Genomic DNA, 115,343 nt, shown 5'->3' with positions numbered 1-115,343 from the left:
TCGAGACGCAGCGCGGCTCGGTTCACGAGCCCCCCGCCCCCCTTGGGCTTGTATACGCTCGATGATCGCACTCGCCATTGAATTCAGCAGCATGGAGAGCGTGAGAGCCGTAGTCGACAACGCCCTATCCGCAGCTGGGCTTCCGACTGCCACAACCGCCAGACAGGCCAGCTTTCATCAGCAGATACGGGAGTCGTGAGCTTCCTTCCATGCGAGGCAAATCCATCACGACGATTGCCCCTCCGCGTAGGAAGCGGCGGCGGATTGGAATGCTTCGTGGATGTCACGAGATCGCCTCGGAAAAAAGGTCCTCATTTCTCCGTCGTCCAGCGGATATTTCTTCAAATTGAAGGTCCCGTGGAGTTCGCGCATTTCATAGAAACGAACGGGGCGTCGCCTGCCATCCAGCGCCGTGACGATAGCGTACTTCACGGCTTCCTTGCAGCGCATTCCGAAAATCACCTCTTCGAGCTCCAGTAGGGAACGCTGCACCCCGCGCGGTCCAATCAAACGCCATTCCTGCTCGTATCGCCAGCTCGCCGCCTTTCGCAACAGAACGGCCTCGTCGACCTGACGACGAGCGTCCTTGTCGCCGTCGAGCATCGCTAGGACCTTGCTGGCATCGACGAGCCGCGTGCCGCCGTACTTTACCTTATGGAGATCATCGAACGCATCAGACGGCACCGAGTAGCCGATGCAGACACCGTGATGCTGATCGCCATAGTGGCTCCACATCAACGGGCAGGTGGCGCGCTGCCCCATAGACACAATGCCCTTGTCATATTGCAGCAGCAGTTCCTTCTCCAGATAGCTACCAAGCAAAAACTGAAGAGGGTCATCTATTTCATAGCTTGGGTCGGTAGCGTTGTAGCTGATTTCCGAAATGACCCGATCGGCCTGTAGGCGGCTAAGTCGATCGATATGATCCAGGGTTTTCGGACCTTTGTACCTGATTGTCTTAGCCGCGGCTTTCATCTCCGCGCTGACGCGCCGCTCGACGAGTTGGCGTAACGCGCGATCGAGGTCTGTGGCGGGAAGGTCGGTGTTGAGCGACGGCCGCGTATCGAGCGGATCATTGAATGTGCTCGGATCGGCATAAAAGAGATTGTCCGCAATGATCATATCGAGTGTGAGATTATTGAACGCGCGGTACTTGAACAGCCGCCTCGGAACGTTTCGTTTTTCTGCCATGGCTCCTCCTGAGCAGCGATTCGGGTTCGGGGGTTTTGGGTTACGAATGGGGCGGGTGGCAACACGGTGGGTGTTACAGTAGATTTCGACCTAGCGCTGCGCCTAATATGGCCGGATTTGGTTAGCTCGGATCTACGGATTGTGGTTCACACGGGAGAGGTCCATGGTTCGATCCCTTGTGCACCCACCATCCTGCCTCAGGCTTGTAACCCATCTTTACCAGCAATGGTGAGGCGGTGCTTAAGGTGCACCCTAAAGCTCTTCCCAAAGCTTTCTTGAATCTCTGCTGGTCATTCTGGTGTGACAGTAGCGATGCTCACGCCGAGTCTACTTATCACTCGGCAACCACGTCAAAGGCGCGAAGAATTTTCTCGTTGAATATGGCAAGGTTGGAGATGAGCCCCGGAACTTGCTCTAGCGGAATCGCCCGCTGCTCGATTGCCTTGTTAAAAACTCGCAAGAGGCGTGTAAGGCCATAATGCAGAAAGGCTCGCCTGGTTTTCCCAGAATCAGGGACGGCGATGGCATGCCCCTCGATGATAATTTGATTCCCTGCGCGCGGGTCCATTTCGAGAACGAATGTCTTGCACGCGAACGCGAACTCGATTTCCTGAACAGTCAGTATAACGCGCCTCGAGCTTGGCTTCCCCATCGTTTCCCAACACCATGGCACCCCCGCTGCGGAGGTCCGACGGAACGATGAATACCATCACCGCCGCAAGCAGTTCCTGCCGAAATCGGATCACTACTTTCTAGCGCCGCCTTCTCTGCCGCGGATTACGCCAGCCACGGCAGATCATGCTGCGGTTCCATAAAGAGCGGCGATTTGCCATTGGCGAGTCCAAGCAAGATTCGATATGCTCGGTGACAATCTCGCGGCAGCAACGATCGATGCGCCGAGGTTGCTGAGCAGCCGCACTTATTGGAGCAAGGTCGTGTACCGCCCATCTGAAATGCAGGCAAAAGCATCACGGGATGAAGCCGGCTTTCGCATGATGCAACTGCCGGACTTACGAATCAACTACGAGCCGCTCGATCCCGACTTTCTCGATCGTCCGGTTGTCTCCATCGCCATCGAGACACGACAAAATGACGATGAACTTCCGATGCACACGCATCTGAAGGGGCAGCTGGTGGTCGCCTCGCGCGGCTCAGTCATGTGCCGGGCGCCCGACGGGCTGTGGATCGTTCCGCCGCAAGGGGCCGTCTGGATCCCCGGTGGCGTGCAGCACAGCAATTGCGTCTCGTCATTCGGCAAGATCTATTGCGTCTTCATCGATCCCCGAGCGATGAAGCTGCCGTCCGAATGCTGCACATTCACGATCTCACCCCTTGTGCGTGAGCTGATCGACAGGCTTGCCTCTTTCCCCCCACTATATTCCGTAGGCGGGCCGACCAGTCGGCTCGCGCAGGTCCTCCTCGACGAACTGGTGCAGATGGATTCCGAGCAGATGTATCTGCCAATCTCGCGCGACATTCGTCTGCAACAGCTGGCGACCGCTCTACTGCGAGATCCTGGCGACCGCAGCACGCTCGACGAATGGGCGGAGCGCTATGCGATGAGCGAACGGACGCTGGCGCGCCTCATCCAGAAGCAGACGGGTCTGACGTTCGGCCGCTGGCGCCAGCGTCTGCATATCCTGGTTGCGCTCCAGCGGCTGTCGGTGGGAATATCGGTTCAGACGGTGTCGCAGGATCTCGGCTACGAGACGCCGAGCGCCTTCATCACCATGTTCAAGAAGGCGTTGGGCAAGAGTCCCCGCCGATACCTGGCCGATCGAAAGATGAGCGGCACCTCGACCACGCCTTGACGAGCGAGGGCGCAGGTTCGCCGTCAAAGCCCGAGATAGGCGCGCCGGACATCCTGGTTGGTGAGCAGAGCGGCGGCGGTGCCTTCAAGAACAACACTTCCGTTCTCGAGCACATAGCCACGATCTCCAATCGAAAGCGAGTCCGCGACGTTCTGCTCGACCAGCAGGATGGTAGTCTTCTTGGCATGCAGCATCTTTACGATATCGAACATTGCGCTGGTCAGTGCCGGTGAAAGCCCGATCGAGGGTTCATCGAGCATGATGAGCTCGGGTTCGGCCATGATGGCACGGCCGATCGCGAGCATCTGCTGCTCACCGCCGGACAGCGTGCCCGCGGCCTGCAGCCGCCTTTCCAGCAATCGCGGGAAGAGCCCATAGACCTGCTGCATGTTGCCCGACCTGCGAGCCCTAGCGCGCTTGAGCGAGCCCCCAATGAGCAAATTCTCCTCGACCGACAGGTTTCGAAACAGCTCGCGCCCTTCGGGCACTTGCGCGATGCCGAGCTCGCAGATCTCCCACGGTGGAAGGCCCGCAATATTGATGCCGCGCCAACGTATCTCGCCATCCAGGGGCCGGACGACGCCGGCGATCGACCGAATAAGAGATGTCTTGCCGGCACCATTTGCGCCGACGACGCTCAGCAGCTCTTCCGGATAGATGCTGAGCGACACACCATTGAGCGCGATGGATCCGCCATAACCGACCGTCAGAGATTGCACCGTGAGAAGCGGCTCGCTAGGCACGGAACCCCTCCCCGAGATAGCCGGCAATAACCTCCGGATGACTGACGATGTATTGCGGCGTGCCTTCCGCGATCTTCGCGCCATGATGGAGGACGATGACGTGTTCGGCGGCTTCCATCACAATACGCATGACGTGCTCGACGAGCAGGATCGACAAGCCCTTCTCGGCAAGGCGCCTAAGCACCGCGACCACCGCCGCAGCTTCGGGGGGCCGCAACCCTGCCATGACCTCGTCGAGCAGCAGCAGGCGTGGCCGGGTCGACAGAGCCTTGGCAGTTTCGAGCATCTTGCGATCGGGGAGTGTTAGCTTGCTAATGGCGGCGTCGGCCTTCGGACCGAGTCCCACCAAGTCGAGAGCCTCGCGGGCAGCGTCCCTCGCCTCGCTTACTTTTCGTGTCCAGCTGAACGCGCCGACCATGGCATTCTCGATCACTGTCATGTCGCGCATAGGCCGGACCACCTGGAATGTACGGCCAATACCGAGCCGGCAGATGTTCTCGGCCGGAAAGCCGGAGATCAGCTTGCCGCGGAATCTGATCGATCCCTGGGTGGGCGGAAAGGCCCCGGCAATCAGATTGAAGCATGTCGTCTTGCCTGCGCCGTTCGGCCCCACGAGCGCGGTGATCCCTTCGCCCTTGAGCCGAAAGCTGACATTGTCGACTGCGAGCAACCCGCCGAACCGGCGCGAGACACCGTCGAGTTCGAGAAGATCGCTCACTTCTTGACCTGCTCCATCTGGAGGTAACCGAACCAGGAAAATCGGGTGACTGATTTGGCCAGATTGACCATGACCGGTACGATGCCATCCGGCAGCAGCCAGACGGCGGCGATCAAGGCGAAGCCGTAGGCGACATTGTTAAGCCCGGGAATCCCGAACTTGTTGCCGATGGCACTCGCGAGATGATCCAGGGGCAGCGTGATAAGTGTGCCGACCAGCGGCCCGAAGGCCGTTCCTAATCCGCCGACCACCGGGCCGACCAGAATGTCGACCGAGATTCCCATGCCCATGATCGAATCCGGGAATACCGAGCCTTGAACAAGCGCGAGCAATCCTCCGCCAACCGCCGCCCAAGCCCCGGAGAACGAAACGATGACGATCTTATGCAGGAATGTACGTACACCCAGCGCGCGCGAGGCTTCTTCGTCGTCCCGCATTGCGCGCCAAACATAGCCCAGGAAGGATTGGCGAATGAGAGCCGTGACGCTGATGCCGAGAAAGACCGCGGCAAGCGCCACGAAATAATAAAAGCGCGCATCGCCGCGTAACATCCAGAGCGAGTTCGGCCCGGATTGTGCCGGGAAGAAGAGCCCCTGCATGGCGCCGACGAATTCCCAGCCGCTTAAGACGACCCGAGCAAACTCGGCTGCGGCGATCGTCAGTAGCGCGAAATAGATGCCCCGGACCTCGAAACGAAAGCTCAACCAGGCCAGTGCTGCGCCGACCGTGGCTGCCAGCGCCATCCCGACGACCAAACCGAACCAAGGGCTCAGGCCGTAGCGGATGTTGAGAACCGCGACGGAGTAGGCACCGATGCCGACGAACAGCGCGTGACCGATCGAGAGCTGTCCCCCGAGGCCCAGCATGATGCTCCATGACTGCCCGATAAAAGTGAACAGGAAGACGATCGTCAGCAGCGAGATCAGGTAGGGGTTCAGCACGCCGCCAAGTCCGGAAAGGACGCTGAAGGCCGCAAGGCTGGCGAGAACCGCGCCACGGTCCGGCAAGGCGTCACGTTTCTTTTGCACCGAAGAACCCTCTTGGACGCGCGATCAGGACGATCATCAGCAAGCCGTAGGACAGCGCGGACTTCAGGGACGGCGCAAACAGGAGTGCTGCGACCGCTTCCGTGAGCCCGATGGTCAACCCTCCGACGAGGGCGCCCACGAAACTTCCGAGACCGCCGACGATGACCGTGACGAACGCCAGCAGGGTGAAGTCGACGGCGAGGAAAGGTTGGGCATCGAACAACGGCGATATCAGCGCACCGGCGACGCCGGCGCAGGCCGCTCCGATGCCGAACGTGATGGCGTAGATCTTCGGGATCGGCAGCCCGACCATCAGGCCGCCCAGCCGGTTGTCGGCGGCGGCGCGGATGAAGCGACCGAATGTCGAGTATTTGAGGAATCCGGCGAGCGCCAGGATCATCACGGCCGCGACGATGGCCGCCTGCAGCCTGGCAAGGTCAAGCCGGATCGGTCCAAGAGCGATGGTCTCGAAGGACAGATGCGAGATCGAAGGGCGCGGGTCGGGTCCAAACGCGATCAGTTGCGCTCCGCTGAGGACCAGCGAGATGCCAATGAAGAGAATGAACTGGATGTGGTGCGGCCGCGTGACGAACCGCTTTACCACCGACGTCTCCAGCGAGTGGCCGAAAACGAACAGCAGTGCGCCGGCGCTGACGGCCGCAACGATGGTCGGAATGCCCCACCAAGCTCCGGCGAAATAGCCGACATAGAGGCCTAAAACGACCATCGCACCGTGCGCAAAATTGACGATGCGGATAACGCCGAAGATGATCGTCAGCCCCAGCGCAATCATGCCGTAAACGAGACCCATGAGGATCCCGCTTACGAGAACGTTGCCCCATAATATCAGCATCTAGCGCTTCCCGAACGGTGCAAGGGGATATTGCGGCTTGTACTCGGCGATGCCGTCGGGGCCGACGACGTGGGGCTTCGATTCCTTCGCTTGAAGAACCGCCACGGCCGCGCCGGTGTTCTGCCCGGTCGCATCAAATCTGATCGGGCCGCTGTACATGAGGATGGGCTTCAGGTCCGTCGCCTTGAGCGCCGCGTGGATCTCGGACGAGACCGCCGACTTGGCACGCGCGACCGCATCGGCCACGATATGGACCGCCTCGAACGCGCACCCAGAATTCGCGTCCATCCATTCGTTGGGATAGGTAGACTGAAATCTGTCCACGATCGTGCGGGTATCTTCGCCTTTCGGATTGTACCAGAGGTTCGACGACATCGCGCCATCGGCATACTTTCCAAGCGCGTCGTAAAACGCCTTGTCGGGCACGCCGTTGCCATTCGGCGAGAACATCAACTTCGGGTTCCATCCCTGCTTGATGCATTCCCGAACGATCATGATGGCGTCGTTGACGCGCGTAACCGACACCAGGGCATCGGCACCGGATGCCTTCGCCTTCGCCACCTCGACCGAAAGATCGCGCGCCTTCTCGTCGTAGGGGATGTATTCGAGCAGCTTGACCGGCACGTCGAGCTCTTTCCAAGCGGCATCGAGGCTGGTTGCCGTGGACGTTCCCATCGTATTGCTCAGATGCAGCACGACTGCGCCCTTGGGAGGATCCTTCACGCTTGTGACCAGAGCCTTCATTTCGGCAAGCGACTGCCGCACGATCGTGGCTGCGGGCGGATAGAACCGGAACACCTGCGTAAAGCCTTGCGAGGTGACCTGATTAGCGCTCGCGACATGCACTACCATGGGCACCTTTGCCGCTTCGGCGGCCTGAAGCGCCGAGATGGTTGCACCGGAGTCCCACGCCCCGATCAGAACGTTGCAGCCCTGCTGAATCAGAGAGTCGGCCGCAATCCTGCCGTTCTCCGGCTTGCTCTGCGTGTCCGCGTGGACGACGCTCATGTCGACGCCATAACGCTCCCTAGCAAATTTGGCGCCGAGATCAATGCCGCGAACACAGGCCTGACCTGGAAACGCAAGTATGCCGCTACTCGGCATGATCGCACCAACCTTGACAGGCAGTAGCGTTGCGGCGCGAATCCAGGGAACCATCGTCGCAGCTGCGAACCCTGCAGCGCCCTTCATCGCCGTGCGTCGGTTAATCGTTGGTCCCTTCAGGTTGATCATCGAAGTCTCCGTCCATGAAGAATTGATGCGTGCGTAAATCAGGCCGACTTTTCAGGTCCGGCGCGATCGAGGTTTGCAGGTACGGCAAATCGTCCCTGCCCGTAGACGAGGGGCTCGAGGTCCTCGCGATGCATCTCGGCGAGTACCGCACCGACAAACACGGTATGCGTGCCGGTCGGATGTACGCCGATGACCCGACAGTCGAAGCTGCTAAGGGCATCAATCAGAATCGGTGCTCCCGTTCTGAGCGAACGCCACTCCTTCTCAGCGAAACGAACGTCGCCCTTGCTGCCGTCCTGGCCGGAGAACTTCTGAGCCAGCGGCACATGGGATGACGACAACACATTCCAGCCGAACGAACGGGTCTTGACGATCGTGTCGTGCGCACCTGCCGATTTGTTGACGCAGACGAGAACCGTCGACGGCTCGATGCACAGCGAACAGGCGGCGGTGACGGTCAAGCCGTGTCGCGCGGGGTAGGATCCAGACGTCACGATCGACACCGCACCGGTCACACCTCTGAGTGCCCTCTTGAACGAGATGCTGTCGACGAGATCGTTTGGATCGAATTGAGCTTCGGCAGTCATGGCTTCTCTTCCTGCGTTGGCAGATCGTTCTAGGCGAGCAACAAACGGCTCCCTGCTCATGCTTTGGCTCGCTCGAAAACTTGGATCAGGTTGTTCTGGGGATCGCGGATCTGGGCGGTGCGGCCGTGGCTGCCCATGTCGCGGATGCCCGAGATTTTGGTCCCGCCGGCATCGACGGCTTTCGCCAGCGCGGCTTCGAGCCCCTCGACTTCGAGAACCACGACGGCATTCGAAGAGGGCTGCACCGCCGATTCCTCGAGGCCGGCGATGCAGAATGCGGCACCGTCCGTTGCGAATTGGATCCACCGCTCGCCATCCGCAAAGCGAACCGGCATGCCGATCTCGCGATAGAACTGCGCAAGGGCTTCGGGGTCCGACGCCGTCAGGTATGCGTGCTTGATCTTCATGGGCTGACCCCGTGCGATCTCGATGCCGGCGACAATTGCTCCTTGATGAGCTGCTCTTCGGAATCGTCATAGAGCGTGTCGATCAGCGACTTGTAGCGTTCCATCAGCGGCTTGCGTCGCTTCTTGCGCGTCGGCGTCATGACGCCGGTGTCGGGTGAAAGCTCCTCGGGTAGGATGCGGAACGACTTGATCTGCTCCACGCGCGCAAGACGCATGTTGGCCTTCGCTACCTCGCCTTCGATCAGGCGGATCACGATCTCGGACTTGGCGAGATCCTTGTATTCCCTCACCTGGTCGTCACGTGACCTCGCCCAGTCCATGCCGGTGGTAGCGTCGACCTCAATCAACGCCGTTAGGTACTTCCTCCCCTCGCCGATCACGGCGGCTTCGGAGATGTAGGGGCTCTGGCGCAGCTCGTTCTCGATCTGGGTCGGGCTGACCGATTTGCCGCCCGAGGTGTTGATGATCTCCTTCTTGCGATCGACGAGCTTGAACGATCCATCCGGCTGAACCTGGACGACATCGCCGGTATAGAGCCATCCGTCCTTGAGAGCGGACTGCGTCTCGGCAGGCTTGTTCCAATAGCCGGTGAATAGCCCCGGGCCCCGAACGATCATCTCGCCGTCTTCGAGAACCCGGGTTTCCCACGCCGGGTCCTGGACCGGGATGCCGACCGTACCGGCCTTCGACCAATCCGCCATCTGGCCGAGATTGCCGCCGACCATCTCGGTCTGGCCGTAGCACTCCTTGAGGTTTAGTCCCCAGAGCTGCCACAGGGTCATCACCTCCGATGGCATGGGGGCCGAGGCAGTATAGGGATAGGTGAGTTGATCAAAGCCGACTTCGGCAAGAAGGGGACGAAACACCTGCTCGCGGCAGACTTCAAACAAACCATCGAGGAAGGGATTTGCCTCGCGGCCGGCCTGGCGATGCGCCAGCACTGTCTTAGCGATCCGCATCGCGTGCTTGTAGTTCTGGCGGAACCGCGCGGAGCCGGACTGGACCTTGCTCAGGATTAGCGCGGCATTGCGCTGATAGAACCGCGGCGGCGCCATGTAGAAGGTCGGCTTAACTTCGCGGATCGTCGCAGCGAACTCGGCCGTGGTTTCACCGAAATGCGGTACGACCCGCGTGATCAGCGGCTTCGTCGTGGCTTGCGCGCGCGCGACGGTGTGCGACATCGGCAGGTGCACAGCGACGCGCTGCGGCTCCGTGGCGAGCGGCGGGCAGAACGTGATGTTTGTATGGGCCCCGGCAAGCAGCGCCGTGTGGCTGAGAATGGCGCCCTTGGGATAACCCGTCGTTCCCGAAGTATAGCCGATCGTCGCGATGTCGGAGGCTTTCGCAATGACGGCTTCTTCAGCGAGGGCCGCGGCAGCATCGACCGTCATCGCACCGATGAAGTCTACCAACGTCGTGACGTTGCTTGCCGGCAACGCCCCGCTCCAGCCGGGATCCATAATGACGATCTTGTTGAGCGCGCCCGCCCGGCTGCCGGCGAGAAACGCGCGAAGCTGCGGCTCCCCGCCGACGAAGCCGATCCGCGCCCCCGAGTCCCGCAGGTAATAGTCGACCTCCTCGGGCGAGGACGTAAAGTAGATGCCAACCGTCACGGCGCCGGAGCAGATCGTGGCCATGTCCGCCAGCAGCCACTCCTGCGACACGTCGCCCATGATCGCGACCCGATCGCCGCGATTGAGCCCGACAGCCTTCATGGCAGCTGAGATGCGGCAGACCAGCGAGGCGTACTCCTGCCAGGTGGTGCAAAGCCATTGGCCGTTCCGCTTCTGACGGAAGGCGACCTCCCCGGCCCGTTCGACGCTTCTGGCCTGCAGCAGGCTCGGGATTGTCACGTTGGCATATTGGGCGCCGGACGCTGGCGACGGCACGGTCATCGTCATTTCTCCGCGAAGCGCTTGCGCTTTTCGGCAAAGGCCGCGACGGCTTCGCGGCGCTCGGGACTTGCAAAGGTCAGCGTTTCCAGCGCAGTCGACGTATCGAGCAGCAGGTGGGTGTATTCCTTGATGATCTTGTTGACGGAATACTTGGTCCAGACGATCGCGTCGCGCGGGCCACTCGCCAGCATTTCGGCATATTCGATCGCGTGATCGCGGACGTCAGGTCCGGTCACCACTTCATTGATCAGCCCGATCGCAGCGGCCTTCTCTGCGGAGATGAAATCGCCCGTCATCAGATAGTGCTTGGCGCGCGCCGGCCCGATCAGGAGCGGCCACATGACGGCACCGCCGTCACCGGCGACGACGCCGGCCGTCACGTGCGTATCGGCGAATCGGGCGCTGGAATCCGCGAACACGATGTCGCACATCAGGGCGAGCGTCGCGCCGAGACCAACGGCGGCGCCGTTGACCGCGGCAATGATCGGCGCTTCGACCTCGAGAATGTTGCGGATGAGATGACGCCCGCCGCGGGTCGCCGACGGAACCGTGCTCTTGTCGAGCGTCTTCTGGTCGCCGCCCGAGCAGAAGCCCCGGCCGGCGCCGGTCAGAACGATGGCGCGGACGTCTTTGTCGGAATCGAGGTCGATGAAGACGCGCTCTAGCTCGTCGTGCATCTCCCAGTTCACAGCGTTAAGAATCTCGGGGCGGTTCATCGTCACGACGGCGACGCCGCTGGGACGCTTTTCAACCAGCAGATAGGTGTAGCTATGGGGTGTCATGACTCTCTCCTCAGGCCGACTTGGCCGCCGGCGCTTCATTTTGCGGACGCATTGCCCTGATCCTGTCGAGGATCTCGTCGGTCGGGCGAACGACGTTGTTGCGGTCGTTGAAGTGGGGGATGACATAGCGGCCGACCATCTCGATCCCCTCCATGATCTTCTCGTGAGTGACGGAGTCGAGATGCAGCAGCACCTCCTGGATGCCCATCGCCTGGAATTTCTCGATCTGGCGGATGACGGTGTCGGGGCTGCCGCAAACCGTCGTACCTGAGTGATTGAGCAGATAGTCCCAATCGCGGCCTGCACGCTCCATCGCGGGCACGCTCTCGCTCATGTAGGAATAGTCGTCGGCGAGCTTGGCGAGACGCGGATAGGCGTCAGTCGAGATGCGCGCGTAGTGCATCAGCGCTTCGGCGTAGTCCTCCTTGGCGGCCTGATCGGTCTTGCCGATGCCGAAGAACAGCGGCACGCCGACGCGCGGGCGATCGAGAGGACCGGTCTCGTCACGCTTCCACGCCTTGTGATAGGCATCGATCAGCTTCTGCTGATTCTCGAAGCCCTGGTAGATCGTCGCGCTCATGAGAGCGAGGCCTTCGGCACCGGCCCAGGCGTGGCTGCGCTCGCTCGTCGCAGCGATGCCGATGACCGGATAGGGCTTCTGCACCGGCTTCGGCACCAGCATGCGCGGGGGAACCTGGTAGTATTCGCCCTCGAAGGTAAAGATGTCCTCGCGCATCGCCTTACGCAACAGGGCCATGCCTTCTTCCATCTGCGGCAGGGTTTCCTTGGGGTCGACGTTGAAAGCGCGCATGGCGATCGTCGTATTGGCGCGCCCGCAATACATCTCCATGCGCCCGTGGGACAGAATGTCGCTGACGGCGAGCCGTTCGGCGGAACGCAGCGCGTGGTTGATACGCTGGGGCATCAGAGTCACTGCGGTGCGAAGGCGAATCCGCTCGGTGACGGCGGCGAGGTAGCCGAACACGACTTCGGGTGCGGAGCTCGAGATGCCGCCGAGTGCGACATGCTGCTCCGACAGCGCGACGAAGTCGAATCCCATCTTCTCGGCCAGCCTGGCCTCGTCGACAAGTTCGTGCAGTCTGCGAGCATAGCTGTGTCCGACTTGCGTTTCCTGCTCCGACCACAATCCAAACTTGAGTGACATTCAGCGCTCCCTTGGTGTCGCTTTTGATGCAGGGAGAGTGTCACAGCTCGCGCAACATTTTCTCCCGAAGGTGACCCTGCGAGATGCGACCTTCCCTATTTTATGCTGCGCGACAAACGTGCGCTGTCGTATGCGGCTCTCGCAATCCTGGCAAAGAAAAAAGCCCCGCAATGGAAGTTGCGGGGCTGAATCCTTGCCGACGGGAGGACGTCGTCGCGTCAATCGACCGCGCGAAAGAACTTCGTCAGGAGGCCAGCGACGTCATGCAGGCATCGTTCACCGATTGCGACCGTCGAGCCATGCGGATCGCCGACGATACCGTTTTTGGACACGGATACGATGCCGTTCTTCCACATTAGATCCAGTTGATCGGGAGTCAGCGCACCGAGATGGCCGCGCGCGAAGCGATCGACGCGGACGCTCTCCGGCCGAAGCTTGAGCATCAGCGACGTCTCGGCGATATCGGCGTGCCCACCGACATGGTCCGGATCACCGCCTGCCTCCTGCACGCAGTGCTTCCAGCATCCGATCCAGGCCTGGGAGTCCGTATAGGCGGCTATGCGAACCTTGCCGTTCGTTGCCTGCCGCAACCGCGGCAGCATGTCCGCCAAAACCGGAAAATTCCCGATATGGCCGGAGAACAGCAGGATGTGCTTGAAGCCGTGAAGGACGAGGCTTGTGCAATAATCCTGGCACACCGCTTCGAATGTCTCCTTGCGCAACGAGATCGTCCCCGACAGCGCCAGATGATGCGCGGAGCAACCGACCTTGATGGTCGGCGCGATCAGCGTCCTGCCGAGCTCTTGCGCGATCAGCACCGCCAGATGTTCGGCGTGATCGGCATCCATGCACAGCGGCAGATGGGGACCATGCTGCTCGATCGCACCGCAGGGGATGAGCACAGTATCGAAGCCGTCACTCAACGCGTTCGACACGTCTTCGAACGTCATGAGTTCGAGCTTCAAAGCGCCTGTGGGTGTGTTCTTGACCATTTTTCTTTCATTTCCGGGCGAGGAACCGTGCGCGGGCATCTGCAGACTGGTCGTTGTCGAGATATTGGCTGAGGTCGCTGACCGTCATCTGTTCAAGCTCGTCGTCGCTTATCTGGCCCGTCAAATTCAACGATCGCTTGATGGCCGCAAAGAGTTTTGGGTCCTTGCTTCGGAAGTCCCGGCAGACATCGATCGCGCGATCCAGTACGGCGTCGGTGTTAACCACTTCGTCGAAGGCACCGATCTGAATCGCTTTCGCCGCATCGACGAGGACTCCTGAGTAGAGCAAGATCTGCGCCGCCCGCTTTCCCAGCCGCAGCGCGGCCTGGCGCATGCCTTTGGCCACCGGCAGAAGACCGTGATTGATCTCGGGAAAGCCGATCTGGGCCTTGTGGTCGGCAATCACGTGATCGGAATGCAGGAGGAATTCGAGGGCGCCGCCGACCGCGTAACCGCGCACAGCACAGACCACGGGACCCGGATAGCGTTCGAAAGCGCACAACACTGCATGGAAAAATCGAATGCGCTGCGCGGCGACTTGCAGCCCGGTGACTTCGCGAATATCGCCGCCAGCACTGAAGAAGCGATCTCCCTCGCCGGTCAGAACGATGCCGGGTGGTTCCCGCTCGGATTCCAGGCGCCTGATCTCTTCGAGCAATCGCGCAATCAATGCATAATTAAGGGCGTTTGCGGGAGGCCGGTTCATCGTGAGGACGACGAGGTCCGGCTCACGCCTGATCTTGAGAATGTCTGCATCCATCATGCCCGATAAAATAACGGGCTCCGCGTTGAATGAGCTACCGTATTGCGAGAGGCTTGACCCGATCGACGGCAGAAACGATTGCTCGGAGCGCTCCGTGCCGACTTTTCTGCTGCACCGCGTTTCTGGGTCCTTCGACCCAACCCGGCGAGAACGTAGCACGCCGATTGAGCAATTTGATCCAATCCTGATCAGGCGATTGGATCGATATTGGTCAGTTCGAAGGGCGGCTTATGACATGAATTTCAAAGTTGTCTGTTTTTCGATATAAGATGACAATTTAGCGAAATACAGACCTCCAGAGCCGCCTTAGCTTCCTGGAATACCCGAAGCTGCGGCTCTTACCCAGAAAAACTCGCCCTGCGGGTATTTGGGGAAAGCTAAGGAGGTCTCGATGAGCTTTGACACGCTCGACAAAATCGATCTGCGGATCCTGCAAGAACTTCAGAATGACGCCAGTCTCACCAATGTCGAGCTGGCCTCGCGGGTCAGCCTCTCCCCGTCCCCTTGTCTTGCCCGAGTCAAGAATCTGGAGCGGCTCGGCGTGATCAATCGGCGCGTCGCCGTGGTCGATCCGCAGATTGTCGGCTTGCGCGTCATGGCGTTCATCCAGGTGACGTTGGAAAAACACGTGCAGAGTGTCCGCGACGGCTTTGCGACTGAAGTCGGCCGCATCGCCGAAATCATGGACTGCTATCTCATGGTCGGAGATCAGGATTATCTGTTGCGTGCCATTGTATCCGACGTATCCGACCTCGAAAATCTGATTGCACGCATATCCCGGATCGCCGGCGTCGCGAGCATCCGCTCTGGTCTCGCGGTGCGCAACGTCTCCAGCCGGCGAGCACTGCCGCTCGATGTATCCAGGCCGATCCAGGTAAAGTCGGCGCCGGCCGACTCGGAACGACATCGCCCATCGCTACATCGCCACCTACAAGCTCTCGCCTGACAAGCAACCAAAATCTTCGTACAATACGACCCTGACGCCCTTGTTAAACGGCGGCACGTTTGCCGGTCTACCAATTGTCGACTGAAGCTGGGCCGAAAGCCCCACCGCCGAGGGACACGGCCTGGGTGCCAACAAGCTAGGGGGCGATACGCGAGCAGACGAAGCTCCGCGCCGTCCGTACCTGCGAGCGTTGTGGGTTTGTGGCGCTCGCATTTGCTGTTATTTCAATAACTTATCGCAGTCGTCGAGACGAAAGGTCCAGATCAACTGCTAAAGGAGCCTTTCAGCTCTGCCGTACGGACCAACACTTCGGTGGACATGGCACCCTCGTCTTCAGCTTGGAAGTCTTCGAATTTTCGCTGTTCTTTCAAAGCGCATTCCGACAATTTGCAGCCTTTTTGCCCGTTGAGATCACTGTAGAATTTACTCTTGTCGGAATGATGTTCGAGTTGGCTGTCTACTAGCGGCAAGGTAGTCGCGCTGCCCTCTGCTCGACAGAACCAGACCTCAGCGGTTGCGCATGCAACCGGAACTGGGCCCGCGCCAATGAGTGGGGTGGGCGCGTCCCAGCGCGGGGACCCGTCGTGCACAAGGCCGGACGGGACATCCAGACGCGGAAGAATGGGGATACGCCCCGCACTGCCAGCATTGCCCTTGATGCGTCGGGGACGCCGTCCCGTTCTTGCTCAGCACCTAAAATGCAGCCGTGCTAGGTAAGATGATCGCAGCCGGGCGGTTGCGGCACGCCGTTAGCGCGGTTCTGCAGACTCTCGCAGCGTTTCATGAGCTCGTCAAAGGACTCAGGCTCACCAAAAAGCGAGCCAGCCTCGACCATCGCAATGTAGTCCTCTTCGAGCTTCTTGCGGGTCTCGGCGTCGGGCACCAATTGAAGCTTGCCAGTACCGGCGGCGTGGTAATCAATCCAGTTTCCTTGGCGATCGCGTTCGCGAAAGAACTTGCTCTTCCAATCAGCAACGTCTTGCGCGAGGAATCGTGTCCCCCAATGGGATGGTCCGGCCGTGCTCCGACCCCGACAGCGTGCAAAGCTGGGCCCGGGGCAGCGAAGACAAGGAGCCCGCCATGTCTCAGCAATCCAACTGCGCAATCGCCGTGATCGGCATCGATATTGGCAAGAACTCATGGTAACACGGACGCAATCCGGTCGCGCGACCGCTTACCGGGATAAGGCTAAATCCTTCGCCACTTATCGCGGCCGGGCCCGATATCGCGCACGCGCTCGACATGAATCGCAGCTTCAGGATCCATCGACCTGGCCCTTTCAATCGCTTGGGCCTGCGTATCGGTGGTGGCGCTCGCGCGATCCGCATTGGGACGCAACACATTGTAACGCCCATCCGGGCGCTGTTCGACGAAGAATTCGTTCTTTGCCATTGTTACTCTCTGCTTGCTCGGGGTGGGTGGCCTTACGTGATGTAATATTTGGCGGGCTTTAGGGTGTATTCGGTTTCGACCGTGATGCTGCCGACATAGTTTGGAAATCTGCTCTGCTTCTCGTCCGCCAGTTTCTTGTGTGAGTAGTTCGCATTGGACACATAGATATGCACCTTGTCGTCCAAGAGATCGAAGGTGATATCGCCAGCTCTGTTCTGGGTTATGATTGTGTATCCGGTGTAGTAGTGAAGATGCCGGGAAGGCGCCTCGCCGATCACGATAATCTGTGGATCGAGCTTCTCAAGCCAACGATCGGGGATCTTGCCTGACTTGCGCCCATGATGCGCGGCGAACACCACCGTCGTTTTCGTCAGGTTGATGTCGTCCGTGATCGCTTCCATGAAGTCCGTTTCAAGATCGCCGAGCCACAGAAAGCTTGCGCCGTCCACCATGTTGTAGCGAATGACCGCTGACATGTTGTTGTAACTGAGGCCTGCCTCGCCATCAGCAAGCGCGTCCTTGAAGTGTTCATTCGAGGTGTCCGGCCATAAAATCCGTATCCCCGAGGAGCCGCGCTCGTCGTTATCCTGGTTCATCCAGCGGCGGACGCAGCCCTTCTCGATGTAAAACGCCTTGCCTGGATCATCGCGCAGTTTGCAATAGTGCTTGAACGAGGCGGTTTCGTCGTCCTTGATGACGCCGTTCCTCACGACGTAGAAATTCCGGATCGGCATCGCCGCATCAAGCCGTTCGATACCGCCGAAATGATCGTCGTCGGGATGTGTCGAGATAAATCGCGACACGCCCTTGTGTGCCGATTGCGCCAGGAGCTCTTCAATAATCCGGTCGGCATTCTCATCATTGAGATCACAATCGATGATCGTGAAATTGTCCGAGTTATGCTTGATGTAAAAAGTATCGCCGTTACCGACGGCAAAGCTCTTAATGATCGTCATTCCTGCTTCTCCGCTTCTATCGGCTTGCCGTCCGTCAAGGCTCGCTTACGCCTCGTACGCGGCGCGACTGCCGGCTCCTTCTTTTCATTCTTTTGCAGATGCGGAGATTCAAAGCTGAGGAGCAGCTGCCGCGCATAGGTGCGGGCGGCCTCGGTTACGGCCGCCCGCGTCGAGTAGGCAAGGAGGTAGCAGGCGTGCAGAATGGCGATGACGAACACCGGCAGTAGACCCAGCTCTGTCGATGCCGGCCAGTGGTAGACATATTGCACCACGCACCCCACCACGATCATGACGTTGAGCGCCAGCGCGGGCCACTTCAAGGCATAGAGGTTACGGCGATAACCGTAGCTGATGTTTTCATGGAAGAGGATGTCGAACTTCTTCTTGTTGCGCGTGTTCTCGCGAAGCCAGTCCCCTGCTTGCTTGTAGAAGGCATCCGCGGTGTTTGGATCCTGTTCTTCCTGTTCTAGCGTCGGAGCAGCCGAAGAAACCTTTGCGGCCAGGAATGCCAGCATTCGCGTCTTGGTCGCCGCATCGAAGGTCGGATCCCGGTGCCGGAGCATTGTGATGCTGGGCAACCCTCCCATCCCCTCGATCAGGCTGGGCTCGATGGCTTTACCGCGCCGCCGGGTGGCGTCAGCAAAAGCCCAAAGCAAGACAGCGAGCGCGGTGCCGGCAATACCGTGCACCAGCTTGAGCTCGGCGCCCGATGTCATCACCGCCCAGGTCAATGCGATGGCAGGAGCAACAGCAATGATGGCCGGGACCAACCGCGCAAACAACGTGTATTTGTCGAACTTGAGCATGGTCCTAGTCATCCTCAACATCGGGGTTGAAGGGGACGACTTGGGCATTGCCCATGTTCGCGCGGCGATCATACCCGTTGTAGAAGTTGATCCAGCCGTCGCGCGTGGCGTAGACGCTGTAACCGCGCCGCGTGAAGGCATTGGTCACCTTCTTGCGCGGATAGATGTCGGCATTTTTGCCGATCGAGGCGATCGCGTCTCCCCGATAGGACGCCGGATAATCGCCAAGCCATCGGTTGAGGACCGCAGGAGTAACGTTGCGTCGGCTGCCGTGGTGCGGGATCTGCATAATATCGGGCTGGATCGTGAGACTAGTGTCCTCGGCATACTGAGCTGCTTCGGCAAGCCCTTCAGGGCCCACATCGGCGGTCAGGAGGATGCGTTTATTGTCGATCAAGGCCCACTGCACGACCGAGGTCTCGTTGGAAGCTGATGTTGCCGAGGGCTTGTCGTCGAGCGTCTCGAAATCAAGCCGCTCAAGGATCTTTTCGGCGACATAGACGATGGCCTTGACCAATCCGCTTCCAAAGCCGCCCTTGAGGGCGCTGCCATAGGCGGTCGGCGTCTTATCCAGATCGGGAATGAGGCTGACGTAACGGGTGCGACTTGGTGCAAGCACGGTGAAGCATCCAATCACAGTACCCTGAAGCGGCGCCTGGATGGCGATGCCGCGCCGTTTCGCGATCTCCTCCATCTCGACGAGGTATGGATGCATCTCGCGCATCCGCTTGATCAAGCCCTCGCGCGTATAGGCGCCATGGAAACTGTCGATCACCTCATCGACATAGTCCCAGGGACGGTTCATCCAGAGCGTGCCTATGGTGAACCGAGGATGCTCGAGTACCTTTATGAGACCGGTCGCGTGATCGTTGTCCGCGTGGGAAAGCACGACATTGGCAATGTTGGCGGGCTTCGCGTAATAGCGCTCGACGTGTTCAATGATTTGATCGCCGGTATCAGCAAAGCCACCATCGACGATGTTGATCGAAAACGGACCCTCCTTCGTGGCTCCCCAGCGAAGAATGATGGCGTCGCCGTTGCTGTCACCTGCGCGCAAAAAATCGATCTCGTAAGGCAAGGCATGCTCCTGCGTTCGGCCCCCCTTACGGGGCGGTCGTTATCGACTTGACGATTGGGAGGGCCTCGCGCGAGTGATCCCCATTTCGTGCGAACGATTTGGGAACGTCATGGAACTGTTCAAGAGGAACGCAGGAGATTTTTCTAAAAATTTGCAGACTTATGCACAAAAACGGTAGCGCAACCTTGGGATTTAGGACAATACTGCTGACAAATCAAAATTCAGCGGAAACTGCAATCTTGTAAATTCGTAAGCCACTCTCGGGCGACCGCCAGAAGAGATGCGACCTCCGGTAAGCGCGAAAGCGGGGGGTAAACGAAGAGCCGAGTATGGGTTGGCCAAGGACGTTTGGCGCCGGTTAGGAAGGCACCTGTACAGACCAAATCGCGTCGCGGCTCTTGGTCAATTCCTGCCCAATCGGGATATGCAGGAAGGGCACTTGCTCCTTGGCGACCTCTTTCATGAGATCGTCGATCTCGACCGACAGCCGCTTCATACCCTCGTACTTTTCCTGCGTGTCGAAGATGATCCGAGAACCGTCCGGTACGCGAAGTGTTTTGGCGTACGTCTCGTTATGGAAAAGCACGTCGAGAAAGCGCTGCACCTCACCCAGGATTCTCAACTCATAGAAAGAACCCACCTTTAGAGCGTCTTGGTCTGCGTGATACATCGTAGCCGCGATATCGAAGCTTGGAAAATTGATCGCGGTTCCTTCTTCGATCGCATCGGCTTTCACGTTTTTGCAGAGCCGGATCGCCTTGCGCAGTCCGCCAAACACGCTATCGCAGCGTTCGCCGACCCTCTTGATGTGAAGGAAGGGGAGATTGTCGATGGTTTCCGGCACTTTCTTATTTAAGATCGTGACCGCTCGATCGTGCTCCTGCTGAGAGAGTTGGTACTCATGTCCGTCATGCCAATGGCTCGGCACGACATCGACCGGCCGCGCGAGAGATCCGCCTGAGACACTGATCGCCTTACCGCCCGAGGTATCGACGGTCGCCGCAGGATATCTGTTCTTCAGGATTTTTTCGGCTTCGACCCTGAGCTTGAACAGTTCGCCGATCGACGTTTTTGGGGTTGGGACGGAGGAATAGTATCCGCCACGCATGCTCAGCGCCCCCATTGTTGAATAAGTGAGTAAGCCTAAATCCAATGTCAGCAGATCGACGTCGCTGACGCCGCGGATATGAACGTTGAGCGGCACAGACCCCTGCAAACGGAACTCTGCCGAGATGCCAGCAGTTTCCAGACCTGACTTGAGCTGGGCACCGACCCGCTGGGCGGTCTCGATGCTGATCCGAGTATAGTCCGGCCCGACTTCCTGCATAGCCCCCAAAGCATAACGTGTGTAAGACTGGCTCCGCGCACGGCCTTGCCACGATTCAGCCTGGAGACTTTTCGTGATGATGTCCGGTCGCGAGTCCTGCGCGACCCGCGTCAAGCGGTCTGTACCTTTCCGCCGTTGCTCCAGTTTGGTTAGTCGATTTCCAATGTTGCGAGCCATCAGATCCTCGTCAGCTTCATCGTACCGAACGTATTGCGGCCGTGACCGTTGAAATACTCACCCTCGGCCGAACCTAAATCGCGCCCAAAGACCAGTTCGCCGAAACCAAGGTGACTCTGGAGATCGACCTCATCGATTCGGGGTACATTGCGGTAGTGGTAGAGAAGGCGATAGGCATCCGCGTCGTCACAAATAAGCGCGGCCGAAATGCTGTTCGATCCCGATTGATTTGTTTTGAGCAGAACCCTGATCCGATCCCAGCTCTGAAGGATCGTAATCGTCGCTCGCCAGCTATGGCCCTGAGAACCATCGGGATTGATGGTCTGACCTTGGCAGTCCCACTGACCGGCGATGTCCGGTACTTTGATGACGAGCTTGAGAAAGCGCCACTTCCAGGCAAATCGGTCGAACAACCAATAGAGCGCCGTAAAGACTGTCGCGGCGCCGACGAGCGAGAGGATCGAAGGCGTCAGCGTTACGTTCCAGCCAAAGCGATGAGCGATGTCGACGGCCGACAACAAAATATAGACGATCAGCGCGGATGCAGCGGCCGACACCAAGCCGAGATATCGTCCAACATGAGCTCGGTTCATTGCACCGAGCAACGCGTATTCGTGTTCGCGCATTTTGTCCCCCTACCCAACACAAAAAACTAGGAAGAGCGTCCGCAACTTCAAGCCGTGGGACCTTCTTTTGGTTGTGGATAACGGAACTTCAGAAAAAATAGCGCTGCGGCCTCCGCCCGTTCTCGCGCTCTGACCGGCTGGACAGCACGCGCCGTACGAAGGTCCCATCGCGGCTTTCATTGCTGCCGCCCCGCGGCGACATCCATTCGCATTGCGGTAAGGATAGGAGGCGGACGACCTTGTCGAGAGCCTTGATGAATTCGGGATGGTCCGTGCCGTCGCAGTGGCGAGCGCTCGTCCTGGCCGACGCTCGATCGATTACGCGGTCGCGCCACAGAACCTTAGACCTGAAGACCTCCCCAGACTGCCGAAGACCACACAGCCCTCGATGGAGCAATTTGTCGCCTCGCTGGTTGGGACCTACCCGCCTTGCAATCGTGGCCGATGAGTTCAAGCCACAAAGAACGAAGCCATGACGGCGCCCCCTGGATTAAGGAAGCGAGCGCCTAAGAGCCCAGCCTTCGAACTGGGAACCCATTAGACTCTGTGATCGATCTTCGCGATCGCTTGACCGGGGCCGCCTAATACAATTTGATGTAGAGGGAATCGATATATTCCCTCATTTGTTGAAATTGTACGATAACACCTGGCCTTAGACCGCGTGGCCACCACCGTTCGAGTTCTGGAAGGCACCTTCAACCGACTGGCGGACGAAGGATGGGCCGGGATCGAACCGGGTTTGGGCGTCGGCGTCGTAGAGCCTGATCTGAATCTTGGGAAAGCGGCGCTTGAGTTCGATGGCGCCAGCTTCGGAGCGCGACCTGCATCGGACAAAATTTTTCCCTCAACACTCAAGTCGGCCGAAGCCACGAACGCCGAAGGTTCGGTGAACTGGAATCGGTCCTGTCAGCGCTCGTTGTCCATGGAGAGATAATCAGCAGCCCCGCGCGAGACTAAGCGATGGGACCGGCTTGCTTTGGACCGAAGCGGAGCGAGACCTGCTCGATCAGATGCGGCTTGAGATCGGTTTTGGGAACGAAGACCGGAATCTCAGAATCGGGCGCGTCTTTATTGTGTTTGGAGTTGGCGATCCAGTCGCCCCGCTGGGGCACCTTCTCAAGTCCGATGGCAAACATGTCGAAGCCATCGTTTGTCAGCCGGATACGAAGGAAGTTATTGTACGCCCCGATCCGAAGCGAGCTGAACGCGTCATTTCGGTTCATCCTGAGCAATAGACAAGTCAACATCATGTTCAGGCCGAACAGCGTGCTCCCGATCAGGAAACCCACCGCAACCATCTCCGCGGCAAGCAGGCCGAACCACTTCCACACTTCCCACCACTCGCCATTCCACGCGAAATGTTGGTTATTGAAGGCGATCGCGTACCGCGCAGCACAGATGAGCACGGCTGCGTGGGCCGCCGCATGCACGGCGCTTGAGGACCAGATCTTGAACCTGGTCGAGACCTCCTGCTTGATTGTGTACCCGATCAGGGAAGCGCCAAAGACCGCGGCGATTAGCGCATAGACGTCCGGCCGGTCCCGCAGCGAGATCAGCACCGCGAAGAGGAAGTAGATGCCCCCCATCAGCAGCGAGAAGTCCCAGTTCGTGAATGCGAAGAAGGCGTTCCGTAGGGTCAGCGCCCGGCTCGTCGCGAACGACGGGTAAGCCGCCGCCGTGGTCTTCTTTGGATCGTTTGGATCCGGCATGGTGCCGAGCTTCAGTGCCTCGCGATGGTCGACGAGGCGCACCGAGACGTCCTGCTCGAGTTGGTGCGTCGGATGGAGAAAGGCCCCACCTCCGCCGGACGTTACGTACTGCCGATCGTCCCTGCCGACGTAGCGGCTGTAGTGATGCGTGTCGCCGGACAACAATATCGGAATGGTATGTCCGCGCCCAGCGTTCATCGCGATCCCGGCAGCGTACTCCATGATCTCCCACGAGTTTCTATTGCTGTCCGTGTACAACCAGCCAGGTTCGGCACTGCAGAGGATGATCCTGGAGTTCTCGGGCATATGCGCCGCGATATGCTTAAAATAGTCAAACTGAGGCTGGTCCATGTTGTCGGCGAGTTGGATGTCGGTCGCCCACAGCCACCACGTTTCGGAGAGACGTACGGCGAAGTAACTGCGACGTTGGTAGGAACGCCAGGCACCGACATGCCACGGCTTTTCGCGGGAAAATAGCGCGAGGAAGAGCACCAGCCCGTCGTACCAATCATGGTTTCCGGGAATCGCGAGCAACGGCCTTCCCGCGTCGTTCTTCTTATTGGAGTCGGGAGCAGCCCACGCGTAGGGCTGCCAAAGCTGGTGCGTGTAGGCCTGCCGAGTGGCCTTTGGGTATACTTCGTCGCCGCCCATGACGAGCGCCTCTCCGCGTGGTAGGTCGACGTCGCCAACCTTCAACTGTTTCTTGGCCAGAAGGCTCGCCACCGCGTAGGTGCTGTCGAAGCCGTCGCCGAGATCGGCGACCCAATCGATCCAGACTCCGCCCTCATCGTCCGGCTTCAGGCGCGTCCGAAACTCCTCAGCCCTCCTCGCGTGCTCTTCGGGCGGCACTGTGTCCAGCGCTGCGATCATTAGGCGCCTATCGGCATATTGTCCGAATATCGACGAAACGACCACATTGTTGAGCAACTGAAGCAGCAACACCGGGTCGAACCAGTGCGCCATGTGCGGATAGGTCTTCGTATCGTCTAATGGCTTTTCGACCATTTCCCTCAACCCTCTTAAGCGACGACTGGTTCAAGCGAGGCATCGACGACGACAATGCCGGTCGCATCCGCGAATATCGCCGCGACATCTCTGGCCTTCTGCCGGTACGCGTCGTAAGCGTCCTGTCCAATCAGCGGAATGGCTTCCGCCAAGCTCGCCACTTGCCCCTGCTTTTTCGCTACAGCCGCTGCCTTCAACTTCTGTTCGGCCGCGCGAAGGTCCGCTATCGCGGCATTCAGGTCGGAAATGTTGGTCGGGGTAACGAGCTTGCCACCGATGTAGACGACTTGGCTGAGCCCAACGATGCCAAGGATCGTGTTCGGGACCGCGAACGTCGAAAGCTGATTGACGCCGGCTGCGACTAGCCCGCCGATGACGACCAGGCCAAAGATGAAGCTTTGGTATCGATACACATCGAACACGCCGTCGGTGGTGAAGAAGTCGCGCCACGTGGCGCCTGACGGGTCGACGACGGTCTTGGCCATTGGAATCCAGCCGTGGCGAAGAAGCCACGCCCTATTATCGGCCGACAGCGCATTGCGCTGAGTGTCTGTGCCCTTCGCGATCGTGGCTCCAATCCCGCTGATGCCCAGCAGCGCCAGAATCGACCCCGAGAGGTCCACCAAGGTCCCTGTCTGCAGCAGTAGAAGCGTGATTAGCGCGGCGACTGCGAGCGAAAAGGCCAGCGTTTGGAACGTCGACAGGCTACCCTTCCCGTCCGGGCCGGCCGACACCTGTGCGGGGTTCAGCGCACCGAGAAATGATCCGAACGTGTGATCCTGCTTGCGGAGGGCAAACGCGATCCAAACGTACAGTACGAGCACCTCTGCGATGACGGCGAAAACGCTAAGCCAGTAGGGGCTCAGGCGGACAGTCACGGACGAGACCCGCCAGGGGGATTGGCCCACGGGACTGTTGCAGGTGTAGAGGTAAAGATCGACTCTGCTCCAGAACCATGCCAGGTCATCGCCCATGTTCAGCGTGACTATCGTCTGGTCGGCCTCGAGCAGGCGCTTCTGTACCAGGGGGTCGGAATCGGTGGCGCGGTGCGTTACGACGTCTTGCCGCTTGAACAGATAGGTGTCGTCGCCGTAGTCGATACCGGCGAAGTAGCGGACGCCATCGACAAAAGGCGCCCGAACGCCGATGTCGACTCGTTGATTGGTCGGGATGAAGTTAGTGCCAATGACAATGGGCGGCCCGACCGGGTTTCGGCCCGATCGAAGCTCGATGGCAAATTCGCCCGGTTTTACGCACTGCTTTTGCGGATCACTGGGAGTAGTAATCGTTGCACCTGCACCGGTCGACGCTTCATCGATCTTCTGTGGCGACTGCAAGGGCGCAGTAGTCTGCGCTTCCGGAGCTCCCACCCTTGGAGCAGTGTTCTGCTGGGCGCTGGAGGGCACGATGAAAAACGCGAGCGTCAGTGCAACGGCACAAGCGCCAAAGAAAAACGATCGCGGCATTCGTTCCCCCAGTCCATCGGTCGATGCTATTTACCGGTGGTTGCAACTGGCTTTCAAGCCAACCAAAGTCGTTGTCCCCGACTCAAAGGCTCCATTGGCGTCGCAGCGTTCGCTTCCGAACCATTCCCATTGGTTATGATGGGATAATTGGGGGGCAACGCCACCAGCCCGGCTCCGATGGGTGCCGCACTCAAAACACACGTCCTACTGGTCCGGCGAAGAAGATCCCCCTTCGAGGTCACGCAGGATTTTCTTCAGACCTTCGTCAGACGTCTGCAAAACTCCATCGGTTATCTGGAGTCCAGCGGTCTCTTCATCCAACCTCTTTTGGGCCTCTCTTTCCCAATATGTTTTGAGCCCCGCCAAGCGTCGCGTGTGATGGTCAGGAACTTGATTGAACGTAGGATCGATGTTGTCGACGATATACGGGGTGAAACAGTAGCCATCGCTCGCCTTCACGAACTCATGACAAAAGCTCAAGACGGTATCGGTGCCGAGGGGCTTCTTGTTGTTGAGCTCGTCTTCGCTGGCTTCGAGCTCAGGGGATGGACGCATGTCGATCCAAAATATGGGATATGGTAGGCCTCCGAAGACGCCCTTCAGGCTGTGTCGTCCCTCAAAGAAGAACCTGAGCCTCTCGTATGCATATTCGTGGGGCTGTGTTCGGACGGCATGAACTAGCAACAAGGCCAACTCAACCGAAATGACGAGGCGTCGCGGCGTTGAAAGTTGCGAAAGGCGAAATCCCGTATCGATCGCCGGACCGATAAAATCCTTCGTCAGTTCTGGATTGCGTGGGCTATTGTAATATTCATTGAGCAGCGCAAGATTGCTGAATACTTCATCGTCTTCATCTTCGGCATCCCGCAGTCCCTGAACAGATGATCGGAATACAACTTCTGCGTTGTGCACGGGAAATCCCGCGACCCACGCCGTGGTCTTGAGATCGAGCGACTTGAACTGCTCTCTCAGCCGTTTTCGGTATGACTGAATGGCTTTCATCCACGCATTGATCGTGGTGAGCGCTTCACGGTGATCGGTGAGGCGTTTGGTGTAGATCAGTTCATCACCAACGCTCTTCCAAAGTTCCGGCGCCGGGCCCGTTGGCCAGCCGAGCTTCTGGGACGATTCGACACAAAGGGCCCATTCGCGTGCGAACGTTCGCTCAATGCCGCGGTAAAATTGCGCTATTGGAGAGAACCATGGCTCAGCAGGAGGCGGTTCATCACCAATCGAATGCTCGGGGATGTGATCCTTTGCAGCCTGCTTGAACGCTGTCGACCCGACGATATCGACGCTCAAAAAGATCCGGAGAGTAGACGTGAAGGGCCCAGCTTCCATGAACGCACTGTCTTACTCAACGTGTGAGACCGAGTGACTGGATTCGGATCCTGATAGATTCGAGAGAAACGCCGAATTCGGCTGCGAGCGCCGCATGGGAGCCTTGCAACAGGCCGTAGCGCTCTCGAAACTGTGCCACCGGCATTAAAAATCCGGCGGCAAACCAATTCGCTTCCCACTCAACGCGCCCTGAACCATAACGCTGAGCTTCTAGTCTCTCGACCTTGCGGCCGTTGCGGTTCGGATAAAGGTAATGCAACACGTAATGGCCGAGTTCATGAGCGATCGTAAATCGATCCCGCATGGGTCCGGTGTGTGCAGCCAAAAAGATCTCGAACCTGCCGGGGGCATCAATCCGGATTGAACCGGATGGCACGCGATTGAAGTCCAGAACGTTTTGGGTGGTTATTCTGCCGCCCAGCTTCCCGACGATTGGCGAAAGGTCCGCTCCAGGAACATAGCTCAATTGGTTGGCAACATCCGCAGCGAACGTATCCACGACGGCTTTCGATAGGTTGCTTTCGACCGGAGCGCTATATTCCATCATTTTGGGGCTGTTTGCCGAATCAGGTAATGAATTCGTTTGTATGGCAGGAGATAATGGGAAATTCCCGAAAATTGTCAAATTTGCCCCGGCGTTCGATCATTTTGCTCACATTTTCGGGCATTTCGCATCAAAGTTCGCCCTTGACCGTCGTTGCTGGCGGGACTCGCCCCTTTGATGAATTAAAGCCTACCTCTTTGCTGCCGTGGTCTCGACTCCTGAAGAAGGGCAGCGGCCACGCGGGGGGCACCCGCCCGAGCGTCCTTCCCCCGCAGCTGCGGCATCGGGGCACAGGCAAGTCGATCGTGGATAACCGACGTAGCTACTGGGCGACGAAACGCTGGCCCACACGCTTGGTGCGCACCCTAACTTCGTCCTGTCCGCACAAGCTGCCATCTACCTGCGCTTCTTCCCGCTAGGCCACGGAAGCACTCCGTCGAGCTCGCGCAGCTTGTAAGAGTCCTCGTCCCACTGCTTTCGTTCCGAGGCCGGTGCCGATAGATGCTCGTCGTCCAACCATAGCAGCGTCAGTGTCTGGTCCCAATGCCCCAAATGCAGCGCATCTTCGAAGAGCGCCCCATCCCGCGCCAAATCCTCGAACCATGAATCTGGATCGGCGTCCTCGGCCCCCGACGGCCTTTCACCGGCGCGAACACGGGCGCTGTAGGAGTCTGTCGGCAGAGGCGAGCCTGGCCTGATCCACCCCTTCGCTTCGCGAAGCCGGGTAGAGCGGGCGCTGTACCGGACCTTGCCTCCCTCGGAGACGACGAAGGCGCACAGTTCGCGAGAAAAGGTCGCGAAACGCGAGCCGGTGGAGATCAGGGACGCGTCAAACTCGTCCGCCAGGCTGCCGATCGCCGAGATCGACATGTCGGCGCCGTCGACGCGCGGCTTGAACAACTGATACGGCAGCAGCAGCTCGGCCGCGAAAACGTCGCAAGCGATCTCACCCGGAGGGCGGCGCGAATAGCTCCAGCTCGGCGTCACATGATCGGAGGTGATCTCGAGAACGACGTGGGCCACCTCGTGGCAGACGCTGAATCGCTGGCGTCTCGCATTATGGGTGCAATTCACGCAGATCCGGTACTTGCCTCCCTTGTCGCGGAAGGACCAGGCGTCCTCGTTCTCCTCCAACGCCTCTTTGAGCACTTCCCCGCCAATCTGCGAGGCGTAGCCATCGACCGAAACTGGCAGGGCCAACGGTCCACAGCGCTTGATGAACTCACGCGCCTTGATAGCGATGCCGAGTTCATCAATCATGTTGCCGACCTACGTCATGAATTTACGGATGCGGGCGAGCGAGGTCACATAGTCGGGGCGCGCACCGCGGTTTACGACCGTCGTCAGCATGTGGAACTGATCGAAGGTGATGCTTGGATCGCCTCGGACGAACTCGACGAGCTTGATGTCGATGTTGGTGTGGTCGACGAGGAAGCGCAGTATCTCCGCGTCGCGCGCCGGTGGCGTCAGCGCCGATATCAGCTTGTTGACCACCTCCTCCGAGGGAGCCTCCTTCGTGCCGGTCTCGAGGCGGTAGATGTAGGCGTGGTCGACGCGGCTGCGCTCAGCGACCTCCCGCAAGCTCATGCCGCGGCGGTCCCGCAGATCCTTCAACCAGGTCCCAAGCGCCGTTTCCGGCATCCGTCCTCCCGACAAAATCTTGCCACAATCATACTGTTGTCTGGCTGGACAACACGCCCTCACCCGTTGCGCGGACTGGGCGTTTTTAACCGCCCGGATGTTGTCTGGCTGGACACCAGCTATACAACCCCGTGCGTGAAATGCAAGCGCCGCGAGGCAGGAAGGTACTGAAATGTCTGTCGATGTCGTCGCGCATTTGGTGCGCATCCACGTCAACCGCGAGCCCTACGACTCGCCCAACCCCGCAACTGGCGAAGCCCTCTACGGGCTCGCCCAGATCCCGCCCCATGAGCGGCTGTACCGGGAGGTCAATGGGGACAAGGAAGACAAGCCGATCCCTCGCGACGGCGAGACCATCCACCTGAAGGAAGACGAGCACTTCTACAGCCAGAAGGTGTTCGAGATCTTCGTCAACACCGACGAGCACGAGATCGACCAGAAGCACATCTCGTACGCCCAGGTCGTCGAGCTCTATCTCGGCAGAGGCGGCAGCCCGTCGAACGAGTACCTCGTGAAGTATTCCCACGGCCCCGCGGAGAACCCGAGCGGCACTTTGGCTCCTGGACAGAAGGTTACGGTGAAAGATGGCATGCGCTTTAGGGTTGCCGGAACTGGCGAGTCATAATCCATTCGTCAAGGATCTCGAGGAGCTCGGCTACGAGCTCGGCTTTGTGGGCGGCTACTTCATCATCTACGGCCTGCCCTATCTGGATGATCAGGGCGCGCTTCAGCATGGCGATTGGGCCAGTCCCCTGGACCTGAATGGCGCCGTGATCGACCCGCCGTCCGATCATCAGGCATGGTGGCGAGGTACCCGCCCCTTCGACCAGCAAGGGCGCCAGATCAGGCTAGGCGGCGGACCGAATCCTGTGACGATCACTCCGGATCTCGTCGCCAATCAGTCGTTCTCGTTCAAGCTGCAGGAGAACGGCGAGAACCGCGCCTATCGCTCGTTCGAAGAGAAGGTGCAGACCTATCTCGACGCGATCACCGGCCCCTCGCTCGCCGCCTACCCGGATGCGACGCCGTTGCGCGGCATCGCCGTGAAGGCGGCGGCGCAAGGCAGCCCCCTGCGCTTCCCGGACACGATGTCCTCCAGGTACCATATGAACGACATCTCCTCCCTGCTGCGTGGAAAGCGCGTGGCGATCATCGGCCTCGGCGGCACGGGATCCTACATCCTGGACTTCATCGCGAGGACGCATCTCGAGCGCATCGCGCTGTTCGACGACGACAAGGTGCACGTCCACACGATCTTCCGGATACCGGGCTTCGTTCCCCGCGCCATCGGCGAGCTCAAGGTAAACGTTCTGGCCCGTCAGTATGGGAACTGGCACGCGGGCTTGGATCCGGTTCCGGAGCGCATCACCGCCGCCAACATCGAACGCCTGAACTCCTTCGACTTCGTCTTTGTGTCCGTCGACGATGGCCCGGCCCGCCTCCTGATCGTCGATTGGTTCAGCACGCGCGGCATTCCATACGTCGACTGCGGCATGGGACTCGATCGATCGGTCGGCGGCCTTACCGGATTCGTCCGCGTGACCGGTACCGACCGGAAGGCGTTTGACGACAACGTCGGAACTGCCCGGCTGCCAACGGAGAACGCCAAGGCCAATGAGTACCGCAAGCAGGCGCAAATCACCGAGCTGAACGCTCTCAACGCCGTCATGGCCGTGATCAGGTTCAAGCAGCACTTCAAGCTGCTCGAACGCCTGGACGAGGCAACCTGCGCCATCTTCGACACCGCGACGCTGGAGATCGACAAGTAACATGACCGCGATGCGCTTCACTTACCAGGCCGTCGAGCGTTTGCCGAAGCACCTTGCGCAGGGAGTGCTCTATCACTCCGAGGAGTTCGAGGTGGCGGCCCTCTCCTGCGCGTGCGGCTGCGGACATCGGGTAATGCTGCTGGTCCCTGACAGCCACCAAGTCTCTGCTCAGAATGGCACACCCACCGTCCGGCCCTCGATTTCGGTCTGCGACGCGCCTTGCAAGTCGCACTACATCATCGCGGGCGGCCACATCGAGTGGCTGCCTGCGTTCTCGACAGCCCAGGCGTCGGCCGTCATGCGCAATCAGATCGCGCGTCATGTCGTTCACGACGAGCGGCAGCGGCCTTGGATCAGCCGAATCTGGATCACGATCGCGCGTGCTTTCGCCAAGCTCAGGTCGGCGCTGCGCATATAGCACCGCGCAGTTGCCGTCAGGTTTGAGGTAGTAGGCGCAGATCAGGTAGCGGATCGGTGTCGGTCTTGTCGACGAACTCGTCGACCTCGATGGTCCGGGCGACGTTCTCGAGCTCCTCCCTGGTCACCTCGAGGAACGTGCCGGTCAATCACCGGCGCACAGTCCTGTTTTTCGTCTCGGCCGGTCTTCTTCACTGCTGCTTCGCCAATCTACTGATTTTTCTGAGAGATTGGTGGGCGCACGAAGGTTCGAATCTGGGATCTTCTGTTTAAGAGTCACCGGCTCCGCCGGTTCGCCGCCGTCGACGACGAACTAGTTCCTCGGGGTCGACGTCCAAAGCCCTAGCTATTCGCTCGAGCACTAAAAGAGAGGGATTCCTCTTTCCCGTTTCGACGCCACTCAGATAGGTCTGATGGACCTTGCACCTATCGGCGAGCTCCTCCTGGCTGAGTCTCTTTGCTCGGCGCAATTCCTGAATATTTAAGCCGACTCGGTCCTGCAAGCGCATGCAGGAAAATCGAGAGAAACAACCCAATCAGCCCATAGACTATGAGTCATAAAGCGACTACGCTGGCGACTTCTGATGCAAGTTCAGAGAGCGATGTCAGTAGAACAGGTGGACCTGACATTTGGCGCCTTCGCCAAGTGCTGCCAAAACACTATAACCGTTGGTTACCGTGATGCGTCGACCGGAACCGTGATAGCCTCGATCGAAATTCCTACCCAAGTGATCGAACGCGCGGTTCTCGAGAATGCTTCCGTAGAAATCACTTTGTTGGACGACGGACAGGTTGCCTCCGCCGTCACTGGACCGGCATCTGATTGCTTTTCGGCACGAACGAGCGTCTCCATTGACCACCTGGTGGACGCGTTCGTGGCCAGCCATAATCTCCATAAGGAAGAGGCGACGGAAGCAGAGCTGAGAACATTGCTCGGCCGCCTTCACAAATCCGTCGTGGCGGTTGAGCGCACGATCCGTCTTCTCGGAGGTAAGGCGAAATAGGAACGCAGAATTGCCACTCAGGATGCAGTGCCCATTGGTTCGCCGTGTCTCTTCTTGCCGCCTCTCTTAAAATCTGCGTCACTGTCAAGAAACGCTTCAAGCATAAACGGTATCAACTCAGTTACTTCTTCCTTGTTGCCGTAGGTCTCTGCATAGAAAACGGAATACTCGCGCAGCCGCTGCGCAAGGCTTGGCGTAAGCACGACGCTCATCTTCACCGGTGTCCGGTCAGGCAGTTTCGCCAGCTTCACCCTTCACCTGCCCTTCGCAATTGTCTGAACGTCCTTGTAGGGCTTCAGCACGAGATCCTTCGAAACAATCACCCGTAGCGGCCAACCTGGCCGCACCGTGATCGTCGGCTGCACGTCGAGCTCGCGTTCCACCAGGCGCTGGCCGGCACGATTAGTCGTTTGCTGCGTGCTTTCTCGCAGTGCTTTCACGAGATCACTTTCGTCGTTGCCGATAGATAGCTGGGTCCCCACCCCGATCAGGGTTGCCAGAGCGACGCCTTTGAGTAACTGCCACGTATGGAAGTCAACCTCGTCCTCAAGGCCGGCATAGCCTGCGACGTCTGTGGCCGGAAGGTTCTCGATCACGATCGAATTGCCGTTCGGCAAGATGAGTCTCGTCCAGACGACCAGCGCCCGCTTCTGGCCAAAGGCGACGACGCTGTCGTATTTGCCCATGATCCGAGTCCCTTGCGGCGCTGTGCACGTAGTTCCGTTGCGGTGCCGAGGGCGTCCGAAATCCGTTTGGCGGTGCGCTCGTCATTGGCGGCGAAAGCAATGCGGACGTGACAATTGTCCAGGATCGCATTGTTCTCGCCATAAGCCTTTGCGATCTGATTGAGCGACTGGGCGATCAGGTAGGCGCGGATGCCGTAACCGGCCATGAAGGCGAGCGCGCTCTCGAAGAAGTCGAGCCGGCCAAGCGCAGGAAACTCGTCCAGCATCATCAGGAGCTGACGGTGCCTGCGGTCGCCTGCCTTGGTATTCAGCGTCTCGGTCAGCCGGCGGCCGATCTGATTGAGGATCAGCCTGATCAGCGGCTTGGTCCGGCTGATGTCCGACGGCGGAACGACGAGGTAGAGCGTGACCGGCTTATCGGCACTCACGAGGTCGGCGATGCGCCAATCGCAAGATTCGGTGTTTCGGCTGACGACGGGATCGCGGTAGAGCCCAAGAAAGCTCACGGCGGTTGACAGAACGCCGGAGCGTTCGTTTTCGGACTTGTTGAGCAGTTCTCGTGCCGTCGCGGCGACGACAGGATGTACCTTCGGCTCGGCCTCGGTGCCGAGGTGATTGGTTGCCAGCATGATCCGGAGCGTCTTCTCAAAGGACTGCGCCGGATCGGCCAGGATCTCGGTGACGCGGGTTAGTGTCTTCTTCTCTTCGGCGTAAAGGACGTGAAGGATGACACCGACCAGAAGCGAATGACTGGTCTTTTCCCAATGGGTGCGGCGTTCGAGCGCCCCTTCGGGATCGACCAGGATGTCGGCGATGTTCTGGACGTCGCGGACCTCGGCGGCTCCCTTGCGCACCTCCAGCAGCGGATTGTAGCGGGCGCTCCGTTCATCCGTGGGATTGAACAGAAGGCAATGCGAGAAGGTCGAACGCCAGCCGGAGGTCAATTCCCAGTTCTCGCCCTTGATGTCGTGCACCACGGCTGACGACGTCCACGAGAGCAATGTAGGCAAGACCAGTCCGACGCCCTTTCCCGATCGGGTCGGCGCAAAGCACATGACGTGTTCCGGTCCATCGTGCCGCAGATAGTTGTTCTCGAGACGCCCCAGGAAAACGCCCTTGGACGCGAACAGGCCGGCCGCCTTGATTTCCTTCGACGTCGCCCACCGAGCCGAACCGTAAGTCGTCACCAATTGGCTTTGGCGCGCGCGCCACACAGAGTTGACGATCGCAAAGAGCGCGCCCGCGATGCCGCCAGCCGCCGCAATCGCTCCGCCCTCCTCAAAGATCTCGGGCGCATAGGCCTCGTAGGCGAACCACCATTCGAACAACCGCCAAGGGAGATAGACGCGATAGCCGATGATCAGGAACCAGGGCTCACCCAAGCGCTGCTGATATCCGAGAGCTGCGGCAGTCCATTGCGTCGCGCCCCAGGTCGACACAACGACGATGCCGAGCACGACGGTGATCTGACCGAGATAGATTTTTGCTGGAAACATCCCGCTCGCCCCATACTCACGCAACGTGAGCGGCGCGATGAAAACGGTGAATGCGGCAGGCCTTCAATCGAAATAAAAAGTCGCGCTGTCAGCGAGCGCGAGATTGATCAAGTCTGATCAGGCGCCGGACTTGAAGATCAAGGTCAGCGCAGCGTCATCGAGCGCCTCAACAGCGCGTGAACACTTGGCCCAAATTGCATCTCGTTGCCATGTCACCCACTGAGCCTTTGCGATTGGCGCTCAGCACCATAGCGACCATGCGCGAGTCGGCACGACCATGAAGCACCACGATGCGATTCTGTAAGACTGAGCTGCGTCTAATTGTACTCAGGCGCGATGGGTCGGACGGGTCAGCGATCAACATGCCATTTGGCGAATAAGAGCCAGCAAGGCGTGGACAGCCCGATCACTGCCACGGTCATGTTAGGCCAGGCGCGGTCTCCAGCATGATCGGTGACGCGGACGTAATCGGCATGCCGATATCGGCATCTTCATCGGCAGCACCCGCGTGGCAGAGGCGATCATGTTGATGCAGGCTTGTGCTGCCGCTGCTGCTGGTCGAGGCGATATTGGAGCAGGGAAGCTCGAGACCGGTACTAGGCCTGCCCCAAGGTCATTTTGGCGTTGGAGCCGGCTCGCCGGTGGACTTGTCTGCCAGATCGTAATTGGCTGGATCGGAGCCGAACTCGGATACACCCTTCGCAAATTCGGTTCGGAGCAACGTCTGGAAGTCATCGTCATAGGTTGCAATGCTGGTGCGGATCGCAGCTCTCCACTGGTCACCACGATCCCATGCCTCCATGAAGGCGGAGGCAAGATCAGCGTGCTGCCGGTTCTCGATCATTGCTTCAATGATCGATCTGGCTTGAAGCCGATCCTTCGCGCTCTTGGCCGTCCCGTCGCGGTCTTGCTTCCGGCGGGATCCGACGATGAGCTTGTGGATGGCATATCGCTCTGGAGATGGAATGAGAACCGGCACGCCTGCACCGTGCAGCAGCACGGCACGGATGGGCTCGTAGATCAGGTAATCGAGAAAGCGCAGCGGAAATGCCGCCGCACCACCGAGCGCCGGCATCGGAACTGGCTTGCCTGCCTGATCATCGGACCACTGGTTCGGTGTCAGGAATTCCACCTTGAAGTTGCCTCTCGACACGAATTGGGTGGAAACCCTGCCATCGGCTTGGCTTGGGACCTCACGAAAGGTCTGGTCGACTTGTCGAAGTACCTCCAGGATGGGAGGTATGGAGTCCTTGATGGCTACCGAGATTTCGTGGAATTGCGCAAAGTCGGCATCACCAGTCTGCATGGCGACCGCATCGAGGCGTCGGCCAAGCACGGCGGAGTAACATTGGTAGGCCACAGTACCGACGAGCACTCCCCTCATGCGGAAGAAGCCAGCCTTGGCCAGTTGCTCCACGACTTGGCCAACCATGGGTAAGGGGCGCGGCAGATAGGCTTCGCGGGTCAGCGTGGACACAAGGCGGCGACGTCCCTTCAGGTCGGCCTTCAAATCTTTGAATGCCTCAACCCGTTTGGTGATTTCGGGATCGTCCACTGGACCGACGTAGCGGCGATCCTGGCCACCACCCTCGGGCTTGGGTGTGTCGAAGTACCAGTATTTCTTGTCCTTGACCTCGACGGCCACGAATCTTCCATTCGAGGAGAATTCGGAGGTGAAGCTTTCATCGAGGCTACGCTGGGCCAATTCCGAATATAGCGTTTGATAGGTGATATCGAGGCGGGCGGACGTCATGCCGGGAACCCCAGTTATACTATTTTCGCGAAAATAGTATAACCCATTCCCCGCAGGGGCAAGCCCGTTATACTATTTCCGCAAAAATAGTATAACTTCTATATTTATCAGTGACTTACGTAGATCTATAGGCCCAACCCGCGCTTGATGCCGATCGACCAGGATATGCCCTCGCCCCCGACCTGACCGGTGACCAATTGCCCGCGCGCACGCTCCAGCACCGGCCGCCAGGCCACCAGCGCAAACTCGTGAGACCGCTCGATCAAGGCGAACCGTCCGCTGTTCAGCGTCAGCATGCGCCGATAGACGCCGTCGATCTTGTCGCCGGCCTTGACGTCGATAGGTTCGAGGCCGGTGCGCGCGGATATGTCAGCCGCGGTCCGCGACAGCTCTCGGGCCTGGAGCGTCTCAAGCATGTTTCGCGCAAAACGCAGCTGGCCACCCTCCTCTCGCGCCAGCCCCTGCTCGATCAGCCATTGCCGCCTTGCTCGCAATGCGGTCTCGACCTCCCCGCCGAAGCCGGCCGACGCGAACTCAGCTGTCTCCCTCCCAACAAGCTTGCGATCAAGCCAAGTTGCGCCCAGCGCCTGCGGCAGATCCTCAAGCCTTTGCCACGACAGCACCGCGACCCGGACCGGACTGCGCGATTGCTGAAGCTCCTCGTATCGAAGCGCCCGGTCCAGATAATCCTGCCCGGCGCTCCAACTGCCATCGGCAAGACGGCTGACTATCCCTTCGCGCCGCATCGCCTCCAGGCGCCGCACGTGGGATCCGACAAATTCGCCCGACGCTTGCGGGTCGAATTCCCGATGCAAACGGTCGCTGTAGATGCCGCCATGGCGGGCGGCGATTTCTGCGATCGTCCGGTCGATTGCGCGCGGTTCAGCGACGCGCGCCCTGAGCTCCAGAATCGTATTCCGGACAGGCGGCTCTTCGTCGGCGCGAAGGGTACCAATCTCGACATAGTGCGTCCGCCCGTCCACCCCATCGATCACGACATAACGGCGCTCCGTCAGTTCGTCGGCAAACCCCTCGCCAACAACCCGCCCGACCAGGCGATGAGCGCTTCGTTCCGGATCGAAGATCGTGTAGTCGCTGGCCGCCCGCGTAACTCCTGCGGCTGCCATCTCGCGATGCATGGTCTTGATGATATCGCCGCGTTCCCCCATGCGCCTGAGCTTCGGCTCGAGCTCAGGGTCGATCCGCCAGCGCCCCGGTTCAGTCTCCTCCGCCAACCCCATCCGCTCCAGGGTTCGCAGCCGTCCGATCCGCGCCGTTTGCCAGGCGGGCGCCCGTCCAGACAGCGCACCCAGCTCAAGAGCTCCGCTAAAGGCATCTCGCAGGATGCTCCGGTCAAGCCGCGTGAGCCGCTCGGCCGTGACCTCCTGCTGGAGCTTGCGCGCGACTCCGATCACTGTTTCAGGGCCGAGCTCTCGCGTGATCAGTTCCGCTGCCCGCGATCGGAAACCATGAGCGATATAGTCGCGTGCGATCACGAGGTCGTCTCCTCGGTCATCCTTGCCGCGCAAGACGATGTGGGTATGGGGATGGCCGGTGTTGAAATGATCAGCGGCGACCCATTCGAGCCTGGTGCCGAGGTCCTGCTCCATCTGCCGCATGAGGTCGCGGACGAAGGGTTTCAGGTCCGCCAGCTCCGCGCTGTCCTCCGGCGCCACAATAAACCGGAACTGGTGGCGATCGCCGGCGCTGCGCTCCGTAAAGCTATTGCCATCGGCGCGGTCACTGCTGGCGTCGTATAGCTCCCCCGGCTCGCCCTCGCGCGTGACGCCGTCGCGTTGGACGTAGCGGAGGTGCGCTCGCACAGCACCGGTGTCACCTGACTTGATCCGCACGATTCGGGCCTTGATCACGACACGGCGTTGCCCCTGGCTTCGTCCGCGCCCGGCCAACACCGCACCCTGCGCGTGGCCACGGCCAATGCGGCCGCCAGTGAACGACGAACCTGGCCGCGCACTGGCGCCGGCCTTGGCCGCCTCCTGGCGGACCCGTCGAAGATAGCTGGCCGCACGCTTGGTCCTGCGATTGCCGATCCGCCCGAGCTTCACTTCGAATTCGTCTTCGATCTCTCGCATGGCATGCATCCGACGTTTGGAGAAGACGCCGATATGTGAAGCCGACGAGGGCTCGCCAAGACGCAGACGCAATTGCCCAAGTTCGCCATTGCGTTGGGTCTCACCTGGCGACAGCGAAGATCCAGAGAGCGCCAAATCTTGGATGTGCAGACAACGGCTTAGGCGCTCCGTGGCGCCAGTGCTTTTATCTTGCCCTCCCGCTTTTTTGCTTTCCTACGACGAGATCAAAAGTCGTCGTCTCCCGGTCGCTGATTCCCAAGCCCCAAATTCCAAGCCAACAAACACTCGGTACTCGGCGATTTACGACGAAACGCAGTTCGGGTCATTGCGGTAGATGCTTCCAATAGCGCCTGCCCGAACACGTCGACAGGTGACCGATTCATTGCGAAAGAGCCGCTGCGACTTGGCCCGCGATAGCGATCGTTACCCGAAGGGCCGAGACACCCGGAGGGTGGCTCGGTGAGGAGCGAAGCGACGAGTAGAGCGCGGGCCGAAGGCATCGCCCAGCACGTTATTGTCGTACTCCTCCGCGAATTCTTGCGCGCGTACGCGAGGGTCCTGGTACTCATAAAGGAGCTGGCCGACCGATTTCCGATTAGGCCCGAACAGTGGTGGAGAAGCAGCAATCTTCCGATGTCGCTGAAGGGCTAGCAGCGGAAGTCACCGTAGGCTGAAAGTAAAAGTGGCCGGCAACTGAGGTGGCCTTACTCTGAATCGATCCTATAAACGTCACCCGGGCCGAGGTTTAGTTCCTCGAACATCTTTTGCTGCTTTTCCGTGAGGATTGCTGGAACAACTTCCGCCGTCCAGCCTTCGGGAACGGCGGCGAGGACCAATGTCAACGCCTGGCTAGGCTTGGCTAAGGCAAGCCACAACTGCTTTGTGGATGGCACCTCGTCCGAGGTCGCCTCAACGATAGTGAACGAATTGCCGAACGACTCCGCCATCGCTCGCTAATGCCTCTGCGTGTCGCTAGTTGCTACTGTGAGGCAGACGAACTGGGCCAGCTATCAAGCGATATGTGGGCACCCAAGCGGTGTTCCACGATTCCATGGTTGCGCCGCAAACCGAGCACTCGAAGCTGGCTATTTCCCGCGAAGGGGCCATCGCCTCGGTGCGGCTGTAAACAGCGCCGCATGGACAGGATCGATGATGAGACTCTGGCATGCATCTTTATGCGCCAGAAAAACAAAACAGGCCACCGAGCAATTCAAACTAGGCCAACTGGGGTCGGCAACAGGCAGCGCCGTCCGTTGAATGGGAATAAACGGCGACCCCAGCACGGAATGAGAACGGTCAAAAGTCCTCTCAGGGTAAAATCGCTAAGAACTCAGGTTGAGCAAGTCTGGTCCGCTCTGGGCTTGATGAGACGACCTCCGTCGGACACGGCGCAAGTTCGCAGATGGGCTAAAGGTGATCAGCGTCTGAATGAAAAATGGCTGCGCTGTACAACGGGCCTTTGGGCTGTCCGACGAGCGCTGAAGTTCATCAGGCGCACAGAGGCCGACCGAGTGAACCAGGCTTGGCAGCCTGGCTCGCTCAGACAATTTGCGAGACGAAATTCGCCGCAAAGACCGTCAGCGCTTGGGCGCGTAGGGTCCAAGATCGTTGAACAAGTCCGCCTGGAGGGGGCGTTCGTCAAACCGAATTCCGCCCCTGGCTTTGGCCTCGACCTCGCGAATTATCGCGTCCTGCCGCTCGACTGGAACGCCGTTTTTGCTCCAGAGAGCGCGCAGCTCGGCCTCAGGCTCGGCCGAAGATCGAGCCTTGTTGCGGGGGATTTCCTCGAAGTTGGCGCAGACGATTTCGACATTGGGCGCGACGCCCTTCCATGTGTCACGATAGAAAGAGCAGTCCACGCCGCAGCCCGCTTCGAGGTGAATTCCGGTCTGCTCGGTGAACTTGAGATAATCCGCGCTCTTGCGTTCGCGGTAGCACTGCACGCCGCTATATTGGAACGGTGCAGACGTCTGCGGGATGATGAACGCGCCATAATCCGCAATACCGGAAGCGATATCGATCACGTGAAACTCGAAAGAGCGTCCGGTATACCGGGGTCCGCTTCCGATCCTCGGAGTGGCTCCGAATGGGGGATTTGCGATCGCGCAGCCGAAACGACCGAGGCTTGTCAGGTCCAAACTGAACACGTCGGCGCAAATCCAATTGGCTTCCGGCAGCACCTTGCGACCGACCTCGACATAGGCAGAATTGCGTTCGATGCAGACGATCTCTTTCTGTGGCTCGTCGCGACCGCGCGCATAGTGTGCCCTCCAATAGACGTGGAATGCGAGCGCGCCAATCCCGGCGCAAAGGTCGACCGTTCGGCCGCCGTAAGCATCAATTGCGAAGTCTCCGGCAAGCCCGCTAGGGGTAAAGAACGCCCCCGCCGCTCCGTTGATGTGGCTTGCGCCCTCGTGCCAATTGTCCAGCACAAACACACGCTCATCATAGGTGAGGACGTCTTTCTTGAGCAATTCGACAGCCTCGGCATGTGCCTTGGCCTCCGCCTTCGTAAGTTTTGCCATCGTGTGTCTCGCTTGTGGGCCCTTGATGGGCGTTTGATCGGCGCGGCGCGCATGGCCTTCGCCATGCCGCCTGCCCGTCGGCGAGACCGGGGTTTCGGGGGCAAGAGCTTGTTTCGGCGCCGGTGCGCCGGCGCGAATCCGATGGTGCGCAACGCGGTTGCACCGAGCCGCGTGAGCTGCGACGTGCGACCGACTTGCTGCACCGGAGGGCGAAAGAAGGTCTTGCAGGGGTGAGGGGCAGCGCCCCTCAAGTCCCCCTGCTTAAAAGAAAAGTGCTTTTCGCATGCTAACCCGTGCGCGAGCTGGTGCGATCAATCCTCTTGATCACCACCGTCATGATCCGACGGGGCGTCGTGGAGGTTTGTCAGCCCAGTGCTGAACGACCTTGCCTGCAGGCCTGACGCGTTGCAGGCGATCAGGCCTCGAGCCGAGGGGGAAACATGACGGGCGCGCGTTCTTACTTCAGACGCGCGCCGGTCGTCGCCAACCGCTCACATATCGGGATTCCATGTCCACAGTGGACGCGCGACCCCCAGGATGTCGCACCGAAGCACCGGCCCGAAGTAGCGCGAGTCAAAAGAATTCGGGTGGGGCTGCAGCAGGAAGTATTCGCCCTCAACGAGCCGCATGCAGCCCTCCCAGGCCGGCAGAGGCCGCCCTTGCCGGTCTTTGTCGAGCACCTCGGCAACGACCTTTCCGTTGATGGAGATGTTGCCGATCGGCTCCCTGGTGCGGCAGATTTCGTCTCCGCCGATGGCCTCGACCCGCTTTAGAAGAGGCACCGGCATGGGGAGGATCTCGTGCGCGATGATCAGGAGCTCGATTCCAGGAGGTGGCTTGAAGACGGCGAGCTCGCCGCGCACCGGCAGGCGCGGCTCCAGATAGTAGAAACCGAGCGGCGCGCTGCCCGTGGCATTGTAGATCAGCAGCGGCACCGCCGGAGCGGACGACATCAGAAGCGTGATGATGCCGGCGCACATGGCTGAGAGCGTTGAGGCCTGGCGCCATAGTCTCATGCGGTCAATCGGCATCGGAGGTCGACCTCCTCTTGCTCGCATGCGACCATTCGACGAGGTCTTCGATGTGGTAGCGGACGTAGCGTCCATGTTTGCGGTAGGTCGGTCCCCTGCCCTGGACCCGCATCTTCTCCAGCGTGTTCTTCGTGAGCCTGAGCCAGATGGCCGCCTCCGCAGTGTTGAGGAACGGCTTGTCCGGCTCCTTGTCGTCAGCTTTCGTGATCATCCAGCTTTCCTTCCCACACCTCGTACAACCAAGAGGTGCAAGAAGAAGCGTCGTCAGATTGGAGAGGCTTTGTGGAGTGGCGAAGTTCAGAGTTTCTCTTTCGCCATCCTGCGCGAGCAAACTTCGTCAAAAGAGAATGACAAATTTCGATCAGCTCAAAAGGTCGCGGTAACCGCCCTTCATCAATTCGGTGCCCTTGGCGACGAGGCGTCGGGTGCGATCGCGCAAAAATTGACTATGCCCGTGCCATTCTTCAGTGACTTTCTTCTCTCCGAAGATCGCAATTGCGATCTGCCGATATGTCTTACCGTGCAGGCTCTCGTCCAGCGCAATGAGAGCCTGATGGAGCCGCTCGTCGGCTGCCGCGGAGGGTTTTTGAAACGCTCTAAAGTCCGCCTCGGTGAAGCGCTGCAGACGCTTTAGAAGCTCAGCTTGAGACGCGAGGTCATCGAGATCGTGCAGCTCAAAGACCGGCGTGAAAGCCGCGGTCAGGACCGAAAGCCCGTGGATTTCGAGAGGCACGCGAACACCATTGCGCTTCATCATGACTAGTGGAACGCCGTCGATACCTATCACTGCCTGTCGATCAGCATTGAAGTCAGCAAGCCGTCGGACTTTCGCCTCTTCGCCCTCGATGGGCTTCCTCGCATTCAGCCGAACGACCCGCTTCAAAGTATTGGTATGCCAGAACGCGGTTGCCTCGTGAGCGCAAAGTCTTGGATCGGCGAAGGCGTAAAGTCCCCACCTCTCGGCCCGCGGGAACCTCCGCCTGAGGCGCAATAGCTTGGTGCCGTCGTTGAGCGTGATGCACGGCAAGTGCTGAGGTACGGATCTTCGCCAATCGGCGACGTAATCGGCATTGCGTCGTAGGAACTCCCATGCCCAATCGCCACCGTCATAGTCGGCGGGAATACAGGAAGCCGCATGATCATGGGCAAGACCACGGCTCGCATTAGCTGAATGGATCAAACAGGCGTCCCAACAAATTCCAATACAACTTTGGATCGTCCTGTCCAAATGGGGCAAGAGAACGGCCCCGCGAGCAGTTCTCGCGGGGCCGATTGGCGTCAGTCCGCCGGATTCCAGATCAGGGCAAACACGCTGTCGTCATCCTGGCCGGCGGCGCGGCCGAGATTGGCGTAGAGCTTGCGCGGGCCGAATTCGGGCGCCGCCAAGGACAGGCTCACATAGTCCTTGCGGCTGTTCTCGCCGCGGCGGACCCACCCTGCCCCAATCTCGACCCCCTGGGTAAAGACCCGGAAGTCGGGATGGGTCTCCGCGCTCTTGTCGCGGTTCGGGATGATATCGATATCGGCGCGAATTGAGACGGTCTTGAGCTGACCCTTGTAGCTACCATTGTCGTTCTTGGTGACGTATCCGATCGCGGTCATGGTCTTGTCCTCTTCTGTTGCTCGCGAGGAGCCGATCCCCTCGCGATGGCGAGACCGTTATGGGAAGCGAAACGCCTTCGAACCCGCATGCGGGGCGCAGCGCACGCGGAGCACCTGAGCCGGAAGCTTTTTTGAAGCGAAGCGGCCGCGAGGAGCCGGACGCATTTGTCCGGCGGGGAAAAAAGTTGGCGGCGAGGGTTTTGGCAGGCGGAGCGCTTCCCATAGGTCTCTTCGCCACGCGCAGGGTGTCGGACCCGCTGAAACGGAAACTGCGAGGAGAGACCCGGACGATCGGGGCGGCGCCAAGAACGATAATGATAGCTACAAGCGCCGGCCGTATGCGTCTTTCATTTTCCTAACCCATATAGAACTCCGCCGAAACGGGACAAGAGAGCTGAGGCCATCTTGACTAGGGGGTATTCACCCGCGGCGTCGAGCCACGCGCGGTTGAATCCGCTACGATGAAACAACGGCAAGGACGTGTGAGCCTGTCGCTGACGGCGGCTGCGATACCCTTAATCGCCCACTCTAAGCCAAGCTTGGTCGCGCCGCCAGCTGGGCGGCGACAGCGTGTTCGCCTTGATTTGGAATTCGGCGATTGACGCCAACCGGTCACCGAAAGCCGCTCGCGGGGCCGTTCTCTTGCCCCAACCTCCGAACCTTGCGGCGACATTTTCGAAGGCGCAATGTACGCTTGCCAAGGTGTCGCGATGTCAATCGACGAGCTTCACTTGTCCAACCAATTGCTCTTCTTGGCGGACACAATCAAGCACTTGCATGCCCAATCGATCGAGCATTCCCGACTGTTCGGCACCGGAATAATATCCAACGGCACCTCACGGGTTCAATCTCTCCGCCTTGTTTCGGGCGAGAATTGCAGTGCCGCACTCATCAAAATAGATTTCAGGCGACCATTCCGAAGTTCCGTCAATTCATCGACTGAAAGGCCACCCATTTGCTTTTGGGTGCTGTCAATTATTTCGCGTTTGAGTTCGGACGTCATAGTTGGACGCTTAGCATCGTCCCAAAGGTCTTCAAATACGGGCCCGAGATGGTCCATGAAGTGAGCTAGGCCGCCTGAGCCACCACCTAAGTGGAACGTTGCAAAGGGCCCCAGGAGAGCCCATCGCGGACCCAATGCGTAAATCATAGCGGCGTCCACATCCTGCACGGTCGCCTGTCCTGTCGCGACAGCGTCGACCGCCTCACGCCATACCGCTGCCTGCAAGCGATTTGCGAGATGGCCTTTTCGCTCGACGTTCAACCTAATCGGACGCTTACCGATTGCCGTGTAAAATCGCACGGCCTCCTCGAGCACCGAAGGAGCGGTATCGCGGCCGCCGACCACTTCAACCAGCGGGACTAGATGAGGCGGATTGAAGGGATGCCCCACGAGAACCCGCTCGGCGAAGCTTAATCCCGCCTGGAGGTCGGACGGCAGCAAAGCTGACGAAGAAGAGGCAACGATCGCATGTGATGCAAGCTTGTTGGAAAGCCTTGCGTACAACTCGCGTTTAACAGCGAGATCCTCGGGCGCGCTTTCCTGAACAAAATCGGCGCCCTCTACAGCGTCTTCAGGCGTCTCGCACCATTGGATTGAACTTGAAGTATCAGCTTGAATGAGAGAATGTTGTGGATCCCACGCTTTGACCGTCTGGCATTGCGTCGAGAACGCGGCAATCCAGCTCGAACCGATCAACCCGCAGCCCAGCACGGCGACAGTTGGCATTTACCCTACCCTAATTGGCTCTTCTATGGTGTGGATGCAGTGGAGCGGCTACCTCACTGAGATCAGCGCTCCCGCCGGTCGCCAGGTTGAGCCGTCCCACTTGCCGAGCTGAATCTGCTCAATTGGGAAATGATCGTCAGGAGCGGTATTTAGAACGATACCGGGCGCGAGCAGGGGTAGGGCCAAGTCCCTTATATCTGAGGCCTGCTTCATGATGTTTCCCCTGCTGAGGTCATCTCCGCAACGGGTCAGTACATCGACTACGGTTTGAGCGACCGAATAGCCGTAAACAGGAGCGAAATCGTTGTCTTGCACTCCCGGCATATACTTTCGCATGAAATCGAAGTACTCCGCGAGCGAAGGGTCTTCCCTCCATTTAGGATCGTTCCAATCCTTGAAAAAGGTCGCCGTATACAGGGAGAGATCGCTTCTGCCCTTCACTGTTTCCGTTGTTACGGGCACCAATGAGGCGCCACCGGTTACATAAACAGTGGGGGACCAATTCATCTCAACGAGCTTGCGTACGAACTGCGCGGCAAACTTTGGAATGGCTGCGAGTATGACCGCATCGGGGCTGGCCGCTCGCACATTCACAAATTGGGATTCAATCGTGGGGGCGCTCGTCTCATAGCTGAATTCTGAGATTAGCTTTGCCGAATTCTGCTTGTCGAGCACGTCTTTGACCCCGAGCAGATAGTCCTTACCGAAGTCATCGTTTTGATAGAGCACCGCAATGCGCGCAGCCGGATTCTTGTCGATTGCGTCCCGCGCAAAGGCTCTTGCTTCAGACCGAAAACTTGGTTGCCACCCCATACTCCAGGGATAGTCCTTCACGTCACCCCAATAGTGCGCTCCTGTCGCAACGAACAATTGCGGTATCTTCTGCCTGTTGAGATATTTGGCCTGTGCAGCGTTCGTTGGTCCTCCAAAACTGTTGAACATGAACGCAATTTCATCGTCTTCGACCAACTTTCGCAGCTGCTCGACCGACTTGGGCGGCGAATAGGCGTCGTCTCGGGACAGGAGTTCGATTTTCCTCCCATTGATTCCGCCTTTCTCGTTCAGCATTCTAAAGTAGGCGTCTTGCACTTTGCCTATGAGGCCGTATTGAGAAGCTGGGCCGCTATAAGACGTCGTTTGCCCGACTTTGATTTGGTTTTCCGACACTCCCGGCTCTGCCGCGAAAGCAGCAACCGAGGCCAACTGCGCAGACAGAACTGCGATTGCGATACGACATCGAGACATAATTCCATGTTCTCCTAAAGGTTCTTTCCGCCGCGCAGTGCCTGATAAACAAGCTGACGAAGGAGCCGCCGACAGTGATGGCGTTGATCGGGAGCCTGCATCATGAAGACGCAGACCATCTCTTCGGCTGGGTCTACCCAGGCATATGTTCCTGATATCCCGGCCCAAGAGAAGTCACCGACAGATCCTGGAAGCGAGTTTAGACCGCGATGAGTTCTAATCAGAAAGCCCAAACCGAATCCTTGCCCCAGTTCTGGAAGAGGAGCCAACGCGCCGAGACTTGGCATGTACGCTCCAAAGTTCACCTGCGCCGGAAGATGGTTTGCAACCATCCAGCTAGCCGTGGCACGACTCAGGAGAACGCCTTGGTCATGAACAAGGTCATCCAAAAGCGTTTGAAGGAATGCGTAGTAATTGTGAGCACTTGAGAGCAGGCCGCCCCCGCCGGAATACCAAGATGGCGATACGTTGCTCTCCCAGAATGCGGGCATCCACGGCATTCGACCCGATGCCTGGTCTCGAAAAGGCTGGGCAAGACGCGATTGCGACCTACTGGAGAGCAGGAACCCGGTATCGTCCAATCCCATAGGAGCGAGCACAAGATCATGTAAGGCCCCCTGAAGATCGCGGGCCAAAAGGCGTTCAATGATCAGCCCGAGCACGTCCGTGGACATGCCATACTCGAAAGTGCTTCCAGGAACATAGAGGAGATCTATCCGCGCAAGCTTCTCAACCAGATCGCTCGAGGTCTGCTGCGGGTCCAACACGTTGAGGCGGCGATAGCTCTCGTGGATAGGCCCAGACCCGAAATCGCCGTATGTGAAGCCTGAGGTGTGCCGAAGCAGGTCGTGAACTTTGATCGGCGGCGTGGCGGCGCTCGAACGACAACAGAGACCGTCGAATTCCGGCAGGTAACGCGCGACAGGTTCGTCGAGCGAGAGCATGCCGCGTTCGACGAGGATCATTGCCGCGACCGACGTGATCGGCTTTGTGAGCGAAGCCAGCCGAAACAGGGAATCCCGCCGCATCGGGACTTCCCTGGCCGGATCGCAATATCCGAATGATTCGAAGATTACCGGTTTACCAAAACGCGCCAATAGCACGACTGCGCCGGGAATTATCCCGCTCTCAACTTGCTGCTTGATCACTTCACCCAATCGGGCAAGCCGTGTTGGGCAAAAGCCCACCTCTTCCGGCGTGACGCACTTCATACGGGGTCAACTCTCGCCTTTGCCCTGTTGGATCGCCCGGGGCCTAAGAGGCCTGAGGTCTGTGCGTCTCCTTGACAGGTTTTCGCGAGCTGGGTTTGCGATATGGCTCACTGTGCTTTGTTCCTGGCGCTCCCAAACACTCCCAGTTGCGTGCTTTCCCCGCCATTGGCATACTGGACGCTAATTCAAGGCATGGCCCATCAATGTGGAAACAACCCGGCTCGACCGAAATACTTGTCGCTCGCACTTCCGATGTGCAACTCGCTGAGCAGGTCGAGTATTGGTCTTCTGCTTTCGGATCAATCTGGGGAAGAGTGCAGCTCTTTCCGGAGGAGCACCAATCGTTCTCCGGCGATTTGCATTCGGTCCGGGTCGCCTCGTTGAGAGCTAATCGAATATCTTTTGAAGGCCTGCGGTTCAGACGGACCGAAGCCAACCCGGAGCAGGCGTTCTACTCGCTCGCATTTCCGCAACGAGGTCAGGCAAGTATTCGGATGGGCAACGACGGACTCGCGCTCGGGCCGGGTTCAATGTTCTTGCTTGATAATTCGCGCCCCGCAGAATTTTTTGCATGCAACTCATACGAAACGCTAAATATTCAAATTCCGATTTGCAGAATGAAGCAGCGGATAGGCAAACAGTTTAACAGCAGCTTTCTCCGCGTAGACGCTAGCCAAATACTACCAGAACTTTTGCAGGACATTCTGATAAAAGTAAGCGCCTTGACGAGTCCACTCGAAACGCGTTCGGCAACGCTTTTGGAGCAGCAGATTTGCGACATCGCTGCGTTTTGTTTTGCGGCGGCAGACGCTTCCGAATCGGAGGAAGGTGTACTTCTCCTCGCGCAGCGCGAGCGCAGCGAGAAGCACATCGCCCGGCTCCACGCACGGGCAGACCTGTCTCCATCTATGATAGCCAGAGCATGTGGCATTTCCGAAAGCTACCTACATAAGGTCTATCGCGGGAGTGGCCAGACGGTCATGGAGCGTGTCAAAGAGCTTAGACTGGAAACGGCTCACACCCTTCTCTGCCAAAAGGGGCGCACCTGCACAGTGTCTGAGGTCGCATACGAAGTTGGTTTCAAATCGTTGGCGGAGTTTTCTCGAGCATACAAGAAGCGCTTTGGAACCTCGCCGGGGCGTACGCGGCTCTGAGATCGATGTTGCCCTCCGAGTTTGAGGCTGAATTACATTGTTGGCCAAGCTTCCCAAGGGGGGCCGACGCCAGAACGTCGATTGTCGATCAACGAATTTGGATGAGAGCTCTTTGGGCAGATCCATCCTGCGCTTTAGTGACAAACCAACGTATCTCATGCCTCAAGTAGAGCTCTTAGATTCGTGCTAAGAAACGTTGAGGTCGCTCCGTTAAACCCACGACTTGCTTGCACGTGCTTTCGGTCGAAATACCGACAGGCGGCAGTGAATTTACGAAACTGTTCTATTTTAACTATCCTCCCAGAAGAACCTTGGCGAGAACACAACGCTCTCGCCATTTTTTTCGCCAATACACATGCGTGTGTCCTAACTATCAAAGAGAAGCCGCCGTTCTCGTTTTTGATGCTTCGACCAATTCACCAACCATGGTCGTTTCAATAAACCCGCGCCCCGTCTTGCACCATGCGGCGCAAGGCGACGCGAGCAATCGTTTGGGGCGTGTTGGCATTCTCTTCCTGGCAGATCAATGCATGCTGATTTCTCCGGTGGATGACAAGTAGAGTCTCTGCCGAACGACTTGAGAGTAGGCAACAAACCGCCTCCCTCCCCTCATGCTAACAACTGAACTCTAGGAAAACGAAACGGTTGTCGCTGACGCAGAGCAACCGACGTTGGGGGAGGCCTGCATGTCGGAAGGGGCGATCGCTACTGATTCCATGGACATCGTCGGTCGTGGTGCCGTTAGGTTGTCCCGCTCCTGCCTGGCTTCTTTGACTGATATCATCCGGCGGGACGTTGATGACACCATCGTTCCGCGCGCTGACACTCCCATCGGCCAGTGTGACCAGATCGCCCAGTTGCGAGCGCTAGGTTTTCAGAATCACGAGCAACAGCTGACCATAGAGTTAGACTCGATTGTCCGCATCGCCTCCATGGCGAGGCTGCTCGTTTCGGTGGCTATTCCGAATCTGGTTGAGCAGAGACTGCTGTTTGGCGATCCAGCTGCGCGCGGTGCAGGACTGTTGCCTCCAGTGGAGGGCAATCTGTGTTTCGCATAGATGGTCGTGGCTGGCGCGCATGCAGGAACGTTTGGGCGTTCTCGTGCAAAACTGTGGCGTTGAGGACCAGCGGACATTTCCCGCCGGAGAATGCATACGGATCCACCACGATTGATTTGAGCGGGCGCCAACGCGGGGGATGGAACAGTACGAGCGTTGCGGGCGCACTTGGCGTTTGGCTATTCAGATTGTTTTGCCTGACAGCCCACGCAGGTCGTCTCGATCAGTCTCCAGGTCGGCATCGCGGTCCGCGGTCTTGCCACGGCTTTTGCAGTGTTCGGAGCGAGCGTCATCCAATTCCTGCCTAACGTTGTCGAGGAAGTGTCGAAGGCTGCACCAGGAGCGATTTGCGGCCTGATCCTTATCCCCCTCGTCGCCTTGATGCACCGGCGTGAACCGCCGGGCCGCTCAGCTGGAGAATGGAGCACCAGTAGGTGGGGCACGGCATGCCGGCTGTGTGAGCTGGCCAAGATTACGTCAACAAAACGGCCGCGGGTTTATCGGGGGTCGAGACGATGCAGCAAAGCATCCGGAACAGAGAGCAACAATACCAGGGAGAACAAAATGGAACGACGGAAGAATGATGCACGACGCCTGGCGCGGGGTACGGTATCGGCTGCCGCGATTAGTCTAGCGATGATGACCGCCGCCGTGACCGCGGCCGAGGCGCAGCAGGGCGCGGCGAACAATGGTTTGCCTCCTCTGAACCCTCTCCCAGTATCACCGTTCGCCGATTCTTGGGCTTTCACGACGCGAGCCGACTGGAGCGCGCGGACGAGCGCGTGGGCGACGCCGAGCTTTGTTGCGAACTCACAATTGGGCGCGATGAACACGCAAAGCGCCTACGCCCGCGGCTTCTCCGGCAACGGTATCGCGCTCGGGCAAATCGATACGGGCTCGAATTTCACCGATCCGGACCTGCTGAAAGGCGTGATTTTCACGGACGCGGGGCTGCAGAAAAGAGCCATATCGTTATCAGGCGTCTCTCCCTGGGGAGATCCAGTGCAGGGCGACGTGCCATATGGAGGCCCGCCAGGCTTTAACGGCATTTCTGGTCACGGCTCCCTCATTGCTCGGGAGATCGCGGGCAGTCGTGGTCAGGGGGCCAGCGGTGGCATCGACGGTGTTGCCTTTGATTCCATGCTCGTTGTCGCTAACCACGGTCTCGGCACTGTTGTCGGATTCCCAGATACTGCAAGTCTAACCAACTACATCACCCAGATGGCTGGACTTCAGGTGCGCGCGATCAACAACAGCTGGACCTCGCCTGATCTGGTGGATCCAATCAAATTTGTGAATGGGACCCTTGTTATTGACTTCGCCCAGCAGGATGCAATCAAGCAGCAGCTCAAGGCTACCGATGCGTTTAATCCAAGCAATTACAACACGCTCGACCCCACCTTGAAGCCTTATGTGGACACTGTGAACGCGCTGGGAACGGCGGCGGCGAAAGATATGGTTGTCGTTTTCGCGGCCGGTAACGTTTTGGCCGGCTACCGCCCCGGACTATATCCTCACGTGCTAGCCGCGGCGCCATATTACAGACCGGACTTGGAATCTCACTGGATCGCGGCTGTCGCCCTCGATGACAGCGCGGCCGACGCGAGATTGTCCGCCATTACTACGAGTTGTGGCCTGGCCAAGTACTGGTGCGTGTCAGCTCCTGGTAATTTCACGTCGAATGCGGCGGCGGACACGACAGGCGCGTTTGCATTGCTGGCCCAGCGCTTTCCGTATCTGAACGGCGCCGATCTTCGCACGGTGCTACTGACAAGCGCCACTCGTCTCGACCCCAAGACAATGGATCCCAACTATGTCCCTCTTACAGGGGCGGACACCTATGGTGTCAATGAAATATTCGGCTGGGGCCGGATCAATCTCGACAAGGCGATGGACGGGCCGGCGGTGATCGGATTCAGGGACACTGTGACGAACCAGCTCATTGGCAGTGTTTTCACGGCAGATCTTCCGGCGAGCACGCTCGACGTCTGGCGCAACAGCATCACGGGGGTGGGCATGCTGGACAAGGCAGGCGCTGGCACTCTGGTTCTAGGCGCAACAAACGGGGATGGCTCTCCCAGTACGTATGCGCAAGTCGGCGGTGCGCGCATCGACGGCGGCACGTTGGAAGTCAACGGCGCGCTGACAGGTCCGGTCGTGGTGGGCACGGAAGGCCGGCTGACTGGTACAGGCTCGGTCGGCACCACCACTGTGGCCGGCATCGTGGCGCCGGGACAAGAGCGGTATGCCGGCATGTCGGCGCTCTACACCTCGGCGCCGGAAATCTTTACGACGGAGCGCCGCGCAGGCACTCTGACGATAAATGGGGACATGGCCTTTCAGCCGGGCGGCGCCTATCAGGTCTTTATGGGAGCAAACAGCCTGCACAGCCAGTTGAATGTGACTGGCAACGCAACGCTTGAGAACGGAGCGCTTCAGGTCGTATTGGAGCAAGGGGGACACTGGACCAATTTTACGCAGCCGGTGACCGTGTTGTCCGCCGGCGGAGGTATCAGCGGAAGATTCACGGATCCGACGATCAACTCGCTATTTCTGAAAGTTGTTCTGGACTATTCCAACTCCATAAATCCCGCTTCAGGAGCGGCAGCCAATTCTTTGACATTATCAATCCAGCGCAACGACGTCAGTTTCGCTTCGGTTGCGGCGTCGCGCAACGGTGCCGCGGTGGCCACCGTGCTCGATGCAGCGCCAGATGGCACGAGACCGCGCGACTTTGTGATGCTGGCTAGCCGCGAGGTCGCGGCGAAGGCTTTCGACCAGTTCTCCGGCCAGGCGCCAACGGGCATGCAGCAAGCGACGTTCAACGCCGCGGGGCAATTCATGAGCGTACTGCTCGATCCGTTTCTAGGCAACCGCGCGCGCAATGTCGGATCGGGCGAGGCAGCGGGATTTGCACCGGAGGACAACGTCGGTCCGGCCAATGCCTTTGCGTCAGCGGACATGCCGCGCTCGAAGTTGGGGCGTAATGCTTTTGCGGTAGCACCTACTAAGACTCCGCCGCAGATCGACCCGATCGCCAGCCCCTGGAGCTCGTGGGTGGCAGGCTTTGGCGGGACCCAAACCACTAATGGGAACGCCACGGTCGGGTCGAACACAACGACCAGCAACATCTACGGCCTGGCCGCCGGCGCAGACTATCGTCTCTCGGCCGACACGCTGCTTGGCTTTGCGCTTGGTGGCGGCGCAACATCCTTCAGCATCGCCAACGGATTTGGCAGCGGGCGCTCCGACTTATTCCAAGCCGGCGCGTTCGTCAGACACAATTTCCAGGCGGCGTATTTCGCTGGCGCGTTGGCTTATGGCTGGCAGGACATCGCGACCGACCGCACCGTGACAATTTCTGGCGGAGATCACCTTCGCGCCCAGTTCAATGCCAACGTACTGTCCGGCCGCATTGAAGGGGGCTATCGCTTCGCGACTCCGTGGGTTGGACTGACGCCTTATGCGGCTGCGCAGACGACCACGGCCTATCTGCCGGCCTATGCGGAGCAGGTGATCGTCGGGACCGGCATGGCGGCTTTGAACTATGCCGCGAAGGACGCGGCCTCATCACGAACCGAGCTTGGTTTTCGCACCGACGGATCGTTTGCCATCCGCGACGCGATTCTGACGTTGCGTGGCCGCGCGGCGTGGGCGCATGATTTCGATACCGATCGCGCGATCGCCGCAACGTTTCAGACGCTTCCCGGCGCTTCGTTCGTGGTCAATGGCGCGGCGCCATCCCACGATGCGGCGCTGACCACAGCGTCTGCCGAGTTGACATTGCGGAATGGCATCTCGCTCGCCGGCACCTTCGAAGGCGAGTTCTCCTCCGTCACGCGGAGCTACGCCGGCAAAGGCATCCTGCGTTATCAATGGTGATGTTACGAAAACCGGAGATGGCGTGGCCATCGCATGACCGCACCATCTCCGGCCATATCCTGATCGCGATCGTCGGTTCTGATTTGAGGTTGTTCCATTAAATCGTGATGGCATTAAGTTCGATAGCCCGAGTATCCCTGCCAAGTCGATGGCCGACAAGAAGCGTCGGCGGGTATTGGAGAAGAAGATGGACGTGATCTTCTCCTGTTTAGCCTCAATCAATTGCGTACCTAGGCTCAGGACCTATCAATCGATGCGTCCAGCACTGGCGAGCACCTCCTCCGCCAGCTTACGGCGGTCGATGGGGGAGGATTTGCGCCGAGGCCAGGTCTGATGCCGACGCAAACTAATTGCGACCCCAGTCCGCTCACTGCATCGCGACCAGCGCCTTGCCGGGCAGCTTGCGGCCGCGTTCGAGGGCCGTCAGCAAAGGGATCGCATCGGCCAGGGGGACCGTTTCGACGACTGGCAGCCGGAGCTTTTTGCTCACAGCCACCTTCGCCAATCCGTCCAGTATGTCGGCGCGTGCCGTGCAGATGATCGGCTTCAATCGCCTATTGAACAATGCGCGCAGGAGCTTCATTGGCGTCGGATCGATGTCGAGAAAAACTCCGCCTTTCAGCAGGCTCAAACCCAAGGCGACGGGCATCGTTCCGGCGGTGTCGTAAACCACGTCGAAACGGTCGCCAATGGTGGAAAGATCAGTGGCGCGATAATCGTATACGGTCTTCAGGCCCATCTCCTGGGCCCGCGCAAGTGACTGTGCGCCGCAGCTGCCAGACACTGTAGCGCCCAGCATCTTGGCTATCTGGACGGTCGCCTCTCCAACGGCACCAGTGCAGCCGTTCACGAACACGTGCTGCCCGGCCTTCAGACGGGCTTTGTCGATCAGGCCGTTCCAGGCGGTAACGCCAGGGGTACCGAGGCATGCGGCATCCTCGAACGAAACGGTCTCTGGCTTCTTCGCCAGGCAAGTCTCTTTCGCGATGACGGCATCGGCCGTAGCGCCGCAGTTTTTGACGTGTGTCAGGCCGAAGACCGCGTCTCCAGGTTTGACGCGCGTCACGCCGGCACCGATTGCGAGCACCGTGCCTGAAAAATCGCAGCCCATGGCGCGCGGAAAGGTCTTGCCGGTCACAAGTTTCAGGTCGCCGTTGCGAACCTTCCAGTCGACCGGGTTGAGAGCCGCGAAGTGGACCTTGATCGCCACCTCGCCCGTCTTGGGATCAGGCAGTTTGAAGTCCGCAAGGTACATACCCTCCGGTCCGCCATACTTTTGATACTCGATGCGTCTCATTTGATTAAGCATGCTTTATGTTGGAAGCGAACGCGTCTGTAGCGAAGCGCAGTTGGTGACAGATCATGTCAACAGTGATCGAAGCCGAGGTGTTCTGCGAGTTGGTTCAGGAGGCGGTTTCTGCTGACGCGTGTTCATCGTGGCTGACACATGAACATTTGCAACGCGCCATCAGTCGATCACGATGGCGGCTGTTCCGGCCACCGTCTGCAGGTAGTCCGCTGAGCAAACGCTGGCCGACCGCGCCGGTTGCCGCAGTTGCCAAGATTGCCTTTGCCATAGAGGGCCTCCGTCGTTGTAGCCCTATAACTGGAGTAGAGCGCCAAGATGGACAATGATGGAAACGCGCGATAAATTTGCAGATCGTCTCGATCGGGGGAACATACCGTGGACGTGTTAGGCGACTGGCTGCGCATGTTTGCTCGTCCGAAATATCGGTTGGCCCGCAGCGTGACCAGCGGACAGTGGGGCTTCCGGCTGGAAGCCGGGTCTGCGCTAGCTTTTCACTTCATACGAAAGGGCAGTGCTTGGCTGCGGATAGCAGGACGTGCCGACACCAAACTGAGTGAAGGTGATCTGGTCGTCTTGAGCGACGGCCCGGCCCACGAAGTCGTCGATAGTCCACAAACGCAGGCGGACCCGGTCGAGATCTTTGCCCAACGTACTTTTGATCTGGTCAATGCAGGCCCAGCGACGGAGATATTCTGCGGACAATTCCGGCCAGATGCGATCCGGGGGCAAATTGGTGCAGCCGCCTTGCCGCCTTTCGTTCACCTTAAGGCTGCAGACATTGCTCGGGATCCGGGTATTGCAGGTCTGTCGGCGCTGCTGACGGCGGAATTAGACGGAGATCGCCAGGGTAATGAGATGCTGGTCGAGCGATTGGCGGATGGCCTGTTGATTTATGTTTTGCGCAACGCAGCCGCTCAAGCCGGACATGGCACAGGGTGGTTGTCAGCCATGCACGATCCGCGACTGGCGCGAGTGTTTCGTGCAATTCACGCAACACCGCATTCCGATTGGACGGTGGATGATATGGCGGGCGAGGCTGGACTGTCACGAGCAGCGTTTGCGCGACGCTTTACTGAGCGGGTCGGCAAGACGCCCCTTGGTTACCTCACTGCATGGCGGATGACGCTAGCTGCCAGACGTTTCGAGGGCGGCAAGCTGCCATTGAGTGTCGTGGCAAACGAAGTTGGCTATCAGTCCGAGGCAGCTTTCAGCCGGGCCTTCCGAAAATATCATGGCGTGTCGCCGGGAAAATACAGATGACGCCCGCCGCCTGAAGATTTCTTGAAACAACGCCATCTCAATCCGGCAATCGGCACTAATTTAGGGCGCGAGGGCCTTATCATACGATTCTGAGAACGCCGATGGTCGCCGCCGCGGAGCCAGCTTTAGTCGGGCTTTGATCGTGTGGAAACAAGGGGGTTGCAGCAAATGTGCAGGCCGAGACCTCCTGCCCCGTGCGGCTTCGGCGACACCGTCTGGCGCCGCTGATGGAAGGGCAATTCGGCTGGCCCAAGATCGACCTCAGCGAGACCGACAAGGCCCTGATGATCTCGGTCGAACTACCCGGATGACTGAGAAAGACGTCTAGATCGAAATCGCCGGTGGCGCCCGACGTCCGCAGCGAGAAGAAGGCCGAGCGCAGCGACAAAGGCAAGCACTTCAACGAGCGCGCCTAGGTGCAGCTATAGCGGTGCAGCCGTGCCACGCGCCACGCTGGACGCGCTGCAAGATCTTGCGGTCAGCACGATAGGGTTGCGAATTACTTTCGTTTTTGGCTATGGCAGGACCGAAACTGCTCCAGGAATTGCGACCACGCCTTGGCCGACGGAAGAGTCCGGCGAGATCGGCCTGCCGGAGCACGTTCTGCGGCTTGCCGGCTTATCTAGGGCGGGCAAGCAGCTTGTGCAAGGCACAACCGGGACACCAAAGCGTCTCGGTTTGACCCGTCACCGATTATGCCTATCTCAATTTGCTAGCGGCCTGCCTCGCACCCTGCGGCACGAGGTAGATGACGAGGAATAGTAGCACACCGAACACGACGCCCGACATGCCCTTGGAAATGCTCTCCGCGATGTTCGGCACGAAGATGATGAAGGCCGCGCCGACGATCGAGCCAGGCAGCCAGCCGACGCCGCCGACCACCATGCCGAGGAACAGCGAGATCGCGAGCGTGATGGTGTAGCTGTCGGGCGCGACGAACTGCACCGCGATGGCGCCGAGCGAGCCTGCGATGCCGGTGATGGCCGCGGAGACACCGAAAGCGAGCGTCTTGTACAGCGCGACGTCGACGCCCATGGCAGAGGCCGCGATCTCATTGTCCCGGATCGCCATGAAGGCGCGGCCGGAGCGGGAGCGCAGCAGGTTGACCGAGAAGATGTAGATCGCGAGCGTCACCGCGAGGGTGAAGTAGTACAGCCACATGTCCTGCGACATCGGCAAGCCGAACGGCGCGTCCGGCTTGGTGACGACGAGGCCCTGCACGCCGCCGGTCCAGTGCTCGAGGAAGTTCAGCTTCAGGAGCTGCGGCATCGCGGTGGCGAGCGCGAAGGTCGCGAGCGCGAGATAGACGCCCGACAGCCGCAGGGCCGGTTTGCCGAACAGGAAGCCGAATCCGAAGCAGACCACCGCCGAGACCGGAATGGTCAGCGCGTAGTTGACGTTGAAGTGCTCCATCAGCACTGCCGACACATAGGCGCCAACGGCGTAGAATGCGCTCTGGCCGAGCGAGAATTGCCCGCTGCCGCCGGTCAGGATGTTTAGCGCCAGCACGGCAACGCCGTAGATCAGGAGCATCGTCATCTGGAAGATGATGAAGTTCTTGACGAACACCGGCACGAGCAACAGCACCGCCAGCACCAGCAGCGAGGTACCCGTGCCGAGCGTCATGGCTCGCTTCGGAACCGCCTCGACCGCCTGGTGGCCTTCTGCAACGACGTCTTCTGCTGCGCTCATGATCACACTCGCTTGACGATAGGCCGGCCGAACAAGCCCGCCGGTTTCACGACCAGGACGGAGATGATCAGCGCGAGCGCGATTGGAAGCTTCAGCTCATTGCCGACGCCGGGGATGTAGGTTCCGACCAGGTTCTCGAAGATGCCGACCAGGAAGCCACCGGTGACGGCGCCGAGCGGCGAGCTCAGGCCGCCGAGCACCGCGGCGGCGAAGCCGTAGATCAGCACGCCGCCCATCATGTTGGGCTCGAGGAAGACGACCGGTGCGACCAGCATGCCGGCGATCGAGCCGATCGCGGTCGCCATGCCCCAGCCGAGCGCGACCATCCAGCTCGTGTTGATGCCGACGAGGCGAGCCGATTCCGGCACCGAAGCGGCAGCACGCATAGCCAGGCCGATACGGGTGTACTGAAAGAAAAAATAGAGGCCGAGCAGCAGCAGCACGGTGACGCCGATCATGCCAGCCTGGTGGGTCGAGATCAGCTGGCTGCCGAGGAACGGCGCGGAGCCGAACGGGGTCGGATACTGCTTGATGGTGAAGTCCCAGATCAGGCCGGCCGAGGAGTTGATGATCGCGAACAGCGCGATGAAGCCGGCGACGTTGGTCAGCACCGGCGCTTTCGCGAGCGGCTTGAACAGGATGCGCTCGATCGCGATGCCGGCGACGAAGGAGAATGCCAGCGTGATCACGAAGGCGGCCCAGTAGGACACGCCCCATTGCATCAGCTGCCAGGATATGAAGGTCGAGAACATCGCCATCTCGCCTTGCGCGAAGTTGAGATGGTCGATGGCCTGGTAGATCATGACGACGGCGAGCGCCATGCAGGCATAGATCGCGCCCGTGGCAATGCCGGCCAGGACCTGGTTGGTGAACAGCTCCATTGTCCCGGCTCCTCAGTAACCCAGATAGGATTTGCGGATTTCTTCGTTGTTCGCGATGTCCTTGGCGTTGCCAGACATCACGATGCGGCCGGTCTCGATCACATAGGCCTGGTCGGCGAGCTCGAGCGCGAGCTGGGCGTTCTGCTCGACCACCAGGATCGACACCTTGTCCTCGCGGTTGATCTTGCCAAGGATGCCGAACAGGTCGCGCACGACCAGCGGCGCGAGTCCGAAGGACGGCTCGTCGAGCAGCATCAGCCGCGGCCGCAGCATCAGGGCGCGCGCGACCGCGAGCATCTGCTGCTCGCCGCCGGAGAGCGTGCCGGCCTGCTGGGTGTGGCGCTGCTTCAGCACGGGGAAGTGTGCATACATGCGCTCGATGTCGGAGACGATGCCAGCGCTGTCCTTGCGGGTGATGGCCCCGAGCTGGAGGTTCTCCTCCACCGTCATGGTGGTGAAGGTGCCGCGGCCCTGCGGCACATGGGCAATACCGAACCGCACGATGCTCTCGGTGGAGCGGTTGTTCAGCGGCTTGCCGTCGAACTCGATCCCGCCCGTCGAGCGCACCATGTTGCAGATCGCGCGCAGCGTGGTGGTCTTGCCGGCGCCATTGGCGCCCAGCAGCGTCGTCAGCGATCCCTCGTTCAGCGAGAAAGACAGGCCGTGGAGCGCCTGGACCTGGCCGTAATAGGCGCGCAGGTCCTTGAAGTTGAGCAGTGTCGTCATTGGTCCTTGCTCCCGAGATAGGCCTTGATGACGTCGGGGTCCGCCTGCACCTGGGCCGGCGTGCCTTCCGCGAGCTTCTTGCCGAAATTCAGCGCGACGACGTGATCGGCGATCGACATCACGAGGCCCATGTGGTGCTCGACCAGCAGCACCGTCATATGGCGCTCGTCGCGAATGCGGCGGATGAGGTCGCCAAGCACGTAGACTTCCTCGTGATTGAGGCCGCCGGCGGGCTCGTCGAGCAGCAGGATCTTCGGGTCGGCCGCGAGCGCGCGGGCCAGCTCGACGCGCTTCTGCGTGCCGAAGGGTAGCCCGGATACGACGGTGTGGGCGACCTCCTCGAGGTCGAGGTAGGCGAGGATCTCGTGCACCTTCTTGTTGACGTCGGTCTCGCTGCGGCGGATCCAGGCCAGGCGCAGCGAGTCGCTGATGATGTCGCTGGACGTCCGGGCGTGCGTGCCGACGCGGACATTGTCCATCACCGAGAGGTTCGGAAACAGCGCCACGTTCTGGAATGTGCGGCCAATGCCGATCTCGGCGATCCGGTGCGGCGGCCGCGTCAGGATGCTTGCGCCTTCCATCAGGATGTCGCCGGACGAGGGCTGATAGAGCCGGGACAGACAGTTGAACAGCGTGGTCTTGCCGGCGCCGTTGGGCCCGATCAAGCCGAGGATCTGTCCCTTGTGCATGTCAAAGGACACGCCGTTGAGCGCGACGATGCCGCCGAACACGACGCTGACGTCGCGAATGAACAGGAGTGGAGAGTTGCTTCCCGACAGCATCGGCCTCAATCGCGCTCGGTCGACGGATTGGAGGGGCTGCAAATGTCGCTGCAGTTTAGCTCATACAGAGGGATCGTCGATTCTATATCGATCTCAATTCTCATAGAGCAGTCATTCCGATTTGTGTTTCAAGGAACGCGTCTCGTAGAAAACAGACAGGGCAACGCGCATGGCTCTACCTACTTTGCCGATTTCTTACTGGAAACGTTTCTGACACATTTGCGCAGGAGTTCACTGTGCTTTGATCGTACCGCTTACAGCTTACTTCCGTTCTCCTCCGTGGGCCGCGACCTCCTCTAAAGGCCAGGTTTCGGCTTACGCGCACAAAGGTGAGTTGAACGCTTGGACATGATGATCTCCGCTCGCTTATCTTCTCCGCCCTGCCCTCAAACGGCGGAGCGAGCGGCGAAGAGCGACCGGCGAGCCCCGAACGTGAGAGGCAGGCCGGAACGGGCGGAGCGCGACGGACTGCGCCCTGCAAACATTCATCATCGAGAGATGTGACGAAGCGCGGTTCCGACCTGCCGGTTCGAAGCTCCCTACGGCTGAAGGCTTGATCGGCCAGCGACCGCCCATCCCAGGAGAGCTTGCCGGATGGTGTTCGCCTTGATCTCAAATCCACGGTGACCGGCCTCCCGAGAACTGCTCGCGAGGCCGTGCTCTTGCGCCATGCGCGGGTTCTTGCGGCTCGACTCCAAGCCGCAACACGTTAGGCGGCGCGCCCCGATGTCAATCTCGCGCATTCGACGTTATGGTTGCTTTCGTGCATGCTGATTCCCGGTCTGCACTTTTAGCTTTTATGGATTGACGGAGGGCTCATGGCCAAGAAAGCGAAGAAGGCGGCAAAGAAGACCACTGCGAAAAAAGCCAAGAAGAAAAAGAAGTAGTTCTTCTCTACCCCGCTTCCGTTCTCGCGAGGCTAACCCAAACGTGCCGTAGCACATAGCTCCGGCTCATTTTGCACCGCTTTGAGATCGGATTGTGCCAACGGCAAAGCCGGATCGGAAGGGCGAGCATCGCGCCGCACGGTCCGGCTTTCGGCATATCAGGGATCCTCTCTCATTGAGCCCTCCGTCAGATATCCGAGATCAGTTGAGCCCTTTAAGCATGGTCGGCACCACCATCGACAGCAGCACGGCCTTGGAAATCCGCGGTCGTCTGCGTTTCGGTGACTATGCCGGACGTTTACGGTTGAAATCCTCAGATCGCTCAGGGCGATTGTCCTGAGCAGGCCTGTTGAGAGGCCGATTTCGGTTCGGAAAATTTGGCTGCGCCATCAGCCATTCGAGCGGGCCCAAGCGACACTGACGCTCCCGCGGGCATCGAGCTTGTTGTGATCTCGAGGGCTGCGCCGTGGTTTGCCTGGTCGGACCCGTCACGAACCGCGTTCGGCTCCCGTCAAGGTAGCGAAGCTCGCGCCGTCGGCTCCGAACGCAAGCAGGAAGTCGGCAGCCTTCGAGGCCTTGCTGGCGGCGCGGAAGATCGCGCGGCTATCTTCCCGAAGTACGTTCAGCCAAGAACCCAGGTAGTCGGCATGGCGAACGGTGGGCTTGATCGACAGCGCGGCGCAGACAAAGGCTCCTGTCAACTCTGCGAGCAATTCTTCATTGGCGTAGCGTTTTGAACCGAATGTTCCGAGCTGATCCCGGTTCAAGCGCGAGGGGTGGCCGGTCCAGTGCCCAAGCTCATGAAACAGCGTCCGGTAATAGTTGATCTGCTCGAAAAACGCGGGCTGCGGCGGAATGCGGACGGTATCCTCTGATGCCGAGTAGAAAGCCTTCGCGCCACCAATGCGGATATCGGCGCGAGTTGCTGCAGCAAGCGCTTCCGCCTGCGGCACGATCTCACGCTCAGGCAAGGCTGGTGCCTCGACGAGGCAATGATCCGGCAAGTTGTCGCATTGGTCGACGTTGAAGACGGTGTAGCGCCGCAGGAACGGGACCGCCGCGCCGTCGGCTTCTGGCTGGCCCTGCTTGGCGCTGCTTGCATCACCCTGCTCGCTCTTGGGGACGAAGCGGTCAGCATAGCAGACAGTGACGCCATGTTCGCCCTTGCGCACCGTCCCGCCGAGATTTGAGGCCTGCCGAAAGGTGAGCCACCGCGATGAGGCAAAGCTGCACTCAAACAGCCGGCCCCACAGGATTAAGACGTTGATCCCTGAATAGGCTTTGCCGGTGGCTGCATTCCTAGGCAGCGCAAAGACCTGATTTCCGCCACCTGTTCCCCAAGGCCGGGCCCATGGGAAGATGCCAGCCTCCAGATCCGCGACGATGTGGGTTGTGATTTCCTCATAGAGGCTTGGTTTCGGCTCGGTCGCATGATGGTGGGTTGAACGCTTGGACATGCCGATCTCCGTTCGCTTCTCTTCCGCGTCCTGCCCCCGAAAGGCGGGGTGGGCGGCGAAGAGCGACCGGAAAGCCACGAACGTGCGAGGCAGGCCGCACCGGAACAGCCGGAGCGCAAGCGGAGGACCGCGCCACGCAAACATTCCTCATCGAGAGATATGACGGGGCGCGGTTGCGGCCTGCCGGTTCGGGGCTATGCGGGAGCGCCGCCCACCGCGCCTGCCGGGGGCAATCAAAATGCGCCGGCCGCTTGCGGCCGCCTCCGCAAAGTATTGCTTTGAGGGGCATTGTCGGAGTTCGGCAAGGCGATCGAAGTTCGTAGTCGATCCATAGAGCGGAGGCCGTCAGTCACGACGTGTGGTGCGCCAGGGATCGAAGCCGAAGGCCGAGACCGGGAAGCGGGCTCGGTTTACGAGAGCCCGTCCTGCAAGCTGAGCGCTTGCGGGAGGCGCCTTACTGCGAAAGCAGTTCCTGGATCTTACGGCTGACGGCTTGATCGGCCTGCGACACTGCCCATTCCAGCAGAGCTTGCCGGATCGTGGTCGCGAAGATTCCGTAATGGGCGAGCCGAGCTAAAGCGAGGGGACGATCGGCTTCATGTCGTGCGACTGATAAATCCGAGAGCAGCCGGATGTCATAGCCGTGCCTTGCGCCTTCTAGTGCCGCGATTAGCACCTCTTCCTCAAGAAACGCGCCGCCCAGGAAGATGACGCCAACGTCCGATTGTACGAGCCGCGGCTTAAGTCGCGGATCCCGCCATAAAGACAAGGGATCAACATCGAGATGCTCGATGGATGCTGCAATCCGATCAGGAAGAACGCTCGGCTCATACTCGCCAACTGCGATTTGAGGAACGCCGAATATCTCGGAGCAAGCTGGCAGCAATGGCTGACGTGCTCCGGAGCGAAGGGGGAACGCCTGAGCGTCCCACCCCTCGCCTCGCGTCACGTTCAAGAGAACGACGCAGCTGTGGCGCGGATTGGCCAGCATGATACGGAGGCTCTCCGGCGTCGACTGGACGATAAATCAGGCGGCCTTACGCTCCAAGTCAGTTGAGACAAGAACCGGTCCGCCGACGCCGGCTTGCCGGTACATGGCCTCGAGCGCCTGATCTGAATCGTGAAGAAAGCCCGCAAGCGCCATGGTCTGCCCAAGCGGCTGCGGCTCAGAAAGTCGCTCCAAAGGCCAACCCGCTCGCCTTAGAATACGCTCCATTCGGGAATCGGTTACGGTCACAATCGATCGCGCCTCTCTGGCGCGCATCGCCTCGATCATCGCGGCGAACAGCACAAAGGTTGCTCGATTAAGCCCGGTGCGGCTGGGCTCGACGGAGTGAGTGGTGTCGACGCAAAATCGCGAGCTTTCGAGAATGCCTTCGTCTCTTGGCGCCGTTCTATTGCCAAGCAGATTGGCAAAGGTGTCAGCCAGCATTGTAGGTCCGGTGGTAGGCAGCAACCTCACGCAACCCACGACCGCGCTCTGCTCCGAAACCACGAGGAGATAGGTCGGGCTGAGGGCATCATAGAGATCGATTTCCATATCTCCTGAAACCGAGACGCTCCAGTCGAGCCGGTCCTTGAAGACGCGGCGGCGAAGCCGATACATCGACGTTAAATAATCCAGATGACGAGCAAATTGGGACGTTTGAAGCGCGATGGCATGCATGCCGACCTCCTTTTGTTATCGGAGGCCTTTGACACTAGAAACGCCCCAGGAATCGCCTGTCAGATTTTGCAGGCGCGGATCGATCTGCTGGATCACGCTAGACCATTTTGGCTGGGATACAAAGCACCACTCGTCGCGGCGGACCAGCGCCAGCACATTCCTCAGATAGCAAGTGATGGAGTCGGACGCGATCAGACCAACAAGCCCCGCCGCAGGGCAATCGCAACACACTGGGCGATCGATGCCGCGCCGAGTTTGCGGCGCGCGTTCTCAAGATGAAAGACCACCGTCCGCGGCGCAATGGTGACGAGAACTGCAATGTCGGCGACCGTCTTTCCTTGCGCCGTCCACGCAAGGCACTGACGCTCGCGCTGCGTCAGTTCATCATGAGCAGGCCGATGCGCACCGAACGCGGCGTCAAGCCTGGCAGCCACGTGGACATGGAAATAAAGACCTACTTGCTGAATGACATCTTTCCATTCGTCAACGCGCCGATGCAGATCAATCTCGGGATCGCTCGTCGCCAACGTAAAGGCGGCAGTTCGTCCGAAGCCACCTCTGATCGGCACAGTGATCCCGGATCGAATACCGAAGGTCGTCGCCTCGTCAAAGAACTGACGCTGCGCTCGATTTCCGGCGGGCGCGCGGCTCGCCCCGCCCCAGCTGAACAGGTCGCGTTCGCGCTGGGCGCGAAGGACCACGGGATCGAGGTGCTGATATCCAAGATGAAAATATCGGCTGGTCCACGGGGGCGGATATGATGAAATCAGCACGGTATTGTCGCCGGTGAGGCGCAGATATGCAAATTGCTGGAAGCCTAACTTTTGCGCTAACCGTACGGCGACCCTCTCGAATGCATCCGCATCGCCCGCCGTCTGGATGGCGTCAACGAACTCCTGGAATGAATCCTCGACCAAATTCATTAGTCTAAAAGCTCGTCCAAATCCTAGCGATGTGATGACGTCCGGCGTCAGAAAGTCGAATTGAGTTCGCTAGTCGCGATGTTCGCACCCGAGACCGGGACGCGCCGCTGCGCTTTCTCAATTGCAACTTCCGATAGGAACAGAGCGACGCATGGCTAGCTTTCACGACAACATCCCGCACCCGCAATTCCTGTACGGAAGATCCTGATCGTGAACCGTCAGCACTCTGCCGTTGGCTGCAGGATGCTCGGACCCCAAAGCTCGCTCAACCGAGAGCGCAAGGATTCACCTACGCCGGCAGCCCGCGCGTCATGGTGCGAAGACGATGCCGTACGCCAGGGACGTGGGCTGAAGGGGCGAAATAGCCTGTGTTGACGTGCGACATGGAACAGGTCTCTCTGTTGCAGTAAACCCCCGCCTTGAGTATCTAGAATATACCAAGCGTCAACTAGGCACCCTAAATCGCCTTGGTATATCGGATGAAACCGCCTTGCTCGCGCCACGGCCGCAATACTTCTCATCCGACTGTCCGAGCCGCGCACTGTTCGACGAGATCGCCGGCAAGTGGTCGGCGATGGTTCTGAAGGTGCAGAACGATGGACCGCAGCGCTTCAACGTGATCAGGCGCCGGCTCGAAGGGATCGCCCAGAAAGCGCTTACCCAATGTTTTCGCCGCCTTGAGCGCAACAGGCTCTGGTTCGAAAACGGTGCCGCCGACGGCTTCAACGTCATGCCGCCCTTCCCGCCCGGCGGCTTCGACTTGTTCTCCGAGCAGGTGGTACCAATCTTGCGCAACCGCGGCCTGTTCCGCCAAGACTACGCCGGCAGGACGCTTCGTGATCATTACAGCTTGGACCATCCGGCGAGCGTGTTCTCAAGATCTATTGAGGCGATCGTTAGAAGCAGAGCAGTCAGTTTCGGCGCAATGCTTGCACGCGCTGGACTCTTCAGGTTTCGCTGAGGGTATGAATGCGGGGACGCGGGCGTGGTACGGCCCGGCGACCGCGCATGGGTTCGCGTTTCGGGCCGTACCGGCTCTTTGATGTGCCCGGTGCGCAACTCGGCTGCCTAGTGGCCGAATCGAAGCGCGATCGGTAGATCGCGGCGGCATGGCCGCAAACAAGCAACGGCGGTGCGCTTGAGGCTGAGGAGGCGAGCTACAGTCCGGGACTATAGCGCCGCCGCGCAGAGCTGGCGACAATTCTTTGGTCCCGATGACACCTTAAGAGGCGCTTGCTCTTGCCCGTTCGCGGGCCTCCCGGCGTTCACGGCGCCGCTTCGCACGGTCGGCAGGCAGCGGGAGCGGAGGAACGAGCGCTTTTTCGGGTAACGCTCCGTGATCGATCGAGACTGCTTCGACGGGTTGGGGCGTTACCGGCCGGGCTTCCATAAATTCGAGCACCTCCCGCCCCTTGGAAGTCAATCGCCACCCGCCGCTTACGCGTTCGACCAGCCCTTGTGACCAGATGTCGAGATCCGGGACCTGTGCCGCGAGGCGTCTGGTTCGGTCCGCCCAATCGCGTCCGCTAGTCGCCAGGACGGCCATGTCGCGTTTGAGGTCCTCCATCAAGGCGAATCCATCCGGATAGGCCACCAGGATCTTAAGAACCGTCACCTGGAAGTTCACGGCCGCTCCGGATCAGCGCCACATGGTGGCCGCGTGAGACAGAGCCTCACGGCCAACCTGCCTGAGACCCTCGGGAGAAACTTCGCCCATTGTGGCTGCCTCGAGGATCTTCGAGGTTACATGGACACGTGCTCCGGTCTCGCTGCGCGAGACGCTCTCGCATACTACATCGAGAACCGCGCGCAAAAAGGCGGTGGTGGCGGTGTCGAACATGAAATGCCCCAAGAGAGAAAACCTCATCCTAGACCGAATCTTCTGGCTGGTAATTCAGGCATGTTAAGCTTTTTGGTAAGGGCGCTCGGAATTCAGGGAAGCAGCGGGGCCGTGGCGTGCCAAGGTGCGAGGGGCACTGGCCTCGACGAAGCGGGCATGCTCTGCCCGCTTATGCGCGAATCCTCGCGCCGCCCGAAGGAAAACCTCAAGTCTGCGAACGTGGAGCTGACTGCAGCCGACCTCGATAAGATCGAGAAATCCGCCGCGGCGATACGAGTCGCAGGCGAGCGCTATCCGCCGCACCTGACGGCGACCACCGGACATTGATCAAGGCGTGTTCCGTTATTGTCACCCCCAAGAATCGCGGGAGTCCCCGCTCGCATGGTGGGCCACGTTGTGCGTTACTGGCGACCTCGTCGAGGTGCGAGGCTTCGTCCGCGCTGTTGTCGAGAAGGTCTCTCGGTCGCTCGCCGCCTCCGGGCCGGTCGCCTTTCCCGGTTAGTTACTATTACGTGCGGTATAGAAATGACCGCGCACCGCTTCATCATCAAATATAACCTATTTGAATTAACAGTCAACTTATTTGATCTACCAGTACACCGCTTAGGCAAATTTTAGCTTATCTCCATCATCTCATTGAAACACAACAATGTGGTGGGAACAGCGATGAAGATCGGTCAGCTCTTTGCAGTGTCGATGGCCTCTGTGACGGTGCTGGCGGTGTTGCCCGCAGCGCAGATCGTCGTCGGACAATATCGTTCAATGGTCGACAAATCGGATGCGATCAAGGCGGTCGAGGCTTTCGGTGCTGTCCTGCTCTTTTCACAAAATGTCATTGGTCATCGCTCGCCCTACCTCGCACTGTTCCAGGATGGACCGGCCACCAACGCCCAGCTTGATGCGACGACCAAGACCAAACAGTCCTCTGATGCGGCCTTGGCAAAGGCCCGCCAAGCTTTAGCCGAGCTCGATGATGATGGCGGCATTGCCGACGCTCTCAATCAGGCCGCATCCAAATTGGCTGACATTCGCAGCCGGGCCGATGCTGCCCTGCTGGTGCCGCTCGCGTCCCGTGACCAACAAGCGACAATGGGGTTCATGCCCGTTGTGGCCCAAGCCGCCGCCACGCTCGAACCGGTGCTCAACCGGTTGCAAAACAAGGTCGCTAGTTCCGACGCTTCCCTGACGACGTTGTTGAATATCGCCCGCACCGCGCAGGACCTGCGTGCGAGCGTCGGAGGCCGCGCGGCCGCCCTGTCACCAGCGGTAAGCGCTCGTCGGCCAGTTGCTGCGGCAGAAAAGGCGATTATGGACCGCGCCCAGGGCCGGATCGAAGCCGACCGCGAAGTTGTGGAAGCCGGAATCGATCAGCTTGGCAATCCGGCCCCGCTCGCGGCAGCACTCAAAGATGCCAAGGATGCCTATTTCGGTCGTGCGGCTTCGATCATTGACAATGAAATCGCCGCCAGGATGGGCGACGCGAAGGACGCGCTCGATGCCGATCAATTTACGGCCTCGGTGCTCCCCGCCGTACAGAAATTCTTCGACATTCGCGATGCCGCGATCACCCAAGCCCGCGAACGTGCCACAAACGAACGCAATCGAGCTCGCATCCTCTTGGGTGTCGCCACCGCCGTCGTCGTCGCCCTGCTCGGCCTGCTTGTCGGTGTGACCATGCTCTTGCGCCGCCGTGTGATTGCTCCGATCGTAAATCTGACCGAGGTGATTGGCGAGATGGCCGAGGGCCGCAACGATGTCGCGATCCCTGCCGGCGATCGTGCCGACGAGATCGGAGCGATGGCAGGGTCGCTCGAGACCTTCAAGGAAGCGCTCCTGGCAAAGAAAGCGGCCGAAGTTGCTGCTGCGGCGGACGCGCAGGCCAAAATCGAGCGGGGCCAGCGCGTTGAGCACTTCACTTCCGAATTCGAGACCGCGATCGGCGAGGTCATCAGTGTAGTCTCGGAGGCCGCAAGTGAGTTGGAGCGATCCGCCGGCACGCTAACGACAACGGCCGGGCGCTCGCTGGAGTTGGCAACAGTGGTCGCGGGCGCCTCCGAAGAGGCATCCAGGAATGTGCAATCGGTCGCCTCTGCCACCGAGCAGATGGCCTCCTCAGTCGATGAAATCAGCCGCCAGGTGCATGATTCTGCGAAGATTGCTCGTGAAGCGATGGAACAGGCCCGTACGACCAATGAACGGGTCAGCGAACTCGCCACGGCCGCGGCGCGGATCGGCGACGTGGTCGAATTGATCAACGCGATCGCGGGCCAAACCAACCTTCTGGCGCTCAACGCCACCATCGAGGCGGCGCGTGCCGGCGAAGCCGGGCGCGGCTTTGCCGTGGTCGCCTCGGAGGTGAAGGCCCTGGCGGAGCAGACCGCCAAGGCCACGGGCGAGATCGGCCAGCAGATTGGCGGCATCCAGAGCGCCACACAGGAATCGGTCGGCTCGATCAAGGAGATCAGCGACACCATCGCGCGCATGTCGGAGATTGCCTCAGCCATCGCATCTGCGGTCGAGGAGCAGAGCTCGGCCACGCGCGAGATATCTCGCAATGTGCAGCAGGCCGCGCACGGCACGCAGGAAGTCTCGGCCAGCGTCGCTGATGTGAGGCAAGGCGCCAACGAGACCGGAGCCGCTTCCTCTCAGATGCTCGCTTCGGCGAAGGCGCTCGCCGGCCAAAGCAGCCGGCTCGAGAACGAAGTCGCGGAGTTCCTAGATTCAGTACGGGCGGCGTGAGCGTTTCGGTCAGAGCACAGTTGCCCTCGACCTGTTTGCTTTCTCATTCGAGCGAGCCGGTCCGCATGAAGCGCGGCCGTAGGAGATCTCAAAAAGCGGCCCGCAAGCTCAAATCGCGATCGCTTGCTCCCATTTCCCGAACTCGGATGATTGCTTGGGCACGTTCTAGGCTGCGGTGTGCGCCTCCCGAAAATCGGCGCAGCGATCGTCCAGCCGCTCGTGCGCTTGCGCGGCGCGAATTCGCTCAAATTTCCCTCAAATAAGTCCAGCTCGTGTTGGCGTGCGACATGGAACAGGTCTCTCTGTTGCAAATAACGCCTGTGCTAAGTATCTAGAATATACCAAGCGTCAACTAGGCCCCCTAAATCGCCTTGGTATATCGGAGGAAACCGCCTTGCTCGAGCTACAGCCGCAATGCTTCTCATCGGACTGTCCGAGCCGCGCATTGTTCGACGAGATCGCCGACAAGTGGTCGGCGATGGTTCTGGCCGTTCTGAACGATGGACCGCAGCGCTTCAACGTGATCAGGCGCCGGCTCGAAGGGATCACCCAGAAAGCGCTTACCCAATGCCTTCGCCGCCTTGAGCGCAATGGGCTAGTTTCGCGTCAGGTGATGTCGTCGTCGCCGGTGGCCGTCCAGTATCAGATCACAGACCTTGGCCGTACTCTGCAGCAGCCACTTAGAGAGCTTCACGCTTGGACACTTGCCATGCTGCCACAGGTCCAAGAGGCGCGACAGGCGTTCGATCACATGTCATCAGGGCTGAGTGCCCGATCATCGTCGAGCCGATCGACTGAATCAGGTGCCGGCGAACAGAGGGACCGAACTTAGGGCTGTACTGGGTTGCCCGGAACGGCACCGTTGGTTGGACCATGCTCGAACACGCTTGCCGGTCAAAGCGCAACGGGTGGAGTTCGCGCTCGAGATCGATTGAGGTCAACATATTCGGCCATCCGGGCAAAGCCTACCATCGCGGGGCTATTGCCGCATAAGGATCCTCAGGTTTTCTTGCACTGCCCTTTGAACGTGTTCGACAGCGAGTCCGGAAAGACCTTGCCTCCTCCTCTCGCGCCCCTTTGAGGATCTCTCGAATTGGCTCTTGAGGTGAGCCAGGCGCTGACGCAGCGGGCTGCTGCGAAAATGACCGGGTAGCATGATGGCCAAAGTGGCGGCATCGCTCAAGAGCCGGCGGGCACAAACGTTGGGCAGGCCGCATGAAGCGTGCATCCCCACGGCACAGCACTGTCACGTCACAAAGGTCGTGCTGATGAGCAACTTGCAAGAGCGCTCAACGCATCGTTCTCCCGCCATCGTAGCTCGGAAATACGAAATCCTCTGCGACTTGCTTTTCTCGCTTCGCCGGGCTCGGTCTGAACAGCTTTTGCACGACGGTGCTCGCGAAGGTCCTCTGAGTGAGACGCGTAAGTGAAATCCCGAACCAGGTTTTCGCATGCAGTATCCGAATGAGGCGGGGACTCAACTGGTTCTGTGACACTTCGATATAGGGGCGGACCAACTTTTCATAGGCGCCAAAGGCTTCAGTGTGGGTCTCGCATCGTCCGATCTCGCCAGCGAGCACATAGGCGCCAACCAAACCGAGAGCCGTACCTGTCCCCGTGAACGGCGTCGGAGAGTGCGCCGCGTCGCCGACCAAGACGAACCGGCCTTTCGACCAGGTGGAGGCCTTTACCTGGCTCATCGGCCCAAAATAAAAGTCGTAGACCGTATCGAGCTGCGCGGTGATCCGATCGGCGATCGTGCCTCGGCCTTTGAGCGCCTGGAGCAGCAACCGCCGTCTCGCCGCGACATTGTCGCCCTCGATGTCGAGTTTCTTCCGGAGAAAGGTCGTCAGGACGGTCGTCTCCGTCTCGTTCCCGGGTCGTAGCGTGATGAATGTGCCGCCCACGCCGTTGACCGAATAAGCCCAGTTGCCGTCCTCTGGGCGTCGAGGAATCTTGAAGAACGACATGGAGGCGCCGAGGTAGCGAAAGCGGATTTCTTGGGCCAGGATCCTGGCTCTGGTTGCGGAGTTGGTGCCCTCGGCGCAGATCACCAATTCGAAGTCTTCTACTGAGCCGTCGTCGAAGGTGACCGACATGCAAGCGCCGGTGTCTTCGAGGTCGGTGACGAACCTCCCGAAGCGATATTCGCAGTCGGCGTTCGTGGCTTCGAAGAGGACACGGGCGAAATCGCCTCGCAGAATCTCAAAATCGCTCGTCAGCGTGCCGATGGCTCCCTTCGGAAAGGTGGCGATCAGATTGCCCGCGGCATCGAGATACTTCTGGCCCTGTTCCAGGGTGTCCTTGGATTCGATCTCATCAACGAGGCCCATCATCTTGATGACCTGCTGCCCTGCACCCTTAATGTCGACGTTCTGACCGCCATCCCTGAGGGTCTGCGCCCTTTCCACGACGACGACGGCGTAGCCGTATTTGTGCAGCCAATAGGCGCATGCGGGGCCGGCAATGCCGGCCCCGCAGATCAGGATCTTCTTTCCGACTTTCATTTATCCTCACAAATGGCGGTCCGGCCGCTTCCGTGCGGAGACCCATCGCGCCGGAGAGCGACCGAAGTTAGGGCCGTGTGGCGTTGTCCAGGAGGGCACCGATGGTTGGGGTATGCTCGAACAACAAACGGCACGCTTGCCGGTGAAAGCGCAATGGGTGGAATTCGCGTTTGAGGTCAACATATTCGACCATCTGCGCAAAGCTCACTCTCGCGGGGCATCTCTATTGCCGCATAAAGATGCCCAATGGTTTTCGTTGTACAGGCGTGTCCGGCAGTGAGCCTGGAAAGACGGCGCCTCCTCCGTGCGTTGCTTTTCAGGTGAGCCAGGTCGTCGCCGACCATCAACGTTTATCGCTGGGCTTGGTCCGGTGAGGGGAAACCGAAACGCGTTGTTCCGCTTCTCCAGACCGGATCCAGTTCGTCAAACCTTTATGCGGATTGAATTCGTGTTAGCTGGTTCGAAAGCCGAGCGGGCCCGGCTATCAAATCAGCGCGCACGTCAGGCCGCTTTGCGGAAGCCAACGATCGCCTTGGTTTCCAGGAACTCGCCGAACGCGACCTCTCCCCATTCGCGTCCGTTGCCGGATTGCTTGTATCCACCAAACGGCGCCGCAAAATCCATGTCGGCATAATTTAGCGTCACCTGTCCGGCCCGCAGCTTCCGCGCCACCGCCTCTGCCGCAGAGTGTTCGCCCTGAACATAAGCGGCGAGGCCGAACACCGTATCGTTGGCGATCGCCACTGCATCCGCTTCGTCCGCGTAGCCAATGATCGAGAGCACCGGCCCGAAGATCTCCTCCCGCGCTATGGTCATATCGTTCGTCACGTCGGCAAAAACTGTCGGGCGGATATAGAAGCCTGTATCTAGTCCCTCGGGTCGGCCAAGGCCGCCGGTGACGAGCGTCGCGCCTTCATCTATGCCAGCCTTGATCAGGCGCTGGATCTTGTTCCACTGCGCCTCGGACGCGACCGGACCCATCTTGGCGTTGCTGGCCGGATGTCCGACGACCCACTCCTCTGCTGCAGCGCGGGCAAGCTGAGCGACTTCGGCCATCCGCTTAGCCGGTACAAGCATCCGAGATGGCGCATTGCACGACTGGCCGCTGTTGAGCATGACCTGGGCCACGCCAGCTTTCACCGCCGATGCCAGCTCGGCGCTGGGCAGGAGGATGTTCGGCGATTTGCCGCCCAGTTCCTGATGCACGCGCTTCACTGTCAACGCAGCGTTGCGCGCCACCTGGATGCCGGCGGGCGTCGAGCCGGTGAACGAGACGAGATCAACGTTGGGATGACTCGTCAGGGCGTTGCCTACGCCCTGTCCGTCTCCATGTACCAGGTTGAACACGCCGGCAGGCACCTGGGCATCCTGCAGGATCTCCGTTAAGATCGTCGCGGAAAAGGGCGATACCTCGGACGGTTTCAGCACCATCGTGCACCCCGTCGCCAATGCGGCGGCCACCTTGCAGGTCACCTGATTCACCGGCCAGTTCCACGGAGTGATGAGGGCGCAGACGCCAATCGGCTCGCGCACGACCTCGGTGGTGCCGATGCCCTGCTCAAAGCTGTAGTTCGCCAGCGCGGCGCGAGCGATCTGGAAATGGACGAGGCCCACCGGTGCCTGCAACTGCTCTGCAAGCCACAGGGGCGCGCCCATTTCTTCCGACACCGCCAAGGCCAGGTCGCCGATCCGCCGTTGATAGGCGGCGATGATCCGGTCAAACAGCGCAAGCCGTTCCTCGACCGACGTCAGCGAGAACGTCTCAAACGCCTTGCGCGCCGCGGCGACCGCCTTGTCGACGTCGTTGGCGTCGCCGAGCGCGACCTGGCCGGCCACCGATTCATCCGCCGGATTGATGACGTCGATCACGGCCTGGCTGCTGGGCTGCACCCACGATCCGTCGATATAGAACTGAAGATTGCTACGCATAGGGTCCTCATGATTCTCGAGTTGTCATTGGAAGGTTTCGCCGCCGCGGTCGTCGCGCACAGTATCGGCATCGAAGGCGCCTCGATGGAGGCATACGTATACTGAGCAAGCCCCACGTCAATCAGGCACTTGAAGTCGCGTTAGTAGGACAAAGCATACCGCAAGCAAGCTATCGATCGCTGGTTTCTCGAGAGCTGGAGCGCAACCCCCTCCGCGCTAAGTCGTCGCGCTTCGACCAGCGCCACCATTGTGCAGAGAGCCGGCCGATCGCGCAGCTTAGCCAGCCGACGGAAGCTCTGGATCCATCCGGCGTTGTTACCGCGCCGACCACCGCCCGAATATCTGACGGGCCGCACCGACCTCGCGCAACTTCACGGCTGTCCATTCAGGCAACGCCCGGAATGCATGTTGCAACGTTCAGCACCGCGGGGAGATCTGACGATCCCCACCCAACGGCAAAGGCGAGATCACTTGTCGCGAAAACATGCGACTTCACGGCGGAAGCAGTAGGTAGAACCTCCAGCATCACGCCTTGCAGCCGTCGACGAATAGCTCGAAGCGCCGAGGCCATCATCGAACACGGTCAGATCCATCATCGACGATGTGATCGAACAAGGCACGGCTTGAGCATCCCGATTCAACACCTTCGAACGCCGAAGGTTGCCTGAGCAACATGTCGTGAGCCTGCGTGCGCCAACCGTCAGGTCTTGGAATGCCACGCCCGATCGCGCTTGAAACTCATCATTCCTGCCGCCGATAAGACCCTCATTGATTCTGAGCGTTTTCATATTCTTGTAAAGTTTGTTCGACGATTTCCGCGACTGTCTCGACGGCCCGCACGCCTGATACGGAATGGCCCGCACTTTGGAGACCGGTCCACCTCCTAGGACCGGTCGAGCGGGAGCCATACCGCTGCTTCGCTTCGGCCGCGGAAATTGACTCATCGAGCCTGTCCGGATCCAGCCCGGCCGCTACTATCGATGGACGAAGGTAGCTGCCCCAAAGGCCATTGAAGGCCTTCGTTAACACGATATCATCCATCGATGATCGGACCAACATCTCCCGGTAAGCATCCGCCGCCATGCTTTCGCGTGCGGCAATGAACTTAGTTCCCATGTAGGCGAGATCGCACCCCAAGACCTCTGCCGCCCGCAGCGCCACCCCGTCGCTTATGCCTCCAGCGAGCACAATAGGTCCGTCGAAGATTTCTCGGACGGCACGAGCGTAAGCAAATGGATTGAGCCATCCCGTCTGACCGCCAGCGCCAGCAGTGAGCAGAACCAATCCGTCTACTCCGACGTCGATCGCCTTCCGAGCATGTTCGACTGTGGCCACGTCGGCGAAGACGAAAACACCGGCCTGCTTGAGACGCGACATGATTGGCTTCGGAGAGCCGACGCTTGTAATCACCATCTCGACGTCATATCGCAGGATTGCATCCACGTGGTCGTCGAGATCATCGGCTCTCATGATCAAATTGGGGCAGATCGGCGCGAACGCCCCGGGCTCCTCCCCAAGGCCGCGCTTGATGTCCGACAACCAGGCATCGAGCCCGCCACTGACCTGAAGTACCCTGGGATTGAGGGTCGGGAAGGCTCCAATGATGCCGGCTCGACACGCAGCAACGACCAGGTCGGGTCCAGAAACGTGGAGCATTGGAGCGGCGATGAGAGGAAGGCGAAGACGATCACGAAACCGCTTAGGGAGCCTCGAGCCGGGGACATGCGCAGACGATTTCATTTTGAGACCCTTCAAGCCAAAACACTGGAGCTAGTCGATCGACCGGAACGAAAGTCCGCTTGATCCTGTTCCTGCTCGCTCGAGCGCTCAATGCTCAATCTCGGCTCACAGCCAGCGAGTCAGGCTATTGGTCCGAAAGTGAGGCAATGAAATGCAAGGCAGTTCGGTGAAAGCTGCTACGCTCATCGCATAGCTCATTGAGAACGTCGAAATGGTTGCCCGGAACAACGTGGCGCGAGATATTCCTGTTCAACGATCGGAAGATCGCTACGTAACGGTCGGACTGCCATTTGAACTCCTGCGTTTCATCTTTTCCGCAAGCAACAAGCTGCGGAACGTTGGATATCCTTGTCTGATTTACAGGGCTTTGGCTGTATGCTTCATCCGGGTCGAGATGAAGCTGGTCATTGTTGGACGTCGCCAGTAGTGGCCCCAAGTCATAGATGCCCGACACCAAGATGGCGCCTTTAACCAGATCTTGCGGTAGCCCCTCCGAAAAAGAGGGCCAGTTGGTCGTCATCATCATTCCTGAAATATGCGCTCCGGCTGAGTGGCCAACAATGGACAACTTTTCCCGGTCTCCGCCCAGACCATCGACGTTGTGCCACAGCCAGGCCATGGCCTTACGAGCCTGATCGACAATCTGGGTCATGCGGACCCCGGGGCAAAAGTCGTAGTTGATCGCTGCAAAGGAAACGCCGTTTTTGACAAATGTTTCGGCAAGAAAGCTGTATGAGGATTTATCTCCTCTCTGCCAGTAGCCACCGTGAATAAACACCACCGTGGGCGAGGACTTCGGCTCGGCACTCGGGAAGTAATCCAGCCGATCACGTGGGCCTGCTCCGTATGATAGGTCCAACTGGCACTTGCTGGCTTGGCGAAATGCCGTGCTTCGCCCATTCCAATCCGGAAGAAAATGCAGATCGGGTCGCAGATGCCCCAGCGCGTACTGCTTCTCTAGTCTGTCGTCTATCATCGCTGCCTGCCTGACGCTGATCATGAGTGAGACTTGGCCGAGAGCCCTATCGAGCCGGATGTTCGCGCGGCATCTATCTCGGCATCGAGGATGTTGCCGCCGCTGACGCATATGAGGACTGCGCTACGGCTCCGGCTTAGGTCGAGCCAAAGGGCTTCCTCCCACCAAACTGTCGGCTAAGCCCGTCCCAGCAGTTCGGATAAGTGCCGTCGAGCAAGTGCAGCTGTGAAGCGTAAGCCGTGGCGCTCAGCGGATAACGGGTCTCGAACATGAAGGCCATCGTCCCCGACAAACGTTCGGGGGCCAAGGCCTTATGGCTCGCCTTCTCGAAAGCTTCCGCATCCGGACCATGCGCGATCAGGCCATTGTGCAAGCTCATTCCGCCCGGAACGAAGCCATCCGGCTTCGCATCGTAGACGCCGTAGATGAGCCCCATGAATTCGCTCATCACGTTCATGTGGTACCATGGCGGCCGGAAGGATTCCTCCATTACGATCCAACGCTCGGGAAATATCACGAAGTCCACGTTGGCTGTCCCGGCGATCTCAGAGCTCGCGGTCAGCACGGTATAGATCGATGGATCAGGATGGTCGAACAGAACCGATCCGACTGGCGAGAACCGGCGCAGATCGTATTTCACTGGTGCGAAGTTGCCATGCCAGCCGACGACATCAAGGGGAGACTGCGGAAGATCCGTCACGTACAGGCGGCCGAGCGACTTCACGAAAAGCTGGCATGGCTTCTCTTTGTCCTCGAAGCGCGCGACGGGCGCCAGGAAGTCGCGGGGATTGGCAAGGCAGTTAGCGCCGATCGGGCCTCGTTCAGGCAGCGTGAAATAGCTGCCGTAGTTCTCGCAAACGTAGCCGCGCGCCGGTCCGCTCGGCAGATCGACCTTGAACTTCATCCCTTTTGGAACGATGACGATCTCACCCGGTATGGCATCGAGGACCCCGCATTCGGTGAATATACGGATCGAGTTCTCCTGCGGCACGAGCAGCAGTTCGCCGTCGGCATTGTAGAGGTAGCGGTCCTCCATAGAACGGTTTGCGACGTAGACATGGGCCGCCATCCCTAACTGCAGGTGCACATCGCCGCACGTGGCGATGGTACGAAGACCGGAGAGAAAGTCGCACGGCTCGTCCGGAATGGCGATCGGCGCCCATCGCATCTGCGCGATCGGCAGACTTGACTCGTCGCGGCAAGGAGCGGTCCGGATCAGTCCGGCATCGACCTGGCGAAAGCCGCGGCCATGCTGGACAGAGGGTCGGATGCGATAGAACCAGGTGCGCTTATTACTGTGACGTGGGGCCGTGAACGCGGTGCCAGAAAGCTGTTCGGCATACAGGCCGAGCGGCGCTTTTTGCGGCGAATTCCGCGCCAGAGGCAGTGCATTGGGAACCGCCTCGGTCGCGAAAGAGTTCTCAAATCCGGTCATGTAGGCCGGTGAACCGTCGCGCGGCGAGAGGACGGCCTCACTGAACTCGAAGGGAGGGATTGTCATGATACGAAACGCCTGTCTGGACGTGGAGTCGGGACGTTGATCATGCCGAGCCGCGCCGGCCTGGTCAGTCCCATGAGCGGGTGACACGAAACGGCTTAGTTCAGCTCACGAGCGACGCCGTTAAACGGCCGGCAAAGACTGACCGGCGCGGGTGCACTGTTCGCCAGTTGCGCGGGCGACAGGGGTTTCTGCCTCGCGAACGTGCTGTTCAAATATGCGGTGGATCAGCGCGCGACGGTGAACCACACTGCTGCTGACCTGCGGGAAGTTGTCGGAGATATTTTGAGCGACTTGAACCGCAGTCACGGGGAGCTATATGCCAAGGGGGCAGTTCTTCCTCCGCCCCGGGCAATTGGTGAGAGCCACGGTGGTGTTGATCAGGACAACCGTTGTTTGTATTACCCGGTTGGGCCGCGATGCCTCTAACAGTCAGTGGCGGCATCGCTAACCCATACGCCTTAGGTATTCACCCTCTCCTGCCTTCCCTGCTAAGGCTCCGCGCAAACGGTCTATCAACCTGAACGAATCGCTCGGCAAATCGTCTCCACGCCAAGCGACATGCTGATCGGGTCGCGCTAACACCAGCTTTGTCGAATAAAGCGCAGCTGCTTCTTTCGACACCACATCAAGCACCGTGAGTGGAAATCCACGCTCCTGCGCGGCGGCAACGATTCGGCCGACATCGACCGACGGATCGAATCGCAACAAGGTATATTCCGGCCCAAGAGCGTCGTAGAGCGAGCGGCCGTCGTCGAACCAAAAATGGGGAACACGACACCCGGGCACCGTCGACGAGGTAAAGCTCCCAAGTGTGTAGGTCGGATGCGCGCCACCATCGTAAGCGATCAATGGCGAACCGTCGTAGAAGTAACCAAAATTCAGGCCGGCAGCCGCGAATTGCTTGGTATTCGTCTCACAAGCAACACGACCAGCTTCGGCGCGGGCCTGCTCACCTTCAGGTCCTTCTTCAAGGATGTTGGCAGGAACAGAGCTGCGGCGCCGCGTCTCTTCTTCAGCTTGCGACATCGCCAGATGCGATACCTGCTCAGTGATTGGCCATCGCTCCGCCTCATAGGCATCGAGAATCGCCGCAGGCGCCCAGCCGTTGAGATTCGCGGCGAGTAGCCACGACAAATTCATCGCATCCGCAATGCCGGCATTCATGCCGTAGCCAGCATACGGTGCCCAGAGGTGGGCCGCATCGCCGGCGAGAAAGATGCGCCGGTCGCGAAATCTATCAGCAATCAGGCGCCGTCCGATCCAGTCTTGCTTCGAAATCACCTCATAGCTGAAATCACGGCTGACGCCAAGAATTGCGCGAATGCTGCCGTCACGATCCACCGCATCGAAATCGAATTGGTCGGGCCGGAGAAAGTTGAAGATCATCCATAGCTCACGCCCATCAATCGCGATCACATTGCCACTCAGCTTCGGATTGAGCGAGTAGGTCATCCAGGCTCGTTCGTGCTGCTGTTGAGCAATGAGCTGGGGGGCGCGAATAAAGGTCGCCTGCACGCGCATGAATTCTCCGTCGCCTTCGAGCTTGATGCCGAGCCCCCGCCTCACCGTCGATCGTGCCCCGTCGCATCCAATGAGATATCGGGCGGAATAGGTGTGGACCTCTCCGGTATCGAGATCGCGGCCAACGGCAGTGACTTGACCCTCATCCTGGGAGAAACTCTCGAGTTCTACGCGATTGTAAATTTTGACGCGTGGCGTTGCTGCGACGTAGTCGAATAGGATCGGCTCGAGCATGAGCTGGTTGACGCGATGCGGGAGCTCAGGCGTTGGCCAGTTCGAATCTACACCGGTCCGATCGGTGAAGCGGTCGCGCCGGCACGGGATGTGGATCCGACCGCACTCACGCCCGGTAAAAGCGGTGCGGTAAGCGACTGCGTGCGGATAATCTTCGGGTAGGCCGGCGTTACGCAGCTTTGATGCAACGCCGAGCCGTCGAAAGACCTCCATTGACCGAGAGCTGACATGGTTGCACTTCGGGTCGGGTGCATCGCCCTTACCACGCCGCTCAATGATCGCGACCTCGATGCCGCGCCGAGCAAGATCGAGTGCAAGCGTAAGGCCGACAGGCCCTGCACCGCCAATCAGGACAGACGCTGCGCGCTCGCTGGACATGACAGACTTTCCTCGTGTGACGACACGCCGAGCTCTCGGCACGGACCAGCCCCGGTCACTTGACGAGGCCGGCTGAGCCCGCAAAATGCATCTAATCATGCAGACCCATGCTGCTCTGGTCAGTCCCATGAGCGGGTGACACGGGACAGCTCACGTCAGCCCGCGGCGGCGCCGTGGTGCGGCCGGCGCATCGACCGAAAGCCGGCCGGAAGCCATGCTGACACACCACCCGGTGAGGACGATGTCTGGCCCCCTCCAACAGCATATTCTGTCGCCGCCTGTGCGTGACATGGACTCCTGTCCGAGTGACTTCGGGAAGACGGCCTTGGCGTCCGCGGCATGCATCGCCTAGGACTGTCCCGGTTACAAAGAGATCGCCTGCGATGTTGCGGCGGTTGCTCGCCTGATGAGCGAGCATCTGCACTATAGTCGACACAGTTCGTCCATCGACGCCTTGCCGAACACTGCGGAGGCAAGCAGCGATACGTTCTACCGGCCGGTCGTTAAGCTTGGCCGTCCTGCGGCTTTCATCCCGGGGTTATCGGATCGGCTGCGTATGGACGTTCAACAAAGCGGGGATTCCCGAGCGCACCTTCTTGAAGGCGCGCGCTAGCGCATCGGGAAGCAAAGCTGGATCGTCGACCGCCTCGCCCCAGCCTTGACAGCATTCCGCCACTCTCTCGAAGGCCGGAGATGGATCGAGGCCCTGGACAGGCATGGCGTTCACCCTCGATGCTGCACCGTCTGGATAGACGGCGAGCGTAGATTGCTTCACCGCAAGCCATTGGTGATTGTTCGCAACAATCGTCAGAATTGGTAGATTCTGTGCTCGCTGCACGTAGTGAAACGGAACGGGATTTCCGAACATGTACGAGCCGTCCCCTACGATCGCAATGACATCGCTATTTGGTGCGGCGAGCTTTGCACCAAGTGCCGTGCCGAGACCGCCCCCTAGTCCGCCAGCCGGCGAACTTCCAATGTAGCGATCCTGCCCCGAAAACTCCAAGCGGCTCACCGCAGTACCGAGTTCATTGATAATAATAGATCCTTCGGACTTCGCCTCATTTATGCAGTGCGCAAGCCACGCTGGGTGGATGGGCGATTCGTCTCGCGAACGTCGCACGAGATCGGTCCTAGCTTGCAACGTTTTCGCCCGCTCCGCAGCAATCCGATCCTGTCTCTTCCGTCGAACGTCATCTTCGAGCGTTCCTGCCAACTCATTTAACATCTCAAGTGTCGTTGCGACGTTCCCGGCTACCAACAGATCGGCTTCAAACTCTCGAAAGGGGTGGCGGCTCACTAGGGGATCAGCGCCGATATGCACCACCTTAGTGGCTGGCCTGGGTCTGGAAAAGCGGGGCAACCACGGTACGGCGCTGTCGATAACAAGAACGAGGTCAGCGTCCTGAAGATGAAGCCCAGGATCTTGCGCGAATCCAAGATTCATCAGGTGATTGCTGGGTAAGTTGGCGTCCGTTGCATTGATCTGAAGAACCGGAATTGCCTGAGAACTGCAGAGCCTCGACAGCGCGACCGCTCCCTCTCGCGATCGGCCCGCCGATGATGTCAGAATCAGGGGGGACCGCGATTCGGCCAGCATCCGTAACACTTGATCCACGACATGTCTCGACGGTGCGCTTGACGAGACGCCAAGTGGTCGGACGCTATCGCGTCGCATTGGTACTGTTGCGTCGGCAAGTACCTCTCGCGGTAATGCCAGGTAAACCGGCCCGCGTGGCTCACTCATTGCTATGTCGAGAGCGCGATCGACTAGAGCTTCGATGGGTTGACCGGCTCGGAGTTCGTAGTCCCATTTAACGTATTCGCGAAGCATACTTCCCTGATCGAACGATTCCTGCCCCCAATGGATATAGACATCTCGCGAGGCGGCATGTCCCGTCTCCGTTGCTGGCGTACGACCTGCACAAAGGAATACCGGAACGTTATCACGCGCCATATTCATGATCTGGCAGATAGCGTTTGCCGTCCCGACGGTAACATGCAGCATTACGGCAGCCGGCTTCCCCGTGACGCGGTAATAACCATTGGCCATGGCCATCGCCAGGTTCTCATGTGGCACAGTCACGAATGTCGGGTACTTCCGGTCACCGTCGGCGGCCGACAACACTTCGATGATGGGCGCAAAATCGGTACCCGCGTTGGCAAATACATACTCGACGCCACGAGCTACCAACCGTTGCAGAAACGAGGACGCCGCAACCTCCCTGGGACGCATTGATGAATTCTCACTCTGAGTCATGGTGCCTCGCTGATTTTCATCTTCTCGGCCGATTTGATTTCGCTTCCGTCCGAATTAACCAACCGAGCTCTCATTCCGGGCGCCGTGTTCATAGCAGGCCGAGGCTAGGACAGGCCACACCGACCGGTCTGGACCCTTAGGTCTGCCGCACTTTGATATCGAACCTCTTGGCCACCGTGGTCAACAGAGAGACGGGACGACCTACTTCAACCCGCGGGCGACGCTGTGATACGGCCGGCGCATCGACCAAAACCGATGGGTGCGAAGCCATTCCGCGCGCAGCGGCCGGTGATGACGATCTCGTCGCCATCCTCCAAAAAAGTGCGCTGCTCGCCGCCTGGTAGTTGCAGCGGCTCCTTTCCGGCGCGAGTGATCTCGAGAAGACTACCCAGGGCGTCTTCCGCATCGCCCGAGACCGTGCCGCTTCCAAAGAGATCGCCCGCTTCGATATTGCAGCCGTTGCTCGTCAGATGAGCGACCATCTGCCCGACGGACCAGTATAGTTCGCGCGTGGAAGTCCTGCCGAGCACTGCGGAGCCGGCGTTCTCCTTTAGCATTCTCGTCGTCGCGAGCCGCGTCTCGAGCATCACATCTACCGCACCGCAAGCGCTATCTCCGTCATCAGCGAGATGCGGAAGCGGCGCAGGATCGCCCGTCGGGCGTTCGCGCAAGCGTACGCGGAAGGGACGGAGAGCGTCCGCCGTCACTACCCATGGTGAGATCGTGGTGGCGAAGCTCTTGCCCAGGAAGGGTCCAAGCGGCTGGTATTCCCAAGCCTGGATATCGCGCGCCGACCAATCGTTGAGTAGACAGAAGCCGAATACGTGTCGCCAAGCCTCCCGCAGCGTCACTGGCCTGCCGCGCTCCGAATAGCCGCCGATAAAGACGCCGAGTTCCGTCTCGAAATCGAGCCGCTGGCTGGGCCCGAACGACGGCGCTTCCTCCCCGTCTACGCGCGTCTGCCCCGCCGGGCGGCTGACCGGGCTTCCGCTGACCACGATGGTCGACGCACGGCCGTTATAGGCCACAGGCACGTATTTGTAGTTCGGCAGTAGAGGTGCGGTTGGCCGGAAAATGCTCCCTGCGTTGGTGGCGTGCTGAATGGAGGCGAAGAAATCTACGAAACTCCCCGGCCGTACCGGCAAGAACATTTCCACCCCGTCGCTTGCATGAAGATGCCGCTCAACACGCCTGTGATCTGCATTCCCCGCAGACAGCAAGTCCGACAATGCTAGGCGCAGGGCCGTCCATGCACGAGGAGCGAGCGACATCAGCGGCCGTAGATCGGGAGCGATCAGTGTGTCCGCGATAGGTTTGACCTCCCCCAGAAGCGACGACACGGCTGCGACGTCAAGGACGTGGCCACCGATCGCGACGCAGCCACGTGGAGCGTTGCCCGAGCCAGTTTCGCGGAAAACCCCGAAAGGCAGGTTCTGGACCGGGAAATCGGAGTTCGGCAGATTTGCGCTCGTCACCCAACTGAGGCGCAACGGGTCGTGGCTACGATCAAGATCTGTACTAGTCAACGAGTGCCTCCTTCATAGAACGGACACTCTATCGCTTTGGCCGACCATTCTATGTCCCACAATCAAGTGACATCCGAGTTCACGGGCCGCTTGACCGCGGGAACCAAGCGGCTCAGACCCGTGATCCGGCAACACTCAGCGATGGTCTCTGATTCAGAATTTCAGGATCGAAGCCTGCTGCGATCTTGAAGCTTCGGGCGATGCTTTCAAGCTCATGGCGCGGAATGATCTCTTCAATGGACGTGAAGCCGTTGGGGGCTCTTTCCTCAGCCATCTGCATGACAATTTCAGGCCCGTACGCGCGATTGCGGAGCATGACTTCAGTGACGACCGGCAAGCGCTCCCTTTCGTAGGAGACCAACGCGCCGGCGGAATCGAGGGGCGACTCGGCGAGGGCCTTCGCAAGCACCCTGGCATCAATGATCGCCTGGGTACCCGCCTGCGAACCGATCGGGCGCATTGGATGCGCGGCATCACCTAAAAGAGTCACGCGTCCGAAACTCCATTTTGGTAATGCATCGCGGTCGACTTTTGGATGCTCGTAAATCTCTGTGGTCTGCTCGATCAGAGCTGTGACATCGATCCAATCGAACTTCCAGTCTGCGAAAGGTGCGAAAAACCGCTCCTTGGGAACTCGTCGGTCCCAGACCTCTTGCTTGTCGAGGGTCCACTGCCCACCCAGGACCGTCAACCAATTGATCAACGACTTACCGCTGGCGGCGATCTTTTTGCTCATCGGGTATATCACGGCGCGCTGCTCGCGGTGGCCAATCATCACCTGGGTGCGACCATCCAGAAAGGGATCAGCGATAACCGAACCGCGCCACTGGACCCGACCACTATCCACTGGTGGCCCTTCATTGGGGTATAAAATCCGGCGAAGCCGGGAATTGATACCGTCAGCTCCAATCAGGATATTTCCCTTGAACGTTCCGGCCGACCTCTGGTTTTGCCGGTCGATGAAATGCGCGCGGACTTCGTTCTCGTCCTGATCGAAGGACTCGAAATGAAAACCGACATGAAGACTGCCCTCGCCGGCCCGTTCGCGTAGCGCCGTAAGCAGGACAGCCTGCAGGTCGCCGCGGTGAATTGAATATTGCGGCCATTTGTAGCCGGCACGCAGACCGCGTGGTTCGCTCCAGATCAGTTGGCCGAGTTTGTTGTAGTAGGATAGTGTGGAAGTTTCGATTGCTGTCGCCGCGAGACCTTCGCCCAGCCCAAGTTCGGTGAACTCACGCACAGCATTCGGTTGCAGGTTGATACCCTGGCCGAGCGGCTTGATGTCGCGGACCGTTTCGAAGACTTCAACGTCAATGCCGGCTGCGTGCAGACTCAACGCGGCAGTGAGGCCCCCGATCCCGGCTCCAATGATAATTGCCTTCATCAAGATCTCCACCCTGGTTGGATTAGTGAGCAGCGACCAGCGCCGGTCGATCGCCGAATGACACCCCGGTCGGGCGCGTCACCTTTGCAGATTGACGTGTTTTCGACTTTCGAAAAGATCAGCTTGGACGGAATCGGTACTCACTAATCTTTTCGCATCGCAGGCCTCTCGCATGACCTCTATCCCGCGTATTTCACTTCTGATGTGACTGTCGCCGCCGAGTTTCGCTTCAACTGCCAAAAGACGGTGATCAAACACAGCCCACCGAGCGCGGCAAGCAGGCCACCCGCGGTTGCCAGGGCGTATACCAGCGCGTCAGATCCACCGCCGAACCACTTATCCGCAAGCACCGCCACGAAAGTGGGAGCGAGCGCATAACCAGTGATACCAACCCAAGAGAAATGGATTCCAGAAATTTTGCCGATTGTTGTGCTGGGCGACACATGCACTATGGTCGTTGTACCAACGGTGAATAGTGCCGACGCAAGCAGGTTGAAGAGCGCCAGCATCGTCCAGGTCACAATAATTGAATTGCTAAAGGGCGCTACGACGGCGGGAATTGCAATGAGGACGCATCCGATCGCGCCGACCAGTGGCACCCCAGGCTTACCCAGCCGTTTCAACGCGAAATCTATGGCAAAGCCTGAGAGAAATTGGCCGGCCGTACTCAAGAACAGAATGATTAAGCCGAGCGCAAATCCAATCTGACTGGGCGGAATATGCCATGTGCGTCCGAGAAACGCCGGGACCCATGACGAGTATCCGACCAGCAACATGATCGTTGCGCCGTTGGCGATAAAAAGCGGCACGAAGATCATCCAGCGTGAGCGCAGGTCGTCGAATGCTTGCCGCACTGTGGCTTCCTGGCCGGTGGCCGACGGACGACGCTTGGGTTCGGGAAAGGTGTAGACCAGCGCCGCGATCGGCAGAGATAAGAGCCCGCAAGTGATCAACACCACCTGCCAGCCGTGGAACGATCCCACGGAATCGCCAACGAGCAGAAGGATCATGCCTCCTCCAACCAGAGCCAAGCCGCCGCCCACGCTCGCGCCCATCGACCAAACACCAATCGCCCTCCCTCTGAATTCCGCATCGAAGACGTCCCTGATTAGAGACAAGGCGGCCGGGCCAGAGACTGTCTCGCCAGTGGCAACCCCCAAGCGTCCAGCGAAAAGCGTCGTATAATTGACAAACGAACCGCAAAAAATCGTCGCGGCGCCCCAAACGCTTATCCCGGTCGCCAGAATCTTACGGCGAGAGATCTTGTCGACCAGCGAACCGACTAATGGTGTTATGAAGAAGTAAGGCAGAACAAACGCGGCGCCGATGAGAAAGCTCATCTCTGTATCGGTGATACTGAGATCGCGCTTGATGGGCTGCACCAGCAGCGGCAGGACGTTTCGGTCAATGAAAGCGACCGCATTGACGAGGCACAGAATCAGCACCATCCTCCATTGGACCCTTGTCGGTACAGCTGACGTGACGCTCGACTTCATTTTGTTACTCCCCCTCATCTTTTGTTTTTAAGTTGGCATGGTTTGCACTTGCACTTTGTCGACGACGCTGATGGCTCTCGATCAGCCAGTTCGGGCCTATTTTGTCACCGCGTCCTTGAAGCTGGCGGCGTTGCTGCGACGGTTGCCATTTACAGCGCACTAGACGCTCGCCGGGGGCAGTCCGTCTCTATTCGGGGTTTCGGTTCGCGGTCACCTTACGGATCAGCGGCTTGTGGCGTCCCATGAACGTGCCCATTTTCACCGACGTAGCCGAGGCGTCGGGACAGGCTTCGGCCTGCGACACGTAGCGCCTCTGCAAGCGGACTATCGAGTCTTGGCTCGAACTGCCCTGTGTCGCCGACTGCCGTGATTGTAAGGACCGCATGCCCATTCGCGTCACGCACGGGCACGCTCAGGGCGGAGTCTCCGCCGCCAAGGCGGTTGATTGTCATGGCTAGACCATGCGCGCGTGCAGTCTGTAGATCCGCGCTCCAACGTTCGATCGCGGAAGGCGAAAGCTCTGCTTCGACGAACGGTTCGGTCACGCTCTTTGGCAAATGCGCGGCAAACGCGATTCCCGGTGCTGTCAGTGTGACCGGAAGCACGAGTCCGACAGGCAGGGTCTTTCGCGGCGAAGTCAGTGACGGCGCCCAATTAATCACAGTCGGTCCGTGGCTACCCCAGACGGCGAGGGCAAACGACTGGTCGAACTCTGCAGCCAACCGCGCTATGACGCGGCCGCCGAGGCGCATTGCGTGAAACGGACCATCGCCAGGCGTTTTTCCGCTTTGTGGCGGAGCCAGGTCATGAGTATCCGCGACCAGGTATTTCCCGCCACCGAACACCAACGGCCTCCTAGCCGTTCGCCGGATCTGTTCTACCTCCCCGAGGAAGATCGTGTGATCGCCTCCGGGAATTGCCGAAACAAACCTGCAGACCAGCCAGGCGCTGGTGTCCTTGAGGATGGGAAGGCCGTGGTTGCCAATGTCGATTTCCAGGTTCGAGAACTTGTCTGGGCCCGAGCGGGCGAACCTGTTCGAAAGGTCGATCTGATCTTCAGCCAAGATATTGATCACGAAGCGGCCGCTCTTCGAGAAGATGGGATAGCTCGGCGACGAATTCGATTGGCTCCAGAGTACCAACGGAGGATCAAGAGAAACCGAGCTGAACGAATTCACCGTCAGTCCGTGATGGCGCCTCTCCTCATCCACCGTCGTAACCACGGTCACCCCAGTGACGAATGAACCCAATACATCGCGGAGTTCTCGATGATCAAATTGATAGCTCATCAGCTTACCTGGCTCTAGCAGAAGACTTGAGGACTTAAGCTGCCACGACCTCGACAGCCTCGAGTGCTGGCATCACCTCTTTGGAAAACAATTTGATCGAGGCACAGGCATCGGCAAAGGGCATGCTACCGAAAACGAAGCTCCCCATGAAGTAATTGAACCCGCCTCGGATAATCTGATCGGCCAGTGCGGACGCCACTGTCGTTGGGGAGCCCGCGACAGCCTGGCCGCTCTCGACGAGACTGTCGAAATCAGGAGGAAGCTTCATTCTGATCGGTTGGGCGTTGTTCTTCACCCACAGCTTCATGAAGCTGCTGTAAAATTTCGGCCATGCTTTGCGCCCGATCTCGCGAGCTCTGTCGTCAGTATCGGCCACGATCACGTAACGGTTGATTCCAATCAGGGGCTCAGGACGGCCGTCAACGTCCGATTTCCTCCATTCGGCACGGTAGGCGTCAGAAATTTCCCGCAGACGCGGCGCGGGTCCGCCGCATACAACATTGAAATTATTCTGCGCTGGCCACGCCACCGAGTCGGGTGATCCGACTGCGTACCAAATCTGGGGATGCGGTTGCTGGAAAGGCGTCATCTCGACGGCGAAGTCGTTGACCTTCCAGAACTCGCCCTCATGCGTCAGCGATTCCGACTTGAAATATGCTCTTATGATCGTCAGGGCCTCAGCATACATCTTCGCCGCTTGCTCGGGCTCAACGCCAAGCGCGGCAAGTTCAAAGGGTGAGGCCCCGCGACCAACCCCGAACTGGAATCGACCCTTGCTCAGATGGTCCAGCATGCAGATCTCTTCCGCAAGGCGGACGGGATGGTAGAGAGGCAGCAGATATACCAACGGGCATAAATGCAGATTTCGGGTGCGCTGCGTCAGCGCGGACATGAGAACGCTCGGAGAGGGCGCCGTGCTCAGCGAGGTCCCGTGGTGCTCGCTCATGTGATAGCAGTAGAAACCGCTCACATCGTAGAGCTCCGCCAGCTTCAGACGCTCTTCGTACTGCTGAGCCAGCGGCAAGCCGCCCCAATCGTTCTGGTCGAATATGCCGAACTTCATCACAGAATGCCTTCTACGTTAGAACGCCGCTAGCGCTTGCTCTTCACATCCGCCGACCATTGTGCGGTCCCGCGCTCTCTAATGCTCGGCATCTGAATTTTGGTACTCGACGCGAGCGGCATCGTTTAAGCACAATTGACGCAAGCTAGATGTCACATTCCGATGTGACATCTGAAACCGATCGGTGCCATTCGCTCTTTGTCGTGTTGACACTGCCTTTGCGGAGCGACTCCGCATTTGAATTTTCGCATCGCATCGCGATATGACGACCGGACGACTCGAATATGCCAGAACTCTAAAGACGCGCTCGCCGAACCGGGCCTGGTTCGCTGCTTCGCCCGATGAGGCCCGCTACCCTCCGCTCGAGATGAGAACTTGAAACTCGTTCCCATCCGGATCGGCAAAGGTCACGACGGTGCCGTGCGCACCCATGTCCCGCAGAGCAAGGAGGGTGCCACCTGCATCTTCGACCTGCTCCCGAACGGTAGCTAATTGTCCGGCCTTGAAGACAACCATCACGCTCTGGGTACTTCCCGCTTCCTCAGGTGAGCTTAGGGAAAATGTCACGCTCCCCGTGTCGAACTGGCACCAGGACGACCGGTCGCGGAATTTCGTGACCAAGCCAAGCGCTTTTTCGTAGAACCGTTGAGCGCGATCCATGTCGCTGATCACAACATAGATGCCGCTAACACGGGCAGTTTGCATCGCTCTTCCCCCGGTACACACTTGCGAACACTGTTTTTGTACTGAACAGCCTATTCGTGTTCGCGCATCGGAGACGCCCGCAGTTTCGCACAGGCAGTCCAATCGATTGCGACCCGGCTAAGGCCGCTCCAGCAATGCCTCGTTCATCACAGGTACCAGCCGGGCCGGCTCGGTGATGACACTGCCGTGAGCGGGGCATATAATTTTAGTCGAGTACTCGTTGAGCATCTGCCGGAGTTCAACTACGACCGTGCTATTGTCCGCAAAGCGCGACCAATAAAGTGCCAGGTCCAGTATCTGACGCGCGTCGTGCACCGTCGGCTTTTGCGAGAGCTCTTCACTCAACAAAACGCAGTCATTGGAGTCAGAGTGAGAGAACGCGAAACCATCGGAGACAAAAAGCGCCTGATCAAAGTCATCGTAAGCCCAATATGATGCTTTCAGATCCCGGATCACCGCAGGCAGTACTGTTATGCGACGACCGCCCAGGTCAATTACATCGCCGGCATCACTCTGCTGAAATCGCTCCCTGATATACTGATCCGGAAAATAGAGGTGCAGGTTCCGTGTTTCACCGACGACTATGGCACGAGGGAACGCGTCCAACAAAAGACCCAGATTTCCCGCGTGAGGATACTCTTCATGCGTAGGAAAGATGAAGGTCAGATCGTCGCCAACAACAGACCGGATGTACGAGGCAATCTTTCTAAAGTCCTTCGGGTGCCCTGTATCAATGAGCATATTGCCGCTTTCGCCGATAACGAGGTAAGCAGAAAGATGCGTATGAAACGCACGTCCGTCTACAGCCAGATGAAAACATCCCGTCATCAAATGAATGCCGTTAGTAAGCTTACGCGCCCCGAAGCCCACATATTTCATATCGTCTTCCATAGCCTCGCTCCCGTGACGTTCGATCCGAATTGGACGATCAGCGCGACAGCACAGACGAGGCATGAAGCGGCAGGTTGCGCGCATCCAGCATCTTCATTGCCTCGATCAGCCCCCACAGTCGCGAGTTAACGGCATCTGCTCCGATGATGACCTGCCCCCGAGTAGGCGCGAGAACCTCTATATTTCTCTGCGAGAAATACTCTTCCAAGATTGCTATGATCCCGCTCAGATGTCCTCGGGAGAGCCATTCGAATTTCATGGCGAGCTCACGCAGCATCAAAGCTATCGCCTCATCCTTGGAGAGGACGTCCGAGTTGGTTCGAATCGCGGGCGTCTTGGACACCGCGGCGCAGAAAATATCGGAGCAGAACAGCGTGCGCGTGTTTGCATCGTGAAACCACAGTGACGGCAGCACGCGGAGCGGTGTTTTAAACGGCTCAAGACGGACTTCACCATTAATGGAGATGCTCTCGCCTTCATCCGCGGCAATACATTGCACTCCAAACTCGAGCATCAACAATTCCGCGCTGCGCTTGTCGAAGCTTTCAGAACGCACTTCCGCAGAATCGCTAGGAAAAAATTGCAAAGAGCTCATCTGGGGCGCCGAATGAACGGCCTCAATTCCGAAGTCTTTGACCAGGTTGGGTATGTTGCACACACATTCCGGTTCATTGCGCGTGACCGCGATCCTCTTAAAATGGTCTCCATCACGCAGTAGATTCCGCAATTGCTCGCGAATGATCCCACGATGGGCAGCCGCGCCCGATTCCACCAGGAGGCAGTCGTTTCCGCTTCTCAACAAATATGAGTTATACGCAACGAACTTCCCTCGATCTTCCGCTGAATACCAGCTTATCCGTTCGTCGATCTGCTCGACGCCGCCCAGCAGAAACAGCTCTCCTCGAACGATTTCAAATGTCTGGCCTCGCATCGCAAGTCCTTTCGTGCCCACCATTATGTCGAGCGCACGGCTACAAGTTCGCAGCCATACTCGAACCGATTATCTGCAAGGCGTCCTCCAGGAGACTGGATGCGCGCCCGAACACACCTATCGAGAGTACCGCGACGAACGTGAGCTGCGCAGCTGGTCGAATCCAATGGGGAGCTAGTCGTATACCCGCCGCCGACGTCACAGCGCGAACTGGACTATCCAGGCTGCGACCGCAGAAAGTTGGCCACTTCATCGTAAAGCTCCTCTGCGCGTGGAACGGCGCCCGACGACCAAAACGTTCCGTGAATGAGTCCATCCATTCTGACGGCGCGAACGTCGACGCCGGCGGCGGCCAACTTGGCACCGTAAGCTTCGCCTTCATCTCGGCTGGGATCGTACTCCATCGTGACGATCAAGGTGCGAGGAAGGCCCGCAAGGTTTCCGGCGATAGGACTCGCATAGGGATTATTCCGGTCCTCGGCGGCCGAGAGATAATGTTCCCAGAACCAGGACAGTGCCGCCGTGTGAAGGAAGTATCCCTCAGCATGCTCACGCATCGAGGGATAGTCGGACTTCGCATCGACTACGGGATAAAGCAGAATCTGACCGGCCAGCTTGGGACCACCCCGATCGCGCGCAATCAGGGCTGTCGCTGCCGCAAGATTGCCTCCAGCGCTGTCGCCCGCCACGAAAAGCTTGTCAACATTTCCGCCAAACCGAGCGATGTGCTGAGCTACCCACGTCAGTGCTGCGAAAGCATCATCTAGCGCCGATGGAAACTTATTCTCGGGAGCTAGCCTGTAGCTTGAAGCAACAACGATTGCGCCTGCTTTATTGGCTAACGCGCGGCATGGCTCATCAACAACATCAAGACCACCTCCGACCCATCCGCCGCCGTGAAAATACACCACTACCGAGAGAGGCAGCTGTCCTCTTGGCACGTAAATCCGGGCTTGCAGCGTTCCGGCAGGGCCAGGGATGTCGACCGAATGCACCTTCGCAACATCTTGTGGCGGCTTCTGCGTTCCGACGGCGCTCCCAACGGCCCCACGAAACTCCTGAATGTCCATCAACTCGAACGATTTGGCTCCCGCCTGCTGCAAAAATGCGAGTAGCTCACTCACGTGTTGATCAAGTGCCATAACTTCCTCCGCTTGCAATTGCGCTGTTTAGCGAGCTCAGCCCCTGCAGGGCCAAAAGTGGCCGCCTGCATACTTCGGCTATTCGCACTACTCTTGTTCGATCGCTTGATCGTGGATCTAGCTGCAAAGCCCAAAGCGGAAGTCAGCGGCAACGATCGCGTTCGTTCTCTGATAGAACTCTGCCGCGGTAAACGGATAGTTTTGACCTACTCGTCCGCTTGCATCCTTGTACCAGCTGTTTACTTTTGAATATCCCCAAGCCCTGGCCTTGTTTGCTTCGTCCACCCGTCTGTCGTAATCCGCGAATACTTCCTCCCGCACGTCCATAGTGCGCGCGCCCTTCTCCAGCATTACACGAATCGCATCGACGATGTACTTCGCCGTCAGTTCGGAAAACATCACGATGCTTGCGCCATGCACCACCAGATTCGTATTCGGGCCGTACATGCAGAACATGTTGGGGAATTGAGGAATCGTCATGCCGAGATAGGCGCGCGCGCCGTTGTTCCAGGCATCCTGCAGAGAACTCCCATTGACCCCCCGAACCTTGATTGGGAACAGAAACTTGGAGGCGTGAAATCCTGTCCCATAGACCATTACATCGAAATCGTGATTGGTGCCGTCGACGCACGTGATCCCACCTGGGGTAATTTCCGAGATATTTTCCTTAACTACAGCGACATTGTTGCGCTTCAACGTCTTAGCCCATGTACCGTTGTCGCGAAGAATGCGCTTAGATCCTACCGGTGAGTTCGGAATAATTGCGCCGCGCAAATCTGGCCGGTCCGCAATCTGGGCTTCGAGCCAATGCAGCAATTGTTGCCGGACGAAATTGTTGCTCTCGGAAACCGCCTGCTCGCTAGCAGCGTATTTCGGATCAACGACGACATGATCCAAAATCCCGGGTATTTGCAGCATCAGGAGACTTCCGCGATACCATTGGGCGTAGCCCGGAAGACTCTTCAGAAGCCATCGCTGGCTACCCTCGACCCGCTCGTGTAAATTCGGCGTCGGCAGGAGCCACGTTGCAGTTCGCGCGAACACCGTGACTTTCGCGGCGACATTCGCAATCTGAGGGATGAATTGGCACGCACTCGCGCCGGTACCGATGACTCCAACTCGCTTACCTTCGAATTTGAAGTCGTGGTTCCATTGCGCCGAGTGGAATGCCTCCCCCTTGAAGCTATCGATACCGGCGATCTCGGGCATTTTCGGACGGTTGAGCTGACCGACCGCGAAGACGACCATGTTCGGAGAGACGGTTTCAATCTTGCCAGCAATATTGACCGTCAACTTCCAACCTTGCTCCTCGTCGCTCCAAGCCGCCTCCGCGACCTCCGAGCCAAACTTGATATACTCGTAGAGACCATTGTCTTTCGCGACTTGTTGAAGATACGACAACGTTTCGTCACGTAGACCGAAATAATCGCTCCAGACACGAGGCGCTGAGGCGTAACTGTAGACGAAGCTATTGATGTCAACCCGGCAACCCGGATAGTGATTTTCAAGCCAGGTACCGCCCACCTCACCATTCTTCTCATAGATTGTGAAAGGTATTCCGGCTTGCTTTAGCCTAACCGCCGCGATTATGCCGCTCTCGCCGGCGCCAATAATTGCGACATTAAACGGACGCTCCGGCGCGATTGCCTGCTTGTTCCATTGCGGCTGACGCAAATCATGCCCATCGAAGATCAATTCCTCGGCGAGCAATGGAATGAGAGGTTCGATGGAGCTACCGAGAAACCACTCCCCAATGCCACGGAGGAGATCATAGGTCGGTCGGACCGGCGCCCCCCCTCCTCGCCTTTTATGGTCGGCCAGACGCCGATAGCACTCTTCGCGAATAATCGCTTTCTCTTCGTCAGCAACATTACACTGGGCTACGCCGAGCACATCAACAGGGCGCCATTCGTTGCGTAGCACCGAAAGGTCGCCGGTCGTGTGGGCGGTTGTCATAAGAAGCGTCGGCAAGTCCGCGCCAACTCGGATATGACTCTGCAGTTCAGCTCCATCGGACAAACCTTGAAGACGACCGGCAGCCTGACGTGTTTTCAACTCTTGCACAGTCACAGTTTCCTCCCCGACGGGATACTCGCTCGTTCCGTGCCGTGCGGACCCCTCTGCAAGCTGATATTTAGACGGCAACGCGGCACGCTGCTTGACGTCTAAGGCGAAACCGCTTTGCCCGCAGAGCACTGTGCAGCGCCGACGACGCGTAATTCACCGCATGGATGGATGAACCTCTTCATGCAATCTCCGCTCTTAAGTTTCAGGGTCCTGACGAAGCCGAGCGACCCATTGCACGAACCCTTCCTGCATCGAAATTGCTTCGGTCATTCGCCCGCAACAAAAATTCGGCGCGCTCGAATGCGAGTCTGCCAATGGCGCTTTGTGACCAACAATGGGATCGCAGCGTGATCTGACGATTTCCGGCCGCATATAGTCGAGAACCGCCTTCCGTAAACGATCGCCGGCGCTAACGAAGATCGTATCCGGCTGCTTGATGCGCGGCGTCGAGACAAACGACTCCAACGTGCGGATTGGATCCGCGATCGGAGGCTTTATGTCGCGCGAGCGGAGCCCGCGTTCGCCGCTTAACACAGCTCCAGGTAGCGGCCAATTTCTATGAGGTTGCTGTCCGGATCCCGAAAGTAGAGCGAGATCATCTTACCCTCGGCACCGTCGCGCTCAATCGGTCCGAGCTCGATCGTGACGCCGCAGCTTTCGAGATGGGCGCGCATCTCTTCTACTGGCATCCGGGTGATGAGACAGAAATCGGCTGCGCCCGGCGTTGGCGCCAAGGCCTTCGGATCGAAGGTGCGGCTGGCTTCATGAACGTTGATCTTTTGCTTGCCGAACGTCATGGCAGTGGCGCCGAATCAATGCGCTTAAACCCGAGCACACGCTCGTAGAAAGCACAGGTCGTTTCGAGCGAACGGACGGTGATAACGAAGTGGTCAATGCGCTCGATCATCGTCCGACTCGGAAATGGCGCTGGAAAAGCGAGATCGTCTTGCGCACTTTGCCTCTCCAATTCTGTGCTCAATGAAGCAGATTCGAACGATAGTTTAAACGCATACGCGCGCAGCGCTTAGCATCCAAGGCGAAACAGCTTTGCTTGCAGAGCACTCTGAAGGACAATGCATTATGCGCAACCGGGTCGAGCAAGGCACATAAAATTTACGATCCCAGGATCGGCATTTTCAGACAAATCGGTTGCGCGCGATGACCGAACGGGCCCCGTGACGGCTTCGCCATTTCATATGCAACCAAGCCGCCTGGCAATCAGACGGCCGGCCGGGTTCGCAAGTCAATGGGCGGCCGGGCGTCAATTCCTGTTTATCGGCATGACGTCTCGGGGGGCTTGTCCAAAGGCTTCACGAAACGCCCTGTTAAAACTTGGAATATTGCTGAAGCCGTATTGAAAGGCGATACTGGTGACAACGCCGGGGGTCCATGGCTGACGCGTTAGAGCCATCCTGCAAGACTCCAAGCGGCGAAGCATTACCCACCCCATTGGGGATTGTCCTTCAGACGCAAACAACTCGCTCAGATAGCGGGTACTAATCCCGATCGCGGTTGCAATCTTAGCCGGTGACAAGTTCTCGTCGCCAAGATGGCGTTCAATGTAGTCGCAGGCCCGCTCCCATGTTTTTCGGCTTGCTTTGACGCGGGGGAAGGAATGTGATGAGCCCCGTTCCGACGCTGCCGCCGAGATCAGATCGATCGCTGCTAGATTGATTTGCGAGGAGCAAGAATTGGCAAGGCTATCAGCTTCGGCTCCGACGGAGCGTAAAAACTTGGACGCAATAAGTCCAACTCCGCTCGATCCGCTTATTCGCCGTCCAACATTATCGGAAAGGCCCCTTAACCGCGCCTCGACTTGCGTAGGCGAAAAACTGAGCCAAAGAATATCGGAACCCTCCGAAATGTCGATCGCGTACTCGTCGCGTGAATCGAGCAGTCCGATGTCGCCTTTTGAAATGTCTGACCGCCGCCCGTGTTGCTGAATAGTCAGTTCGCCAATGAGTGGCAAACATACGAAGACTGCCTGCGGTGACGCCTGGCGAATGTGTCGTGCGCTTCGGAGCACTTGATACCGGCCGCCGCGCGTAGTTCCACGAACGATGCGCATGCCCTCTAGTTCAGAGATGGTATATTGACCGAAGACTTCAGAGGCATTGATCATGTCGATCTCGACAAAAACAGATGACATGACGTTCGGCAGCAAGCCCTGCATACGCAGGACGCGACTGGAGTCCTTCCAACTCATGACGAACCTCCCTGTCGGTAAAGTTGTTATGCTGTCCTGGTAAGGACCGCGACGTTACTAATCGTTTAGGCTATTTTTGATCTTGTATCGGGTCAAGCTGTCACGTGGGTTGCTATCAGAGCTTAAAGCGCGCCGACGTGCCGCGGCTTTGGCCATACGTCGGACCGAGCACAAGCGTTGCACGCTGATTTTGAAGGAAGACCGAACGTGAGCCATATCACCTACGGCAGCGGACCTCATCGCGCGGTGTTGCTGCATGGATGGTTCGGGGACGCCCAATGCTTCAAGCCTATGCTTCAGGGGATTGATCCGGATCGCTTTGCTTTTGCAATCCCCGATTTTAGAGGGTACGGCAGCGCTAAGGGCTCTACGGGTCCTTTCAACATGGCAACAGTCGCCGCAGATGCGATCGCAGTTTGCGACAGCCTTGGCTGGGCGCAGTTTTCAGTCGTCGGTCACTCAATGGGCGGCAAGGCAGCGCTTCGGACCGCGACACTTGCACCAGACCGCGTTCAACGCATCTGCGCCATTACGCCCGTCTGGGCCGGCAAAGCCCCGCTAGACGCAGACGCCCTTGAGTTCTTTCGCTCTGCTGCCGAGCACCTCGACGCGCGGCAAGCGATCATAAATACATCGACAGGGGGGCGCCTACCCTCTTACTGGTCGAAGAGCGTCGCAACCCTCTCGATGACGACCTGTTCTGCGCGCGCATTTGCGGGATACTTCGAATCCTGGGCCCTGGACGATTTCGATCGCGAAGCGGCTGCGCTTGCTAACGAAACACTTGTCGTGACCGGAGGGCACGACTTGGGTATTCCAGAGCAGTTCATTCGAGAAACATGGCTCAAGCGACTTCCAAACGCACGGCTGACCCTTTTACCGGAATCAGGTCACTATCCGATGGATGAGTGTCCATTGATTTTGGCAGGGACTGTCTCGGCTTTCCTCGATCCTTCATAGGACGAAGAGGTCATCGGTCGCCGATTTAGCACGAGTAACGCAATCACTTACTGTTGCTCGATCACGAAGCAGAAACTCCGGAAGATCCTCCGCATCGGCCCTCCCCCCGGGCCGCAGCGCGACACGAAACCTTTCGAGCGACTTCACCGAGCTACAGTACGTTCCCAACTAGCACTACTTTGGCAGGGCGCGTACTCATAAATCGGGACACTGCGGACCAGGGCGCGTTTGATATCTACTTTGCTCTTAACAGCGCACAGAAGGGGGTCCGGCGGAGGTCTGAGTCGGCCAAACGGCGACTTTGCTTCGGCCACCTCGGAGGTATCCCTCAAGGATCAAGAGGGGTCATCCACAGAGGGGAACCTTTTCATGGGCGCCCGAAGTCGAGCGACGATTTTGCCTGCTCGCATGCCGTCGTTAGCGATTGTATTGAGAGTTCGTCGGACTTCTTCCAGGTGCGGCGGTTGAGCGCTCAGCCAGTTTAACCCGGCCTGTGCATTAGTGACCGTCGCTGTCAGCGCGTCGATGATGGCGCCATAGTTGCGCACAAATTCCGCCAGCGGCGCTTCGCCTTTCGCGTCGTCCAGACTTCCTTCTGGTTTGCTGAAACAGGCTCGATGCACTTTAAGCTGCCACAGATGCTTGCTGAACTGCGTTTTCGGCTTTGCGAGTGTCGGTCTCAAAGACAGTTGCGCCCCTGCGCTTTGCGACAAAACGTTGAAGCTCCGGTGGGATGGTGCGTTCCTTCTTCGCCACGAAGTACCAACTCGGCTTCGACCTCCAGGACATAGCGCACTCCTCTGCTGGGCTGTGAGAACGATTCGGCGCTGTCGGCCCAAGGAGCCGCTCCAACGTCGATACGAACGAGCTAACTCCTCCAAGGCGGCCATATTGGTAGATACTCAGACATCTGCGTCTTTATGAGCACTCGCCCTAATTCCGTGGAAGCCCCAGTTGGCTCATGCCAACCCAAATCCCTCATAGTCTTTGCTGGCCACATCCTCGATAATTTTCTTGTAGACGTGTGCTCCCCCAAGATAGGGCATGAAAACCCGCGGTTTCCCAGGTATATTTGCGCCCACATACCAGGAGTTGCCCTTCGGCATGAGAGTGCCGTTTGCCACCTCATTGACGTGTGACACCCATTTGTCTTCCGCATCGGGCAGCGCCTCGATGGACGACACACCCTTGCGCTTTAGATGCGCAATGCAGTCGGCGATCCAATCGACGTGCTGTTCGATTGACGCCACCATGTTTGTAAAGACCGACGGACTTCCAGGCCCCGTAACCATAAGCATATTCGGAAAGCCGGAGACTGCCATTCCGATATAATTTTTCGGTCCCTCGGCCCAGCGGTCTCGCAGCTTCAAACCATCGCGGCCGGTGATATCGATCTTGAGCAGTGCGCCAGTAATCGCATCAAATCCGATGGCGAGAATAACCGTATCCAGTTCGAACGATCGCGATTGCGTAGACAGGCCGTTCGGATTGAACGATCTAATCGGATCGCTCTTGACGTCGATCAACGTGACGTTATTTCGATTGAACGTCTCGAAATACGCGGTGTCGACACAGATGCGCTTGCCTCCGATACCGTAGTCGCTCGGCATGAGTTTCTTCGCCACTTCTGGATCACGAACAGATGCCGCGATCTTTTTCTTGACGAATTCGGAGGCGTGAGCATTCACGACCGGGTCGGTCATTATGTCGGTATAACCATGCACGAATCCGAATCCGCCGACTTTGGTCCAGCGGCGCTCGAACTCGCGTTCACGCTCCTCGTAACTGACCGAACTGCCCGGGATAGTACCAAAGTCGCTCAGCGTGTTAATGCGAGTGGCTAAAGCTGCTTTCCGCCGCTCAGGATAGTTTTGCTTCCACGCCTGCTCGTACTCATCGTCGATCGGCCGATTCAGTGCAGGAATGGAGTAGTTCGGCGTGCGCTGAAACACGTAGAGATGCTCTGCTTGCTCGGCCAACACCGGCGTCACCTGTATCCCTGACGAGCCCGTCCCGATGAGCCCAACCCGTTTGCCTTTGAGCTGAACGCCTTCGTGAGGCCAATCCGACGTACGGTAGACGTCGCCCTTGAAATTTTCCATTCCAGGGAACGAGGGAACGATCGGAACCGACAAACAACCGGTCGCCATCACGCAAAATGGAGCCTCGAACGCCTCACCCGCTTCGGTGCGGACTGTCCAAGTCCGGGAGTCTTCGTCGAAAGTGGCGGCGACCACACGGGTTTCGAGTTGAATATCGCGACGAAGGTCAAGTTTGTCAGCAACGAAGTTAATATAGCTTAGAATCTCCGGTTGAGGCGCATACAGCTGCGACCACTTCCATTCGCGCTGGATTTCGTCCGAAAAGGAGTATGAATATTGCATGCTTTCGATGTCGCAGCGCGCGCCGGGATACCGGTTCCAATACCAGGTGCCCCCAATCGATTTGCCGGCCTCTAGAACGCGGACGGAATATCCGTCTTTCCGGAGCCTATGCAGCGCGTACAAGCCGGCGAAGCCGGCGCCAATGACGATCACATCCAAAGGCTTCGCGCTCTTCCTTTCAGACATTTTTGGACCTCCCGTGTAACCTTTTATGCTGGTTGATTCTTCAGTCGTGTCCCTGCAGAGGCTTGCAACTAGGGAGCTTCGAATGCCGAAGCCAAACTCCGCGAAATCAGGTAGGTCTTAAGTGATGCACGGCCACGCCTATTGCGGAGCGGTCCAACTGACCGTCAAGCTAGGACGTCGAGCTTTCCGTCGGCCGCCATTTCTTTCAACGCAACCTTTCGGATCTTTCCGCTTGGCGTGAGCGGAAAAACTTCGATTCGGAAGTATTTGGTTGGAATTTTGTATTTCGCGATTCGACTCGCACAGTGATCGGCAAGTTCGGCTGCAGTAACGTTTCCGCACCTAACCGCGGCAGCGACTATTTCGCCAAAGTGCTCGTCCTTGATCCCGAACACTGCAACTTCGGTTACAGCCGGATGTAAAAAGAGAATTCGCTCGACTTCCGCAGGGTAGATGTTTTCGCCACCGCGAATGATCATATCCTTCAAGCGTCCACCGGCGAGTACCAACTTTCCGTCGAGGCGGATTTGCCCAAGATCGCCGGTTTTTAGCCACCCGTCTGCGTCGATCGCCTTTCGCGTTTCCTCGTCGTTTGCGAAGTAACCACGCATGATCAGATTGCTCTTGACCTGGACTTCTCCTATCGCGTCATGTCCCAGGACTGCACCGTTCTCCGCGTCTGCGATCCGAATGCTGTATCCCGGCAACGGCAGGCCCGCGGCTTCGAAACGACTCGGATCGTCGACCTCGGGACAACAAGCGAGCCCCGACGACTCGGTCAGCCCATACCCCTGAACCATGCATGGAATCGGGAATTCGGCTTCGCATCGGCGCAGCATGTCGGGCTCCACATCTGCTCCCCCACAGGTGCCAACTCTGAGCGACGATAGATCGAACTCTCTCCGGCGCGGGTGCTCAAGCATCATACGCAATGAAGTAGGAACAGCGATGTGGACGGTGGCTCGATGACGCTGGATGATCTCGAACATTTCAACAGCGTCGAAGGCTTCGATCCCAAGGAATGTCGCGCCAACCGTCAGGCATCCAGCGATCCCGACGCAGAAGGATGCCGCATGGAACATGGGAACAATGGAAGTTACACGGTCATCAAAGCCTATTTTCAGCCTCGAAAAAACGCTCCGACCATTGGCCATAACGCCCTCATGCGTCAGCATCGCTCCCTTCGGGAAGCCCGTGGTACCTGAGGTGTATATGATCGCGGCGTTGTCGCTGCCGTGCACAGATGGAAGAGACGCACTCGAGGTAGTCCCCTGCGCGATCAGCTCGTCAATGGACAGACATTGCTCAGCGCGTCCGCCGATGATAATTTTGGTCGGATTGTTCTGGCTATGCTTGGTCGCCTCTCTAACCAATTCGAGATATTTATTCGTCCTGAAAGCGGGAGTGAAGAAGATCGCGCGAGCCCGCGAATGCGACAAAGCGTAAGTCAGATCTTCGACCTTGTAATATGTATTTAGTGGGACCAGCACCATTCCAGCTTTGGCGACCGCCAACTGAACAATCAACCAATGGATCGAATTCTGAGCAAGTAGCGCGATATTCTCTGTAGGCTTGAAGCCGAGATCCAGAAGCGCCTTGGCTAAGGCAGTGGATTTGTCGTTCAGATCCCGGAAAGAGATTGCTTCGGCGGGAAAGGCGAAGGCGTCCTTGGTGGGGTGAGACTCGGCGATCGCAGCCAATGCTTTCACCGAGGTATCGAATGCCACGTTCGCTTGGGCCTGGGACATTGTTTTCACCGGCATGATGGAAATCGGCTGTCGATCTGATGCGAGTATCGACCGGAAGTCGCCGGTCGATCCCTGGCTTTGGCTCGGCGCCGCGGCCGATACGGACAATACTTACCTAGGTTGCGCCCGACATGAGTAGCGCCTGTTCGTAAGTAAGCACCGTCTCACCCTTTTGATTTTTCACCGTGATGGTCATCGAAACCACGCCCCGATCTTTCTTTTTGGCGCTTGGCCGAACCTCAGTGATCGCGGCCGTGGTCAACACGGTATCGCCGAATCTCACCGGATTGGAGAAACGAACCTTGTCCATGCCCAGAAAGCCGATCGTTGTTCCCTCGAACAAGCCCGTACCATTCATCTGACCGGAGGTCACGGCGAGCGTGAGAAGTCCATGCGCAATGCGCGTGCCAAACTGCGTCTTCTTGGCATGCACTTCGTTGATATGGGCGGGATTGAAGTCGCCGGATAGCCCCGCGAATAGGTTCACATCGCCGCTCTCAATGGTTCGGCCAGCGGTTTCGATTACTTCTCCAACCTTGAATTCGTTCCAATATTTCGCGTTCCGACCTTTGAACATTTGCCGCTCCTTGTTTGCTCTTCCCCTGGCTTCAGACGCGAAATTTGGGCTCGATCTCTCTGCCAGCCTTTGCAAGCAGGAAAATAGCCAGGCCTCGCGGATTGTCAATAGACCTATTTGTAAATTGGTTTGACTTAACAGTTGATTTTCCGGCGCCTCAAATCGGCGCACCTGCGCCGCCTGGTCTCAACGATTTGCGGAAAGCGACCTTCGCTGCGACCGGTGTAGGGCATCAAACAAGTCGAGGCGGAGATCGCCGGAGGCCGCGGTGCCACGTATTGGAACGGTCAAACCGTCAGAACTGGAAAGTCCTGAATCCGGCATTTCGCAATGGATTCTGAAGACAATGGACCACCGACACCGAGTGGATCGAATTCACTGAACCATGGTCAGCGGCGTTTATCTTCAAGTTCCGGCCGTTTCGTTTCCAGACCCTTAAAGAGCACCTCTACGAGCGAGTCACTGAATGACGAGAGATACTCTTCACGCGTTATGTCCACCTCGTAAACCTCATCCATTAAGACGCTCAGGCTCGAGGTCATGGTACAAGCGGAAACGATGATGTTCGTTACGTTGATTATCGGAAGTGAGCGTATCATTCCCGCCTCGACCGCTTCTTCGATCGCCTGGTCAAAAAGTCTGTAACCGGCGATCATATATCGACGAGCCAGCCAGCGCATCCGGGCGCTGCGTACCATGCCCTCGTGCATAAGAATGCGATTGAGATTGGGATCTGCGGCATTAGCTGCGAGGAATTTCCTGATCATGACCTTTAGACGCGAAAGCGGATCGAGATCCTGAAGATCAAGGCGGCCAATAGGGAAGACGAGGCCGCGCTCGTACATGAGACGCTCAATGGCGGCCTTCCATATCTTGGACTTTTTGCCGAAGTGGTAGTGAACCATCGATTGCGTGAGACCTGCAGCCGCCGCGATCTGTCCCGTGGATACCGGCTCGTATCCATGCCTGGCGAATAGCTCCATGGCTGCCTTAAGCAACTTCTCGCGCGGCTCTTGACCGTCCGTTTTGCGGCCCGCACGTGCCCGCTGGGGGGTCAGCTTCGCCATCATCTTCCTCAATTCCAAGTTTTGGACGTCAACACCTTTATCGCATCTAGGGGCAACACAGACGGGAAACGATGGCCGGCCGATAGATTTATCGAGAAATGCGATTGATCAATTTGGGAGGTTGAACTAAGCTGTAAGATAGAAACGGGATATCGATTGGTAGCACCAACCGCTGTTCAGGCGGTCGGGCCGCGGGATAGACTTATGCGCGTCGCCTGCGTAGCGCTGCGCTCGCCGAGTTGTTTACGGACTGACTGCGGCCATCGACGATACACTCATTGGCCGGCTCCGAGTCACCTCTCCGCAGCGAAGAACGTGGCGTACACGACGCTACCGCTCAGGTGAACAGAACCGCCCCGACGCGACGAGGGCTCTCCGTCAGGCAACATCTGGAGGACCGGCGACATCCTTACCGGTCAGCCGCCAGAAGACGGCGAACGTTCGCTTGATGTGAGCCCGCATCGCTCGTTCCGCGGCGTCTGCGTTGCGTTGGGAGATCGCCGATAAGATGAGCTCATGATCCGCATTGCCCAGCGCCAATTCGTCACCCGTCGCCGCCCGTGCGATCGGCGCGTTGAAATAGAACTGGCCCGAGTGATAGATTGCGTTCGTCAACCGGCCATTTCCTGAGGCGACCATAATCGCGTCGTGAAATTCGCGGTTTGTTTTTACCCGCATCTTCTCATTACTGGAGTGAAGCGCGAGCCTCCGTTCGTGGATCGCCTTCAGCTCGGCAATCTGTGCTGCGGATGCGCGGATCGCTGCAAGGCCGGCCGCGTAACCTTCGAGAGCCAACCGTACTTCCGCGTTCTCTCGGATTTCTTCCGTCGAGAATTCGCGAACCGCCCAACCGCGTTTGCGGGGGACGACCAGTCCAGCGGCAGCAAGTCGCTGCAGGCTCTCGCGCACCGGTGTTCGGCTTACCTCAAAACGTTCCGCCAAATCGAGCTCGATAAGAGGTGAATTCGGGCGAAGCTCTCCCGCGACGATCTCGCGGCGCAGGGTTTCAAACACGCTGGTCAGCCGTGTAGGAGGCTCGAAGGCATACATCGGGGTCGGACGTTTCGTAAGCAATATTGCATACAAGATCGCATACCCTTATAACGAACGAAACAACATCGCAAGGTAGAGGAAAAATCAGGGAGCTTATATGCGAGCCCATCGCCTCATCCGCCCCGCGCCCGGCACTGGTGACATTCCGGCCCTCACGAGCCTCATTGAGGACCTCGGCACGCCAGCTTTTTCGGCTTCGCTCTTCCGGGCCGCCTCCGCTTGGGTGATGCCCGAGCATATGACGGCCTTCGCCTTTGACGCCGACACGAAGCCATGGACAATTTTCGCCGAGAACACGGGGCCGGCAAAAGTGTCGCAGGACGTCGCCGTACGATACTGCCGCGAATACTACCAGTACGACCTCGCCAACGGCCAATTGCGCGAAGCGGGAAATCAAGGAAGCTGGATCCTGAAGACGAGCGCATCGGAGGTCATCCATTCGGAATACCGTCACCACTGCTACACCGCAGTAAGGCTGGACGATCGCATTAGTCTGTCTGACACCAGAGACGGCCGCACACTTCGCATCAACCTCTACCGACCCAGAGGAAACAATTTCACTGAGGACGAAATAAATCGTATCGGAGACAAGGCTCCCTTGATGCTCGCGCTGGTGCGTCGTCATGCCGATCAGCAAGCGGCCAACCGCCCGAATTCGCACGCGTACTATCGCGAACGTCTCGCGGCGGTCGCTCCGAACCTGACTTCACGCGAGGCCGACGTTTGTGCCGCCATTATCCGCGGCGTCACATCGGAGGGAATAGCGCTCGAACTTGGTGTCGGGTTGAACACCGTCCTGACCTACAAAAAGCGGGCTTACGCCAGGCTCAACATCTCGTCGCAAAACCAGCTAATGCGTCTTGTTCTAAACTGACGCGGCACCGGATGCTGTCGGCATTTTCGAGCGCCGGTTGTCCCGTGTTCGGGTGACAGAGCTTCCCGAATTGCTTTGATAGAAATCAATCAGCAAACAACGGGATGCATCTAATGAGTAAAAACGACCTCCTAGCCGGCCGCCTCGCAGTCATCACCGGGGGCAGTAACGGAATCGGCGCCGCGACCGTCCGATGCCTGGCCAACGCCGGCGCAGACGTGATCATCGGTTATCATCACAGCAAGGAGCGCGCCGACGCTCTCCTTGGCAGCCTGCCCCGCGGATCGCACGAAGTCGCAAGGTTGTCGCTGAACGATCCCGAAAGCTTCGCAGCGCTATCGGCGCACGTCGCCTCGAGGCAAGGAAAGCTGGACATCCTTGTCAATTCCGCCGGCTTCACGCGTGCCATCAATCATGCTGATCTAGTCACACTCACAGACGCGCTGTTCGAGGAGATCCTTATCGCGAACGTTCGTGGGCCGTACTCCGCAATCCGCGCGCTCCTCCCGGTGCTGCGCGCCTCAGGCGATGCCGTCGTGATCAACGTGTCCTCGATCTCTGGCTTCACGGCGTCGGGCAGCAACGTCGCCTACTGCGCTTCCAAGGCCGCCCTCGACAACATGACCGCGTCGCTCGCGCGCGCACTCGGGCCAGAAGTTCGGCTGCTGACCGTGTCCCCAGGCGCCGTGGCCACGGATTTCGTGCCAGGCCGGGACCGAGCGGCACTCGAGGCCGGCGCAAAAGCGACGCCCCTCAAACGTGTCATCGAACCCGACGACGTGGCTTCGGCCATCTTGGCCTGCGTCTCTCACCTCAGAGCAAGTACAGGTTCACGCATCGTCGTCGACGGCGGGAGACATCTATGAGCCCTGCCTGCCGCCGGTGTACATTCGGCCGCAGCCTCAACACACACATCGCGCACAAGAGCAGTTCGATTTCAAAGCGGACGAAAGCCGCTTTTACCTCGCGTGGTGAACGATCATAGCCGGCCCAACGCCGACTATATGCACATACCTGCATCTAGTTAGGTCGTGGATCACCTCGCGCATTCTCGAAGTCAGAGAGCTTGCTTCCTGCTCCCTGCCTAACCTCGCCGGTGCTTCCCGACATAAAGAAATAAACCAGAAATTGATCGTGGTGAGCTACGAATTCGCGGTGTGCCGAGGACAGGCATGGCTGGCCGCAACATCGCAAGAAGAGCCGGCGCCTGTTTCGTATCGTGGGCCGTCAAGATCCAAAGCAGCAACCGCCTACCTATACCCCAATTTTGCGGCATGGGTGCCATTTCCACTTTGCCTCAACAGTCGGAATTGGTCCTAGATCGGCAAAGGCCTCTGTTCCACGAACACAGTTCCTCAAACGTGGCGTCTCGATAACCCGAATGCCCCGGCGTGCCGTCCTATGCCCGAAGCTTCGACACTCCCTCGCGGCGCACCTCTGGCGTCATCCACGGCGAAACATACCCGCGATCAGCTTCTTCAATGAGGTTGCCTGGAGGAAGAAGCGCATCAATCGGATCCAGCGTTGATGCGTTCAGTTGCGTATCAAAGCCCAATTCCATTTCCTTGTATTGCTCAAGCTTCCGGGGGCCTACGATCACCGAGGTCACCGCCGGGTTCGCAAGTGGGAATGCCATCGCCATAGACATGAGGGGTAGATTGGCCTTTTCGGCGATCGACTCAAGCTTGGACAGGATCTCGAATTTTTTCTGGTTACCTGGGCGTCGCATATCAAAACGCGTCTGCAAAATGGGATAGTGCTCTCCCCATTGACCCTGAACTCGCTCGGCCCGGGACCCAGCAGGCACCGCTCCGTCGGACCGGTACTTCCCGGTCAACCAGCCTCCGTTGAGGGGACTCCATGCCGTGAACCCCATCCTATACTGCTGGACGGCCGGCATTGTTTCCCGTTCGACAGTGCGCTGGAAAAGCGAGTAGGGAGAACTTTCGTTCACAAACCGCGACAGCTTTTGCAAGCGGCTCACGGCTTGCGTTTCAGCGAGATACCAAGCTGGGAATGTTGAGCAGCCAAGGTATCTGACCTTGCCCTGAGAGACAAGGTCAGTGAGCGCACCCAGTGTCTCATCGAGGTCGGTGTTCGGATCGGGACGATGCATCTGATACAGGTCGATGTGATCAGTCTTCAGGCGACGCAGACTGTTTTCGACCTGCTTCATGATCCAGTATCGAGACCCTCCTTGATGGTTTCGCTCATCGCTCGCCGGTAACCGGAATTTAGTGGCAAGAACGATCTTATCGCGTCGGCCAGCGATTGCCTTTCCGACAATTTCTTCAGCCTCGCCATGAGAATAGGTGTCTGCGGTATCGATGAAATTAATTCCGCGATCGAGCGCCGTGTGTACGATGCTAATGCACTCACGCTCATCCGTGTTTCCATCCGATCCATAGCTCATCGTTCCGAGCATGTACTCGCTGACTTGAAGCCCGGTTCGACCCAGATAGCGATACTTCATAACTAGTCATCCTTTCGAGCGGTTGAGTGTAGAAATTTTGCTTAGGATGGGTCCTATACAAAACATACAAGATCGCCTTCACGTTCATGTGGCCACGAACAATACCTTTAACGGGCAGCTACAAAGCTGCCCTGTCGCGTCACGCCTTAGCGAGTGCTTCCTCGTAGCGCGACTTCACTTCTGCGAGGACGGCTTCCGGCCGGCTGTCGCGCAAAATCATACGCTGAAAAGCCTCGCCGACGATTTGGTTGAACGTTGACTGGATCACCGAATACGTAACGAGCCGACCACGCTCCTGCACGAGCTTCTTCCAGCCCTGTTGGTCGGCAGCTTCCGGAGACAAGAGCGAAGGGTCCTTGTACGCACTGGCCCGGGCGACGACTTCGCCCCCACTCGCGGCGATGATCTGCGCTTCGGGGCTTACCATGTATTTTGCGAACTCCCACGCGGCGTCTCTTCGCGACGAGTTTGCGTTGATACTCAGCTGGAATCCGTAGACTGTTTGCCTGTCGTTGGCCTGGATTGAGGGTGCCACTGCCCATCCAAGATCATTGTTGGCGATGGAGCGATCCATCGTCTTGAAGCGGTACAGGCCGTACGTCGCCGACGCCACGGTTCCGGAACGCAGCGCGTCCTGCAGCTCGTTGTAGCCATACTGGAGAGAGACGTTCGTGGATGCCTTCTTGGCAAACACGCCACGGATCGTTTCGGCTGCCAGAAGAAGCCGTTCGTCTGGGAACGCGATCTTACGCCCGTCGGGAGCAAATAGGGCTCCGGTGTTTCCCGCAAGGATCGAGCTGACGATGAACTCGTTGAACGCTTGAGCACCGCCGATCCCGCCGGTGACTCCTAGAGGAATGGCATAAGCGATGTTGGAGCCTTTCGTCAGCTTGGCACCAAGGTCGCCAGCTTCATCGTAGGTCCGAGGCGGGGTGGTGACTTGAGCCTCCAAGAAGCGGCTCTTCCTGTAGACGAGGATTGGAATTCTGAAATCCTGCTGCAATCCCCAAAGCCTGCCATTGACCTTGGTCTGCTCCAACGGGATCAGCCAATCATTCATATCGATCTTGTCGCGGGCGACGAGATCATCAAGAGGTAAGATCGATCCGGTTGCCGCATACTCGGGCTGTTGGAAGTTCGCGACACGGATTACGTCTGGCGAATTGGACTTGGCTCGCGCTGCGCGCGCTCCGTTGGCACCGGTCGGATCGACAACATGCTTTATCTTGATCGAGGGGTTCGCCCGCTCGAACGCCTCAATCATGCGGTTCTGCGCGACAGAACGAGGGTCGTTGAGATTTCCAGGATCCAAAGAGCCGTTGAAGATCACCTCTGTCACGGCGCCCGACTGGGCATATCCTTTGCCAATCCCGAGACCGCATATGGCGGCGGACGCAGCCATGCCACCAACCAGCGACCTGCGGGAAAGCCTTGTTTTATTCCTTGTCGAACTCATTCAATCCTCCCCTCTTAGATATCGTCGATTACTTGGTCTTAGGCCGCGGACAACTCCGCGCCCGAGGCTAAGGTCGATCTTACGGCTCAAGTAAAACTTGGGTGCTGCTACCGGGCGAGGGATTGCAGATTCCAACCCCTCTTATTCAGCTCCGCGATGCCCGTGTTGATTGATTCCAGGGGCTCGTCCTCGCGAATGATTTCGAGGACGACGTTTTCGACTTTGCAGGTAGCTTCGACTGCTTTTGCTAGCTCTACAAAATCGACGATCCCAGTGCCGATCGGATCGTGGGCCCATTCCTCAAGGCCGGTATCAGAGATATGAACGAGCCCAATTGCTGAATGCCCAGACAGCAGAGTCGAGACGGGATCTTCTTTGATGTACGCTGCGTTCGCTACGTCATAAACAATCTTCAGATTTTCACTATTAACTTCTTTTACGAGCCCGAGCATTTCATCGAATGTAGGTCGGAAGCAATATGGCGTGTTTTCGAATAAAAGTCGGACGCCAGCCTGCTCGGCCCGAGGCAACAGAACGTCCAAACTTTCGTATAGCCAGCCAAATGTCTTCGGAAGCGATGGAGAAATCATCGGGCGCCTTGTTCCCGGTGAGATCACCACTTCGGCTGCACCCCAATCGTAAGCCAGCTCGATCACACTCTTGATGTGATCCGTGCTCTTGCGCCTCATATTTGCTGCTGGACTAGCCAGATTGATATCGAATCCACCGGCGTTGAGACACCTCACGCTTGCACCGCAATCCTGCAAACGCTTTTTTCCATCCGACCGCGCGGCCCGCGTCATATCATCCGGCCAACAATGCGGCGAGCTGATCGGCACCTCGAACACACGATAGCCGTGCCGGGTGAGGTCACACGCGGCATCCACCGCCGTCGCAGACCAGATGTACGAGAACGTATTGATGATCATTTGATGCGCACTCCTAGACCTTTGTTTGCGTCGCAAGGATGTCCGGAACCCATCTGACCTTAAGAGGCTGCCGACAACAGCTGATCGCAGGTTCTTAAGGCGACGGATCCCACAAAATCTTCCGTCAAGCGCCCTAAAGCTTTGAGCTAGGGCGTCCCGGGATGTGGCTAAGAATCGACTTGCTAAATCCGCCGTCGACACACAGGTCCTGACCAGTGACGTAGCTCGATAGCGGACTAATCATGAACTCAATCGCGTTGGCGATATCTTTCGGATCACCGATCCGAGAAAGAGGGATCAGCGCTTCTCTCGCCTTCTTGATCTCCGGATCAGCGTATACTCTCGCGGACATTGGAGTGTGTGTCATGCCCGGAGAAACGACATTGGCGCGAATTCCGTCTGGCGCCCACTCCAAGGCGAGCGTCTGCGCAAGCATCCTAAGCGCCGCTTTGGTCGGGCTATACGCGCCCGATCCCGCGTGCGGCACTTGGCCCGACATCGAAGACGTGAAGCAGGCTGCGCCACGGCTTTGTTTCAGGTGAGGGTAGGAGCTTTTGGCGAGCAGCCAGGCGCCCCGAAGGTTGATGTCGAACATCTTGTCCCATTCGGCAACCGACAGATCGCAGATTTTCCCGGGGCTCGCGACGCCGGCATTACAGACCAGGGCGTCGAGGCCCCCGAATGCTGCCACGGTTGCATCCACAAGCTTGGCGGCGACGTCGACGTTGCTTAGGTCCCCGGACAAAGCAATGGCTTCGCCCCCCATCACCCGCACCGCACGGGCAACCTCCTCCTGCGGTTCAGAGTCCTCTCGACCACAGACCGCGATCATCGGACGCTCGCCTCTCGCAAGCGCGGCTTCAGCTATCCGCAAGCAAACAGCCGCTCCGATCCCGCGGCTTCCGCCACTCACCAAGGCTCTCATCGATTATTCCTCCTGTTGAAATCAGATCTTGGCGCCGCGAAGCCCATTCAATCCCGGGCTTCTGGCATTTTGTGCAGGGTGCCGATCGCGTCGTGGCGATCTCTGTCGACATCCATCATGCTGCCACTCAGACAGTGACGCCGAGTGGCCACGGAGCGAACTCGGCCGATCCAAAATCGAAGAGCTCGCTCTTGGTGCGCTCGCCGGAGGCGACCCGAAGAATAAGGTCGAAGATCCGCTGTCCGGATTCCGACACGGTCTCCTCGCCCTCGAGGATCGTGCCGCAGTTTACGTCCATGTCCTCTTCCATGCGCCGGTAGAGAGGAGTGTTGGTGGCGATCTTGATCGACGGCGCCGGCTTGCAGCCAAACACGCTGCCTCGCCCGGTGGTGAAGCAGACCACATTTGCGCCACCAGCAACCTGACCAGTCGCTGCAACCGGATCGAAGCCCGGCGTATCCATGAACACGAACCCCTTCGCGGTCACGGCTTCTGCGTACTTGATCACGTCCACGAGGTTGGTGCTGCCAGCCTTGGCCATGGCGCCGAGCGACTTTTCGAGAATTGTCGTCAGCCCCCCAGCCTTGTTGCCAGGAGACGGGTTTGCGTTGATCTCCGCCCCGTGCTTGCGGGTATACTCCTCCCACCAAGTCATGAGGCTGACCAGCTTCTCGCCGACCTCCTGGCTGACGGCACGACGGGTGAAGAGATGCTCGGCGCCGTATGTTTCCGTGGTTTCCGACAGGATCACCGTGCCGCCATTGCGCACGACTAGATCGCTTGCGACGCCAAGGGCGGGATTGGCCGAGACGCCAGAGTAACCGTCCGACCCGCCGCATTGCAGTGCTATCTTGAGCTCGCTCGCGGGAACGGTCGCTCGATGCACGTGGTTCGCATCGGTGAGAACCTCCCGCACAAAATCCACGCCGGCCTCTACCGTCTTGCGGGTGCCGCCCATCGCCTGGATATCCATGTTGCGGATGCGATCGGTCAGATTGTGCTCCTTGAGCATTGCGCCAATCTGATTCACCTCGCAGCCGAGCCCGAGCACGACGACGTGAGAGAAATTGGGGTGGCGGGCATAACCGGCGAGTGTGCGACGCAAGAGCTGCAGCGGCTCTCCTTCCGCCATGCCGCAGCCGGTCTTGTGCGTTAGCGCAACGACGCCATCGACATTCGGATAGGCGGCTAGCGGCTCGATCCCGACAAAGGGATGTCGCTTGAAGGCGTCGGCAACGAGGGCCGCCACATGCGCACTGCAATTCACCGAAGTGAGAATGCCGATGTAGTTGCGAGTTGCGACGCGGCCGTCCGGGCGGCGAATGCCCTCGAATGTGGCTGGGACTTCGACGTAGTCAGTCCGCTTTGCGTCTCGGCCGTAGGCATAGTCCTTCGCAAAATCCCCCATTCCCATGTTGTGAACATGGACGTGTTCTCCCGGCGCGATATTGGTGGTCGCAAAGCCGATAACCTGATTGTAGCGGCGTACAGGCTCGCCTAGAGCGATCGGCCGCGCAGCGACCTTGTGTCCTGCGGGAATGCGAACGGAGGTTACGACCCCGTCCGCAACCGGCGTATCAGCCAGCAACGCCGTGCGCGCAATGGCGACATTATCGTCGGTGTGAAGGCGTATCACTGGGTGCATCGTTCCGGTTTCCTGTTTGTGAAACCGCGCGGCGACCGTGGGAGGCGCGCTGTTCTTGGTGGTTGGCCGTGTCAGGCGGCCCTCGAGGCGGCAGGTTGACCTAATCGGGTGCCGACGAGATCGAATTGCAAACGGTACACCCCGTGCAGGGCTTCTGGCGCGCCCAAGTCACCCAGCACCGCGTGGCTCAAATGAGTCGACAGGACATGCTCGACCGCTTCCTGCGTGGTTCCTTCCACCATCAGTACCCAACGAGGAATCATGTTTGCAGCGCGCCCGCGTTGCTCGGCCGTCTTGACGTTGCTCGCGCTCTCATCGGCCCGGCAGATATGCGCTGCCGAGATCGCAGGAGCATTCGACACTTCAGCCAGGATGGCGCCGGAGATCGTCTTGAGAATTTCCGGATCCTGGCCTGGCTCGCAATCAAAGCGTATCGTCCCGATGAAGCCACCAGATCCCACTCCAAGCGAGACCTCGACGTCGCACAGCGATCGAGAGGTGTTCCTGAAGTGCTGAACTGAGCGCGTGGTCCACTCGGTCGGGCTATTTAATCGCGCCAGATAGTCTGCTCCCGTGAGCACAGACTTGTCTTGAACCTCGTAGAGCGTGAAGTATTCCGGCGTTCCTGACAAAGCGATATAGCGACGGCCGCGCAGAAAGCCCGGTATGCCGACCCGCTCCGGAATATGCTCTCTATCGTGCCATTCGTAAAAGTTGGCACGTCCCTCGTCAGTGATATCGTTCCATATGGCGATGACGCCAGATCCTGACAACGACATGGGTGTCTCCCTTCTCGTCTGTTTCCTGTCCGGTTCGATCGACCCAGAGGTCGACGAACGCGCTAAGCATCGCACCTGGCTAGAGCCATTCGGTGGTAAGGGATCTACGGCGCATGCTCGACCGTTTGGGGCGCGCCGCCGTTGGCTGCGGAACGGTATGCTGCCTCGATGACAGCAATCGCGTGTTCTGCCTCGCGCAAACCTGCAAAAGGCGGACGCCCCTGGGCCAGATCCGCCCAACTGCGCCTTAGGAACACTGGATAATACTCGTCCGTATTGTACTCGACGGTAGTGGACCGCCCCTGCTGTTCGTCGCGTGCCTTCACATAGAGCTGATCTGCGTAGCCCCGCATGTACGAGGAACCATGCGAGATAGAGAACGCGAAGTCGCGCTGATCCTCTGCTGTCGACGGATACAGGTACCCCGTCTCGATCACCCCGATCTGGCCCGCCGCATTTTGACAGGTGAGGACGGCCTGCTCGTCGACGGTGACGTCGGGGCGGTATGTGCGTGACTGCGCCGAAACGTGAGTAATCGGGAC

General features: G+C 58.8%; 100 protein-coding genes and 4 pseudogenes (1 of these 104 only partly in view). 18 read left to right on the top strand and 86 right to left on the bottom strand.

Annotated elements, in window-relative coordinates; all coding sequences use genetic code 11:
* Positions 1-225: 225 nt before the first annotated feature.
* Positions 226-1,191, bottom strand: coding sequence for a DUF2971 domain-containing protein (locus JQ632_RS08490; protein WP_212401839.1), 966 nt, complete (start codon positions 1,189-1,191; stop codon positions 226-228).
* 334 nt (positions 1,192-1,525) lie between these two features.
* The gene (locus JQ632_RS08485; RefSeq protein WP_212401838.1) at positions 1,526-1,759 is read right to left on the bottom strand and encodes a hypothetical protein; all 234 of its coding nucleotides are present in this window, start codon (positions 1,757-1,759) and stop codon (positions 1,526-1,528) included.
* 427 nt (positions 1,760-2,186) lie between these two features.
* Here JQ632_RS08485 and JQ632_RS08480 point away from each other — a divergent pair, with 427 nt between their 5' ends.
* Entirely contained in the window at positions 2,187-3,002 is an 816-nt protein-coding gene (locus JQ632_RS08480; protein WP_212401891.1) for a helix-turn-helix domain-containing protein, read from the top strand.
* Between the two features lie 23 nt (positions 3,003-3,025).
* On the opposite strand, the gene JQ632_RS08475 is transcribed toward JQ632_RS08480, so the two are convergent.
* The 12 genes from JQ632_RS08475 to JQ632_RS08420 form a co-directional block, all read right to left on the bottom strand.
* A complete protein-coding gene (locus JQ632_RS08475) occupies positions 3,026-3,745 on the bottom strand; it encodes an ABC transporter ATP-binding protein (protein ID WP_212401837.1) in 720 nt (239 codons plus the stop codon).
* The gene (locus JQ632_RS08470) at positions 3,738-4,463 is read right to left on the bottom strand and encodes an ABC transporter ATP-binding protein (RefSeq protein WP_212401836.1); all 726 of its coding nucleotides are present in this window, start codon (positions 4,461-4,463) and stop codon (positions 3,738-3,740) included. The genes JQ632_RS08475 and JQ632_RS08470 overlap by 8 nt, the downstream gene beginning before the upstream one ends.
* On the bottom strand, positions 4,460-5,491 hold the full coding sequence (locus JQ632_RS08465; RefSeq protein WP_312015583.1) for a branched-chain amino acid ABC transporter permease: 1,032 nt from the start codon (positions 5,489-5,491) through the stop codon (positions 4,460-4,462). Before JQ632_RS08465 ends, JQ632_RS08470 begins: the two co-directional genes overlap by 4 nt.
* Entirely contained in the window at positions 5,475-6,344 is an 870-nt protein-coding gene (locus tag JQ632_RS08460; RefSeq protein ID WP_212401835.1) for a branched-chain amino acid ABC transporter permease, read from the bottom strand. The genes JQ632_RS08465 and JQ632_RS08460 overlap by 17 nt, the downstream gene beginning before the upstream one ends.
* The gene (locus JQ632_RS08455; RefSeq protein ID WP_212401889.1) at positions 6,345-7,535 is read right to left on the bottom strand and encodes an ABC transporter substrate-binding protein; all 1,191 of its coding nucleotides are present in this window, start codon (positions 7,533-7,535) and stop codon (positions 6,345-6,347) included.
* A gap of 80 nt (positions 7,536-7,615) precedes the next feature.
* Positions 7,616-8,164 (bottom strand): flavin reductase family protein, encoded by a 549-nt coding sequence (locus JQ632_RS08450; protein ID WP_212401834.1) that lies wholly within the window; start codon positions 8,162-8,164, stop codon positions 7,616-7,618.
* Positions 8,165-8,220: 56 nt separating this feature from the next.
* A complete protein-coding gene (locus JQ632_RS08445) occupies positions 8,221-8,571 on the bottom strand; it encodes a VOC family protein (protein ID WP_212401833.1) in 351 nt (116 codons plus the stop codon).
* Complete coding sequence (locus JQ632_RS08440; protein ID WP_212401832.1) at positions 8,568-10,466, bottom strand: long-chain fatty acid--CoA ligase; 1,899 nt, start codon at positions 10,464-10,466, stop codon at positions 8,568-8,570. The genes JQ632_RS08445 and JQ632_RS08440 overlap by 4 nt, the downstream gene beginning before the upstream one ends.
* A 2-nt stretch (positions 10,467-10,468) precedes the next feature.
* Positions 10,469-11,248 carry an enoyl-CoA hydratase/isomerase family protein gene (locus JQ632_RS08435; protein WP_212401831.1) on the bottom strand — a complete coding sequence of 260 codons (780 nt, stop codon included), beginning with the start codon at positions 11,246-11,248 and terminating at the stop codon, positions 10,469-10,471.
* 10 nt (positions 11,249-11,258) lie between these two features.
* Entirely contained in the window at positions 11,259-12,413 is a 1,155-nt protein-coding gene (locus JQ632_RS08430) for an LLM class flavin-dependent oxidoreductase (protein ID WP_212401830.1), read from the bottom strand.
* Positions 12,414-12,631: 218 nt separating this feature from the next.
* A complete protein-coding gene (locus JQ632_RS08425) occupies positions 12,632-13,405 on the bottom strand; it encodes a creatininase family protein (RefSeq protein WP_212401829.1) in 774 nt (257 codons plus the stop codon).
* Between the two features lie 7 nt (positions 13,406-13,412).
* On the bottom strand, positions 13,413-14,168 hold the full coding sequence (locus JQ632_RS08420) for an enoyl-CoA hydratase/isomerase family protein (RefSeq protein ID WP_212401828.1): 756 nt from the start codon (positions 14,166-14,168) through the stop codon (positions 13,413-13,415).
* Positions 14,169-14,559: 391 nt separating this feature from the next.
* Here JQ632_RS08420 and JQ632_RS08415 point away from each other — a divergent pair, with 391 nt between their 5' ends.
* Positions 14,560-15,114, top strand: a complete 555-nt coding sequence (locus tag JQ632_RS08415) for an Lrp/AsnC family transcriptional regulator (RefSeq protein ID WP_212401827.1) — start codon at positions 14,560-14,562, stop codon at positions 15,112-15,114.
* 709 nt (positions 15,115-15,823) lie between these two features.
* On the opposite strand, the gene JQ632_RS08410 is transcribed toward JQ632_RS08415, so the two are convergent.
* From JQ632_RS08410 to JQ632_RS08380, 7 genes are all read right to left on the bottom strand, one after another.
* Positions 15,824-15,997 carry a hypothetical protein gene (locus JQ632_RS08410; RefSeq protein WP_212401826.1) on the bottom strand — a complete coding sequence of 58 codons (174 nt, stop codon included), beginning with the start codon at positions 15,995-15,997 and terminating at the stop codon, positions 15,824-15,826.
* A 305-nt stretch (positions 15,998-16,302) separates the two neighbouring features.
* Positions 16,303-16,506: a DUF2188 domain-containing protein gene (locus tag JQ632_RS08405; RefSeq protein WP_212401825.1), complete on the bottom strand. Its 204-nt coding sequence runs from the start codon at positions 16,504-16,506 to the stop codon at positions 16,303-16,305.
* Positions 16,507-16,538: 32 nt separating this feature from the next.
* Entirely contained in the window at positions 16,539-17,462 is a 924-nt protein-coding gene (locus JQ632_RS08400) for a ComEC/Rec2 family competence protein (protein WP_212401824.1), read from the bottom strand.
* Positions 17,459-18,268: a hypothetical protein gene (locus tag JQ632_RS08395; RefSeq protein WP_212401823.1), complete on the bottom strand. Its 810-nt coding sequence runs from the start codon at positions 18,266-18,268 to the stop codon at positions 17,459-17,461. Before JQ632_RS08395 ends, JQ632_RS08400 begins: the two co-directional genes overlap by 4 nt.
* A gap of 4 nt (positions 18,269-18,272) precedes the next feature.
* Positions 18,273-19,346, bottom strand: a complete 1,074-nt coding sequence (locus tag JQ632_RS08390; RefSeq protein ID WP_212401822.1) for a ComEC/Rec2 family competence protein — start codon at positions 19,344-19,346, stop codon at positions 18,273-18,275.
* 358 nt (positions 19,347-19,704) lie between these two features.
* The gene (locus JQ632_RS08385; RefSeq protein WP_212401821.1) at positions 19,705-20,850 is read right to left on the bottom strand and encodes a hypothetical protein; all 1,146 of its coding nucleotides are present in this window, start codon (positions 20,848-20,850) and stop codon (positions 19,705-19,707) included.
* Positions 20,850-21,476, bottom strand: a complete 627-nt coding sequence (locus tag JQ632_RS08380; RefSeq protein WP_212401820.1) for a hypothetical protein — start codon at positions 21,474-21,476, stop codon at positions 20,850-20,852. Before JQ632_RS08380 ends, JQ632_RS08385 begins: the two co-directional genes overlap by 1 nt.
* Before the next feature lie 661 nt (positions 21,477-22,137).
* Between JQ632_RS08380 and JQ632_RS08375 the strand changes: the two genes are divergently transcribed.
* The gene (locus JQ632_RS08375) at positions 22,138-22,410 is read left to right on the top strand and encodes a hypothetical protein (RefSeq protein ID WP_212401819.1); all 273 of its coding nucleotides are present in this window, start codon (positions 22,138-22,140) and stop codon (positions 22,408-22,410) included.
* Between the two features lie 19 nt (positions 22,411-22,429).
* Here the strand turns inward: JQ632_RS08375 and JQ632_RS08370 are convergent, their stop codons facing one another.
* The 6 genes from JQ632_RS08370 to JQ632_RS08345 all read right to left on the bottom strand — a co-directional run bounded on the left by JQ632_RS08370 (position 22,430) and on the right by JQ632_RS08345 (position 29,182).
* Complete coding sequence (locus tag JQ632_RS08370; RefSeq protein ID WP_212401818.1) at positions 22,430-24,190, bottom strand: metallophosphoesterase; 1,761 nt, start codon at positions 24,188-24,190, stop codon at positions 22,430-22,432.
* 14 nt (positions 24,191-24,204) lie between these two features.
* Positions 24,205-25,656, bottom strand: coding sequence for a hypothetical protein (locus JQ632_RS08365; protein WP_212401817.1), 1,452 nt, complete (start codon positions 25,654-25,656; stop codon positions 24,205-24,207).
* A 204-nt stretch (positions 25,657-25,860) separates the two neighbouring features.
* A complete protein-coding gene (locus JQ632_RS08360) occupies positions 25,861-26,958 on the bottom strand; it encodes a hypothetical protein (protein WP_212401816.1) in 1,098 nt (365 codons plus the stop codon).
* A gap of 55 nt (positions 26,959-27,013) precedes the next feature.
* A complete protein-coding gene (locus JQ632_RS08355) occupies positions 27,014-27,544 on the bottom strand; it encodes an ImmA/IrrE family metallo-endopeptidase (RefSeq protein ID WP_249151589.1) in 531 nt (176 codons plus the stop codon).
* Positions 27,545-27,937: 393 nt separating this feature from the next.
* Positions 27,938-28,801: an ImmA/IrrE family metallo-endopeptidase gene (locus JQ632_RS08350; RefSeq protein ID WP_212401815.1), complete on the bottom strand. Its 864-nt coding sequence runs from the start codon at positions 28,799-28,801 to the stop codon at positions 27,938-27,940.
* A 9-nt stretch (positions 28,802-28,810) separates the two neighbouring features.
* Positions 28,811-29,182 (bottom strand): helix-turn-helix transcriptional regulator, encoded by a 372-nt coding sequence (locus JQ632_RS08345; protein ID WP_212401814.1) that lies wholly within the window; start codon positions 29,180-29,182, stop codon positions 28,811-28,813.
* Between the two features lie 172 nt (positions 29,183-29,354).
* Here JQ632_RS08345 and JQ632_RS08340 point away from each other — a divergent pair, with 172 nt between their 5' ends.
* The 3 genes from JQ632_RS08340 to JQ632_RS08330 are packed head-to-tail and all read left to right on the top strand — an operon-like array spanning position 29,355 to position 31,369.
* Positions 29,355-29,807 (top strand): multiubiquitin domain-containing protein, encoded by a 453-nt coding sequence (locus tag JQ632_RS08340; RefSeq protein WP_212401813.1) that lies wholly within the window; start codon positions 29,355-29,357, stop codon positions 29,805-29,807.
* Positions 29,785-30,951, top strand: coding sequence for a ThiF family adenylyltransferase (locus JQ632_RS08335; RefSeq protein ID WP_212401812.1), 1,167 nt, complete (start codon positions 29,785-29,787; stop codon positions 30,949-30,951). Before JQ632_RS08340 ends, JQ632_RS08335 begins: the two co-directional genes overlap by 23 nt.
* A gap of 1 nt (position 30,952) precedes the next feature.
* On the top strand, positions 30,953-31,369 hold the full coding sequence (locus tag JQ632_RS08330) for a DUF6527 family protein (protein ID WP_212401896.1): 417 nt from the start codon (positions 30,953-30,955) through the stop codon (positions 31,367-31,369).
* Between the two features lie 12 nt (positions 31,370-31,381).
* Here JQ632_RS08330 and JQ632_RS08325 read toward each other — a convergent pair.
* A pseudogene (locus JQ632_RS08325) lies at positions 31,382-31,511 on the bottom strand (Ku protein); the annotation flags it as partial.
* 126 nt (positions 31,512-31,637) lie between these two features.
* The gene (locus tag JQ632_RS08320; RefSeq protein WP_212401811.1) at positions 31,638-31,877 is read right to left on the bottom strand and encodes a helix-turn-helix domain-containing protein; all 240 of its coding nucleotides are present in this window, start codon (positions 31,875-31,877) and stop codon (positions 31,638-31,640) included.
* 75 nt (positions 31,878-31,952) lie between these two features.
* Between JQ632_RS08320 and JQ632_RS08315 the strand changes: the two genes are divergently transcribed.
* A complete protein-coding gene (locus JQ632_RS08315; protein ID WP_212401810.1) occupies positions 31,953-32,372 on the top strand; it encodes a hypothetical protein in 420 nt (139 codons plus the stop codon).
* 17 nt (positions 32,373-32,389) lie between these two features.
* On the opposite strand, the gene JQ632_RS08310 is transcribed toward JQ632_RS08315, so the two are convergent.
* The 14 genes and pseudogenes from JQ632_RS08310 to JQ632_RS08245 form a co-directional block, all read right to left on the bottom strand.
* Positions 32,390-32,623 carry a DUF2274 domain-containing protein gene (locus JQ632_RS08310; protein ID WP_212401809.1) on the bottom strand — a complete coding sequence of 78 codons (234 nt, stop codon included), beginning with the start codon at positions 32,621-32,623 and terminating at the stop codon, positions 32,390-32,392.
* 3 nt (positions 32,624-32,626) lie between these two features.
* Positions 32,627-33,079: pseudogene (locus tag JQ632_RS08305) on the bottom strand (TrbI/VirB10 family protein); the annotation flags it as partial.
* Positions 33,076-34,554, bottom strand: a pseudogene (gene traG, locus JQ632_RS08300) (IncP-type conjugal transfer protein TraG); the annotation flags it as partial. The pseudogenes JQ632_RS08305 and traG, both read right to left, overlap by 4 nt.
* Positions 34,555-35,167: 613 nt before the next feature.
* A complete protein-coding gene (locus tag JQ632_RS08295) occupies positions 35,168-36,307 on the bottom strand; it encodes a GSU2403 family nucleotidyltransferase fold protein (protein WP_212401808.1) in 1,140 nt (379 codons plus the stop codon).
* A 125-nt stretch (positions 36,308-36,432) separates the two neighbouring features.
* The gene (gene rlxS, locus JQ632_RS08290) at positions 36,433-38,400 is read right to left on the bottom strand and encodes a relaxase/mobilization nuclease RlxS (protein WP_212401807.1); all 1,968 of its coding nucleotides are present in this window, start codon (positions 38,398-38,400) and stop codon (positions 36,433-36,435) included.
* Between the two features lie 704 nt (positions 38,401-39,104).
* Positions 39,105-39,347 carry a hypothetical protein gene (locus JQ632_RS08285; protein ID WP_212401806.1) on the bottom strand — a complete coding sequence of 81 codons (243 nt, stop codon included), beginning with the start codon at positions 39,345-39,347 and terminating at the stop codon, positions 39,105-39,107.
* A 630-nt stretch (positions 39,348-39,977) separates the two neighbouring features.
* Positions 39,978-40,925, bottom strand: a complete 948-nt coding sequence (locus JQ632_RS08280; protein ID WP_212401805.1) for a methyltransferase — start codon at positions 40,923-40,925, stop codon at positions 39,978-39,980.
* Positions 40,926-41,416: 491 nt separating this feature from the next.
* Positions 41,417-41,956, bottom strand: a complete 540-nt coding sequence (locus tag JQ632_RS08275) for a S26 family signal peptidase (RefSeq protein ID WP_212401804.1) — start codon at positions 41,954-41,956, stop codon at positions 41,417-41,419.
* Complete coding sequence (locus tag JQ632_RS08270; RefSeq protein ID WP_212401803.1) at positions 41,946-42,167, bottom strand: helix-turn-helix domain-containing protein; 222 nt, start codon at positions 42,165-42,167, stop codon at positions 41,946-41,948. The genes JQ632_RS08275 and JQ632_RS08270 overlap by 11 nt, the downstream gene beginning before the upstream one ends.
* Before the next feature lie 150 nt (positions 42,168-42,317).
* Entirely contained in the window at positions 42,318-43,136 is an 819-nt protein-coding gene (locus tag JQ632_RS08265) for a DUF2285 domain-containing protein (RefSeq protein WP_212401802.1), read from the bottom strand.
* Between the two features lie 98 nt (positions 43,137-43,234).
* Positions 43,235-43,558: a DUF736 family protein gene (locus JQ632_RS08260; RefSeq protein WP_212401801.1), complete on the bottom strand. Its 324-nt coding sequence runs from the start codon at positions 43,556-43,558 to the stop codon at positions 43,235-43,237.
* An 844-nt stretch (positions 43,559-44,402) separates the two neighbouring features.
* Positions 44,403-45,287, bottom strand: coding sequence for a 3-hydroxyacyl-CoA dehydrogenase NAD-binding domain-containing protein (locus JQ632_RS08255; RefSeq protein WP_212401800.1), 885 nt, complete (start codon positions 45,285-45,287; stop codon positions 44,403-44,405).
* 48 nt (positions 45,288-45,335) lie between these two features.
* The gene (locus JQ632_RS08250; RefSeq protein WP_312015582.1) at positions 45,336-46,454 is read right to left on the bottom strand and encodes an ABC transporter substrate-binding protein; all 1,119 of its coding nucleotides are present in this window, start codon (positions 46,452-46,454) and stop codon (positions 45,336-45,338) included.
* Between the two features lie 92 nt (positions 46,455-46,546).
* On the bottom strand, positions 46,547-47,743 hold the full coding sequence (locus JQ632_RS08245; RefSeq protein WP_212401798.1) for a serine hydrolase: 1,197 nt from the start codon (positions 47,741-47,743) through the stop codon (positions 46,547-46,549).
* A gap of 203 nt (positions 47,744-47,946) precedes the next feature.
* Here JQ632_RS08245 and JQ632_RS08240 point away from each other — a divergent pair, with 203 nt between their 5' ends.
* The 3 genes from JQ632_RS08240 to JQ632_RS39365 all read left to right on the top strand — a co-directional run bounded on the left by JQ632_RS08240 (position 47,947) and on the right by JQ632_RS39365 (position 53,837).
* On the top strand, positions 47,947-48,897 hold the full coding sequence (locus JQ632_RS08240) for a helix-turn-helix domain-containing protein (RefSeq protein ID WP_212401797.1): 951 nt from the start codon (positions 47,947-47,949) through the stop codon (positions 48,895-48,897).
* A 686-nt stretch (positions 48,898-49,583) separates the two neighbouring features.
* The gene (locus JQ632_RS08235) at positions 49,584-49,955 is read left to right on the top strand and encodes a hypothetical protein (RefSeq protein WP_212401796.1); all 372 of its coding nucleotides are present in this window, start codon (positions 49,584-49,586) and stop codon (positions 49,953-49,955) included.
* 564 nt (positions 49,956-50,519) lie between these two features.
* Positions 50,520-53,837 (top strand): autotransporter domain-containing protein, encoded by a 3,318-nt coding sequence (locus JQ632_RS39365; protein WP_249151585.1) that lies wholly within the window; start codon positions 50,520-50,522, stop codon positions 53,835-53,837.
* 367 nt (positions 53,838-54,204) lie between these two features.
* Here the strand turns inward: JQ632_RS39365 and JQ632_RS08225 are convergent, their stop codons facing one another.
* The gene (locus JQ632_RS08225; RefSeq protein ID WP_212401795.1) at positions 54,205-55,134 is read right to left on the bottom strand and encodes an NAD(P)-dependent alcohol dehydrogenase; all 930 of its coding nucleotides are present in this window, start codon (positions 55,132-55,134) and stop codon (positions 54,205-54,207) included.
* A gap of 387 nt (positions 55,135-55,521) precedes the next feature.
* Between JQ632_RS08225 and JQ632_RS40245 the strand changes: the two genes are divergently transcribed.
* The gene (locus JQ632_RS40245; RefSeq protein WP_212401794.1) at positions 55,522-56,406 is read left to right on the top strand and encodes an AraC family transcriptional regulator; all 885 of its coding nucleotides are present in this window, start codon (positions 55,522-55,524) and stop codon (positions 56,404-56,406) included.
* Between the two features lie 699 nt (positions 56,407-57,105).
* Here the strand turns inward: JQ632_RS40245 and JQ632_RS08215 are convergent.
* From JQ632_RS08215 to JQ632_RS08180, 8 genes are all read right to left on the bottom strand, one after another.
* Positions 57,106-58,098 (bottom strand): branched-chain amino acid ABC transporter permease, encoded by a 993-nt coding sequence (locus JQ632_RS08215; protein WP_212401793.1) that lies wholly within the window; start codon positions 58,096-58,098, stop codon positions 57,106-57,108.
* Between the two features lie 2 nt (positions 58,099-58,100).
* Positions 58,101-58,979, bottom strand: a complete 879-nt coding sequence (locus JQ632_RS08210) for a branched-chain amino acid ABC transporter permease (protein WP_212401792.1) — start codon at positions 58,977-58,979, stop codon at positions 58,101-58,103.
* Between the two features lie 12 nt (positions 58,980-58,991).
* Entirely contained in the window at positions 58,992-59,705 is a 714-nt protein-coding gene (locus JQ632_RS08205) for an ABC transporter ATP-binding protein (RefSeq protein ID WP_212401791.1), read from the bottom strand.
* Entirely contained in the window at positions 59,702-60,487 is a 786-nt protein-coding gene (locus JQ632_RS08200; RefSeq protein WP_212401790.1) for an ABC transporter ATP-binding protein, read from the bottom strand. Before JQ632_RS08200 ends, JQ632_RS08205 begins: the two co-directional genes overlap by 4 nt.
* Before the next feature lie 1,375 nt (positions 60,488-61,862).
* Positions 61,863-62,831 (bottom strand): ArdC family protein, encoded by a 969-nt coding sequence (locus tag JQ632_RS08195; RefSeq protein ID WP_212401789.1) that lies wholly within the window; start codon positions 62,829-62,831, stop codon positions 61,863-61,865.
* A 454-nt stretch (positions 62,832-63,285) separates the two neighbouring features.
* Positions 63,286-63,822, bottom strand: a complete 537-nt coding sequence (locus tag JQ632_RS08190; RefSeq protein WP_212401788.1) for an isochorismatase family protein — start codon at positions 63,820-63,822, stop codon at positions 63,286-63,288.
* A gap of 36 nt (positions 63,823-63,858) precedes the next feature.
* Positions 63,859-64,497, bottom strand: coding sequence for an acyl-homoserine-lactone synthase (locus JQ632_RS08185; protein WP_212401787.1), 639 nt, complete (start codon positions 64,495-64,497; stop codon positions 63,859-63,861).
* Positions 64,498-64,688: 191 nt separating this feature from the next.
* Positions 64,689-65,420 (bottom strand): autoinducer binding domain-containing protein, encoded by a 732-nt coding sequence (locus tag JQ632_RS08180; RefSeq protein ID WP_212401786.1) that lies wholly within the window; start codon positions 65,418-65,420, stop codon positions 64,689-64,691.
* A gap of 376 nt (positions 65,421-65,796) precedes the next feature.
* Here JQ632_RS08180 and JQ632_RS40015 point away from each other — a divergent pair, with 376 nt between their 5' ends.
* Complete coding sequence (locus JQ632_RS40015) at positions 65,797-66,381, top strand: winged helix-turn-helix transcriptional regulator (protein WP_409363472.1); 585 nt, start codon at positions 65,797-65,799, stop codon at positions 66,379-66,381.
* Between the two features lie 261 nt (positions 66,382-66,642).
* Here JQ632_RS40015 and JQ632_RS08170 read toward each other — a convergent pair whose 3' ends face one another.
* Both JQ632_RS08170 and JQ632_RS39350 read right to left on the bottom strand, forming a co-directional pair.
* Positions 66,643-67,047: a hypothetical protein gene (locus tag JQ632_RS08170; protein ID WP_212401784.1), complete on the bottom strand. Its 405-nt coding sequence runs from the start codon at positions 67,045-67,047 to the stop codon at positions 66,643-66,645.
* A gap of 12 nt (positions 67,048-67,059) precedes the next feature.
* Positions 67,060-67,260 carry a hypothetical protein gene (locus JQ632_RS39350; RefSeq protein WP_249151583.1) on the bottom strand — a complete coding sequence of 67 codons (201 nt, stop codon included), beginning with the start codon at positions 67,258-67,260 and terminating at the stop codon, positions 67,060-67,062.
* Between JQ632_RS39350 and JQ632_RS08165 the strand changes: the two genes are divergently transcribed.
* The 3 genes from JQ632_RS08165 (at position 67,168) to JQ632_RS08155 (ending at position 70,831) form a co-directional block, all read left to right on the top strand.
* Positions 67,168-67,587: a hypothetical protein gene (locus JQ632_RS08165; RefSeq protein ID WP_212401783.1), complete on the top strand. Its 420-nt coding sequence runs from the start codon at positions 67,168-67,170 to the stop codon at positions 67,585-67,587. The genes JQ632_RS39350 and JQ632_RS08165 overlap by 93 nt on opposite strands.
* Positions 67,588-67,926: 339 nt before the next feature.
* Positions 67,927-69,999, top strand: coding sequence for a methyl-accepting chemotaxis protein (locus JQ632_RS08160; protein ID WP_212401782.1), 2,073 nt, complete (start codon positions 67,927-67,929; stop codon positions 69,997-69,999).
* Positions 70,000-70,393: 394 nt separating this feature from the next.
* Positions 70,394-70,831, top strand: a complete 438-nt coding sequence (locus JQ632_RS08155) for a helix-turn-helix domain-containing protein (RefSeq protein WP_212401781.1) — start codon at positions 70,394-70,396, stop codon at positions 70,829-70,831.
* 457 nt (positions 70,832-71,288) lie between these two features.
* Here JQ632_RS08155 and JQ632_RS08150 read toward each other — a convergent pair whose 3' ends face one another.
* The 19 genes and pseudogenes from JQ632_RS08150 to JQ632_RS08060 form a co-directional block, all read right to left on the bottom strand.
* Positions 71,289-72,506, bottom strand: coding sequence for an FAD-dependent monooxygenase (locus JQ632_RS08150; protein WP_212401780.1), 1,218 nt, complete (start codon positions 72,504-72,506; stop codon positions 71,289-71,291).
* A gap of 501 nt (positions 72,507-73,007) precedes the next feature.
* A complete protein-coding gene (locus tag JQ632_RS08145) occupies positions 73,008-74,435 on the bottom strand; it encodes an aldehyde dehydrogenase family protein (RefSeq protein WP_212401779.1) in 1,428 nt (475 codons plus the stop codon).
* Between the two features lie 765 nt (positions 74,436-75,200).
* The gene (locus tag JQ632_RS08140) at positions 75,201-76,175 is read right to left on the bottom strand and encodes a nitronate monooxygenase (protein ID WP_212401778.1); all 975 of its coding nucleotides are present in this window, start codon (positions 76,173-76,175) and stop codon (positions 75,201-75,203) included.
* Positions 76,176-76,299: 124 nt separating this feature from the next.
* Entirely contained in the window at positions 76,300-77,175 is an 876-nt protein-coding gene (locus tag JQ632_RS08135; protein ID WP_212401777.1) for an alpha/beta hydrolase, read from the bottom strand.
* Between the two features lie 112 nt (positions 77,176-77,287).
* On the bottom strand, positions 77,288-78,652 hold the full coding sequence (gene hmgA / locus JQ632_RS08130; RefSeq protein WP_212401776.1) for a homogentisate 1,2-dioxygenase: 1,365 nt from the start codon (positions 78,650-78,652) through the stop codon (positions 77,288-77,290).
* A 444-nt stretch (positions 78,653-79,096) separates the two neighbouring features.
* The gene (locus tag JQ632_RS08125; RefSeq protein ID WP_212401775.1) at positions 79,097-80,785 is read right to left on the bottom strand and encodes an FAD-dependent oxidoreductase; all 1,689 of its coding nucleotides are present in this window, start codon (positions 80,783-80,785) and stop codon (positions 79,097-79,099) included.
* Positions 80,786-81,323: 538 nt separating this feature from the next.
* Positions 81,324-83,045: a thiamine pyrophosphate-requiring protein gene (locus JQ632_RS08120; protein ID WP_212401774.1), complete on the bottom strand. Its 1,722-nt coding sequence runs from the start codon at positions 83,043-83,045 to the stop codon at positions 81,324-81,326.
* A gap of 206 nt (positions 83,046-83,251) precedes the next feature.
* Complete coding sequence (gene fahA, locus JQ632_RS08115) at positions 83,252-84,571, bottom strand: fumarylacetoacetase (protein ID WP_212401773.1); 1,320 nt, start codon at positions 84,569-84,571, stop codon at positions 83,252-83,254.
* Positions 84,572-84,683: 112 nt separating this feature from the next.
* A complete protein-coding gene (locus JQ632_RS08110; RefSeq protein ID WP_212401772.1) occupies positions 84,684-85,955 on the bottom strand; it encodes a flavin-dependent oxidoreductase in 1,272 nt (423 codons plus the stop codon).
* A 179-nt stretch (positions 85,956-86,134) separates the two neighbouring features.
* A complete protein-coding gene (locus tag JQ632_RS08105; RefSeq protein WP_212401771.1) occupies positions 86,135-87,451 on the bottom strand; it encodes an MFS transporter in 1,317 nt (438 codons plus the stop codon).
* Positions 87,452-87,666: 215 nt separating this feature from the next.
* Entirely contained in the window at positions 87,667-88,740 is a 1,074-nt protein-coding gene (locus JQ632_RS08100; RefSeq protein WP_212401770.1) for a flavin reductase, read from the bottom strand.
* Positions 88,741-88,774: 34 nt separating this feature from the next.
* Positions 88,775-89,803 carry an LLM class flavin-dependent oxidoreductase gene (locus JQ632_RS08095; protein WP_249151608.1) on the bottom strand — a complete coding sequence of 343 codons (1,029 nt, stop codon included), beginning with the start codon at positions 89,801-89,803 and terminating at the stop codon, positions 88,775-88,777.
* Between the two features lie 351 nt (positions 89,804-90,154).
* Entirely contained in the window at positions 90,155-90,508 is a 354-nt protein-coding gene (locus tag JQ632_RS08090; protein WP_212401768.1) for a VOC family protein, read from the bottom strand.
* 117 nt (positions 90,509-90,625) lie between these two features.
* A complete protein-coding gene (locus JQ632_RS08085) occupies positions 90,626-91,399 on the bottom strand; it encodes an MBL fold metallo-hydrolase (protein WP_212401767.1) in 774 nt (257 codons plus the stop codon).
* 37 nt (positions 91,400-91,436) lie between these two features.
* Positions 91,437-92,330 carry a hypothetical protein gene (locus JQ632_RS08080; protein WP_212401766.1) on the bottom strand — a complete coding sequence of 298 codons (894 nt, stop codon included), beginning with the start codon at positions 92,328-92,330 and terminating at the stop codon, positions 91,437-91,439.
* A 215-nt stretch (positions 92,331-92,545) separates the two neighbouring features.
* Positions 92,546-93,472, bottom strand: a complete 927-nt coding sequence (locus JQ632_RS08075) for an alpha/beta hydrolase (RefSeq protein ID WP_212401765.1) — start codon at positions 93,470-93,472, stop codon at positions 92,546-92,548.
* A 117-nt stretch (positions 93,473-93,589) separates the two neighbouring features.
* Complete coding sequence (locus JQ632_RS08070) at positions 93,590-95,542, bottom strand: NAD(P)/FAD-dependent oxidoreductase (RefSeq protein WP_212401764.1); 1,953 nt, start codon at positions 95,540-95,542, stop codon at positions 93,590-93,592.
* A gap of 524 nt (positions 95,543-96,066) precedes the next feature.
* Positions 96,067-96,446 (bottom strand): annotated as a pseudogene (locus JQ632_RS08065) (VOC family protein).
* Between the two features lie 354 nt (positions 96,447-96,800).
* Positions 96,801-97,745 (bottom strand): helix-turn-helix domain-containing protein, encoded by a 945-nt coding sequence (locus JQ632_RS08060; RefSeq protein ID WP_212401763.1) that lies wholly within the window; start codon positions 97,743-97,745, stop codon positions 96,801-96,803.
* A gap of 207 nt (positions 97,746-97,952) precedes the next feature.
* Here JQ632_RS08060 and JQ632_RS08055 point away from each other — a divergent pair, with 207 nt between their 5' ends.
* Positions 97,953-98,705, top strand: a complete 753-nt coding sequence (locus JQ632_RS08055; protein ID WP_212401762.1) for an alpha/beta fold hydrolase — start codon at positions 97,953-97,955, stop codon at positions 98,703-98,705.
* A 335-nt stretch (positions 98,706-99,040) separates the two neighbouring features.
* Here JQ632_RS08055 and JQ632_RS08050 read toward each other — a convergent pair whose 3' ends face one another.
* The 6 genes from JQ632_RS08050 to JQ632_RS08025 all read right to left on the bottom strand — a co-directional run bounded on the left by JQ632_RS08050 (position 99,041) and on the right by JQ632_RS08025 (position 105,717).
* On the bottom strand, positions 99,041-99,388 hold the full coding sequence (locus JQ632_RS08050) for a hypothetical protein (RefSeq protein WP_212401761.1): 348 nt from the start codon (positions 99,386-99,388) through the stop codon (positions 99,041-99,043).
* A 276-nt stretch (positions 99,389-99,664) separates the two neighbouring features.
* Complete coding sequence (locus JQ632_RS08045; protein ID WP_212401760.1) at positions 99,665-101,275, bottom strand: NAD(P)/FAD-dependent oxidoreductase; 1,611 nt, start codon at positions 101,273-101,275, stop codon at positions 99,665-99,667.
* A 164-nt stretch (positions 101,276-101,439) separates the two neighbouring features.
* Positions 101,440-103,038 carry a class I adenylate-forming enzyme family protein gene (locus JQ632_RS08040; protein WP_212401759.1) on the bottom strand — a complete coding sequence of 533 codons (1,599 nt, stop codon included), beginning with the start codon at positions 103,036-103,038 and terminating at the stop codon, positions 101,440-101,442.
* Positions 103,039-103,138: 100 nt separating this feature from the next.
* Complete coding sequence (locus tag JQ632_RS08035) at positions 103,139-103,600, bottom strand: MaoC/PaaZ C-terminal domain-containing protein (protein WP_212401758.1); 462 nt, start codon at positions 103,598-103,600, stop codon at positions 103,139-103,141.
* A gap of 389 nt (positions 103,601-103,989) precedes the next feature.
* Complete coding sequence (locus JQ632_RS08030; RefSeq protein ID WP_212401757.1) at positions 103,990-104,670, bottom strand: TetR/AcrR family transcriptional regulator; 681 nt, start codon at positions 104,668-104,670, stop codon at positions 103,990-103,992.
* A 375-nt stretch (positions 104,671-105,045) separates the two neighbouring features.
* Positions 105,046-105,717: a GntR family transcriptional regulator gene (locus tag JQ632_RS08025; protein ID WP_212401756.1), complete on the bottom strand. Its 672-nt coding sequence runs from the start codon at positions 105,715-105,717 to the stop codon at positions 105,046-105,048.
* Positions 105,718-105,817: 100 nt separating this feature from the next.
* Here JQ632_RS08025 and JQ632_RS08020 point away from each other — a divergent pair, with 100 nt between their 5' ends.
* Together JQ632_RS08020 and JQ632_RS08015 are read left to right on the top strand one after the other, a co-directional pair.
* Entirely contained in the window at positions 105,818-106,594 is a 777-nt protein-coding gene (locus JQ632_RS08020) for a helix-turn-helix transcriptional regulator (RefSeq protein ID WP_212401755.1), read from the top strand.
* 113 nt (positions 106,595-106,707) lie between these two features.
* Positions 106,708-107,460 (top strand): SDR family NAD(P)-dependent oxidoreductase, encoded by a 753-nt coding sequence (locus JQ632_RS08015; RefSeq protein ID WP_212401754.1) that lies wholly within the window; start codon positions 106,708-106,710, stop codon positions 107,458-107,460.
* Between the two features lie 533 nt (positions 107,461-107,993).
* On the opposite strand, the gene JQ632_RS08010 is transcribed toward JQ632_RS08015, so the two are convergent.
* The 7 genes from JQ632_RS08010 to JQ632_RS07980 all read right to left on the bottom strand — a co-directional run.
* Positions 107,994-109,067 (bottom strand): aldo/keto reductase, encoded by a 1,074-nt coding sequence (locus JQ632_RS08010; protein WP_212401753.1) that lies wholly within the window; start codon positions 109,065-109,067, stop codon positions 107,994-107,996.
* Between the two features lie 139 nt (positions 109,068-109,206).
* Positions 109,207-110,523: an extracellular solute-binding protein gene (locus JQ632_RS08005; RefSeq protein WP_212401752.1), complete on the bottom strand. Its 1,317-nt coding sequence runs from the start codon at positions 110,521-110,523 to the stop codon at positions 109,207-109,209.
* 107 nt (positions 110,524-110,630) lie between these two features.
* Positions 110,631-111,452 (bottom strand): sugar phosphate isomerase/epimerase, encoded by an 822-nt coding sequence (locus JQ632_RS08000; protein WP_212401751.1) that lies wholly within the window; start codon positions 111,450-111,452, stop codon positions 110,631-110,633.
* Between the two features lie 133 nt (positions 111,453-111,585).
* Positions 111,586-112,377: an SDR family NAD(P)-dependent oxidoreductase gene (locus tag JQ632_RS07995; RefSeq protein ID WP_212401750.1), complete on the bottom strand. Its 792-nt coding sequence runs from the start codon at positions 112,375-112,377 to the stop codon at positions 111,586-111,588.
* Between the two features lie 127 nt (positions 112,378-112,504).
* Positions 112,505-114,022 carry a UxaA family hydrolase gene (locus tag JQ632_RS07990; RefSeq protein WP_212401749.1) on the bottom strand — a complete coding sequence of 506 codons (1,518 nt, stop codon included), beginning with the start codon at positions 114,020-114,022 and terminating at the stop codon, positions 112,505-112,507.
* 71 nt (positions 114,023-114,093) lie between these two features.
* A complete protein-coding gene (locus JQ632_RS07985) occupies positions 114,094-114,801 on the bottom strand; it encodes a DUF4286 family protein (RefSeq protein WP_212401748.1) in 708 nt (235 codons plus the stop codon).
* Positions 114,802-114,905: 104 nt separating this feature from the next.
* Positions 114,906-115,343, bottom strand: partial view of a Gfo/Idh/MocA family protein gene (locus JQ632_RS07980; RefSeq protein WP_212401747.1) — the end only. The gene runs 570 nt beyond the window's last position; the window shows 438 of its 1,008 coding nt (coding positions 571-1,008); its start codon lies beyond the right edge, outside the window — the gene reads right to left on this strand; it ends in the stop codon at positions 114,906-114,908.

The organism is Bradyrhizobium liaoningense, assembly GCF_018130955.1.
In the GTDB taxonomy this organism is placed as follows: Bacteria; Pseudomonadota; Alphaproteobacteria; order Rhizobiales; family Xanthobacteraceae; genus Bradyrhizobium; species Bradyrhizobium liaoningense_C.
Note: the sequence above shows the minus strand (reverse complement) of the source record. Positions and strands in the feature narration are given on the sequence as shown.

Coding starts and splice junctions, on each gene's coding strand:
- JQ632_RS08490 (WP_212401839.1), bottom strand. CDS start 1,191: ATGGCAGAAAAACGAAACGTTCCGAGGCGGCTGTTCAAGTACCGCGCG.
- JQ632_RS08485 (WP_212401838.1), bottom strand. CDS start 1,759: ATGGACCCGCGCGCAGGGAATCAAATTATCATCGAGGGGCATGCCATC.
- JQ632_RS08480 (WP_212401891.1), top strand. CDS start 2,187: ATGCAACTGCCGGACTTACGAATCAACTACGAGCCGCTCGATCCCGAC.
- JQ632_RS08460 (WP_212401835.1), bottom strand. CDS start 6,344: ATGCTGATATTATGGGGCAACGTTCTCGTAAGCGGGATCCTCATGGGT.
- JQ632_RS08455 (WP_212401889.1), bottom strand. CDS start 7,535: ATGAAGGGCGCTGCAGGGTTCGCAGCTGCGACGATGGTTCCCTGGATT.
- JQ632_RS08450 (WP_212401834.1), bottom strand. CDS start 8,164: ATGACTGCCGAAGCTCAATTCGATCCAAACGATCTCGTCGACAGCATC.
- JQ632_RS08445 (WP_212401833.1), bottom strand. CDS start 8,571: ATGAAGATCAAGCACGCATACCTGACGGCGTCGGACCCCGAAGCCCTT.
- JQ632_RS08440 (WP_212401832.1), bottom strand. CDS start 10,466: ATGACCGTGCCGTCGCCAGCGTCCGGCGCCCAATATGCCAACGTGACA.
- JQ632_RS08435 (WP_212401831.1), bottom strand. CDS start 11,248: ATGACACCCCATAGCTACACCTATCTGCTGGTTGAAAAGCGTCCCAGC.
- JQ632_RS08430 (WP_212401830.1), bottom strand. CDS start 12,413: ATGTCACTCAAGTTTGGATTGTGGTCGGAGCAGGAAACGCAAGTCGGA.
- JQ632_RS08425 (WP_212401829.1), bottom strand. CDS start 13,405: ATGGTCAAGAACACACCCACAGGCGCTTTGAAGCTCGAACTCATGACG.
- JQ632_RS08420 (WP_212401828.1), bottom strand. CDS start 14,168: ATGATGGATGCAGACATTCTCAAGATCAGGCGTGAGCCGGACCTCGTC.
- JQ632_RS08415 (WP_212401827.1), top strand. CDS start 14,560: ATGAGCTTTGACACGCTCGACAAAATCGATCTGCGGATCCTGCAAGAA.
- JQ632_RS08405 (WP_212401825.1), bottom strand. CDS start 16,506: ATGGCAAAGAACGAATTCTTCGTCGAACAGCGCCCGGATGGGCGTTAC.
- JQ632_RS08400 (WP_212401824.1), bottom strand. CDS start 17,462: ATGACGATCATTAAGAGCTTTGCCGTCGGTAACGGCGATACTTTTTAC.
- JQ632_RS08395 (WP_212401823.1), bottom strand. CDS start 18,268: ATGCTCAAGTTCGACAAATACACGTTGTTTGCGCGGTTGGTCCCGGCC.
- JQ632_RS08385 (WP_212401821.1), bottom strand. CDS start 20,850: ATGGCTCGCAACATTGGAAATCGACTAACCAAACTGGAGCAACGGCGG.
- JQ632_RS08380 (WP_212401820.1), bottom strand. CDS start 21,476: ATGCGCGAACACGAATACGCGTTGCTCGGTGCAATGAACCGAGCTCAT.
- JQ632_RS08370 (WP_212401818.1), bottom strand. CDS start 24,190: ATGGTCGAAAAGCCATTAGACGATACGAAGACCTATCCGCACATGGCG.
- JQ632_RS08365 (WP_212401817.1), bottom strand. CDS start 25,656: ATGCCGCGATCGTTTTTCTTTGGCGCTTGTGCCGTTGCACTGACGCTC.
- JQ632_RS08355 (WP_249151589.1), bottom strand. CDS start 27,544: ATGATGGAATATAGCGCTCCGGTCGAAAGCAACCTATCGAAAGCCGTC.
- JQ632_RS08350 (WP_212401815.1), bottom strand. CDS start 28,801: ATGATTGATGAACTCGGCATCGCTATCAAGGCGCGTGAGTTCATCAAG.
- JQ632_RS08345 (WP_212401814.1), bottom strand. CDS start 29,182: ATGCCGGAAACGGCGCTTGGGACCTGGTTGAAGGATCTGCGGGACCGC.
- JQ632_RS08340 (WP_212401813.1), top strand. CDS start 29,355: ATGTCTGTCGATGTCGTCGCGCATTTGGTGCGCATCCACGTCAACCGC.
- JQ632_RS08330 (WP_212401896.1), top strand. CDS start 30,953: ATGACCGCGATGCGCTTCACTTACCAGGCCGTCGAGCGTTTGCCGAAG.
- JQ632_RS08320 (WP_212401811.1), bottom strand. CDS start 31,877: ATGCGCTTGCAGGACCGAGTCGGCTTAAATATTCAGGAATTGCGCCGA.
- JQ632_RS08315 (WP_212401810.1), top strand. CDS start 31,953: ATGCAAGTTCAGAGAGCGATGTCAGTAGAACAGGTGGACCTGACATTT.
- JQ632_RS08295 (WP_212401808.1), bottom strand. CDS start 36,307: ATGACGTCCGCCCGCCTCGATATCACCTATCAAACGCTATATTCGGAA.
- rlxS (WP_212401807.1), bottom strand. CDS start 38,400: ATGCGAGAGATCGAAGACGAATTCGAAGTGAAGCTCGGGCGGATCGGC.
- JQ632_RS08285 (WP_212401806.1), bottom strand. CDS start 39,347: ATGGCGGAGTCGTTCGGCAATTCGTTCACTATCGTTGAGGCGACCTCG.
- JQ632_RS08280 (WP_212401805.1), bottom strand. CDS start 40,925: ATGGCAAAACTTACGAAGGCGGAGGCCAAGGCACATGCCGAGGCTGTC.
- JQ632_RS08275 (WP_212401804.1), bottom strand. CDS start 41,956: ATGCCGATTGACCGCATGAGACTATGGCGCCAGGCCTCAACGCTCTCA.
- JQ632_RS08270 (WP_212401803.1), bottom strand. CDS start 42,167: ATGATCACGAAAGCTGACGACAAGGAGCCGGACAAGCCGTTCCTCAAC.
- JQ632_RS08260 (WP_212401801.1), bottom strand. CDS start 43,558: ATGACCGCGATCGGATACGTCACCAAGAACGACAATGGTAGCTACAAG.
- JQ632_RS08255 (WP_212401800.1), bottom strand. CDS start 45,287: ATGCCAACTGTCGCCGTGCTGGGCTGCGGGTTGATCGGTTCGAGCTGG.
- JQ632_RS08245 (WP_212401798.1), bottom strand. CDS start 47,743: ATGAAGTGCGTCACGCCGGAAGAGGTGGGCTTTTGCCCAACACGGCTT.
- JQ632_RS08240 (WP_212401797.1), top strand. CDS start 47,947: ATGTGGAAACAACCCGGCTCGACCGAAATACTTGTCGCTCGCACTTCC.
- JQ632_RS08235 (WP_212401796.1), top strand. CDS start 49,584: ATGTCGGAAGGGGCGATCGCTACTGATTCCATGGACATCGTCGGTCGT.
- JQ632_RS39365 (WP_249151585.1), top strand. CDS start 50,520: ATGGAACGACGGAAGAATGATGCACGACGCCTGGCGCGGGGTACGGTA.
- JQ632_RS08225 (WP_212401795.1), bottom strand. CDS start 55,134: ATGAGACGCATCGAGTATCAAAAGTATGGCGGACCGGAGGGTATGTAC.
- JQ632_RS08215 (WP_212401793.1), bottom strand. CDS start 58,098: ATGAGCGCAGCAGAAGACGTCGTTGCAGAAGGCCACCAGGCGGTCGAG.
- JQ632_RS08210 (WP_212401792.1), bottom strand. CDS start 58,979: ATGGAGCTGTTCACCAACCAGGTCCTGGCCGGCATTGCCACGGGCGCG.
- JQ632_RS08205 (WP_212401791.1), bottom strand. CDS start 59,705: ATGACGACACTGCTCAACTTCAAGGACCTGCGCGCCTATTACGGCCAG.
- JQ632_RS08200 (WP_212401790.1), bottom strand. CDS start 60,487: ATGCTGTCGGGAAGCAACTCTCCACTCCTGTTCATTCGCGACGTCAGC.
- JQ632_RS08195 (WP_212401789.1), bottom strand. CDS start 62,831: ATGTCCAAGCGTTCAACCCACCATCATGCGACCGAGCCGAAACCAAGC.
- JQ632_RS08190 (WP_212401788.1), bottom strand. CDS start 63,822: ATGCTGGCCAATCCGCGCCACAGCTGCGTCGTTCTCTTGAACGTGACG.
- JQ632_RS08185 (WP_212401787.1), bottom strand. CDS start 64,497: ATGCATGCCATCGCGCTTCAAACGTCCCAATTTGCTCGTCATCTGGAT.
- JQ632_RS08180 (WP_212401786.1), bottom strand. CDS start 65,420: ATGAATTTGGTCGAGGATTCATTCCAGGAGTTCGTTGACGCCATCCAG.
- JQ632_RS08165 (WP_212401783.1), top strand. CDS start 67,168: ATGGACACGTGCTCCGGTCTCGCTGCGCGAGACGCTCTCGCATACTAC.
- JQ632_RS39350 (WP_249151583.1), bottom strand. CDS start 67,260: ATGTTCGACACCGCCACCACCGCCTTTTTGCGCGCGGTTCTCGATGTA.
- JQ632_RS08160 (WP_212401782.1), top strand. CDS start 67,927: ATGAAGATCGGTCAGCTCTTTGCAGTGTCGATGGCCTCTGTGACGGTG.
- JQ632_RS08150 (WP_212401780.1), bottom strand. CDS start 72,506: ATGAAAGTCGGAAAGAAGATCCTGATCTGCGGGGCCGGCATTGCCGGC.
- JQ632_RS08145 (WP_212401779.1), bottom strand. CDS start 74,435: ATGCGTAGCAATCTTCAGTTCTATATCGACGGATCGTGGGTGCAGCCC.
- JQ632_RS08140 (WP_212401778.1), bottom strand. CDS start 76,175: ATGAAATCGTCTGCGCATGTCCCCGGCTCGAGGCTCCCTAAGCGGTTT.
- JQ632_RS08135 (WP_212401777.1), bottom strand. CDS start 77,175: ATGATCAGCGTCAGGCAGGCAGCGATGATAGACGACAGACTAGAGAAG.
- hmgA (WP_212401776.1), bottom strand. CDS start 78,652: ATGACAATCCCTCCCTTCGAGTTCAGTGAGGCCGTCCTCTCGCCGCGC.
- JQ632_RS08125 (WP_212401775.1), bottom strand. CDS start 80,785: ATGTCCAGCGAGCGCGCAGCGTCTGTCCTGATTGGCGGTGCAGGGCCT.
- JQ632_RS08120 (WP_212401774.1), bottom strand. CDS start 83,045: ATGACTCAGAGTGAGAATTCATCAATGCGTCCCAGGGAGGTTGCGGCG.
- JQ632_RS08110 (WP_212401772.1), bottom strand. CDS start 85,955: ATGAAGGCAATTATCATTGGAGCCGGGATCGGGGGCCTCACTGCCGCG.
- JQ632_RS08105 (WP_212401771.1), bottom strand. CDS start 87,451: ATGAAGTCGAGCGTCACGTCAGCTGTACCGACAAGGGTCCAATGGAGG.
- JQ632_RS08100 (WP_212401770.1), bottom strand. CDS start 88,740: ATGAGCTATCAATTTGATCATCGAGAACTCCGCGATGTATTGGGTTCA.
- JQ632_RS08095 (WP_249151608.1), bottom strand. CDS start 89,803: ATGAAGTTCGGCATATTCGACCAGAACGATTGGGGCGGCTTGCCGCTG.
- JQ632_RS08090 (WP_212401768.1), bottom strand. CDS start 90,508: ATGCAAACTGCCCGTGTTAGCGGCATCTATGTTGTGATCAGCGACATG.
- JQ632_RS08085 (WP_212401767.1), bottom strand. CDS start 91,399: ATGGAAGACGATATGAAATATGTGGGCTTCGGGGCGCGTAAGCTTACT.
- JQ632_RS08080 (WP_212401766.1), bottom strand. CDS start 92,330: ATGCGAGGCCAGACATTTGAAATCGTTCGAGGAGAGCTGTTTCTGCTG.
- JQ632_RS08075 (WP_212401765.1), bottom strand. CDS start 93,472: ATGGCACTTGATCAACACGTGAGTGAGCTACTCGCATTTTTGCAGCAG.
- JQ632_RS08060 (WP_212401763.1), bottom strand. CDS start 97,745: ATGAGTTGGAAGGACTCCAGTCGCGTCCTGCGTATGCAGGGCTTGCTG.
- JQ632_RS08045 (WP_212401760.1), bottom strand. CDS start 101,275: ATGTCTGAAAGGAAGAGCGCGAAGCCTTTGGATGTGATCGTCATTGGC.
- JQ632_RS08040 (WP_212401759.1), bottom strand. CDS start 103,038: ATGCCGGTGAAAACAATGTCCCAGGCCCAAGCGAACGTGGCATTCGAT.
- JQ632_RS08035 (WP_212401758.1), bottom strand. CDS start 103,600: ATGTTCAAAGGTCGGAACGCGAAATATTGGAACGAATTCAAGGTTGGA.
- JQ632_RS08030 (WP_212401757.1), bottom strand. CDS start 104,670: ATGATGGCGAAGCTGACCCCCCAGCGGGCACGTGCGGGCCGCAAAACG.
- JQ632_RS08025 (WP_212401756.1), bottom strand. CDS start 105,717: ATGTATGCCTTCGAGCCTCCTACACGGCTGACCAGCGTGTTTGAAACC.
- JQ632_RS08020 (WP_212401755.1), top strand. CDS start 105,818: ATGCGAGCCCATCGCCTCATCCGCCCCGCGCCCGGCACTGGTGACATT.
- JQ632_RS08015 (WP_212401754.1), top strand. CDS start 106,708: ATGAGTAAAAACGACCTCCTAGCCGGCCGCCTCGCAGTCATCACCGGG.
- JQ632_RS08010 (WP_212401753.1), bottom strand. CDS start 109,067: ATGAAGTATCGCTATCTGGGTCGAACCGGGCTTCAAGTCAGCGAGTAC.
- JQ632_RS08005 (WP_212401752.1), bottom strand. CDS start 110,523: ATGAGTTCGACAAGGAATAAAACAAGGCTTTCCCGCAGGTCGCTGGTT.
- JQ632_RS08000 (WP_212401751.1), bottom strand. CDS start 111,452: ATGATCATCAATACGTTCTCGTACATCTGGTCTGCGACGGCGGTGGAT.
- JQ632_RS07995 (WP_212401750.1), bottom strand. CDS start 112,377: ATGAGAGCCTTGGTGAGTGGCGGAAGCCGCGGGATCGGAGCGGCTGTT.
- JQ632_RS07990 (WP_212401749.1), bottom strand. CDS start 114,022: ATGCACCCAGTGATACGCCTTCACACCGACGATAATGTCGCCATTGCG.
- JQ632_RS07985 (WP_212401748.1), bottom strand. CDS start 114,801: ATGTCGTTGTCAGGATCTGGCGTCATCGCCATATGGAACGATATCACT.